Origin of the sequence: Abiotrophia defectiva ATCC 49176, assembly GCF_000160075.2 — a bacterium.
GTDB classification, from domain to species: Bacteria; Bacillota; Bacilli; order Lactobacillales; family Aerococcaceae; genus Abiotrophia; species Abiotrophia defectiva.
On the sequence record NZ_KI535340.1, the window covers coordinates 708382 to 823724 of the forward strand.

118 protein-coding genes, 1 pseudogene and 1 riboswitch (2 of these 120 only partly in view) are annotated in these 115343 nt (G+C 46.7%); of the genes and pseudogenes, 13 read left to right on the top strand and 106 right to left on the bottom strand.

Features of this window, described 5'->3' with window-relative positions; translation table 11 throughout:
* The 3 genes from GCWU000182_RS03135 to GCWU000182_RS03145 all read right to left on the bottom strand — a co-directional run.
* A protein-coding gene (locus tag GCWU000182_RS03135) for an autotransporter outer membrane beta-barrel domain-containing protein (protein ID WP_051372919.1) crosses the window boundary here: on the bottom strand, nt 1-1223 show its 5' portion. The gene continues 133 nt to the left of window position 1, outside the view; the window shows 1223 of its 1356 coding nt (coding positions 1-1223); it begins with the start codon at nt 1221-1223; the stop codon falls past the left edge of the window.
* A gap of 160 nt (nt 1224-1383) precedes the next feature.
* Complete coding sequence (locus GCWU000182_RS03140; protein WP_023391300.1) at nt 1384-2511, bottom strand: phosphotransferase enzyme family protein; 1128 nt, start codon at nt 2509-2511, stop codon at nt 1384-1386.
* Nucleotides 2512-2536: 25 nt separating this feature from the next.
* Nucleotides 2537-3460 (bottom strand): nucleotidyltransferase family protein, encoded by a 924-nt coding sequence (locus GCWU000182_RS03145; protein ID WP_023391301.1) that lies wholly within the window; start codon nt 3458-3460, stop codon nt 2537-2539.
* Nucleotides 3461-3717: 257 nt separating this feature from the next.
* Between GCWU000182_RS03145 and GCWU000182_RS03150 the strand changes: the two genes are divergently transcribed.
* Complete coding sequence (locus tag GCWU000182_RS03150) at nt 3718-4665, top strand: glycosyltransferase family 2 protein (protein WP_035363971.1); 948 nt, start codon at nt 3718-3720, stop codon at nt 4663-4665.
* A gap of 31 nt (nt 4666-4696) precedes the next feature.
* Here GCWU000182_RS03150 and pcp read toward each other — a convergent pair whose 3' ends face one another.
* From pcp to GCWU000182_RS03170, 4 genes are all read right to left on the bottom strand, one after another.
* The gene (pcp, locus tag GCWU000182_RS03155; RefSeq protein ID WP_023391303.1) at nt 4697-5344 is read right to left on the bottom strand and encodes a pyroglutamyl-peptidase I; all 648 of its coding nucleotides are present in this window, start codon (nt 5342-5344) and stop codon (nt 4697-4699) included.
* A gap of 16 nt (nt 5345-5360) precedes the next feature.
* Entirely contained in the window at nt 5361-6284 is a 924-nt protein-coding gene (locus tag GCWU000182_RS03160; protein WP_156905300.1) for a DUF979 domain-containing protein, read from the bottom strand.
* Between the two features lie 5 nt (nt 6285-6289).
* Entirely contained in the window at nt 6290-6964 is a 675-nt protein-coding gene (locus GCWU000182_RS03165; RefSeq protein WP_023391305.1) for a 5-oxoproline transporter, DUF969 family subunit, read from the bottom strand.
* 174 nt (nt 6965-7138) lie between these two features.
* Nucleotides 7139-8248 (bottom strand): Z-ring associated ZapG family protein, encoded by a 1110-nt coding sequence (locus GCWU000182_RS03170; RefSeq protein WP_023391306.1) that lies wholly within the window; start codon nt 8246-8248, stop codon nt 7139-7141.
* Between the two features lie 481 nt (nt 8249-8729).
* Between GCWU000182_RS03170 and GCWU000182_RS03175 the strand changes: the two genes are divergently transcribed.
* Nucleotides 8730-9815 (top strand): aminotransferase class I/II-fold pyridoxal phosphate-dependent enzyme, encoded by a 1086-nt coding sequence (locus tag GCWU000182_RS03175; protein WP_023391307.1) that lies wholly within the window; start codon nt 8730-8732, stop codon nt 9813-9815.
* 64 nt (nt 9816-9879) lie between these two features.
* Here the strand turns inward: GCWU000182_RS03175 and GCWU000182_RS03180 are convergent, their stop codons facing one another.
* From GCWU000182_RS03180 to GCWU000182_RS03255, 16 genes are all read right to left on the bottom strand, one after another.
* Complete coding sequence (locus tag GCWU000182_RS03180) at nt 9880-10968, bottom strand: D-alanine--D-alanine ligase (RefSeq protein ID WP_035363973.1); 1089 nt, start codon at nt 10966-10968, stop codon at nt 9880-9882.
* A 20-nt stretch (nt 10969-10988) separates the two neighbouring features.
* On the bottom strand, nt 10989-11738 hold the full coding sequence (locus tag GCWU000182_RS03185; protein ID WP_035363975.1) for a hypothetical protein: 750 nt from the start codon (nt 11736-11738) through the stop codon (nt 10989-10991).
* A gap of 60 nt (nt 11739-11798) precedes the next feature.
* Nucleotides 11799-12371, bottom strand: coding sequence for a LemA family protein (locus GCWU000182_RS03190; RefSeq protein WP_035363976.1), 573 nt, complete (start codon nt 12369-12371; stop codon nt 11799-11801).
* Between the two features lie 141 nt (nt 12372-12512).
* Nucleotides 12513-12761, bottom strand: coding sequence for a type B 50S ribosomal protein L31 (locus GCWU000182_RS03195; RefSeq protein WP_023391311.1), 249 nt, complete (start codon nt 12759-12761; stop codon nt 12513-12515).
* Between the two features lie 154 nt (nt 12762-12915).
* Nucleotides 12916-13434: an acyl-CoA thioesterase gene (locus GCWU000182_RS03200; protein ID WP_035363979.1), complete on the bottom strand. Its 519-nt coding sequence runs from the start codon at nt 13432-13434 to the stop codon at nt 12916-12918.
* Nucleotides 13435-13451: 17 nt separating this feature from the next.
* Nucleotides 13452-14891 carry a proline--tRNA ligase gene (gene proS / locus GCWU000182_RS03205; RefSeq protein ID WP_023391313.1) on the bottom strand — a complete coding sequence of 480 codons (1440 nt, stop codon included), beginning with the start codon at nt 14889-14891 and terminating at the stop codon, nt 13452-13454.
* A 336-nt stretch (nt 14892-15227) separates the two neighbouring features.
* On the bottom strand, nt 15228-15830 hold the full coding sequence (lepB, locus tag GCWU000182_RS03210; protein ID WP_023391315.1) for a signal peptidase I: 603 nt from the start codon (nt 15828-15830) through the stop codon (nt 15228-15230).
* Nucleotides 15831-15966: 136 nt separating this feature from the next.
* Entirely contained in the window at nt 15967-16875 is a 909-nt protein-coding gene (locus GCWU000182_RS03215; protein WP_035363982.1) for a hypothetical protein, read from the bottom strand.
* Between the two features lie 203 nt (nt 16876-17078).
* Nucleotides 17079-17951 carry a hypothetical protein gene (locus GCWU000182_RS03220; RefSeq protein ID WP_035363985.1) on the bottom strand — a complete coding sequence of 291 codons (873 nt, stop codon included), beginning with the start codon at nt 17949-17951 and terminating at the stop codon, nt 17079-17081.
* Nucleotides 17952-18170: 219 nt separating this feature from the next.
* Entirely contained in the window at nt 18171-19148 is a 978-nt protein-coding gene (locus tag GCWU000182_RS03225; protein ID WP_023391318.1) for a hypothetical protein, read from the bottom strand.
* A gap of 30 nt (nt 19149-19178) precedes the next feature.
* Nucleotides 19179-20174 carry a ribose-phosphate diphosphokinase gene (locus GCWU000182_RS03230; RefSeq protein ID WP_023391319.1) on the bottom strand — a complete coding sequence of 332 codons (996 nt, stop codon included), beginning with the start codon at nt 20172-20174 and terminating at the stop codon, nt 19179-19181.
* 18 nt (nt 20175-20192) lie between these two features.
* Nucleotides 20193-21563 carry a bifunctional UDP-N-acetylglucosamine diphosphorylase/glucosamine-1-phosphate N-acetyltransferase GlmU gene (gene glmU / locus GCWU000182_RS03235; protein WP_023391320.1) on the bottom strand — a complete coding sequence of 457 codons (1371 nt, stop codon included), beginning with the start codon at nt 21561-21563 and terminating at the stop codon, nt 20193-20195.
* 126 nt (nt 21564-21689) lie between these two features.
* Nucleotides 21690-22565 carry a pur operon repressor gene (gene purR / locus GCWU000182_RS03240; RefSeq protein WP_023391321.1) on the bottom strand — a complete coding sequence of 292 codons (876 nt, stop codon included), beginning with the start codon at nt 22563-22565 and terminating at the stop codon, nt 21690-21692.
* Nucleotides 22566-22861: 296 nt separating this feature from the next.
* Entirely contained in the window at nt 22862-23683 is an 822-nt protein-coding gene (locus GCWU000182_RS03245) for a metal ABC transporter permease (protein ID WP_023391322.1), read from the bottom strand.
* Nucleotides 23641-24336 carry a metal ABC transporter ATP-binding protein gene (locus GCWU000182_RS03250; protein ID WP_023391323.1) on the bottom strand — a complete coding sequence of 232 codons (696 nt, stop codon included), beginning with the start codon at nt 24334-24336 and terminating at the stop codon, nt 23641-23643. The genes GCWU000182_RS03245 and GCWU000182_RS03250 overlap by 43 nt, the downstream gene beginning before the upstream one ends.
* Nucleotides 24337-24529: 193 nt before the next feature.
* Nucleotides 24530-25501, bottom strand: a complete 972-nt coding sequence (locus tag GCWU000182_RS03255; protein ID WP_023391324.1) for a metal ABC transporter solute-binding protein, Zn/Mn family — start codon at nt 25499-25501, stop codon at nt 24530-24532.
* Between the two features lie 194 nt (nt 25502-25695).
* Here GCWU000182_RS03255 and GCWU000182_RS03260 point away from each other — a divergent pair, with 194 nt between their 5' ends.
* Nucleotides 25696-26628 carry an ABC transporter ATP-binding protein gene (locus tag GCWU000182_RS03260; RefSeq protein ID WP_023391325.1) on the top strand — a complete coding sequence of 311 codons (933 nt, stop codon included), beginning with the start codon at nt 25696-25698 and terminating at the stop codon, nt 26626-26628.
* 1 nt (nt 26629) lies between these two features.
* Nucleotides 26630-27445 carry an ABC transporter permease gene (locus tag GCWU000182_RS03265; RefSeq protein ID WP_023391326.1) on the top strand — a complete coding sequence of 272 codons (816 nt, stop codon included), beginning with the start codon at nt 26630-26632 and terminating at the stop codon, nt 27443-27445.
* Nucleotides 27446-27711: 266 nt separating this feature from the next.
* Here GCWU000182_RS03265 and GCWU000182_RS03270 read toward each other — a convergent pair whose 3' ends face one another.
* The 8 genes from GCWU000182_RS03270 to GCWU000182_RS10150 form a co-directional block, all read right to left on the bottom strand.
* Nucleotides 27712-29016: an RNA polymerase factor sigma-54 gene (locus tag GCWU000182_RS03270; protein ID WP_023391327.1), complete on the bottom strand. Its 1305-nt coding sequence runs from the start codon at nt 29014-29016 to the stop codon at nt 27712-27714.
* 134 nt (nt 29017-29150) lie between these two features.
* The gene (gene ybaK, locus GCWU000182_RS03275) at nt 29151-29624 is read right to left on the bottom strand and encodes a Cys-tRNA(Pro) deacylase (protein ID WP_023391328.1); all 474 of its coding nucleotides are present in this window, start codon (nt 29622-29624) and stop codon (nt 29151-29153) included.
* Nucleotides 29625-29657: 33 nt separating this feature from the next.
* Nucleotides 29658-30935, bottom strand: a complete 1278-nt coding sequence (locus tag GCWU000182_RS03280) for a UDP-N-acetylglucosamine 1-carboxyvinyltransferase (RefSeq protein ID WP_035363988.1) — start codon at nt 30933-30935, stop codon at nt 29658-29660.
* Nucleotides 30936-31111: 176 nt separating this feature from the next.
* On the bottom strand, nt 31112-32131 hold the full coding sequence (locus GCWU000182_RS03285; protein ID WP_023391330.1) for a MetQ/NlpA family ABC transporter substrate-binding protein: 1020 nt from the start codon (nt 32129-32131) through the stop codon (nt 31112-31114).
* A gap of 112 nt (nt 32132-32243) precedes the next feature.
* A complete protein-coding gene (locus tag GCWU000182_RS03290; protein WP_023391331.1) occupies nt 32244-32594 on the bottom strand; it encodes a hypothetical protein in 351 nt (116 codons plus the stop codon).
* A 146-nt stretch (nt 32595-32740) separates the two neighbouring features.
* Complete coding sequence (locus tag GCWU000182_RS03295; protein ID WP_023391332.1) at nt 32741-33586, bottom strand: AraC family transcriptional regulator; 846 nt, start codon at nt 33584-33586, stop codon at nt 32741-32743.
* Nucleotides 33587-33659: 73 nt separating this feature from the next.
* Nucleotides 33660-35369 carry an MFS transporter gene (locus GCWU000182_RS03300; protein WP_023391333.1) on the bottom strand — a complete coding sequence of 570 codons (1710 nt, stop codon included), beginning with the start codon at nt 35367-35369 and terminating at the stop codon, nt 33660-33662.
* 71 nt (nt 35370-35440) lie between these two features.
* On the bottom strand, nt 35441-35596 hold the full coding sequence (locus GCWU000182_RS10150; protein ID WP_023391334.1) for a hypothetical protein: 156 nt from the start codon (nt 35594-35596) through the stop codon (nt 35441-35443).
* 250 nt (nt 35597-35846) lie between these two features.
* Between GCWU000182_RS10150 and GCWU000182_RS03305 the strand changes: the two genes are divergently transcribed.
* From GCWU000182_RS03305 to GCWU000182_RS09770, 6 genes and pseudogenes are all read left to right on the top strand, one after another.
* A complete protein-coding gene (locus GCWU000182_RS03305) occupies nt 35847-36455 on the top strand; it encodes a TetR/AcrR family transcriptional regulator (protein ID WP_035363990.1) in 609 nt (202 codons plus the stop codon).
* A gap of 4 nt (nt 36456-36459) precedes the next feature.
* Nucleotides 36460-37347 (top strand): ABC transporter ATP-binding protein, encoded by an 888-nt coding sequence (locus tag GCWU000182_RS03310; protein ID WP_023391336.1) that lies wholly within the window; start codon nt 36460-36462, stop codon nt 37345-37347.
* Complete coding sequence (locus GCWU000182_RS03315; RefSeq protein ID WP_023391337.1) at nt 37344-38138, top strand: ABC transporter permease subunit; 795 nt, start codon at nt 37344-37346, stop codon at nt 38136-38138. Before GCWU000182_RS03310 ends, GCWU000182_RS03315 begins: the two co-directional genes overlap by 4 nt.
* 282 nt (nt 38139-38420) lie before the next feature.
* Nucleotides 38421-38936 (top strand): hypothetical protein, encoded by a 516-nt coding sequence (locus GCWU000182_RS03320; RefSeq protein WP_023391338.1) that lies wholly within the window; start codon nt 38421-38423, stop codon nt 38934-38936.
* Between the two features lie 463 nt (nt 38937-39399).
* Nucleotides 39400-40215 carry an endonuclease/exonuclease/phosphatase family protein gene (locus GCWU000182_RS03330; protein WP_023391340.1) on the top strand — a complete coding sequence of 272 codons (816 nt, stop codon included), beginning with the start codon at nt 39400-39402 and terminating at the stop codon, nt 40213-40215.
* A gap of 333 nt (nt 40216-40548) precedes the next feature.
* A pseudogene (locus tag GCWU000182_RS09770) lies at nt 40549-40827 on the top strand (tyrosine-type recombinase/integrase); the annotation flags it as partial.
* A 106-nt stretch (nt 40828-40933) separates the two neighbouring features.
* Here the strand turns inward: GCWU000182_RS09770 and rpsI are convergent.
* Both rpsI and rplM read right to left on the bottom strand, forming a co-directional pair.
* On the bottom strand, nt 40934-41326 hold the full coding sequence (gene rpsI, locus GCWU000182_RS03340) for a 30S ribosomal protein S9 (protein ID WP_035363993.1): 393 nt from the start codon (nt 41324-41326) through the stop codon (nt 40934-40936).
* 13 nt (nt 41327-41339) lie between these two features.
* Entirely contained in the window at nt 41340-41783 is a 444-nt protein-coding gene (gene rplM / locus GCWU000182_RS03345) for a 50S ribosomal protein L13 (RefSeq protein WP_083316312.1), read from the bottom strand.
* A 239-nt stretch (nt 41784-42022) separates the two neighbouring features.
* On the opposite strand from rplM, the gene GCWU000182_RS03350 reads away from it, so the two are divergent.
* Nucleotides 42023-43372 carry a BaiN/RdsA family NAD(P)/FAD-dependent oxidoreductase gene (locus GCWU000182_RS03350; RefSeq protein ID WP_023391344.1) on the top strand — a complete coding sequence of 450 codons (1350 nt, stop codon included), beginning with the start codon at nt 42023-42025 and terminating at the stop codon, nt 43370-43372.
* A 282-nt stretch (nt 43373-43654) separates the two neighbouring features.
* Here GCWU000182_RS03350 and GCWU000182_RS03355 read toward each other — a convergent pair whose 3' ends face one another.
* From GCWU000182_RS03355 to GCWU000182_RS03410, 13 genes are all read right to left on the bottom strand, one after another.
* Nucleotides 43655-44569 (bottom strand): substrate-binding domain-containing protein, encoded by a 915-nt coding sequence (locus GCWU000182_RS03355; RefSeq protein WP_023391346.1) that lies wholly within the window; start codon nt 44567-44569, stop codon nt 43655-43657.
* Between the two features lie 14 nt (nt 44570-44583).
* Nucleotides 44584-45240: a phosphate signaling complex protein PhoU gene (gene phoU, locus GCWU000182_RS03360; protein WP_023391347.1), complete on the bottom strand. Its 657-nt coding sequence runs from the start codon at nt 45238-45240 to the stop codon at nt 44584-44586.
* Nucleotides 45241-45259: 19 nt separating this feature from the next.
* Nucleotides 45260-46021 carry a phosphate ABC transporter ATP-binding protein PstB gene (gene pstB / locus GCWU000182_RS03365; RefSeq protein ID WP_023391348.1) on the bottom strand — a complete coding sequence of 254 codons (762 nt, stop codon included), beginning with the start codon at nt 46019-46021 and terminating at the stop codon, nt 45260-45262.
* Nucleotide 46022: 1 nt separating this feature from the next.
* Complete coding sequence (pstA, locus tag GCWU000182_RS03370; protein WP_023391349.1) at nt 46023-46841, bottom strand: phosphate ABC transporter permease PstA; 819 nt, start codon at nt 46839-46841, stop codon at nt 46023-46025.
* Complete coding sequence (gene pstC / locus GCWU000182_RS03375) at nt 46841-47701, bottom strand: phosphate ABC transporter permease subunit PstC (protein WP_023391350.1); 861 nt, start codon at nt 47699-47701, stop codon at nt 46841-46843. The genes pstA and pstC overlap by 1 nt, the downstream gene beginning before the upstream one ends.
* 161 nt (nt 47702-47862) lie before the next feature.
* The gene (locus tag GCWU000182_RS09575; RefSeq protein ID WP_023391352.1) at nt 47863-49311 is read right to left on the bottom strand and encodes a polysaccharide deacetylase family protein; all 1449 of its coding nucleotides are present in this window, start codon (nt 49309-49311) and stop codon (nt 47863-47865) included.
* A 39-nt stretch (nt 49312-49350) separates the two neighbouring features.
* A complete protein-coding gene (cls, locus tag GCWU000182_RS03385) occupies nt 49351-50898 on the bottom strand; it encodes a cardiolipin synthase (protein WP_023391353.1) in 1548 nt (515 codons plus the stop codon).
* Entirely contained in the window at nt 50891-51523 is a 633-nt protein-coding gene (locus GCWU000182_RS03390) for a sugar O-acetyltransferase (RefSeq protein WP_023391354.1), read from the bottom strand. Before GCWU000182_RS03390 ends, cls begins: the two co-directional genes overlap by 8 nt.
* Nucleotides 51524-51690: 167 nt before the next feature.
* A complete protein-coding gene (gene tkt / locus GCWU000182_RS03395; RefSeq protein ID WP_035363995.1) occupies nt 51691-53697 on the bottom strand; it encodes a transketolase in 2007 nt (668 codons plus the stop codon).
* A gap of 89 nt (nt 53698-53786) precedes the next feature.
* Entirely contained in the window at nt 53787-54398 is a 612-nt protein-coding gene (locus GCWU000182_RS03400; RefSeq protein WP_023391356.1) for an NUDIX hydrolase, read from the bottom strand.
* Nucleotides 54399-54458: 60 nt separating this feature from the next.
* On the bottom strand, nt 54459-54635 hold the full coding sequence (locus GCWU000182_RS10155) for a hypothetical protein (protein ID WP_023391357.1): 177 nt from the start codon (nt 54633-54635) through the stop codon (nt 54459-54461).
* A gap of 132 nt (nt 54636-54767) precedes the next feature.
* Entirely contained in the window at nt 54768-55409 is a 642-nt protein-coding gene (gene trmB / locus GCWU000182_RS03405) for a tRNA (guanosine(46)-N7)-methyltransferase TrmB (RefSeq protein ID WP_023391358.1), read from the bottom strand.
* A gap of 3 nt (nt 55410-55412) precedes the next feature.
* On the bottom strand, nt 55413-56243 hold the full coding sequence (locus GCWU000182_RS03410; RefSeq protein WP_023391359.1) for a phosphotransferase family protein: 831 nt from the start codon (nt 56241-56243) through the stop codon (nt 55413-55415).
* Between the two features lie 205 nt (nt 56244-56448).
* Here GCWU000182_RS03410 and GCWU000182_RS03415 point away from each other — a divergent pair, with 205 nt between their 5' ends.
* The gene (locus GCWU000182_RS03415) at nt 56449-57705 is read left to right on the top strand and encodes an MFS transporter (RefSeq protein ID WP_035363999.1); all 1257 of its coding nucleotides are present in this window, start codon (nt 56449-56451) and stop codon (nt 57703-57705) included.
* A gap of 87 nt (nt 57706-57792) precedes the next feature.
* Here GCWU000182_RS03415 and ftsX read toward each other — a convergent pair whose 3' ends face one another.
* From ftsX to GCWU000182_RS03435, 4 genes are all read right to left on the bottom strand, one after another.
* The gene (ftsX, locus tag GCWU000182_RS03420) at nt 57793-58683 is read right to left on the bottom strand and encodes a permease-like cell division protein FtsX (RefSeq protein WP_023391361.1); all 891 of its coding nucleotides are present in this window, start codon (nt 58681-58683) and stop codon (nt 57793-57795) included.
* Nucleotides 58670-59356: a cell division ATP-binding protein FtsE gene (gene ftsE / locus GCWU000182_RS03425; RefSeq protein ID WP_023391362.1), complete on the bottom strand. Its 687-nt coding sequence runs from the start codon at nt 59354-59356 to the stop codon at nt 58670-58672. The genes ftsX and ftsE overlap by 14 nt, the downstream gene beginning before the upstream one ends.
* 98 nt (nt 59357-59454) lie before the next feature.
* Nucleotides 59455-60568, bottom strand: a protein-coding gene (gene prfB / locus GCWU000182_RS03430) for a peptide chain release factor 2 (protein WP_156905283.1) whose coding sequence is annotated in 2 segments (ribosomal slippage) — nt 59455-60495 and nt 60497-60568 — 1113 coding nt in all. Because the reading frame shifts where the segments join, the coding sequence is not laid out codon by codon here.
* A gap of 109 nt (nt 60569-60677) precedes the next feature.
* Nucleotides 60678-61040 carry a MerR family transcriptional regulator gene (locus tag GCWU000182_RS03435; protein WP_023391364.1) on the bottom strand — a complete coding sequence of 121 codons (363 nt, stop codon included), beginning with the start codon at nt 61038-61040 and terminating at the stop codon, nt 60678-60680.
* 77 nt (nt 61041-61117) lie between these two features.
* Between GCWU000182_RS03435 and GCWU000182_RS03440 the strand changes: the two genes are divergently transcribed.
* Nucleotides 61118-61441 (top strand): hypothetical protein, encoded by a 324-nt coding sequence (locus tag GCWU000182_RS03440; protein ID WP_023391365.1) that lies wholly within the window; start codon nt 61118-61120, stop codon nt 61439-61441.
* A gap of 41 nt (nt 61442-61482) precedes the next feature.
* On the opposite strand, the gene GCWU000182_RS03445 is transcribed toward GCWU000182_RS03440, so the two are convergent.
* From GCWU000182_RS03445 to GCWU000182_RS03720, 56 genes are all read right to left on the bottom strand, one after another.
* Entirely contained in the window at nt 61483-62016 is a 534-nt protein-coding gene (locus GCWU000182_RS03445; RefSeq protein WP_023391366.1) for a DUF1697 domain-containing protein, read from the bottom strand.
* A 110-nt stretch (nt 62017-62126) separates the two neighbouring features.
* A complete protein-coding gene (locus GCWU000182_RS03450; RefSeq protein WP_023391367.1) occupies nt 62127-64457 on the bottom strand; it encodes a type II CAAX endopeptidase family protein in 2331 nt (776 codons plus the stop codon).
* The gene (locus GCWU000182_RS03455) at nt 64447-65190 is read right to left on the bottom strand and encodes an ABC transporter ATP-binding protein (protein WP_023391368.1); all 744 of its coding nucleotides are present in this window, start codon (nt 65188-65190) and stop codon (nt 64447-64449) included. The genes GCWU000182_RS03450 and GCWU000182_RS03455 overlap by 11 nt, the downstream gene beginning before the upstream one ends.
* A 24-nt stretch (nt 65191-65214) precedes the next feature.
* Nucleotides 65215-65412, bottom strand: a complete 198-nt coding sequence (locus tag GCWU000182_RS03460; protein ID WP_023391369.1) for a hypothetical protein — start codon at nt 65410-65412, stop codon at nt 65215-65217.
* The gene (locus tag GCWU000182_RS09580) at nt 65402-65989 is read right to left on the bottom strand and encodes a DUF3278 domain-containing protein (protein ID WP_023391370.1); all 588 of its coding nucleotides are present in this window, start codon (nt 65987-65989) and stop codon (nt 65402-65404) included. Before GCWU000182_RS09580 ends, GCWU000182_RS03460 begins: the two co-directional genes overlap by 11 nt.
* The gene (locus tag GCWU000182_RS03470; protein ID WP_023391371.1) at nt 65967-66182 is read right to left on the bottom strand and encodes a helix-turn-helix transcriptional regulator; all 216 of its coding nucleotides are present in this window, start codon (nt 66180-66182) and stop codon (nt 65967-65969) included. The genes GCWU000182_RS09580 and GCWU000182_RS03470 overlap by 23 nt, the downstream gene beginning before the upstream one ends.
* 151 nt (nt 66183-66333) lie before the next feature.
* Nucleotides 66334-68721 (bottom strand): preprotein translocase subunit SecA, encoded by a 2388-nt coding sequence (secA, locus tag GCWU000182_RS03475; RefSeq protein ID WP_035364000.1) that lies wholly within the window; start codon nt 68719-68721, stop codon nt 66334-66336.
* 230 nt (nt 68722-68951) lie between these two features.
* Nucleotides 68952-69512 (bottom strand): ribosome hibernation-promoting factor, HPF/YfiA family, encoded by a 561-nt coding sequence (hpf, locus tag GCWU000182_RS03480; protein ID WP_035364003.1) that lies wholly within the window; start codon nt 69510-69512, stop codon nt 68952-68954.
* A gap of 133 nt (nt 69513-69645) precedes the next feature.
* Nucleotides 69646-70410 (bottom strand): ComF family protein, encoded by a 765-nt coding sequence (locus tag GCWU000182_RS03485; RefSeq protein ID WP_156905284.1) that lies wholly within the window; start codon nt 70408-70410, stop codon nt 69646-69648.
* Nucleotides 70411-70422: 12 nt separating this feature from the next.
* Nucleotides 70423-71808, bottom strand: a complete 1386-nt coding sequence (locus tag GCWU000182_RS03490) for a DEAD/DEAH box helicase (RefSeq protein ID WP_035364005.1) — start codon at nt 71806-71808, stop codon at nt 70423-70425.
* 114 nt (nt 71809-71922) lie between these two features.
* Nucleotides 71923-73563 (bottom strand): Na/Pi cotransporter family protein, encoded by a 1641-nt coding sequence (locus GCWU000182_RS03495; protein ID WP_023391376.1) that lies wholly within the window; start codon nt 73561-73563, stop codon nt 71923-71925.
* Nucleotides 73564-73723: 160 nt separating this feature from the next.
* On the bottom strand, nt 73724-77797 hold the full coding sequence (locus tag GCWU000182_RS03505) for a Cna B-type domain-containing protein (protein ID WP_023391378.1): 4074 nt from the start codon (nt 77795-77797) through the stop codon (nt 73724-73726).
* A 229-nt stretch (nt 77798-78026) separates the two neighbouring features.
* Complete coding sequence (locus tag GCWU000182_RS03510) at nt 78027-78959, bottom strand: 2-dehydropantoate 2-reductase (RefSeq protein WP_023391379.1); 933 nt, start codon at nt 78957-78959, stop codon at nt 78027-78029.
* A 22-nt stretch (nt 78960-78981) separates the two neighbouring features.
* The gene (locus GCWU000182_RS03515) at nt 78982-80016 is read right to left on the bottom strand and encodes a PTS transporter subunit IIC (RefSeq protein WP_246269779.1); all 1035 of its coding nucleotides are present in this window, start codon (nt 80014-80016) and stop codon (nt 78982-78984) included.
* A 140-nt stretch (nt 80017-80156) separates the two neighbouring features.
* A complete protein-coding gene (gene yidD / locus GCWU000182_RS03520) occupies nt 80157-80450 on the bottom strand; it encodes a membrane protein insertion efficiency factor YidD (RefSeq protein ID WP_023391381.1) in 294 nt (97 codons plus the stop codon).
* A 4-nt stretch (nt 80451-80454) separates the two neighbouring features.
* Nucleotides 80455-81069, bottom strand: a complete 615-nt coding sequence (locus GCWU000182_RS03525) for a TVP38/TMEM64 family protein (protein WP_023391382.1) — start codon at nt 81067-81069, stop codon at nt 80455-80457.
* Nucleotides 81070-81252: 183 nt separating this feature from the next.
* Nucleotides 81253-82347 carry a M24 family metallopeptidase gene (locus tag GCWU000182_RS03530; RefSeq protein WP_023391383.1) on the bottom strand — a complete coding sequence of 365 codons (1095 nt, stop codon included), beginning with the start codon at nt 82345-82347 and terminating at the stop codon, nt 81253-81255.
* A 109-nt stretch (nt 82348-82456) separates the two neighbouring features.
* Nucleotides 82457-83950, bottom strand: coding sequence for an amidase (locus GCWU000182_RS03535; protein ID WP_023391384.1), 1494 nt, complete (start codon nt 83948-83950; stop codon nt 82457-82459).
* On the bottom strand, nt 83937-84650 hold the full coding sequence (locus GCWU000182_RS03540; protein WP_051372949.1) for an ABC transporter ATP-binding protein: 714 nt from the start codon (nt 84648-84650) through the stop codon (nt 83937-83939). Before GCWU000182_RS03540 ends, GCWU000182_RS03535 begins: the two co-directional genes overlap by 14 nt.
* Before the next feature lie 43 nt (nt 84651-84693).
* Nucleotides 84694-85695 carry an ABC transporter substrate-binding protein gene (locus tag GCWU000182_RS03545; protein WP_023391386.1) on the bottom strand — a complete coding sequence of 334 codons (1002 nt, stop codon included), beginning with the start codon at nt 85693-85695 and terminating at the stop codon, nt 84694-84696.
* Nucleotides 85696-85716: 21 nt separating this feature from the next.
* On the bottom strand, nt 85717-86532 hold the full coding sequence (locus GCWU000182_RS03550; RefSeq protein WP_246269780.1) for an ABC transporter permease: 816 nt from the start codon (nt 86530-86532) through the stop codon (nt 85717-85719).
* Between the two features lie 68 nt (nt 86533-86600).
* Nucleotides 86601-86706: riboswitch (TPP riboswitch) on the bottom strand.
* Nucleotides 86707-86840: 134 nt separating this feature from the next.
* On the bottom strand, nt 86841-87176 hold the full coding sequence (locus GCWU000182_RS03555; RefSeq protein ID WP_023391388.1) for a hypothetical protein: 336 nt from the start codon (nt 87174-87176) through the stop codon (nt 86841-86843).
* Between the two features lie 73 nt (nt 87177-87249).
* Nucleotides 87250-87522, bottom strand: a complete 273-nt coding sequence (locus GCWU000182_RS03560; protein ID WP_023391389.1) for a hypothetical protein — start codon at nt 87520-87522, stop codon at nt 87250-87252.
* Between the two features lie 12 nt (nt 87523-87534).
* Complete coding sequence (locus GCWU000182_RS03565) at nt 87535-89013, bottom strand: lipase family protein (protein WP_023391390.1); 1479 nt, start codon at nt 89011-89013, stop codon at nt 87535-87537.
* 14 nt (nt 89014-89027) lie between these two features.
* Complete coding sequence (locus tag GCWU000182_RS03570; protein ID WP_035364012.1) at nt 89028-89723, bottom strand: tandem-type lipoprotein; 696 nt, start codon at nt 89721-89723, stop codon at nt 89028-89030.
* A gap of 14 nt (nt 89724-89737) precedes the next feature.
* Nucleotides 89738-94135 carry a type VII secretion protein EssC gene (gene essC, locus GCWU000182_RS03575; RefSeq protein ID WP_023391392.1) on the bottom strand — a complete coding sequence of 1466 codons (4398 nt, stop codon included), beginning with the start codon at nt 94133-94135 and terminating at the stop codon, nt 89738-89740.
* Nucleotides 94136-94146: 11 nt separating this feature from the next.
* The gene (gene essB / locus GCWU000182_RS03580; RefSeq protein WP_023391393.1) at nt 94147-95391 is read right to left on the bottom strand and encodes a type VII secretion protein EssB; all 1245 of its coding nucleotides are present in this window, start codon (nt 95389-95391) and stop codon (nt 94147-94149) included.
* A 9-nt stretch (nt 95392-95400) separates the two neighbouring features.
* Complete coding sequence (locus GCWU000182_RS10160) at nt 95401-95658, bottom strand: hypothetical protein (RefSeq protein ID WP_156905285.1); 258 nt, start codon at nt 95656-95658, stop codon at nt 95401-95403.
* A 1-nt stretch (nt 95659) separates the two neighbouring features.
* Nucleotides 95660-96130: a type VII secretion protein EssA gene (gene essA, locus GCWU000182_RS03585; protein ID WP_023391394.1), complete on the bottom strand. Its 471-nt coding sequence runs from the start codon at nt 96128-96130 to the stop codon at nt 95660-95662.
* A 12-nt stretch (nt 96131-96142) separates the two neighbouring features.
* Entirely contained in the window at nt 96143-99355 is a 3213-nt protein-coding gene (gene esaA, locus GCWU000182_RS03590; RefSeq protein WP_023391395.1) for a type VII secretion protein EsaA, read from the bottom strand.
* A gap of 27 nt (nt 99356-99382) precedes the next feature.
* On the bottom strand, nt 99383-99655 hold the full coding sequence (locus GCWU000182_RS03595; protein ID WP_156905286.1) for a hypothetical protein: 273 nt from the start codon (nt 99653-99655) through the stop codon (nt 99383-99385).
* Between the two features lies 1 nt (nt 99656).
* Nucleotides 99657-99965 carry a hypothetical protein gene (locus tag GCWU000182_RS03600; RefSeq protein ID WP_023391397.1) on the bottom strand — a complete coding sequence of 103 codons (309 nt, stop codon included), beginning with the start codon at nt 99963-99965 and terminating at the stop codon, nt 99657-99659.
* Nucleotides 99959-101347, bottom strand: coding sequence for an alpha/beta fold hydrolase domain-containing protein (locus GCWU000182_RS03605; RefSeq protein WP_035364015.1), 1389 nt, complete (start codon nt 101345-101347; stop codon nt 99959-99961). Before GCWU000182_RS03605 ends, GCWU000182_RS03600 begins: the two co-directional genes overlap by 7 nt.
* Nucleotides 101348-101352: 5 nt before the next feature.
* Nucleotides 101353-101748, bottom strand: a complete 396-nt coding sequence (locus GCWU000182_RS03610) for a DUF1310 family protein (RefSeq protein ID WP_023391399.1) — start codon at nt 101746-101748, stop codon at nt 101353-101355.
* Between the two features lie 97 nt (nt 101749-101845).
* A complete protein-coding gene (locus GCWU000182_RS03615) occupies nt 101846-102145 on the bottom strand; it encodes a WXG100 family type VII secretion target (RefSeq protein ID WP_023391400.1) in 300 nt (99 codons plus the stop codon).
* Between the two features lie 428 nt (nt 102146-102573).
* Entirely contained in the window at nt 102574-102912 is a 339-nt protein-coding gene (locus tag GCWU000182_RS03620) for a DUF805 domain-containing protein (protein ID WP_023391401.1), read from the bottom strand.
* Between the two features lies 1 nt (nt 102913).
* A complete protein-coding gene (locus GCWU000182_RS03625; RefSeq protein WP_023391402.1) occupies nt 102914-103507 on the bottom strand; it encodes a hypothetical protein in 594 nt (197 codons plus the stop codon).
* Nucleotides 103508-103525: 18 nt separating this feature from the next.
* Nucleotides 103526-104143: a hypothetical protein gene (locus tag GCWU000182_RS03630; RefSeq protein ID WP_023391403.1), complete on the bottom strand. Its 618-nt coding sequence runs from the start codon at nt 104141-104143 to the stop codon at nt 103526-103528.
* 97 nt (nt 104144-104240) lie between these two features.
* The gene (locus tag GCWU000182_RS03635) at nt 104241-104753 is read right to left on the bottom strand and encodes a DUF805 domain-containing protein (protein WP_023391404.1); all 513 of its coding nucleotides are present in this window, start codon (nt 104751-104753) and stop codon (nt 104241-104243) included.
* A 12-nt stretch (nt 104754-104765) separates the two neighbouring features.
* Nucleotides 104766-105338 carry a hypothetical protein gene (locus tag GCWU000182_RS03640; RefSeq protein WP_023391405.1) on the bottom strand — a complete coding sequence of 191 codons (573 nt, stop codon included), beginning with the start codon at nt 105336-105338 and terminating at the stop codon, nt 104766-104768.
* A gap of 96 nt (nt 105339-105434) precedes the next feature.
* Entirely contained in the window at nt 105435-106001 is a 567-nt protein-coding gene (locus GCWU000182_RS03645) for a hypothetical protein (protein WP_023391406.1), read from the bottom strand.
* 53 nt (nt 106002-106054) lie between these two features.
* Nucleotides 106055-106597 carry a hypothetical protein gene (locus GCWU000182_RS03650; RefSeq protein WP_023391407.1) on the bottom strand — a complete coding sequence of 181 codons (543 nt, stop codon included), beginning with the start codon at nt 106595-106597 and terminating at the stop codon, nt 106055-106057.
* Between the two features lie 59 nt (nt 106598-106656).
* Complete coding sequence (locus tag GCWU000182_RS03655) at nt 106657-107214, bottom strand: hypothetical protein (RefSeq protein WP_023391408.1); 558 nt, start codon at nt 107212-107214, stop codon at nt 106657-106659.
* Nucleotides 107215-107250: 36 nt separating this feature from the next.
* Entirely contained in the window at nt 107251-107811 is a 561-nt protein-coding gene (locus tag GCWU000182_RS03660) for a hypothetical protein (protein ID WP_023391409.1), read from the bottom strand.
* Nucleotides 107812-107950: 139 nt separating this feature from the next.
* Nucleotides 107951-108487 (bottom strand): hypothetical protein, encoded by a 537-nt coding sequence (locus tag GCWU000182_RS03665; RefSeq protein ID WP_035364020.1) that lies wholly within the window; start codon nt 108485-108487, stop codon nt 107951-107953.
* A gap of 10 nt (nt 108488-108497) precedes the next feature.
* Complete coding sequence (locus GCWU000182_RS03670; RefSeq protein WP_023391411.1) at nt 108498-109169, bottom strand: hypothetical protein; 672 nt, start codon at nt 109167-109169, stop codon at nt 108498-108500.
* Between the two features lie 77 nt (nt 109170-109246).
* On the bottom strand, nt 109247-109918 hold the full coding sequence (locus GCWU000182_RS03675; RefSeq protein ID WP_023391412.1) for a hypothetical protein: 672 nt from the start codon (nt 109916-109918) through the stop codon (nt 109247-109249).
* Nucleotides 109919-110018: 100 nt separating this feature from the next.
* On the bottom strand, nt 110019-110411 hold the full coding sequence (locus GCWU000182_RS03680; RefSeq protein ID WP_023391413.1) for a DUF1310 family protein: 393 nt from the start codon (nt 110409-110411) through the stop codon (nt 110019-110021).
* A 75-nt stretch (nt 110412-110486) separates the two neighbouring features.
* Nucleotides 110487-111038: a hypothetical protein gene (locus GCWU000182_RS03685; RefSeq protein ID WP_035364022.1), complete on the bottom strand. Its 552-nt coding sequence runs from the start codon at nt 111036-111038 to the stop codon at nt 110487-110489.
* Nucleotides 111039-111076: 38 nt separating this feature from the next.
* Entirely contained in the window at nt 111077-111703 is a 627-nt protein-coding gene (locus tag GCWU000182_RS03690) for a hypothetical protein (RefSeq protein WP_023391415.1), read from the bottom strand.
* A gap of 107 nt (nt 111704-111810) precedes the next feature.
* Nucleotides 111811-112206 carry a DUF1310 family protein gene (locus GCWU000182_RS03695; RefSeq protein ID WP_023391416.1) on the bottom strand — a complete coding sequence of 132 codons (396 nt, stop codon included), beginning with the start codon at nt 112204-112206 and terminating at the stop codon, nt 111811-111813.
* A gap of 93 nt (nt 112207-112299) precedes the next feature.
* On the bottom strand, nt 112300-112707 hold the full coding sequence (locus GCWU000182_RS03700; protein ID WP_035364024.1) for a DUF1310 family protein: 408 nt from the start codon (nt 112705-112707) through the stop codon (nt 112300-112302).
* A gap of 401 nt (nt 112708-113108) precedes the next feature.
* Nucleotides 113109-113450 carry a hypothetical protein gene (locus GCWU000182_RS03705; protein WP_023391418.1) on the bottom strand — a complete coding sequence of 114 codons (342 nt, stop codon included), beginning with the start codon at nt 113448-113450 and terminating at the stop codon, nt 113109-113111.
* A 192-nt stretch (nt 113451-113642) separates the two neighbouring features.
* Nucleotides 113643-114287, bottom strand: a complete 645-nt coding sequence (locus GCWU000182_RS03710; protein WP_023391419.1) for a CBS domain-containing protein — start codon at nt 114285-114287, stop codon at nt 113643-113645.
* Between the two features lie 4 nt (nt 114288-114291).
* Entirely contained in the window at nt 114292-114996 is a 705-nt protein-coding gene (locus GCWU000182_RS03715) for an ABC transporter ATP-binding protein (protein ID WP_023391420.1), read from the bottom strand.
* Nucleotides 114996-115343 carry the 3' end of an ABC transporter ATP-binding protein gene (locus GCWU000182_RS03720; protein ID WP_023391421.1) on the bottom strand. 429 nt of this gene lie beyond the right edge of the window, so 348 of the gene's 777 nt are visible here — the last part of the coding sequence; the start codon falls outside the window, past its right edge; it ends in the stop codon at nt 114996-114998. Before GCWU000182_RS03720 ends, GCWU000182_RS03715 begins: the two co-directional genes overlap by 1 nt.

A 115343-nucleotide genomic window follows, 5' to 3' on the forward strand; every position in this document is an offset into this window, starting at 1 on the left:
GCGTTATCCGCAACTGACCTACCCCCATCTGCGTTATCGACGATTTTGATGGTGCCGGTAAAGTCAGTGCCTTTGCCCAAAGCCAGATTCAAGGTAGAGATGGTATCGACCTCAATGGCGCCTTCCAAAGTTTGATTTTGGGTTGTCATGGTAACTTTAGCGCCATTGGCCCCAGCAGTCCCCCAACCGTGGCTGGCATCATTCCCTAAGACAGCTAAGAGTCTACCTTCTGTATCCAGGTTTTTAATCGTCACGTTGGTTAAGTTAATGTCAGCATGCGTGTTGGTGACATAGATTAAATCGCCATTGTTGCTAATCAAGTTGCCATCCGTCATGGTGAAGGCGGCCTTACCGACTTCAGCATCCCCAGACATAGACTGGTAAATCATGACATTGTGGACATTGGTATCAGAGCTGCTACCTTTGGTATCACTCATATTGCCTTCAACGGTCGCATTCTCTAAGGTAATAGAGTTTTGACCTTCGATTACGAGGGCTTCAGAGTTCTGAGCGGTGAAGGTCCCATTTTTTGCTGTAATATTGGCCGTTGAGTAAATGGCTGGAGAGTTGTAACCTTTAGAAGTATAGGTCCCGCCATCAACCACTACAGTACCGCCACCCCGGTCTGACCGGACAGCTGCTGCTGAGTTCCCGGCTGTCTCAACGGTCAGGTTAGTCGCATTCATAGTCGCGCCCCCTGTCGTCTGAATCCCACCAGAGTTGTCAGCCGTAGTTGTAATTTTCGTATCCGCCACATTCACCGTCGTGCCTTGGCCATAGGAGAAAATCCCATTCCCGTTTTGAGCGCTGGTATTAACGGTCGCATCTTTGATGGTCACGGTGGCACCGTCTGTTGCTAGTAAGCCAGCATTCATCCCGTAGAAGTCACCGTCTTCTGTGTTAGAGGTCGCTCCTGCTGTCTTATCCACTTTGATGCCGGTTAAGGTCACTTTGGCATTGGTTACTCTGAGGGCATTCTCATCATCACCAGTAGAGCTATACTGTGTATCGGTTACAGTGCCATCCTCGGTAATCTCAGTAGCAGTCGTCCCTTGATTAACGGTACCAGATCCACCAAATCCTCCGCCTCCACCTGGAGGTGCTTGAGGTGGTGCTGCCTGAACTTGAACAAGTGAGCTATTAAGCGTAAGCGTCATGAGACTAGCTTGTGCTAAGATAAAAGCAGAAGTAGTAAGTGCGGCAATTTTATGTAGTTTTTTCATCTTAATCATCCTTTCGTCAACTCTTTTGTTTTAGTTGATAGCTTAAGTATAGGATGCTTACTTAAAATCTACTTAAAGCCATAAAAACTTTTTTTGCCTTATTCAAATCCAAGAAAAAATGCCGACTAAGTCGGCATTTTCGAGTCAAATTTATTTGCTGCTAACAAGCTTGAGCCGCGCGCGCTACAATGGCTTTGAGTTCTGGCCATTGAGCTTCCATTTGAGCCACTAAGGTCAACTGAGTGGCGGTCCGATCCAAATTCTGGCCTGGACGGCTAGTGCCATAATAGACGTCGCCATTGAGGTAGTCGGTCAGGAAACGAATCCCCTGCTCCAAAGTAATAACCCGTGCACCCCATGGCAGCAATTCGATTTCTAAGGTGGTTAGGCGGTCCCCCATCCCCTTCAAAAAGCCTCGCGTATAGACTTCAAATAAATGGGCATCAAATTGGACCTTGCTTAAATCTGCCTCGTCTTCCGCATTATGGTTGGCGCCAAAACGAATGGCATCCCCATAATCGAAGAGCACCAGACCTGGCATAATGGTATCTAAGTCTACGATACAGAGCGCCTGGCCAGTGTTAGCATCCATGAGAATATTATTGAGCTTGGTATCATTGTGGGTCACGCGCAGAGGCAATTGGCCGGCATCTAACAAGTCATAGAGCAGGTAGCAATCAGATTTGCGGGAACGTACAAAATCAATCCATTCCTGAACCTCTGCCACACGTCCCACACGGTCTTGAGCAACAGCTTCTTCAAACTGAGCATAGCGATGACGGGTGTCATGGAATTTGGGAATGACTTCAGTCAGTTGGCTAGCATCAAAATCATCTAAATCAGCGGCGAAGGCCCCAAAAGCTTGGCCAGCCCGATAGAACTCGTCCTCATTGGTGACTTGTTCAATGCTGAAACTGTCCTTAATAAACTCATAGATGCGCCAATAGGTCCCATCTTCCAAGCGCGTATAAGGCAAGCCCTCGCGATTCAGCACAACCGTCAAGGTTTCCCGCTCGGGGTCGCCACCACGGCGACTGATAATGCCCTTCATGTAATCTGTCACGGCCAAGATATTCTGCATAAGGCCGGGAACATCTGGGAAGATAGACTGGTTAATTTCTTGGAGGACATACTCCCCTTGCCAGCCTTGATCATCCCCTTGCTGGATGCGGTAGGTTTTGTTAATCAGGCCGTTACCTAAGGGTTCTAGGGCAAGTAAGTTCCCTGGTAAATCATAAGCTTGATAGGCCAAGTAGGCCGGCGAATCGGTCGCTAGAACGGTTGACATATACTTCACTCCTTTTGATGCTATCCTAAACTTCTGGCCACAAGGGGCTTGGGTAAACACCTGACTGAGTCAAGCTTTCAATGGCTTCTACCACTAAAGGCTTGTCTTCTTGGTAGGTGACGCCAAACCACTGGGATTGGGTTTCTAAAATCTTAACTCTGGCTTGGTCAGACTTAATTTGTTTGCGGACGACACTTGGCAAATAGTACTCGCATTTATCTGGTTTAGTTCGTAGACCCTTCTCCAAAAACTCTGGCAGATAACCTTCAATCACTTGAATGAAACCTTGGGGAAAGCCCCAGAGGTTCATAGATACAATGGTTTCTGGGTCTACATCCACCCAGTTTAAGCCGTCTTGCGTGTAGTGAATTCCTTCTGGATAGGCTTCAATCTGGGTCTGCTCTTCGATTTCAACTAAGTAGCCTGACTCATTGATTTGGCAAAGGCCACGCGAAACCGCCCCGTTAGCCGAGATCGTTCTCTTGAGAGGATAGCCCACCATACTATAACGCGGATTACGATAGGTCTGCATCTTGACCAAATAATCATAGACCGACTGGAAGGCATGACGGCCATAGAAATCATCGGCATTAATAACCGCAAAAGGCGCGTCAATCAGGTCTCGCGCACACCAAACCGCATGGGCAGTTCCCCATGGCTTGGTTCGACTAGACGGCACACTAAAACCGGCCGGTAAATCTTCTAGTTTCTGAAAGGCATATTCTACCGTTAGATATTGCGCTACACGGTCGCCAACTTGGGCCTTAAAACGCTCGGCCATATCGGGTTTAATGATAAAAATAACCTTCTTAAAGCCTGCTTCTTTCGCATCATAAAGCGAATAATCCAGCATAACCTCCCCTCTTGGTCCGACTGAATCAAGCTGTTTAAGGCCACCATAACGACTGCCCATTCCGGCTGCCATGATGACCAGGATTGGTTCCTTCATCTACAAGACTCCCCTAGTGCCTCTTAAGGAGGCAAACATAATAATCGATTAGCTATCCCAATTTGGATAGGCGTCAGCTTTATTTTAGCATATTTTGAGATTTTTGTAAGCTATTTCATTTTGCTTAAGCTTTTTTTCTCAGCCCAAATTCCCCACTGAGCTTGCTGCCCTATAAAGCATCGCTAGCGCAGCTCAAACCTCGCAAAGCTAGGCACCGTATGCTATAATAGTCACGAGATATGACAGGAGGAATCAGCATGTTATCCATTATTGTGCCCTGCTACAACGAAGCAGACGCCATTCCACATTTTTTTGCTGCTACTGAGGCAGTCGTGCAGGACCTAGACTTTCCTGCCGAATATATTTTTGTTAACGACGGGTCCAAGGACTCGACCTTAGAAGTTTTACGCAACTTACATCAAGCCCACCCCGATCGGGTTCGCTATTTATCCTTTTCCCGTAACTTCGGTAAAGAGGCGGCCATTTACGCTGGACTCAAATCTAGCCGAGGCGACTACATCACCTTAATGGATGCCGATCTACAAGATCCACCAGAGTTACTGCCACAGATGTTCGATCTCATTCAAAGCAAGGGCGTTGACTGTGTCGGAACCCGGCGAACTAACCGCAAAGGGGAGCCGCCTATTCGTAGCTTTTTCGCTCGCCTTTTCTACAAATTGATTAATCGTATCAGCCAAACCGAAATCGTAGACGGGGCTCGTGACTATCGCCTAATGACCCGCCAAATGGTGGATGCTATTCTGGAATTATCCGAGTACAACCGCTTCTCTAAGGGCTTGTTCAGCTGGGTGGGCTTTGATACGGTCTACCTAGAATTCGAGAACCGTGACCGGGTAGCGGGCCAAACCAGCTGGAACTTCTTCCAGCTACTTCGCTACTCCATTGACGGCATTATCAACTTCTCTGAAGTTCCTCTGACCTTAGCCTCTATTATGGGGACCATTACCTGCCTAATTTCAGCCTTCTTCTTGGTTGTCATTATTGTCCGGGCCATGCTCTATGGCGACCGAGTGGCTGGTTGGCCTTCAATTGTGTCCATCATCCTCTTCTTCTCAGGTATCCAGCTCCTGTCTTTAGGGATTATTGGTAACTACATTGGTAAAATCTTTATGGAAACCAAGCGACGCCCTATCTATATAATTAAGGAAACTGAAGCAAGTTCAGACAAAAAAAATGAAGCCTAACCCTTGGGTTGGCTTCATTTTTTATTTGCGATTAATGAGTTTCGCCGCCCACGACTTGAGCATCTGTCTTGCCTTGGTAGGCTACAATGGTCTCTAAGCAGACCGTCAGGCCCTTGACAATATCAGCTAAAGCCATAGAGGCTTGGCCCGGCTTGTCGACCACTTGTTCCGTCACATAAGGGACATGAATAAAGCCCCCTTGAGTCTTTGGATAGTGTTTAGCCAGATAATAGAGGTTCTGGTACATGATATGGTTGCAGACGAAGGTCCCAGCAGTGTTAGATAGACTAGCAGGCAAGCCAGCTTTCTTGACCGCCTCTACCATGGCCTTAACTGGCAAGGTCGTAAAGTAGGCCGGCGCCCCATCAGCTTGAATGACTGTATCCAAAGGTTGTTGACCCTTGTTATCCGCAATCCGCGCATCATCCACGTTAATGGCCACCCGTTCAGGCGTAATACCGAAGCGGCCCCCCGCTTGACCGACGCAGACTACCGCATCAGGCTGATGCTCATTTACCGCTTCAAAGAGGCGCTTAGCTGAATCGCCAAAAACGGTCGGAATCTGAACGGTCACAATCTCAGCCCCCTCAATTTCCTTAGGCAAGCGACTAACAGCTTCCCAAGCAGGATTAATGGCTTCACCGCCAAAAGGATCAAAACCTGTTACTAATATTTTCATAAATTCATCTCCTATTCTAATAAGCCATGAAGTAAATCAAGGCAATATGTAGGACAATCATGGCCAGTGCGACAGGCACTTGTTGTTTAATGACGCCATTTGGATCTTTCATTTCTAAGAGAGAAGCCGGCATGGAGTTAAAGTTGGCTGCCATTGGGGTCATCAAAGTCCCGCAATAGCCTGCTGTCATAGCTAAGGTTCCCGCTACCACCGGATTAGCTCCCAAGGCGAAAACAAAAGGAATCCCAATCCCTGCTGTAATTACCGTGAAGGCTGCGAAGGCGTTCCCCATAATCATAGTGAAAATAACCATACCTAAAACGTAGGCTACCACACCCAGCAAACGGTTCTCTGCTGGCACCACTGAGGCCACTGCGGTCGAAATTAGGTTCCCTACTTGGGCCTTAGTGAATATAATGCCAAGAGCTGCAAGTAGCTGAGGCAAGATAATGGTTACCCCCATTTGCAGGATCATTTGTGTAGTTCCATCGTAGACTTCTTTTGGTTTAGGACGCAACATAATCAAGGCAACTACTAAAGCAGTTAAGCCCCCAATTACTAAAGGCGCCTGGCCACCTAAACCCTTAACATTGTAGACTAATAAGACAACCACTAAGGCCAGGGTTAGAGAAGGCAGGAAAATCCACAAGCCAAAACGTTTAGCACGTTCCTCCTTCACTGCTTCTGATACTGCGTGAAGACTAGGCGTAGTCACTTGCTTGGTTACAGTCAGAACTGCCATAACCACTAGAAGAATCCCCACTAGAAGCGGAGGTAGGTAAGAACCAAAAGTAAAAATAACCCCCAAGAGACTCCAGAAGAGAGTTGTCCCTATCCGAGTCTTACTATCAGAGCGATAAACATAGTAGGCCGACAGGAAGAAAATCGCGCCCGCAATGTAATAGGCGAATTCTAAAATTAAATCACGTACTGCAGTAATTTCCATTATTTCCGCCCCTTTCTGTTAAGCCCTTGTTGCCAGTATGCCATATAGAGTGCCACCACGATTAAGCTTGCAATCCCTACGGTTAAGGCAGTGTTGGCCACATCTGTTGCCGCTACATCATATCCTGCTTCAGTTAAGGTCGAAATAATCAGTAAGACCCCTGAAGAACCAACAAAGATATTTTGGGAGTAGAAGTTAGCGATATTTTCTACGGCCGCACATTTACCCTTAATCGCGTCCACTTCTTCGTCACTCAAGTCCTCACCGCATTTTTCGCGCACAGCTGCTTCAGTCATGGGATAGATCAAAGGACGAATGAATTGCACGTGCCCACCTAGAGGAATTTGGAAGGCCAGGGAGACCTCACGAATCACAACATAGGTATAGAGCAAAATAGGTGCCGTCAAGCCCTTGAGCTTACTAATCAGATGCTGGGCTTGTTGGCGCAAACCAAATCGTTCCACCATGGCAATCATGGGAATTGGAATCAAGAAGATGGTGACCAAACGGTTCTTGACAAAGTTTTCCCCCAAGAGAATTAATGCCTCTTGCCAGTGAATGCCAGCCACTAAAGCCGTTGACAAGGCCGCCACGATTAAGACCGCCATGGTATCCAACTTGAGCGAAAAACCAAGGACAATAATAACAATACCAATTAAAATGAACCAGTTCATACTGTCACTCCTTTCAAATTGTTTACTCTAAATATAGCGATTATCCCGCTCAAAGTAAAGCTTTTCCGAACAAAAAGCATCAACTGAATCTAAACGTCCGGTTTTAATGCTCCTGAAATACTGCGTCGCAAATAAAAACTCAAGAATCGGCACTAAACCGATACTTGAGCTTTTTTAATTATTATTTGCTTGTTCTGCCTGGATTTTCTCTTCTAGGTAATCTATAATCCGAGCTTCCTGCTCCTGAGCCCTGAGGTTATGGGCGCGAGGCAGGCGTTTCTTAGCTTGCGCCAAATGCTCCAGAGCCGTCGCCACATCTCCCTTGACCCGCCAATGATAGGCAGCCTGGGCGGTTGAGTTTTCCGGTCGCTTGGTCTTCAGCATAGCCACTAAGAGGGGATCCTCCAGTAAGGTCGTAATCAGGGGATCTTCGGGATGTTGCAGGCTAGCCGCAAAAAGTAAGAGGCGCAGAATTTCCTGACGATAGGGCGTCACCATATCCTCCCGTTCCTGATAGATTTTCTTAGCCAAGATGTAGACTTCTTCGAACTGACCCTGATCCACTAGTTGCTCTAAGTCATAAAAAATCGTAGCATCCGTCAAAAAGTTAGTCTCATTAATAGTAACACGCCGTAGATAGCGATATTTCTCATCATAAGACTTACCACGATTGGCCCAGTAATTATCCTCTAACATTATGAAGAGAACTAGGCGGTTTAATTCACTTTTGCTCAATAAAAGTAAGTTTTTGCCATCATTAAAACTCATGGGAATGGCATTGGTCAGGCCCATCAAAATCCCAAGGCTAGCAAAGACAAAGACATAGATATTAGGCCAGAGCCAATAGGCCAAGACACTGGTCAAAATATTAGCCAGAAAACCACCCGCTAAGTAGAGCCTAAAAGGAAATTTTTGGCTTTGATAGCGTGGCGGGCGCATTAAACACTGGCCACCAGTCCCGGCCACATGTTGCCAACGAAACTTAAAGCCACCTGACTCAGATTTTTCCAATTTTAAATCCATAACCCGGAAACTAACAAATTTATAACCCGTCAGCAGGCCACCAAGCAAATGGCCCCCTTCATGAATAATAATGTGTAAGATTGTGCTCACTATAAAGGTCGCTAGCAAATAGGTAATAGACACATGACGCATCTGATTGGCAAGTGAAGGGCCAAAGAAGCGCCCGATTAGAAGGCCGATAACAGCGCCCACTATGAGGCAGAGCACGATGTAGACTAGCTGACGCCAGATTGAAGTTTTTCTTGTATTATTTTGCGCCATTATAGTTCCTCCCTTTCAGTCCAATTGGTCACCAATATAGTCTCTATTATACTGGATAGCCTCTAGTGGTTCAAGGTCAAGAATTGCCTTCGAGAGGTAATAATATGATTAAAGCCCATGACAGTCATATTAGTCGGCTCCGGACAAAATGGCTCTGTTGACAGGCTTCTGCTTTCGTGTTACACTGAGGCAAATACTACTTCGATGACGAGATGAGTAAGTCAAGCCACGGTCTATAGAGAGCCCTAGTTGCTGCAAAGGGGTGGCCACCTTGACCCAAGATGACCTCTGAGAATTTCACTGTTTTTCAGCCAGTGAGACGTTCGCAACGTTACTGCCAAGTCTTAGACTTACCAAGGTGCTTGCTGTGAGGCAAGCACAAAATCGGGTGGTACCACGAAGATTCGTCCCGGCGCGCAGGCCTTTCCCTGTGCGTCGGGCTTTTTCTTTGACCTATTAATCCATAAAGGAGTTGACCCTGATGACCCATCGTGACACTCAACTAGCCCAACTGGGCAACCGCCAAGACCAACAAACCGGCGCGGTCTCCCTGCCTATTCACCTGTCTACCGCTTACGCCCATCCAGGTTTGGGCCAAAGCACGGGCTTTGACTATACCCGAACCAAAAACCCTACCCGCACCGTCTTAGAAGAAGGTCTGGCTTCCCTTGAATGCGGCGCCCAAGCAGTGGTAACCTCTTCCGGTATGAGCGCCATTCAGCTAGTCTTAGGCCTCTTCCCAGCTGGTAGTCAATTCCTGGTAACACGCGATGTATATGGGGGCAGCTTCCGCTACTTCGATAAGCTCCAAGCGCAAGGTTTCTATCAATTTACTTATTTCCAAGATTTAGAAGAGCTGACCTCCTTAATTAGCGACCAAGTAGCCGCTGTCTTCGTCGAGACCCCTACCAACCCGCTCATGCAGGAAATTGATTTGGCGGCTGTTGCCCAAGTCTGTCAAGGCCACCAAACTCGCCTTATCGTGGACAATACCTTCTTGACTCCCCTACGTCAACGACCTTTAGAATTAGGGGCTGACCTAGTCATTCATTCAGGCACCAAATACCTAACTGGCCATAACGACATCTTGGCCGGTGTAGTAGTGTCCAAAGACGCTAGCTTGGGCGAGCAATTAGTCTGGTTGTCCAACACCACAGGCCCAACCTTATCACCTTTTGACTGTTGGCTCTTTATCCGCTCACTTAAAACCCTGTCCCTGCGGCTAGACCGGCAAGAAGCCAATGCTCAGGCCCTAGCCCAAGAACTAAGCCAACACCCTCAAATCAAAGAAGTCCTCTATCCTGGTCGCGGCGCCATGATGTCCATTAAGATTCAAGATGCCAGCAAGGTAGACAGCTTCTTACGGGCTCTCAAGGTCTTCACCTTTGCGGAGAGCTTAGGGGGTGTCGAAAGCTTCATCACCTATCCAACCACCCAAACCCATGCTGACATCCCGCAAGACATCCGAGAATCTTATGGCTTAACAGCCGACTTACTACGAGTATCCGTAGGGATTGAAGATCCGCAAGATTTAATTGCGGACATTATCCAAGCCCTGAATGCCTAAGAAAAAAGCGAAGTGCAATAGCACTTCGCTTTTCTAATACTATCTAGGCCATGTGGTTTTGTTATTAACGACTTACTTGTTTATAAGCTTGCTTGTCTTCGAAACTCTTAAGCGCTAATTGCAAGAGCTCTTCGATTAGGTCGCGGGTATTAAGCCCGGTCGCTTCCCAAAGACAAGGATACATGCTGTAAGGCGTAAAGCCTGGCATGGTGTTAATTTCATTGATATAGATATCGTGGCTAGCCGTTACGAAGAAGTCAACCCGTGACAAGCCCTTGCCATCCAATGCGCGGTAGGCGCGTAGGGCATATTCTTGAATCTTGTCACTAATGGCGTCTGGCAATTGAGCCGGAATCTCCATTTCCACTGTGTTGTTGACATACTTTTCATCGTAGTCGTAGAAATCAGCAGTCTTGACCAGACGGCCGACCACACTAGCGTGCGCATCATCGTTCCCTAAAACTGCCACTTCGCATTCTTGGGCGGAAATGCCTTGCTCCACCACGATACGACGGTCAAATTGCAGGGCTTTCTCTACAGCTGCGCGTAACTCTTCGGTCGTGGTAGCCTTAGAAATCCCCACGCTAGAGCCCATGTTAGCAGGCTTTACAAAGAGTGGATAGAGCAAGTTACCCTCACAGCGATTCATCCATTCCTCAGGGGACTGAGCCCATTCACGAGAATCGAAGGCCACGTATGGCACTTGTGGTAAGCCAGCTTGGTGGAAAAGTTGTTTGGAAATGACCTTGTCCATACCGCAAGCACTAGCAGTCACGCCAGCCCCAACATATGGCATGCCTAAGACTTCCAAGAAGCCTTGGATGGTCCCATCTTCGCCGTTAGGGCCATGTAAGACAGGAAAGACAATGGTGTCTGCTTCCTTAATATCGCCAGGTTGAATTAAGGTCCCGACTGATTGACCCTCTGGCCCCTCAGCCCAACGCGCTTGCGGACCAGCCGTTAAGGCCAGTTGGTTAGAGTGGCTAAGCGGACCTGATAAAGGCGCTCCCTTGAGCCAGTCTCCTTGCTTGGTAATATAAACAGGTTGTACCTCATAGTAGTTATACATGATGGACTGCATAATATTATGTGCTGAAATCAAGGAAATATCATGTTCAGCACTCTGCCCACCATAGAGTAAGACGATTTTCATGTAAAGTTCCTCCATCAAATTTAGATATTCAATACTAGACGCCAATGGTTGGCACTTGTATCATAGACAATCTCCCCAATCTGCTCTGCCATATTCTGATTTTGGGAGAGCAGGGTCAACTCATCTTCAATCACGAAGAGTGGCACTGACCATTTTCCGTTATGAGAGTGAGCTTGCACGAAGTCCACCTTAATGCCGTTGGCGAATAAAGGGGCCAGTTCCTCTGCTACGTGTGCAGGCAAGAGGGAGACTGTCTGGCGTTTAGAGAAGAAGAGGTTCTTATTCTCATTAACCAGATCCATCATGCGTTCGGTCATATTCCGAGCAAAGCGCGGGTAGAAGTCTTGAATATGCCGATAGAAGAGCTTGTTCAGCCCATTAGGTAAAGTGAGATAGACAAAGTTATTCTGCAACTTATAGAAGAAAGCTGAGCGTAGGACATTGGAAGAGTGGAAGAGGTAAAGCAATTCCGCAATTTCCTGAGGAGTCAATTGATGCATGAGTTCAATGGATTCGAAGTCAATCCAGTTAGACATCCGCAGCTTCTGGGCTTGGACTGTCTCCATATACCGTAAGACTTCAGACCGTCCCCGCAAAATCTTGAAGTTGGTCTGCACATCAAAGCGACCAAAGTTAGCCGGTGCTTCTGCCAAAATCAAGTTATTAGGTAAATTCTGTGCACTAAAGTCGTCACTAGTCAGACTTAGGGCCCGGGTCATCATATAGTTGGTAACCGAGTCATAATGCACATAGAGGTTAACCCGTTTCATCTCATGCCTCCTTTCCATGCTAGCTAGTAGGTCAATAGTATAATGGTAGTAAATTTAGACTTAGAAGCTTACTTTTGGTGCTTCTTTGGCTTCAGCTGGTGCTTGTAGGTAAGCTTTTGGTGTAAAACCACTTAAGCCAGCTACCAAGCTGTTAGGGAAGGTTTGGATCCCAGTGTTGTATTGGCCAATGCTTGAGTTGTAGATTTGACGCGCTTTGGCAATCAAGTCTTCGGTTTCTTCCAAGCTACGTTGTAAGTCTAAGTAGTTTTGGTTAGCTTTGAGCTCAGGATAAGCTTCTGCTACAGCCAATAAACGAGATAAAGCCCCTGTCAATTGGTTTGATAATTCATTCTTTTGCTCAGGCGTTGCATCCATTGGCAAGTTAACGATTTGTTGACGCGCCTTCACTACAGCGTCTAAGGTTTCACTCTCGTGTTTAGAGTAACCTTTGACTGTTTCCACTAAGTTTGGAATTAAGTCGTTACGACGTTGGAGTTGCACGTCTACTTGGCTGAAGCTCTCTTCAGACCAGTTACGTAAACGAACTAAACGGTTGTAGACAGATGCCCAGAAGACTACTAATAGGACCACAATCCCAGCAATAATCCCTAAAACAGTCCATAATGTACTCATAAAAAACATCCTTTCGAATTTTAGTCTCGTCCTCTATTATAAGCCAAAAACCTTGTCTTGTCACGCTTTGCGCAAGATTGTTACCTAAAATAAAAAAAGAGCCCCAAGGGGCTCTTGATCTTCTGTGGATAGAAGGATGGCTTATTTGTTGAAGCCGTACTTCTTGTTGAAGCGGTCCACACGACCATCTGCTTGGGTGAATTTTTGACGCCCAGTGTAGAATGGATGTGAATCAGACGAAATTTCCACACGGATTAATGGGTAAGTGTTGCCATCTTCCCACTCAACCGTTTCGTTAGAAGTTTTCGTTGAACCTGACAAGAATTTGTAACCAGTAGTAGTGTCCATGAAGACAACTGGTTGGTAGTTTGGATGAATATCTGGTCTCATTTATGAACTTCCTTTCTGCCCTAGGCTATTTGCTAGTCTAGAGTTATTTGTCTGCACTCGGTGCAACACTAATATCATACCTAATTCTCTGCCAAATGTAAAGAATAAATTTGGCACCTAGTCAGAAAAGCTGACTTGTGGCGTTAAACACCTCTTAGTGGATGTCCCAGGGGAAATCCAAGTTGAGGCCTGACTGGAATTGAGCCGATGCTTTGCGTTCGGCCATACGCTTGGCCTGGCGTTCTGGGTAACCGGCGCAGACGAAGATTTCCTCTGGGCCCTCTGGCTGAATAGGGGCGACCTCAACTGAAGCACCCGTCTCATCGATGGCCACAAAGGTCAGGAAGGCCGTCGCAGCCAAATAGCGTTCGCCCGTCTCCAGACGTTCCCCCACTACCTTGGCAAAGACTTCGACCGAGGTACGGCCGGTACCTGTGACAATGGTTTCCACACAGACGGAGTCAGACAAGTGCAAAGGCCGGATAAAGTTGAGCTGGTCCATCGAGGCCGTCACACAGAGACTGCGCGTATGGCGGGACACTGTAATACTGGCACAGTTATCAATGAATTCCATGAGCTGACCGCCATAGAGGGTTTGGTGCATATTACAATGGAAAGGTAGGATACGGTGGGTTTGCACCGCCCGAGATTCGCGGCAAAACTTAGCCTCCATCTTAGCTTCCTTCTTTCTTAGTAGGCCCGCGCCAACCATACGGTGTGCTTAGCCGGTTGGCCAGTCACGATACAGGTTGCTTTCTCTGGCACTTGGCCTGCAAATGGAATGTTACGTGTAGTGAAGCCCGTTTCTTCCTTAATCTTGTCTTCGCTCTCTTCAGTGCCATCCCAACCTGCTAACACCCAACCAGGTACTTGGCCAGCTGCCCGCTTGCTTTCGATGTGGGCTTTGAGCTCATCTAAGCTATTGATGTCCGTATAGTAGTTGGCTTGGTTCATTTGGCGAGCCTTTTCTAAGAGTCGTCCTTGCATGCTAGCTAATTCCGCTTGGACGCTAGCCAAGAAGTTATCAAATGGTACGGCTACTTTGTCATCTAAGTCGCGAGCCTTCATCATGACTTGCGCATTTTCTAAGTCGCGTGGGCCACACTCAATCCGAACTGGCACACCGCGCAGTTCCCATTCATTGAATTTGAAACCTGGTGAGTTGTTGCTGTCATCTACGCGGCAACGGATGCCTGCCGCTTTGAGTTGTGCCTGTAATTCATGGATTTTGTCCAGAATGGCTGGGTTCTTTTGCCATGGGCCTACTGGAACGAAGACTACTTGAGTTGGCGCAACTGCTGGTGGCAAGACCAAGCCCTTGTCGTCGCCGTGAGTCATAATCATAGCCCCAATCAAGCGAGTGGATACCCCGAAGGAGCTAGTGTGCGCGTAAACATGCTCGTTATCGGTATTGAGGTAACGGATGTCGAAAGCCTCCGCAAACTTAGTCCCCATGTAGTGGGAAGTCCCGGCTTGAACAGCTTTACCGTCTTGCATCATAGCTTCAATGGAGAAGGTGCTAACTGCCCCAGCAAAGCGCTCAGAAGGAGTTTTTTCACCGTCTACCACTGGCACCGCCAAGACACCTTCCACGACTTCCTTATAGATTTGGAGCATACGCATAGTACGGTCCAAGGCTTCTTGGCCGTCAGCGTGAGCCGTATGGCCTTCTTGCCAGAGGAACTCAGAGGTCCGCAAGAATGGCAAGGTCTTCTTCTCCCAACGGAACACGTTGGCCCATTGGTTGATTTCGAGTGGTAGGTCACGGTAGGACTGAATCCAGTTGGAGAAGGCATCCCCAATAATGGTCTCAGATGTTGGACGTAAAGCCAAACGCTCTTCTAACTTCTCCCCTGCTGCTTCCGTTACCCATGGTAATTCTGGGCTAAAGCCTTCGATGTGATCCTTCTCCTTGTTGAAGAATGATTCAGGAATTAACATTGGGAAGTAGGCATTACGGATGCCTTCTTCCTTGAAACGAGCATCCATCGCTTTTTGGATATGTTCCCAGATTTCATAGCCGTCTGGCTTAAAAATCATACAGCCTCGCACTGGCGAGTAGTCCATTAAATCCGCTTGTTGAATGGTTTGTAAATACCATTTTGAGAAATCTTCTTGTCTTGTTACCATCTGGTAAACCTCCTTACAAAAAATCGTGACTGTGCTCCATCCTTAATCAAGGACGAAGCACAGTCACTCCGCGGTACCACCTTGTTTGCCGACATAGGTGCCGGCCAACTTATAGCCGATAAGGAGGCTAGCCCACTTGTTCTCTTCAATAGTAGGTTCCAATCCACCAGAGGGTATGCGACTTCCAGCCAAGGACGCACTCTCTAAAACCATAGGGATTGTACTAGTCTATTTACAGCTATAAATATACGCATTTTTAAGCCCTTTGTCAAGCTGTCCTCTGCTGGCTCCTAGCAACAAAAAAGGTCCAGGACTGTGTCCCTGGACCTGACTCACTTAACGGTTCACAATTTGTCCCGCATCATTTAATTTATACTTTTGCAAGAGGCCTAGACGGTTTAAAGGCCAATAGCTGACATCGGCTTCCCCTTCGACCGTGTTGGCATCAATAAAGCCAAAGGAACGACCGTCCAGCGAGTTCTGACGGTTATCCCCCAAGACGAAGTACTTACCTTCTGGCACTGTACTAGCTCCTGCAACTTGTGCTAGGGTGAAGTTTTGCGTGAAGTTGCCATTCGGATTGGCCGCCTGGTATTCCTTCACCTTCTCGGCTAAGTAAGGCTCGTCAGTAGCCACGCCATTGAGATAGAGTTTGTCGTCGCGCACTTCAATGGTGTCACCTGGCACCCCAATGACACGCTTGATATAGCGTTTGCTAGGGTCACTCGGCGCCTTAATAACCACCACGTCGAAACGTTCAATTTTGGCTAGCTTCCACATAAAGAGTCGTTCATCGTGTTGTAGGGTATAGTCCATCGAGTGTCCATCCACACGGAAGGACTCCACCACAAAATGACGTAAGGCGAAAACCGCCGCTACCATAATAATTAAGTAAACCAGGAATTCTAAGACTTCCTTGGCAATTGCTTTGATATTCATATTATCCCTCCAGGATTCATCTACCCCTTCATTATACCTTAAGGCTTAGAGGACAAGCAATCCTGAGCACTTTTGACGCTAAAATAAATGCTAGACAAGAAAAAAGCTAGGACCAAGTCCTAGCCTTATCGCTTGCTTATTCTTCAGAAGATGAAGCGGAGTTAGCATTGCCAGCCCCTGCTTCAGGTTCCTTGATATCAACTGGTTGGTTGTGGTTGCTTACAGTCACAGAGAAAGTAACATCCACTGTTTGTGGTGCGTCGTCGCCCTCAGCCAATTTAGGATTTACTTGAGCCACGTCTACATGAAGGACAAGGTTGAAAGCTTTGACGAAGTGAGTTTCTTTATCATAGCTTACTACCAAGCTAGGATTCAATTCGAAGAACTTCTTGAAGTTCTCAGCAGTGAAGACCTTGCTGAAGCTATCTTCGCTAACATTTTGACCTGCTTGTTTAGCTTGGTCTAAAGCCGCTTGTTGTAATTTCTTGAAGAGGGCTTCGTGATCTTGATAGAACTTAGCACCGTCAATGTTTTGTTTGAGGGAAACTTGATACTCGTCATCTTTTGCTTCCACATTGAATAATTCAGAAAGAGCTGTATTAAATTCTTTGTCTAACTCAGAATTTGTCTTAGCTACTTCTAAAAACTTGGCATAAGCTTTTTGGAATTCTTGTTTGTTGACGGAAACATCCGATACATGCCAATCTTTGTCTCCTTCACGGAAGAAGGCTTTGGCACCTTTTACCACTGCCTCAAATTGGCCATTGGTGGTTGGTGGCAATTGTAAATCAAGTGAACCTTGGAGCTCAGCATTCTTAACATCCACGTCACCTGTTAGGTTAGCCGTTAAACTACGTGGTGTAGTCTTAGTAGTACCAATAACGGACAGGCTAGATTCCAAGTGGAAAGTCTCCAACTTGAGTGCTGCTTCGTTGGCTTGGGTCATCAAATCAACGAAAGATGGGGCAGCATCTTGAGCTGCAGCGAAAGGTAATTGGCTAAAGAAAGCCAAGAGAACAACTAATACTTTGACTAATTTTTTCATTTTCATTCCTCCTCTTAGTCGCAGTTACATTCCAGGTTTTGACTAGGCAAGCACCTGATAATATTATGCTAACACTTTAAGAGCCAGACTTCAAGTCTTTACACACAAAAAGTTAGACAAAAGTAGAATTTCTTTCGTTTTTTCTTTTTCTGCAGTCAAAAAGCCATTAAAAAAAGCACCCCTAAGGGTGCTTTTTTTACGGATTAGTGGTTTTCTAATTCGATTGGTTGGTTGTAGTCTTTAGCTTCTAAGTTAGCTTGTACAGATACTTTACCTGGTGCGCCTTGAGCTGATTGAGCTGGTAAGAAGTCAGCAGGGTTCAAGTTTACATCAAGCGTTACCTTAGATACTAAGAAAGTAGATTTGTTGTAACGAACTTCTACTTTAGGGTTTGATGCAAAGAATTTTTCCATGGTTTCTGCACTGAAGAGCTTGTCGTAGGTTGCTTTTTGTTGATCAGATACAGATTGACCGTTCGCTTCTGCTTGTTTCAAGACTTGGTCTTTAACGCGAGCGAAGGTTTCTTTGTTATCTTCGAAGAATTTCTTCCCGTCGATCCCTTGTTTGAGGGCGTAAACATAGTCTTCGCCGTCTTCCTTCACTTCGAAGTATTGACCTAAAGTAGCTTCTTGTTCAGGAGTTAAGTCCTTGTAAGCTGCTTGCAAGCCGTTTTGGATAGCAGTCTTGAATTGGTTACGTTGAGCAGAGAAGTCTGCCTTAGTCCATTCTTTATCACCAGTTTGAGTTGATAAGGTATCATCTTTCACTTGGAAAGCTTGTTTTTGAGCGTTTGGAGACAATTGGCTCGCAACTTCAATTTTACCTTCACCTTGAACGTTTTCTACGTCTAATTCAGTTTCAAAGTTCACGTTAGCAACGTTTACTTTAGTCCCGTTTTGGTCAAAAGCAACAGCTAAGTCACCTTTCAATTCTACAGACTTCACAGTCTTCAAAGCTGCATCTGCTTTGCTGAAGAGTTCATTCAAACCTACAGCGTGAGCAGTAGTAGCAGGGGTAGTAGCGAATACAGTAGCAGCAACAGCTGTTACAGCAAAAAATTTCTTGATGGATTTCATCATCATTCTCCTTTTCGTAAAAGATTTTACTTGTCCCTATTATAACGCGCTCAGCTTAAATTACAACCAAAAGCCCTCGATTTCACATAAATTTCATACTTTAGGCCGAGAAAAAGCCCATTATTCCGAACAAATCCTAGGCTCTAAAGCAGGAAAAGTTCGCCCTTGGCTAGCGCCCCACCAAAAAAGCAGCCCCTTGGGGCTGCAAAAAAATTGTCCTTATTCAGAAGCAGAACTTGATTCACTGTCTTGGCTTAATTCAGGCAAGCGACTTGAATCAGACTCCAAGCTAGGTAGTTTTTCTTCCGGCACTGTAATCTCACGGCTCTCGTTGAAGCCATCAAAGCTCATTTCTACATTGTAGTAGAAGGTGTAGAGTCCTAATTTTTCAACTTCTTTGCTGTCTAAGAAGTCAGTGAAACGTAGCGTTACTTCCATCTTGTAAGATGTTACTAAGTAGCTATCCTTAGCAAAATGAACTTCGTAAACTGGTTTACTTTCTAAGAACTTGCTTAAGGTTTCCGCACTGTAGAAACGTTCAATTTGTGCCTTGTAGCTTGGTGAAACCTTTTCGCCACGTGCCTCCATCTCTTCATAGATTTCTTGCTTAAATTGATCCAAGGCAGCCTTGTTATCGTCGAAGAGCTTCTTAGCATCAATATCATCACGCAGACTAAGCACATATTCACTATCTGTTTCAGTCAGTTTGAAAATTTGCTTGATTAAGTCATCGTGTTGAGCTAAAGCCTTAACGACTTCGTCTTTGGCCGGGAAGTTGAAGCCTTCACGCTCGATTGACTTCTTAAGGTCAGCTTTTTGCTTGCTAGCATCTTCCACTTGTGCATACTCATCATCCAATTGATAGAAGGCTTGGTTGTCCTTAATACCCCAACGCACTTGGCGGAATTGTGGTAAGAAGATTGAGTCAATCACTAGCTTAAGATCGCCGTTAAGGTTTGGAATATCAACATAACCATCAATCTCAACTTGACCTAGGTCCATATGTTGGGTCTGACGGTCAATGGCTGCCTTTAAGGTCCCTTGAGCATGGAGATTATTCAGGCCACGGTAAGCTTCGTAGCTACGACCTAAGAGTTCAGAGATGGCTAGATCTTCCGCTTGTACTTTAGGTAAAGAGACGAAGATCAGGGTCAAGGCCATCACAAGAGCGGCCATTTTCTTGAAGAATTGTTTCATGGGGTTCTTCCTTTCTAGACTGGAATAGGATTAGTCTTCTTTGCTTAAATCTTCCAACTTGAATTTTTCTTGGAAGAGTGGACTTACTGAACGGTTTTCGTGGATACGCTTGATAGCTTCCCCGACTAAGGTGCCGACAGAAATCGTTTGGAGTTTGTCTAAGTGGCGACCTTCTGGTTGTTGAATAGAGTCGGTCACGATAACTTCTCTGATATCAGATTCATCTAGGCGATCAACCGCTGGACCAGATAGGACAGCGTGGGTACAGCAAGCATAGACGGAATCTGCGCCCTTATCGAGGAGAGCGGCTGCCGCTAAGGTAATAGTCCCAGCAGTATCAATCATGTCATCGATAATGATACATTTCTTGCCTGCGACATCCCCGATAATGTTCATGACTTCAGAGACGTTAGGACGTGGACGGCGTTTGTCGATGATGGCAATTGGTGACTTGAGGAAGTCGGCCAATTTGCGGGCCCGTACTACCCCACCGTGGTCAGGAGAAACGACCACGACATCCTCGCCGAAGAGGCCTTTTTCTAAGAAGTAGTCAGCCAAGAGCGGCACCCCAATTAAGTGGTCCACTGGAATATCAAAGAAGCCTTGAATTTGCGGTGCATGCAAGTCTAAGGTTAAGACACGGTCTGCCCCAGCAATAGTAATCATGTTAGCAACTAATTTAGCGGTAATTGGTTCACGCGACTGAGCCTTACGTTCTTGACGCGCATAGCCGTAATAAGGCATGACCACGTTAATGGTCTTGGCACTTGCCCGACGCAAAGCATCAATCATGATCAAGAGTTCCATCAAGTTGTCGTTGACTGGGTCAGAAGTCGATTGCACGATGTAGACGTGCGCCCCCCGAATACTTTCTTCCACGTTGACCTTGACTTCACCGTCTGAAAAACGTGAAATGCTAATTTTCCCTAATTCTAGACCAACTGCCTCCGCAATCTTCTCTGCCAAAGGACGGTTTGAACTCAAAGAGAAAATCTTCAACTTCGGATCTTTATAATGTTTACCCACAATGGTTCCTCCTAAAAATTACTTTTTGCTAAATTTTTGCCAATAGTTGGGAATGTTATCTTGCTTGACGCGGGAAATGGCCAAGGCTTGATCTGGCACATCGTGTGTCACAGTTGTACCCGCTGCAATAAAGGTTTGGTCGCCAATCTTGACTGGTGACACGATGTTGGCATTACAGCCGATAAAGGCTTGGTCACCTACAGTTGAACGGTGCTTCTTCTTGCCGTCATAGTTGACGAAGATGGTGCCGCAACCGATATTGATATCACGACCTAGGTCAGCATCGCCAATATAGGTTAGGTGGCCTGACTTGACGCCTGCCCCTAAGGTAGAGTTCTTGACTTCGACGAAGTTGCCGATATGAACATCTTGACCTAGGTGGCTATTTGGCCGCAGGTGAGCGAATGGCCCGACGGTTGCGCCAGTAGCGACAGTTGAAGATTCGATAACGGATTGGGTCACAGAGACACCGTCTGCCAACTGACTGTCATGGATTTCCGTATTGGCCCCAATTTGACACTGAGCCCCAATGCGGGTTTGACCCTTAAGGCTAACATTGGCTTCCAGAACAGTATCTGGACCAATAACCACATCGGCTTCAATGTAGGTTGAAGCTGGATCAATCATGGTCACGCCTTGGCGCATATGATATTCATTAATACGACGGCGCATAGATTGGGTCGCTTCTGCTAGTGCTACTCGGTCGTTAACCCCAATGGCTTCGGTCTCATCTGCCATGACATAGGCAGCCACCGTCCGTTCTGCTTGACGGGCCAGGGCAATGACATCCGGCAAGTAATATTCGCCTTGGGCGTTATCGTTGCCCACACGTTTGAGACAATCAAACAATAATTGATTGTCGAAGACATAGGTCCCGGTGTTGAATTCACGAATCAGCGCCTCTTGCTCTGTAGCATCCTTCTGTTCCACAATCTTCAGAACTTGACCCTCAGCGTCACGAACAATCCGTCCGTATCCTGTCGCATCTTCGGTAACAGCGGTCAAAATGGTTGCCCCTGCCCCTTGAGCTTGGTGATAGTCAAAAAGGGCCGATAAAGTCTCAGCAGTCAAGAGTGGCGTGTCACCACAAATCACCAGGGTGCTGCCCGCTAAATGTCCCAAAGCACTTTCTGCCTGTAGGACTGCGTGACCTGTCCCTAGTTGTTCTGCCTGTAAGGCATAGCTAGACTTATCGCCCAAGTAGGCTTGTACAGCTTCCGCTCCATGCCCCACGATGGTGACGATTTGGTTGACGCCACTGGCTTCAACTGCTCGCACCACATGGGCCACCATAGGCAAACCACACACTGGGTGTAGGACCTTGTAGAGGGAGGATTTCATTCGTGTTCCCTTCCCTGCAGCTAGAATGACTGCCATCCGATTCTCCATTCATCATACTCCTTTACTTACTACGTACGACATGGCACGTTAATTTCGTAATCTACCGATACTATTATACCGATTTCAGGCGCAGATATCCAATCGAATTATCATTTTTTATCAATTTGTCATTTTCTAGTGGAGGGAAGTAGTGAAAGGCTCAAAGGCCTGGTCTTGGAAGAAGCTACCAGGTTCCGTATAGAGCTCAAAATGCTCGATTTCTGGGTTATAGACCATTTGAATTTTCATCAAGGACTCGTGAGGTGGTAATTTTTGCTTCTCTTGGTCCGTATTTTCAGCAAAGACACAGACACCGGCTAGCTGGCACTCAAATTCTTCCAACATGGACAGGAGGCCAAAGATTGTCCCACCATTACGGAGGAAGTCATCCACCACTAAGACCTTGCTCTTAGGCGCTAGGGCTAGTTTGGATAATTCCATCTTGTTGACCGTTTGTAGGGAGCCGGATAGGTAGCTAATGGAAATGGTTGATCCTTCAGCGTCACGTGAGTCACGGCGCACTACTACGTGAGGGACATTGAGATAGCGGGCAACAGCGACGGCCAAGCCAATTCCCTTGGTCTCGATAGTCATCACAGCATCCACGCCACTCTGTTGATAGCGCGAAGCAATGAGCTTACCTAGACGGTTTAGGATGTCTGAGTCTTGCAAGACATCGCCCATATAAATATAGTTACCTGGCAAGACCCGTTTGCCTGACTGCATTTTCTTAGCCACGCGTTGGAAGAGGTCCTTCAAATCACGGTCTTGAATCGTCGGGTAGAAGATAATACCACCAGATACCCCAGCCACAGTGCGAATGTCCCCCAGGTCATTCTCTTGAAAGACATCGCGAACAAAATTGATGTCTTCACTGATTGAGGACTTGGCAGAATCAAAGTAATCTGCAAAGAAGGACAAGGTGACTAGCTGATTGGGATGTTCCATTAAATACTGGCAGATGAATACAATTCGATGATTGCGTTTAAATTTCTTGGCTTCTACACCCATGATTCACAACTCCTTTTTGGTTTAACTTTATTATATCAGAAACTAGAACGTTTTCCATAGTTGTTTTTCACAATATTCGTCTTTCTGATTTTTTTACCACCGAAAGGTCTAGACATGGTCATGGCCTAACTATTAGTATCTTTATGTGAAAGACGGTAAGAGACAGGCAATTCCACTTGCTTTTTGCCCGCAATATGTAAGGCGCTTGTATATCATTAATTATTACATAATTGTTTTATCTTTTGTACAAATAAAAAGCAGCCGAGTCAAGGACTCAGCCGCTTTTCCTGCCTAGATTAAGCTCTACTCCGCCACCAGCTAAGCAGGCCTTGGACCAGAGAAATCACGACAAATAAGATAACAAAGCCTAGGGTAATGGAAGCCCCTGGCGGTGTATTCAGATGGTAAGAGGCCATCAAACCAGCGATAATTCCTACCACATTAATGACAAAACCAATCAAAATGGTCTGTCTGAAGCTTGAAGATAGCTTAATGGCAGTGGCGGCCGGAATTACAATGAGGGCAGATACCAGTAAGGCCCCCACAATCGGCATCATAACACTAATGGCGACCCCTGTCACCACGGACAGCAGAATGGACATGAACTTGACAGGTAGGCCCGCCGTATGTGCCGTCGCTTCATCAAAACTCATCACATAGAGGGGGCGACGGAAGAGCAGATAGAGGGCTAGGACAATGCCCGCTAGGACCGCCAAGAGAATTACTTCTTGAGGCGAAATCAAAATAATGGAACCGAAAAGGAACTGTTCAATCTTAAAGTTAGAGGCATTACGGTTTAGATTCATAAGCACCAAGGCCACCGACATACCACCCGCCATCATAATGGCGACCGACACTTCGGAGAAGTCCCGGTAGATAAGCCGCAAGTATTCTAACAAGACGGAGGCCACAATGACGACTAGCAGGGTGGTTACGGTCGGGCTGACTCGTAGAATCATCCCCAAGGCTACCCCCGCTAAGGAAATATGGGACAAGGTATCGGCCATCATGGATTGGCGCTTCAGAATCAGCAGGAGGCCGATAATGGGCGTGATGCAGGAAATAGCCAAACCGGCTAGGAGTGCGCGTTGGATGAAGTCAAGCTGAAACATCTCCATGGGGTTCCCTCCTCTCTCACTAGTCGAATTTCTCGGGTATAGAAACCTTCAATTTCTTGGTCGGCATGAGTCACCATGAGGATGGACTTGCCGTGATGTTTACAGGCATGACGCAAGAGTCGGTAGAAGGCCCGCCGGGACTCAATATCCATACCGGTGGTTGGCTCATCTAAGACGAAGAAGTCCGGATCAGTGGCGAAGACCCGCGCTAGGCAGATACGTTGCTTCTGACCGCCTGACAATTCTCCGATTTTCTTATGGCGCAAATGGCTCATGCCGACAGCCGATAGGGCCCGATCCACATGTTCCTTGTCATGGGCATCTAGGCGCTTGAACCAACGCCCTTTTGGATAACGACCGGACTCGACAAACTCCTGAACCCGGCTAGGGAAGCCAGCATTAAAAGAGTTGACGTTCTGTGGCACATAGCCAATAGACAAGGGCTTGCCTAGGGCATTAGTCTTGGCAATCGTGACCGTTCCTGATGCTGGCTTAAGTAGGCCTAAGATATTCTTCAAGAGGGTGGACTTGGCCGCCCCATTTTCCCCGGTCAGAATGACGAACTCGCCGGGGTTGACTTCAAAGTTTACTTCATTAAGAACCTTCTCCCGATCATAGTAGAAGGAGAGGTTTTTGACACTGACTAGGGTCATGACTTGCCTCCTTGGCAGATAATTTGCTGGCTATAAATGTCCCTCCTGCTAAGTGGGACGCAAAAGATCGCGTTGCAATTAATTGGATAGTAATTGCTACACTTGGCTTCTCCTATTATAGACCACTCAGGACAAAAAATGCAAGCAGTGGCCAGTGCCACCGCTTGCTTGAGGTGTCTTAATCTTAACTAGCTTACTTGGTTAAGTTAGCTAGGTTTTCACGCATGAGGCTAAAGTAGTCAGCACCAGCCGCAATTTCTTCTGCGCTGACAGTCTCCAAGGTACGCAATGGACGGAGCTCAGCACCTGTTGCAGATGCTACGGTCTTGGCAATGGCATCATCCAAGGATGGGTCAACGAAGATGACCTTGGTCTTGTGTTCCTTAACAAATTCTTGCATCTTAGCTAGGGCAGCCGCACTTGGTTCTGCCGTAGAAGAGATACCCGTAATAGCATGTTGTTCTAAGCCATAAGCGTGGGCTAGGTAGCCAAAGGCAGCATGTTGCACCACAAAGTTCTTGTCGCTTAACTTAGCGGTTGCATCCTTAAATTCTTGGTCTAATTTCTTAAGGTCTTCTGTTAAGCTAGCAGCGTTGGCTTCATAGGTGGACGCATTTTCAGGGTCCAAGGCCACCAAAGCCTTCTTGACATTTTCAGCTTGCTTAGCGTAAGTCATTGGGTCCATCCATGTGTGTGGGTCAAATTCATGGTGATGGCCTTCTTCGCCCTCTTCATGATGCTCTTCCCCAGATTCCGCTTCGTGATCGTGGTCGTGGTCTTCATGATCTTCGTGGTCGGCATCGCCCTTGAGGAGTTCAATGCCTTCGGTAGTCTTTTGAACTTTAGTCTTGTCAGTATCCAAGAGTTTGGTTAAGTCTTCAACAAAATGCTCCATCTCATCATCTTGGTAGATGAAGAGGTCGCTTGTTTGAACCTTGGCTGCGTCGCGGGCACTCATTTCGTAGTCATGGGCATCTTGGTTGCCTTCTAAGAGCATGGAAACCTCTGCCTTATCCCCGGCAATGCGTTGAGCTAAATAGTAAACTGGATAGAAGGTGGTCATAACCTTCTTCTTGCCAGCCGCTGAGACAGGGCTTGCCAATGGTGCCAATAAGCCAAGTACTAATACTAGGCTTGCTAAAAGTGCAGATAATTTACGTTTCATTAAATCTTCCTCCTATGAAAATATGTAATGGTTACTTTTTCCACAGTTTATTATACGCCTTTCTGCCTGGATGTCAACCGTAATCTTTATCTTTTTGGCTCGGCAACACCCGTCCGCTACCCGTCTGGCTTGGAATCAAGAGGCATCCTTGCTATACTATAGATAGCGATTCCCTTTAAGAAAGGAAGATTTACATGACCGAATCCGTCTTAGAGTCTGTCTTGGAAGTAAGCCAGCTAACTAAGATTTATAAGAAGCAACGGGCTCTAGATTCCTTCGACCTCTCCGTCTCGCGCGGCGAAATCGTCGGTATTATTGGACCTAACGGGGCTGGTAAATCCACCCTGCTACGTAGCATCGTGGGCCTAACCCCTGCATCTGAGAAGAACATTCAGCTCTTTGGCTCGGTAGACTACGAGGCCCTCTTGACCAACCGCCACTTCGTCGGCGCCTTGATTGAGGCCCCTGCCTTCGTCGATAACATGAGCGCTAAGGAGAATATGATTCATTATGCCCTGCAACGCAAGGTCAAAGACCGCAACACCCGTATCAACGAAGTGTTGGCCTTGGTTGGCTTAGACAAGACCGGCAATAAGAAAGTCAAGAACTTCTCCCTGGGGATGAAGCAACGTTTGGCCATTGCCTTAACCCTCTTACATGATCCCGACCTCTTGATTCTAGACGAGCCTATTAACGGTTTGGACCCTGCCGGGATTATCCATGTGCGGGAGCTACTCTTGAAACTCAACCGGGAAAAGAACATGACCATCTTGATTTCTTCCCATATCCTGTCGGAATTGGAGCACTTGGCAAGTCGCTTTGTCTTCGTTAACAAGGGCCGCAAGGTGGCCGACATTAGCTCTCAAGAACTCGCCCATCAAGCTAGCACCTATTATCAGGTCCAAACTACCGACAATGACAAGGCCCTTGACTTCCTAAGCCAATGGCTGGGCCAAGATAAGGTGGCGGCAGATGGTAAAGAGCTAATTGCCATCTATGACTTAGAAGTGCCCCTACCTGAAATTGCCAAACGCCTAGTAAATGAAGGCTTCGAACTTCTCTTCCTGGGTAGCCACAAGAATGACCTCGAATCCGTCTTCTTGAATCTTACAGAAGGAGGCAACTAAGATGTTCCAGCTATTACGCGCAGAATTCTATCAAATCCGTCATCGGGTGGCGCCTTTTACTATGCTACTGCTCAGCTTTTTGGCGACACTCGGTATTGCCTATCTGGCTACTACCATGCTTTTCGCCGGACTAATGACTAATAAAATCACTGAACTCCAAAAGGGGCTTGTGGGTAGCCAAGTTTTGAGCTTCTATATCCTTGGCCTTAAGGAAATACCCCTACTTCTTTGTTTCGTGGCTCAAATCCTGACCTTTAATAACGAGACCAAGAACCGGACCTTGATTAACACCATCAGTTATGGCCACCGCCGTCGCACTGTTGTCCTCAGCAAGATTCTGGTAGGACTCTTCTACCTCCTACTGGCTTTATGCTTGGGCCTAGTTGCTCTCGTAATCGGGAGCAGCATGTCGGGAGCTACTTTCAAAAGCAATGAAATCCTCGAATTTTTCACCAACTATTTGATTCCTAGCATCCCTCTCTTCCTAGGATACATCGCCCTCTTAAGCATCCCTGCCTTCCTCTTCGCTGGCCAGGGCCCACTGATTTTTACTTATCTCCTGCTCACTTTCATTAACCCAATCTTAAGCGGAGCCTATACCTTCTTAACCACTAATCGCGATAGCATGGGGCATGTGGTTCAGAAATTCATGAGTGCGAATGAGGCTTTTGCCTTCTTCTTCACCTTCCTAAAAGTAGGCCAGCCTCTGACCTGGGGCAACCTAAACTTCGATTTGACGCCAATCGTGGCCTCGGCCTACTTCCTACTCTTCTTCTGGATTGCAGTCAAACTCTTCAACCGTGCAGAAGTTAAATAGTAGCTTAGTAAAAATCCCCCGGACTCCTTGATGGAAGCCGGGGGATAATTTTGTCTAAAAATGCGATGTTTTCAAAATCGCGTTTTCAAGCATAAATTTAAGCGTACATCCTATTTAGACGTTGGTTGTGGCACAAGCTATCACTTTCTTGTTGCATCAGGATTTTTAGGCGAGTTGTGGTTAACCACAACTCGCCCAAAAATCTTGCTTTTCAATTTAACATAAAACACCCGCTCTAGCGTCAAGGCTAGAGCGGGTGTTTTCTTCTAATGGCCCAGTGCTTGGCGGTAGTTACGCACCATGAAAGGACTAATCATAATCTTACGTTCTTCTAGGCGTTCCACTAGCTCCTCATCGCTTAAGTCAGCTGGCGCATCATGTAGAATCTCATGGATGACTTGCTTAATCTTCTCAGCAGAGAAACCATCGCGGCCTTCCCGCGTTGCCACCGTGATAAAGTCCGTCATAGGTAGGACATATTGGCCGAAGCCTATGTTCTTATTAGACACCAAGAGGTTGACAACTGGTTCAGGCAAGCCCGTAATCTCTGCTACTTGCTTGAGCAAGAGGGGCACCTTGGCATCCGAAATTTGGCTGAAGTAATCATGTTGAACCGCCGCAATGGCTTGCGCGACTTTCAGAATTAATTGCTCCCGCACTCGCAAGTTGCGAGCTAGACGATCATACATGAGTTTCTGCGGCTTGGAAAAGGCCACCACTTCAGGCTCTTGAGTCGCTAACATCTCTTGATAGTAAGGCTCATTGAAGATTAATTTTGGATAGTAGTGGGCGTTATAACGCACCTTCATGCCTTCCTGGTCTTGGAGAACCGTCACATCATCTAATAGATGGTCCTCTTCTTCCACTTGGAAGAGGTCGGCTGGACTGGTCCGCAAGGTTTGATAGTAGCTGACACAGGCCAGGACATCTGCTAGTGCTAAGCCAGTCGCGGCTACGATGGCTTGATAATCTTCTGCCTTGAGTTGGTCGAAATATTCTTCTAAGAGGTAGTAGGCCACATTAGGTGCATGCGCATCTTGCTCGGTCTGCAGCATTAAGCATTCGCGCATGTCATAGGCCCCAATCCCGGCAGGTTCCAATTGTTGGAAGAGGGTAATGGCATCTAAGGCAATGATGGGTTCGATGCCTAATTGTTTGGCCACTTCCTGGTAGCTATATGGCAGATAGCCTTGAGGATTTAATAAATCAATCAGGCGAACCATGGCGTCCCGAATAATGGTATGACGGTACATCATAATCTGCTCGAAGAGAAACATAGGCAGATTACGCGGCGCTTCCGGCATCTGCGGATCCACCCCAATAATGGCACTGTGTTCTTGTAGGGTAACCGATGCTTGCTGGGGCTTGGTCTTAGGATAGTCTAGTTCAATAAAGGGATTTTCTAGAATTTCATCTTCTAGGAAATAAGTAAGTTGGGCCGCACTCAAACCGAGCATTTGCCACAATTGACTATCCCCTTCAATGGTTTCAATAGGAATACTTTCAAATTCGCTTTGCCCATTAGCTTGAATGACGGTCACCACGTGTTGTTGCTTGTTTAAGTCTGACATGTTGACCCCTCCTGCTATGTATACGTTTTCTTAATTCTATTATAACGCAAGACGCCCCTTGCGTCTATGCTAAAGCAAGGTTTTTTTGAAAATCAAAAGCAGCCAGCCCCTGAGGACTGGCTGTTTGCTATCACTTATTCAATTAAATCATCCGCGCTCAGAGCTAGGACTGAAGCCAGATCCCGAACGTCTAGCTCTAACTGCAGGCCAATCTTGCCGGCCGAAACCATAATCGAGGGATGGTCCCAGGCGCTAGCATGAACATGAGTCGGGAAGGTCTTCTTCATGCCTAGCGGAGAACAACCGCCATGAACATAACCCGTTAGGGGCAAGAGGTCGCGTTCTTTAATCATGGCGATATGCTTCTCACCTACGGCACGCGCGGCCTTCTTCAAATCCAGGCTGGCTACCACCGGAATGACAAAGACATAATGGCCACCTGATTTCCCCACCGTCACCAGGGTTTTGAAAACCTGGTCAGGCTTCTGGCCCAAGGCCTCTGCTACTTCCAAGCCCGATAAGGCGCCGGTCGAACTGTAATCCCGTACTTGATAGGTCACCTTGTGTTGGTCGAGTAGCCGCATGGCATTGGTTTTATGTATTTTCATGGCGAATAGCCTCCTCTAAACAGCAAAAGGCCCTTAGGCCTCTTGCATCTCGCTTACTTCAATCATTTCAATATCGGCACCCAAATCGCGCAGCTTGCCTACGATATTAGAGTAGCCACGTAAGATATGGTCGACGCCAGTAATCTCGGTGACGCCGTCCGCCAACAAGCCGGCAATGACTAGGCAGGCACCTGCCCGCAGGTCGCTGGCCTTGACTTGTGCCCCGCTCAGCTGAGCTGGCCCATTGACCCGAATCATGGCCCCTTCGACCTTGATATCGGCCCCCATACGGTTGAGTTCTGGAATATGTTTGACACGGGCTGGGTAGATGGTGTCGATGATGGTCCCGTTACCTGCCGCAATAGCCAAGAGTGGCGTCAGCGGTTGTTGCAAGTCAGTGGCAAAGCCTGGATAAGGCTGGGTCTTGACACTGACCATGCGGAGATTAGGACTTGGATGTACGTAGATGGAATCTTCGCCAATCTCCAATTGAGCGCCCATTTCTTCAATCTTAGCAATGAAACCTTCGATGTGTTCGAAAATGACGTTATTGACGCGGACCCCTTGGCCAGCTGCCACAGCAGCCGTAATATAGGTCCCGGCTTCAATCCGGTCCGGAATAATGGTGTGGGTGCAGCCATGCAGGTGCTCCACGCCTTCTACCCGGATGACGCTAGTCCCGGCACCGCGAATCTTAGCCCCCATCTTGTTAAGGAGGTTAACGACATCAATAATTTCCGGTTCACGAGCGGCATTCTCAATAATGGTCTTGCCCTTGGCCTTCACGGCTGCCAAGATACAGTTGATGGTTGCCCCAACACTAACCACGTCCATGTAGATACGCGCCCCAACAAGGCCTTCTTGGTCGGTCGTCAGAGTCACAACGCCAAAGTCGTCCTCTACCTTAGCCCCTAAGGAACGGAAGGCCTTGAGGTGTTGGTCGATTGGACGAGGGCCTAAGAAGCAGCCCCCTGGCAAGCCAATGACCCCTTCACCAAAGCGCGACAAGGTCGCCCCCATAAAGTAATAAGAGGCACGTAGGCTCTGAATTTTCCCGCTTGGCATGGGGATAGATTTAATATCAGTTGGATCGATGGTTAAGACATTATCCTTGAAAGTAGCCTTAACATTGAAATCTTCTAAAATCTCGATTAAGGAATAGACGTCTGCAATATCAGGTACACCTTCTAAGACGACTTCCGAATCCGCTAGAATGGCGGCTGGAATTAAGGCAACTGTGGAATTTTTGGCCCCATTAATGGTAATTTCACCTGTGAGGGGCTTACCTCCGCGGATGACTAATTTCTTCATTATATAAAACTCCCTAATTTCAGTCTCTATTGATTCATTGTGTATCACTTATAGTTTACCATAAGTCGCCCCAAATATACATAGCAAATGATTGGCTGAGGACTTTTGTTGGCATAGGTGCTAAGTCAATGAAAAAAGCCACTACCTAGTCTGGTAGTGACTTCAATGAGTCATGCTTATTGTGGCATGGTCTGTTCAGTTTGTGGCATTGGATTAGCAGCAGGCGCCCCTTCAGATGCGGCATCAGCTGGTGCTGCTTCTGGTGCGCTACTTTCCTCGCTTGAAGAAGCAGAGCTGGAAGCGGCTTGCATACCTGGCAATTCTGCATCTGGATGCTTCTCTAGGTATTCCTTGACTAAGTCCCAAGCAGGAATTAAGCCCCCCTCAGAGATTTCCGTAATTTTCTTAGCCACGTCTTCTTCTTGGAAGAGTTGTACGATGCGTTGGTAGAGCTTGTTATCCTTGTCTTCCTTACGCACCGCGAAAATGTTGGTCCGCTTGAGGTTCAAGGTGTCGGCCTTATCGCCGTATATGTAGATGGCATCGGTTGGCTTAAATTCTGTTGCCTTGAGGAAGGAATCTTGGATAATGCCTGCATCCACATCTGGCATAGAAGTTGGAATTTGCGCTGCATCTAATTCCACTAATTCAATGCCCTTAGGATTGTCAGCAATGTCATCCTTGGTAGGACTTTCCATGTCTGGATCCTTCAGGGTGAAGAGTTTAGCGTCAGTCGCTAAGACTTTGATAGCATAAGCTGAACCCACTGGGTCAGATGAGATGGCAATCTTGGCTTTTTCTGGCAGTTCGTCCAAGGACTTGTACTTGCTAGAGTAGAGACGTAATGGCACCGCGAAAGTGTAGCCAATGTTTTGGAGTTCGGCATTGTGAGCCTTGTTCCAGTCATCCAAGAATACTTGGTGTTGGAAGGCGTTCATATCAATATCGCCATCCAATAAAGCCGTGTTAGGCGTATTGTAGTCGTTCAATTCAGTGACCTCTAAGGTAATCCCTTCCTTGGCAGCTTTCTCCGCTACATAGGTCATGATATCCTTCATGGTTGAACCGACAACCCCTATTTTGACGGTCTTGCCTTCGAATTCATTTTGGGCATGCACAGGTGTCGCAGATAAGCTTGTGAAAGCTAAACCTAAGGCCGCGAGCCCGGCGCCGATTTTGCGTAATAAGTTAGACATTATAATGCTCCCTTCTATCTTGAAATGTCAACATGAATAGTATACCACGATTGTTAAAAAAAGAAAGAGGGAGCGCACTTGCTTCCCTCTTCCAATTCAATTTTTTTGCAGTTTAGGATTGACGTCCGTAAACAAAATAAAGATAGATAAAACCAATCAAGCCAATTGGTACGGCCAAGAGCCAGATAATGAAAAAGCGGACAACCTTCCAGGCCAGCATTAAGAGGCCACTGATGAAGAAGACATTGTCGCCTACAATGAAGTCAACTAGACTCTCATAGACAAACATGGCAAAGGGATAAAGCAAGGCACAAGGCAGTAAAATCAGCAGTTTAGCATCGAATCTCCCAACTTGGCTGACGGATGTAAAGACGAAGAAGGCGTAAAAAGCAAAACCAAATAAATAATGGCGGATTAACCAATCACGATTGAGGGATTGAAACATATTCTTCAGTCTATCCATAGGGAATCACCTCTCTATTTTAATGATGCTTCCTATTATAGTCCACTTGCCGGCTCCTGTCCAAAATGCACAGGCGCTCACAAAATAAGTCGTAAAAAAACGGGCGCCTGCTAACAGTCCACCCGTCTGTTACAATCTGTCCTGGCTTAATCGACTTTGACAATCGGCACCCAGAGTTCCATACGATAGTCTTGCGCCCCCATATTGCCTTCACCATAAACCTCGAAGTCAGGTGCGCCCGAATGTTGGAAACCTTGCTCAGGGAAGAAGACTTCCATGAGGTAGCGCCAACCCGCATGGATACAGTCTGGCACTGGCCCATTCAACTCAACCACCGCATATTCAGCGGCTGCCACCTCCAAGATATCGAGCCCCATAGCCTCAGCCTTAGCCCGGTCAGTCACCTCATAACCGGCCATATAGTTGAGACGCTCTGGCGTGTCAATGTCGTGGCAGACACCTAAGCTTTGGCCCCTACCTAGGCTGGCTAAGTCCTCATGGGAGAATTTGCTGTAGAGGTCTTGCCAGACCTGAGGGCACTGGCTGTTGGGGATATGGTTGGCATTGAGCCCCGCCACAGTCAAGGCAGGCTTCTGTTGGATATTGATTTTCATACTATCTCCTCCTTGCAGGGTCAGCCGTAGCTGTAGTCGCCCGACTAGGCGCAAGGGCGCACCCTGTCTAATTTGTGTCGGAGTTGCCCCATGGAATTTCTTGAAAGCTGCCCCGAAGGCATCGGCTGATTCATAGCCATATTGGATGGCAATGTCGATGATTCGGGCCTCAGATTGGCGCAGGGCCAGCGCTGCCTCTGTTAAGCGACGTTCCCGCAAATACTCTGACAGTGACGTCCCTGTCAGCATGGAGAAGAGCCGGCTGAACATGGCATAAGGATAACCTGACAATCGCGCCACCCGCAACTCATCCAGCTCCCCGTCCAGGGTAGACTCCAAATAATCTAGCGTCCGGTTAAAAGCTTCCATCATATTCATCTTGGTAACCTCCTGACAAGTTGAGTATAGCTTAAAAGAAAGGGAGATGTCCTAGAATTGGGGGGCGAGAAATCTAGGGTGCTATTTCAGGCTCAAATTCTACAATGCCACTGTGAACTGTTAAATCCGGCATGATAACTATGACCTTGCATTTATTAGGCTGATTCACTTTTTCAACTGAGACTTTTATATCCTTCGGAAGCGCCTCGCTATTTTCTAATAGATGAATTGGGTTGATTTTATCTAGGTAGGCTATACTTAGGCCAACCTTTTCTTTAAATATAGGCTTTTCTACTTCCTTAACACCGCGATAAATACTGCCATATAGCATAAACATCAAACCATCCTTTTTAACTGCATGCGTTCCTCCATAATAAAAGTACTTCACTACTCTGCGCGAAAAATACCAAAAAAATCCCGCAACAATCAGACTCACCACGATAATCGTGTAATTCTTATCAATTATCCGCAAAATCGGAGAACACTGGTTCCTACGAATGTACTCAAACAACCATAAAAATCCTTGAATTAATTCTATACATACATATGCCATAAATACCAAAATAGAAGTACTTACCTTGATTTTAAATAAATTTACTTCTATTCGAATCTTGCCTTTTTCCGTGAGATTAACTAAATAATTCGGCACCTCTCCTCCATTGTACAGTATCCAAAATTGCTTCGTTAACAAAATTTCCCAGACACCAACAAAAGCCGTGATGCCTGCCCATATATTTAGCGCAAAAACAAATGCTAACACAATTATACACAGAATTACCATCCAGATTGGGCTTTTAATAATTCTAATAAAAACACTTAATATTCCTACAAGACAATAGATATTTAATACATAAGGCATCCAATTTAAGCCATGAACTACAAGGGCCCCACATATATATATTGCTATGTTCCCAATCACACATAAAATCATAAAGTAGAAAATATCTACAGCAAATTGCTGACTCCAATCATTTGAACTTTGTAAAAGAATATCCCATCTTTCGCTCAAGCTCGCATCTTTTCTAGCTTTAAATCTTCTTTTATCTCTATTTACCCATCGGTACCAACCTAACCACACCATAAAAACCAGATATAGAATAAACACCATTATAGACACTATAATCATGACAATATCTTGCCATCCGTAATTGTTAGAGTTTGTATAAATATTTATAATTAGTCCCCGCAAACTACAACAACTTATAATAAAAATACTTAATAAGACGAACATATCAAAAAGCCATATACATTTTATGCGTTTTCCCTCATTGCTATCAGCTTGTAGATTTAGAATTTTTTTTAAATTCAACGTGTCACTGTCGGGATTAAATTCGTAAACAATTTCAACTTTATTATCTTTGGTTTCACTAATCGTGTGCCATGGATTATCTAATACATCTTTTCTAAGACGTCTTAGCTGAGATTTTTCGCATACTGTCTTCTGTTTTTGATTACTTTTACAAGATATATAATTCACTACTTTCTTTAAAATATCTCGCTCATGTTTTTGTGTGTCTTTCAACTCGCATTTGTCTATTTGTTCAATATATTCTTCTGATTTAGTATAATGCACTATATCCTCAAGTATTACTATATCCTGAACACTATCGTAGATATAGCATATTGCCCAACCCTCTGTTTTATCTTTTTCTATTAGAAGCAGTAAGCACTCTTCGCTATTTTCATCCTTTCGAACTGCATCTTTAATATTTTGTTCATATTCCTCCAATTTAAAGCTTTCAATTTTATCTTTAAGGTTCTCTGATGGAATAATTTTCGTCATTTTAATCCCCCTCTACATTATTAAGGCTCCGTTAATAAGTTTGACGTCCCACTCACAGCCTATTCCCATAACTATCCTTTGCCTCGGCCCCATTTTTCAATCACAGCGGGTGTCAACCCCTCCCGCTCAATGATTTCTAAGGCCGCCACTGCCTTGACTGCTTGCTGGTAGGGCAGGCCTTCTACCAAGCCAAGAATGTCTTCTGGAATCTTGTAATGTGCGTCCATGACACGCACCTCCTTTTTCCCATTATATCATATATGATATAATGGGAAAATCGCTTTCACTAGCTAAATCCCTTATTTATCAAGATTCCCTTCATTTTGTTATCATCTCACCACGTAATTTCACCCACCTTGCACCCTATCTACTAGTAGAACTAGTAGATAGGGTACACAAGTTTCTGACCCCCTTCTCAAAAACGGTCAACGGGTCTATAATGAAGTTAACTTCTTAATGAAAGGAGCCAAGAAAGCAATGAATCCTAAATTTTATGACCTGCCCCAAGCCAAGCAGGAGGCCATTATCCAAGCCGGCTTCCGGGTCTTCGGCCAGCACACCTATAAGAAGGCGCCCATGAGCGCCATTGCTGACGCGGCGGGAATTTCCAAACCCTTGCTTTTTCATTATTTCCATAATAAAAAGGAACTTTACTTCTTCCTCTTCGACCTCTTAGTTCAGCAGACCGATGATTTCCTAAAAGAAGGAGGCTGCTATGAGACCCTGGATTTCTTCGAGCTCTTCAAGAGCGTGACCCAGACCAAGGCGCACCTAGCCCGGCTCAATCCCGATTGGCTGGCCTTTAGCCTTAAGACCTACTACGAGCAGGATCCCGAGATTATGCCAGAATTGGCCCAACGCATGAAACAAGTCAAGGCGAAACAGGTCCAGCTCATGGACAAGCTAGATATGAGCTGCTTTCGGCCCGATATCGACTTTCAGCTCATGTATAAGGATATGACCTGGGCCGCCCAGGGTTATCTCTGGGAGCATGTCCAGCGAGGGTCCGTTGATCCCGAAACCATCGAGGCGGAATTCAACCAACTGATTGACTTCTGGAAGTCTCTCTATCTTAGAAAGGAGTGATCCCATGTACGCTATTCAAACGCAACAACTGACCAAATCCTACGGCAAGCACCGAGGCATCGACAAGCTTAACTTGACCGTCCAGCAAGGCGAACTCTTTGGCTTTATCGGGCCTAACGGAGCCGGCAAATCCACCACTATCCGCACCCTGCTGGGGCTGATTAAGCCTACCAGCGGCAGTGCCCAGGTCCTGGGCTTAGAAGTCGGCCGCCAACAAGGCCAAATCCTACGCCGAGTAGGCTACCTGCCGTCTGAAACCCAATTCTATGCCGGCATGACCGCCCGCGACCTACTCAAACTATCTGCTGATCTGAGAGGTCTGGACTGCCAGGCCGAATGCCGCCGCCTCAGCGACCGGCTGCAACTTGACCTAGGGATTGCGGCAGACCAGCTATCTCTGGGTAACCGCAAGAAGGTGGGCATTGTAGCTGCCCTCCAGCACCAACCTGACCTCTTGATTCTGGACGAGCCTACTAGTGGTTTGGACCCCCTCATCCAAGAAGAATTCTTCGCCCTCCTAGAGGAACGCCGCCAAGCCGGCGGGACCGTCTTCCTATCCAGCCATGTCCTGTCCGAAGTCCAAAACCACTGCGACCGAGCGGCCATTATCCGCCAAGGGCAAATCGTGGCCACTGAAGATGTCGCCAGCCTTATGCAACACCAAGCCAAACGCGTCAGCCTGTCCGGCCAAGTACCTGGCCTGGCAGACCTAGCAGGCGTCTCCAACTGGCAAGCCAAGGGCAAAGACCAAGCCAGCTTCCTCTATCAAGGAGACCTCAATGCCTTACTAGCCTGTTTGGCAGGCGGCCAAGTCCGCGACTTCAGTCTGGCCGAGCCAAGCCTGGAAGAAATCTTCCGCCACTACTACCAAGAAGGAGGCGATTTGTCATGATTCTATTCCGCCACGAATTACGCCAAGGTTGGCGTAGCTTGATTCTGTGGACAGCGGCCATCGCGGGCTTTATGGCCCTGATTTCCCTGCTCTTCCCTCAAGTTAAGGACCAGATGGCTAGTATCAACGGCCTGATTAGCACCATGGGCGCCTTCTCCGATGCCTTCGGCCTGGGCAAGCTCAACATGGGCAGCTTCATCGGCTTCTATACCGTTGAATGTCAAAGCGTCCTAGGCCTGGGTGGCGCCCTCTATGCCGCCATTCTGGCCAGCAATTCCCTAGCCAAAGAAGAGCAAGCCGGAACCGCCGAATTCCTGCTGACCCATCCCCTCAGTCGGGCTTCGGTTGTCACCAGCAAGGCCTTGGCCCTGGTTAGCCAGCTTCTGATTCTCAACGCGGTGACCCTGGCAGTTGTTCTCTTAAGTCTGACCCTTATGGGTGAGTCTGCGCCTGTGGGGCAACTCCTGCTCTTGCACTTTGCTTATCTGATCTTGCACCTCGAGTTCATCGCCCTCTGTCTGGGTCTGTCGGCCTTGTCCGGCAAACGTCGCGGCACTGGCCTAGGCGCAGGCATCGGTCTGGTACTTGGCTTCTACCTAGCCAACCTAGTCGCCAATATTGCCCCTGGCCTGGGCTTTCTCAAATGGCTCACGCCCTTCGCCTACGTGGACGGCGCCGAAATCATTCCTAATGGTAGCCTAAACCTAGGCTATGTTGGAGTCGGGCTGGCCTTGTCAGCCTGCTCGCTGGGCGTGGCTTATTGGTGGTTTGGGCGGAAGGATGTTGGGTAGTTAAATAGATATAAAGAACCCCAGCAAGCTTATAAGCTTGCTGGGGTTCTTTTTTCATGCATCTTAGTCATTGGTCGCTCCTTTCTAATAGGATTTTACTGGTCATGCACATAGGCACCACCTACCTTTCGAAGTCGCAACCACCGTCTTTACTTCTTTACCGTTATAGTATAACATTTTACGCCCTCTTTTCAATAAAATTATTACCCATAGTTAATTTACGGATTATTATTTTTATGGTATTATGTTTTTAAGGTACAAAACAAAAAAAGGAGGATATTTATGGAATTTCAAGTAAGAGTTTCTAGTGAATGTCTTTATTATCTGTCTCTTCTTGAAGAACTATATTCGAAAGATACTGACGGCAGTCTAACAAAAGGCATTGTTCTAACACGTGCCTTCGAAGAATCTAAGGCAGTTAAGAACTGGTTAGATATATACGAAGATAAACATTCTATTCCGCTAAATACACTTGAATATAATCACGGATATGGTACAAAAATAAAAGCCGAGATTAGTGAATCTACAAATATGGGGATACGAAGCCTAAAACTGGAACTCCCAAAATATCTTCCAACTCGTTCCGTTACAATCGGTGTTACCGTTCGTTTAATCTGTAAAGCAGCTTTACTATTAAACATGTATGATAAGGTAAGTATCCACAAGTCTCGCTCCTTAGAAGATGAATTTCGCCAACTAGAGAATGAATTGAAAAATATTATAGCCCCAGTCAATTATAAAACTTTAGAGACAATATTATTACAAACAAAACAAAACATTAAATCGAGTACAAAATAGTTCTCGATTTTTATTTTTATGTTTTTTAAAAATTTGTACCCAAAACTTATTGACAGCCTTTTCCATGTTTGATATACTTTCATTGTAAATAAGTTTTTGGATTGTGTACCCTAGAAAAGAGGAAATATGCTATCTGTAAAACAAGAAGCACTTGCACGTCTTCCCACACTATGAGGAGGCTGTTAGGAAATTTGAACACGACAAAGGAAAATTTGTCTATCATGTTATTGAAACTGGCGATACATTGGCTTTCCTGTATGTTACTATCCCAACAGATAGTATGTTCGGAGAAAATCTACTTTACGAATGGGAAGAAGAACGTTTAGCTTCTGACAACTCACTAATAGCTTATGTCTATAATCTTCAAAACCCTAGCTATTCAGAGTTTGGTTATATAGGTATTGATACTTTCATGGATAGCGGTGCACTTACTAGAATTTATTAAATCAAAGGAGTTTTTATTATGAAATCAAATATGTCTTTATTGAGTTGGAATATCAGATGTCAAGGGGGTAAATTTCCTATCCATAAAGTTGTCCTAGAAACCACTTTAAAACAAAATAAGGATATAAATATCTTTACAGAGTTTACCAACAATAATTCTCAAGACTTTATTCAAGGTTTATGGAGTAATGGTTATATTCCTTGTGGAAGCGACAAAAGTTACTCTCCTGGTCATAATGATGTTTTGATTGCTATTAAAAAGGAAATTATCTCAGAAAACACCTCTTTAAATATTGATTGGTTTGATGAGTCATTGGATTATCCTAACTTTTTAAAAGTTACTTTAAAAGACGATGATTTAACACTTCACATTATTGGTGTCCGTGTTAGAATTGGCGACGGAGGTATAAAAGATTGTAAATATAGAAAAAAACAAATTGATAACTTACTTAGTTATTTAAAAACGTTAGAAGGTAAAATTATTTTATCAGGTGATTTCAACAATCTTAAACACAATGACTCAGATACCATTGAGACCTACAAGAACAAGAATCTTGTTAGAGAATTTTATAGCTATCCAATTATAAAACAAGAATTTAATAACAACGATTTTACATTGATTACTCCTAAGCATGGAATATCCTGGTATGGAGGACACTTCGTTCAATGCAAGTTAGACCATATTATAGGAAAAAATGTCTACATTTCTAATGAAGAATATGATTGGAGATTTCTAGAATCCGTTGGAAAATACAAAGCAAATGAGAAGAAAACGGACGGCTCTTTTGGACCCGACCATGCAATATTATTAGCAGATATTCTTACAAAGGAGTAATACAATGCTTTTAAACCACAATAAAGAACCCACCATCTCCTTGACTAATCAAAACATTAACTGGATACTTTACTCAAGTATGGTAAAGTATCTAGCTTATATTTTATTAACTGTCAGCATATTCAACCTTTACTCTTACTTTAACATTTGGAATATCATCACATTATTTTTCGCCATTGGATTAGCCTACATCTTTCGAAAATTAGCTAGTTGGATTTATAGAAAGTATCGTTTAAGAGACAATCTTCTTTACTTACTAAGAGCCAATGGTCTTTATTCTGAAAGAAAAGTGAATGATAAAACTGTTATTACCTCATCTGCTATTCTTGGATGGGAACAAAAGGTAATGTCAATAGCCCTCTACATGTTGATTATCTAAACAATAAAATGAACTCTGTAAGGAGGCGTCACCCACGCTTAAAACACGCTACACCGCATAAACTTCGTCATACAGGTGCTACACTTGCCAGACAGGCAGGAATAAGCCTAGAAGCCATTTCTGAGGCTCTGACACATAGTGATACTATCACAACCAAGACCTATGTCAATACTTCAAATGTTGTTCCCCTATCTGCTGGCACTCTCGCCTATCAACACATTCAAAACAAATAGGGTAAATTTATGGCAATTTTTAGGGCAAACTTTTCAAAAATTACACGAAAAAAGCACCCGTAGGGCAAACCTGTGAGTGCTTGAAACGTTGATATAATCGTATTGATTAACGTTTTGAGAATTGGCTAGCTTTACGAGCTTTCTTAAGACCTGGTTTCTTACGTTCAACCATACGTGGGTCACGGGTCAAGAGACCTGCAGCCTTCAGAGCTGGACGGAAGTCAGGATCAACAGTTAAGAGCGCACGTGCGATACCGTGACGGATTGCACCGGATTGGCCGTTGAAGCCACCACCGTTAGCGTTCACCAATACATCGTATTGACCGAGAGTTTCAGTCACTGCGAATGGTTGTTTGATTACTTCGTGTAAGTGAGGGAATGGAATGTATTCTTCCAATGTACGACCATTGACAGTGAATACACCAGTTCCGGGCACTAAACGTACACGAGCAACAGAGTTTTTACGACGACCTGTACCTAAGTATTGTGCTTTAGACAATGTGGTTCCCTCCTTAAATTAATGATTGGATGTCCAATGCTTGAGGTTGTTGAGCAGCATGGTTGTGCTCAGCACCAGCGTAGACATGTAATTTAGTGAATTGACGACGACCTAAGCGGTTGCTTGGTAACATCCCTTTGATAGATTGTTCTACCAAACGAACTGGGTTCTTTTCACGTAATTCACCAGCAGTGATTTGTTTCAAACCACCTGGGTGGCCAGTGTGACGGTAGTAGATCTTGTCGGTTGCTTTCTTACCGGTCAAGGCTACCTTATCAGCATTGACGATTACGACAAAGTCACCCGTGTCAACGTGAGGGGTGTAAGTCGGTTTGTTTTTACCACGTAAAATTGATGCCACTACAGCAGACAAACGACCCAATGGGACATCTGTTGCGTCTACAAGCACCCAGTTACGTTCAACTTCGTTTTTCTTAGCCATGTATGTTGTACGCACGATAGTTTCCTCCAATATAAATCTAGTTGTTTGACATTACTATTGAGTTTCCGGGGCTCATAGTGGGGCAAACAATACCGTTATCCATATTAACGTGATTTGCCCCAAAAGTCAATAGTATTTGCCAAATTCCTCCCCCAAAAAAGATTACAAACGCATAACAGCGAAAAAGTGGACTTAGGCCCGTCCTTACGGTAAAGTAAAGGGGACTTGAAACACGTTTTATAAGGAGAATTCACATGACACATCCTAGCTTCGACGTCCTCGTGGTCGGCGCCGGTTCCAGTGGCCTCATGGCCGCCATTAATGCCGCCAGCCAAGGGGCCCGCGTCCTCCTCCTGGAGAAGAATAAGCGACCTGGCCGCAAACTCCTGCTATCAGGTGGTGGCCGTTGTAACGTCACCAACCGGACCAGCCGCCAGGACCTGATTGCCCACATTCCCGGCAACGGCAAATTCCTCTACTCGGCTCTCAATCAATTCGACCAAGATGACATTATCGACTTCTTCCAGTCCCGGGGCGTCGCCCTCAAGGAAGAGGACCACGGTCGCATGTTCCCAGTGACCAATTCGGCCCGGACCATTCTGGACACCCTGCTGGCTGAGCTAGAAGCCCTAGATGTCACCATCTGGTACGAAGCGCCCGTTGAGCGCCTGCTCCTGGACCGGGAAGCCGGCCGGGTGCGTGGTGTCCTTCTGGCTAGCGGTAGAGAAGTCTTGGCGCCTGCCGTAGTGCTAGCCGTGGGTGGCCGCGCCTATCCTAAGACCGGGGCCACCGGCGATGGCTACGCCTGGGCGCGGGCGGCCGGCCACACCATTGAGCGTCTTTACGCCACCGAAGCCCCTCTCTTGAGCCAGGATAGCTTCATTGTGGACAAATCCCTACAAGGCGTCTCCCTACGCGACGTGGCGGTGACAGTTTGGGATGCGGTGGGAGCTCCTTCTGCATCTTCCCAAGCCCAAACAGCCGAAAACACGCCTGACAAGCAATCTAGCGCCCCCGCCAAGGCCATCGTCACCCACCAAATGGACATGATTTTCACCCACTTTGGCTTTTCAGGCCCGGCCATCCTACGTTGCTCCGGCCACGTCAACCAGTGGCTCTTTGCCCATCCAGAGGCGGAATCCTGCCTGCTAACGGTCAACTTCCAGCCTAACCTGACGCAGGCTGAACTGAGCGCCCAGGCAGAAGTCGGTCGCGACAAACAGCTACTGACCTTGCTTAAGCAATGGGTGCCTGAGCGCCTGGCCTTGGTCCTCTGCCAGCAATTAGGGGTGGCGCCAGAGATTGCCTTCAAGCAGCTGACCCATGCCCAGGTTGCCCAGCTCTGGCAGCTCATGACGGCCTTTCCACTAAGCGCGACCGGATCTCAACCTCTGGAAAAGGGGTTCGTGACCGGGGGCGGTGTCTCCACCAAGGAAGTCAATCCTAAGACCATGGAGTCTAAGCTGACCCAAGGCCTCTTCTTCTGTGGCGAGTTTCTGGACATTAACGGCTATACCGGCGGCTACAACATCACCGCCGCCTTCGTAACCGGCACCATCGCCGGCCAATACGCCGCCTGGAAAAGCTTCGAGCTACAAGGCTGATCATTTATTAACTTCCTGCCCGAGCTAGTGGTCCACTCTTCAAAGTGGTCCACTCTCCAAAGTGGGCCACTAGCTCACAGCTTTTCTCCCCTTTTGCGCCTTTTTCGACAGCTTCCGCCCCAGCCAGTGGTCCACTCTTCAAAGTGGGCCACTAGCTCATGACTTTTCTCCCTATTTACGCCTTTTTCGACAGTTTCTGCCTCAGCTAGTGGTCCACTCTTCAAAGTGGACCACTGGCTCACCAAAAAGCGGCTAGGATACAATCCTAGCCGCTTTTTTATCTTACCAATGAGTTTTCTGGCCGCTGAAAATGGCTTGTAATTCGGTCAGTGTCAGATTTTTCAGCTGACTCTGAGCCGGGTTGACCACCACCACGATACCGTCCAAGGCAAAGGTGGCGTGTCCGACTTGGCTAGCCTCGCTAGTCGTCAGCTCCCGTGACAGCATGCCGATATCGGCGGTGCCATCTAGGGCCGCAGTGAAGCCGGCCGTCGACCCGTTGGAGGTCACATTGATTTTCACACCAGGATTGAGCTTCTCGTAACGCTCGGCTAGCTTCTCAATGACCGGCGTCAAGGAAGTTGAGCCAACTAAGCTCAGCTGGCCCTTGTAGCCATCCGAACTGTAGTCATAGGCGCCCGCCGCCTGCTCCTGCCAGGTCGCCTTGCTGCCAGGACTAATATAGCCGGCGCTCTCCACTATAGCCTGCCCCTCACGCGAGAAGACGAAGGACATGAAGTCTTGGCCTAGCTCGCTTAGCCCCTCTTCTTTCCAAGCCAGGTTAAAGGGCCGGGCCAGGGGATAAGAGCCGTCACGCACTGCCTCAGCGCTGACCGCCACCCCATCCAAGCTCAGGGCCTGGATGCTGTCATTGAGGGAGCCAAAGGAAATATAGCCAATAGCCGCCGGGTTGCCGGCCACCACCTGAAGGACGCCACCCGTCGTATTAAGGACGTCAGCTTCCACGGTGATATTGTCGTCGCCTTTGGCATCTTGGACTTTAGCCAATTCCACAAAGGCCTGGCGCGTTCCAGACCCCGCTTCCCGGCTGACCACAATAATGGGCTGGCCGCTGACCGAGCTAGCAGCAGCTGCCTCCAAGCCAAATGGCCCATGAACGCCCGCTAGAAGCCCAGTCACTAGAGTCGCCAGCGCCCACTTCAGGCACCGGCTCCCCCATTTCTTTTGCTTAAACATGATCTACTAGCCTCCTAGTTGAGCTCGACGATTTCGCCCGTGTTGAGGAAGACTACCCGCTCGCAAATGTTAGTTACATAGTCGCCAATCCGCTCTAAGCTGCCGGCCACGCCCAAGTAGTCAATCCCGGCCGGAATCAGCTCCCGTTTGCGCTCCATGCGCTCAGCTGTATCACGGTAGACCGCCTCCAGCAATTCATCAATTTCCTCGTCCATGAGAGCCACCTTACGGGCCTTTTTAGCGTCACGAGTGATGTAACTGTCCAAGGCGTCCGCAATCATCTTCTCGGCCACTTGCGCCATGCGGGCTAGGTAACCCTTAACCGTCTGACTTTCTTCGTCGTGGTCTTGATTGCGCAGGGCGATAGTCCCGATGGAAACCGCGTGGTCAGCAATGCGCTCTAGGTCAATGCTGACATGAAGAACAGCAAAGAGCATACGTAAGTCCTGGGCCACAGGTTGTTGCAAGGCAATAATCTTGTGGGTATCTTTTTCGATTTCGGCCGTTGTCGCGTTGATTCTCAGGTCATCACTGAAGACTTCGTGGGCCAACTCGGTGTCGCTTTCAATATAGGCTTGGGTGGCCTTGTTGACTGAAGTTTCAGCCGCCTTGCCTAGGTCTAAGAGCTTGTTGTGTAAGGCTTCTAATTCTTGAACATAGTTATTACGCATAGGTCATACCTCCTCTAGATTAGCCGAAGCGGCCTGAGATGTAGTCATTGGTCCGTTGATCGTGTGGATCGGTAAAGATTTGGGCCGTGTCGCCAAATTCCACTACTTCCCCCGATAGGAAGAAGGCCGTCTTGTCCGAAATACGGGCTGCCTGTTGCATGTTGTGAGTCACAATCACGATAGCGTAGCGGTCCTTGAGTTCCTGGATCAAGTCTTCAATCTTGTTGGTTGAAATAGGGTCCAGGGCTGAAGTTGGCTCGTCCATAAGCAAGACTTCAGGATCGTTGGCGATAGCTCTGGCAATACAAATCCGTTGTTGTTGTCCCCCTGACAATTCAGTGGCATTGGAATGCAGCTTGTCCTTGACCATATCCCAAATCGCCGCCCCCTTAAGGCTATTCTCCACGATTTCATCCAGGACTTGGCTGTCCTTAATGCCATGAGTACGTGGCCCATAAGCGATATTGTCATAGATGGACTTAGGGAAAGGGTTAGGTTGCTGGAAGACCATGCCCACTTGCTTACGTAATTGGGTGACATCATAGTTCTTACTATAGATATTCTTGCCGTCCAGCTCAATTAGCCCTTCTACGCGGGCGCTAGGCACCAAGTCCTGCATGCGGTTGAGGGTCTTAAGGAAGGTGGACTTACCGCAACCAGAAGGGCCGATAAAGCTGGTCACGACCTTGTCTTCCAGTTGCATATTGACGTTTTTGAGGGCATGAAAATCTCGATAATAGAGATTGAGATTGGTAACATTAAACTTGTATGGCTGAGTCATCTTAATTTCCTCCTCGGCTTAAACGACGCCCAATGTAGCTCGATAAGCCGTTAATTGCTAGTACTAAGAGAATAATGACGGTCCCGGTCGCGTAGGCTTCCTTAAGGTGAAGCCCTTCTGACGAGAGCACGTACATGTGTAGGGACAGAGTCCGAGAACTGGACATAAGGCTGGATGGCAGGCCGGTCGCCGACCCCAGGGTAAAGAGCAAGGCAGCCGTTTCCCCGACAATCCGCCCGACGGCCAGAATAACCCCTTGTAGGATGGCTGGCATAGCCACAGGCAGAACTACCGTGAAAATGGTCCGCAATTTGCCGGCGCCCAGGGCCAAACTCCCCATACGCAGGGAATTATCGACCTGTAGCAGACCTTCTTCAGTCGCCGAAATAATAATGGGCAAGACCATAATGACAATGGTCAGAATCCCGGCCAAGAGTGAAAATTGGAAACGTAGGTAGATAACGAAGAAGAGCATCCCGAACAAGCCATAAACAATGGACGGCACAGCTGCCAAGGTGTCCGTAGCCAGACGAATGACTTTGACTACTTTGGATTTGCGGTCAGCGTACTCTACTAGGTAAAAGCCGGTAAAGACACCAATGGGGGTGGCAATCGCCAGGGACAGACCGACCGTAATCAAGGTCGAAATCAAAGCGGGCGTCAAGGACAGATTCTCCGTCGTGTAGTCCCAGGCGAAGAGGCTGGGCGTTAAGGCACCAAGTCCGTTCCAGACAATAAAACCTACAATGAAGGCTAACATGCCCAGGGTGAAGGTAGCCGAAGCGTAGATCAGCCACTTAACCCAAGTAAGCTTAGACATTAGCGTTTACCCCCTTTGTTTTTAACCCGGGTGAAGAAGAGGTTAATAATCAGAATGAAGACGAAGAGGACCACGGCTGTGGCAATTAAGGCTTCCCGGTGCTGGCCGGTCGCATAGGCCATTTCCATGACGATATTGGTTGTCAGGGTCCGAACCCCTTGGTTGAGTTCTGTAGGAATACGTGGTTGGTTGCCCGCCACTAGGATAACGGCCATGGTTTCCCCGATGGCCCGGCCAATCCCGAGGATAATGGCTGACAAAATGCCGTTTTTAGCAGCTGGCACTACGACCGTCAGGATGGCCCGCTCGTGGGTGGTTCCTAGGCCGATGGCCCCTTGATAGTAGGACTTAGGGACATTGCGAATGGCGGATTCCGACAAGCCAATAATAGTCGGTAGGATCATAATGCCTAGCAGGAGCGAGGCTGTCACCATATTCATGCCCGACCGGCCCATAATCCGGAAGAAAGGCACGAAGATTTGGAGGGCGAAGAAACCATAGACAATTGAAGGAATGGCCGCCATCAGGTTAATGGCCGACTTGGCATAGCGATAATAGCGTTTTGGACAGTAGAAGACCATGTAGACGGCCGTCAGGACCCCAATGGGCACCCCAATCAGGATGGCGCCTCCTGTGACAATCAGGGAACCCACAATCATGGGCAGAATGCCAAATTCAGGCTGACTGGCCGTTGGCCGCCAGTTAGTCCCAGTCAGGAATTCCCAAACTCCCTGCCGCAGAATAAAGGGCAGACCGCCGGAGAAGATAAAGTAAAAGATCAGGATAATAGATAAGACCGAGATTAAAGCCGAAATCAAGAAGACATATTTCATGACGGTCTCACGTACATCACGTTGCATAGTGGTAACTCCTATAGTATTAATTCAAATATGCGAGGTCTAGACATGCTAACTCTCCTCCATTATACACAAACTTGCGCTGGCTTGCCTAGCAGGACGAAGCAAATTGTGCTTAAGTCAGCACAAGAAAAGGACCGGAAATCACCTTCCGGTCCTTTGGCTTAGTAATAGTAATAGCCTAAGTCGTTCTGCTGTGGCATGACGAAGTGATAGCCCTTCTCCTTGAAGATAGGGATGAGGACATCAATGGCTTCCACTGTGGATATGTGGGTATCGTGCATGAGAATCACCGACTTAGGTTGCAAGTGGCTCAAGACCTGCTCAATAATCATGTCCTTGTCGTGGCTCTTCCAGTCTTCGGAATCCACGTTCCAGACAATCGAGGTCATAGGCTGTAGGAGGTCTACTACCCGTTTACCCCCACTCCCAAATGGCAGGCGGTAGAGGGTTGGCGTAACACCCGTCGCTTCTTGAATAGCTTCTTGGGCGTATTGAATTTGCTTCTTAACCCCTTCATCCGACTCCTTGGCCATGTCGGGGTGGGTATAGGTGTGATTGCCGATTTGGTGGCCGGCATCCCGCACCTTACGGGCGATCTCAGGATACTTCTCGACGAAGCCCCCCATCATGAAGAAGGTGGCCTTCACCTGGTGCTTATCTAAGACTGCCAGTAACTTCTCTGTCACTTCTGGATTAGGACCATCGTCAAAAGTTAGACTGATCAGTTTACGGTGGTCAATGGCAGAGCCTGACAAGCCATCTGCTAGGCTAGCACAAGACCAGAGGGCCTCGATGCTTTCCTTGGATAAGTTATCGTCGGTGGCATTTTTAGCTACTGCCTTGGCGAAGTCTTTGGCCTTATCCTTGAGTTGGTCGCTTAAGTCCTGGGCATCGGTATGAGCCTCAATCTTTTGGATATCTTGCTCGATGACCTGGAGAGTGGCCACGTTCGTGTCCACCGTCGCTTGGTCGACGGTCGTCCCCAAAGATAAGTCGCTAATCGCCGCCGTCACCTTATCTTTCAAAGCAAAGACTTGATCAGCCTCCGCAATCAGTTCTTGGATGGCTTGGCCTAGGGCATCTTGCTTTCCTACCTTGCTTACCGCTTCATTGCTAGCTACAGACTTAACCGTCTCAGCCGTCACACCCTCAGCTAATTTGGCCTGGTGGTTGACCTGGCTACCTTGAATGAGGGCCTGGTCGCTAGCATAGAGCTGGCTCAGGGCTTGAATGGCTTGGTAACGGGCTTCTGCTGCTTGATAGTCCTGCATAAGCCGGTAACCAGACCAACCTCCCAAGGCTTGGACCTTAGACTTGGCCGCCTCTAACTTGCTGGTCGAGATATCTTGAGCTAAGAAGTCTCGTTGCGGACTGAGGTAGAGGTCCTGAATGGCGCTCTCGGCTGCTTGGATGCTCTGGCTTGAACCCCCGCGAATAAGAGGGAAAGCCACCCAGGCTAGCACTAGCACTGCGATAGCTCCCGCTAAGAGGGTCAAGCCTGTCCGGGTTGCCCGTTTTCTCAAGGTCGCTGGGTCACTGGCAGGGCTAGGACTGATCTCTTCTGAAGGTTTAATTGGATCTTGCTTGCTTACTTGTTCTTGGTCTGACATGTCAAATCCGTCCTCTTCAACAATAATTTTTGACTTAATTTATACAAATGGTGCAACAATCCGTAAGACAGCATCCCATAGCATACCAGTCAAGGTATTACGGGTGTCTGCCAGGGTGATTTGGCGAGCTTGGGCTTGAGTGGCCAAGAAGTCCGCCTTGATGGTTGGAATAACTGGATGATCGTATAACATAGCGCTCAACTCAAAGTGCAGATAGAGGGAGCGGTAGTCCAGGTTAATGGTCCCCACACTGGCCAGACGATCGTCCGCCACAAAGGTCTTGGCATGGAGGAAGCCCGGGCTGAATTCATAAATCTTAACCCCTGCTTCAATCAAGGGACGATAGTAAGAACGGGTCATACGGAAGACCATCTTCTTATCCGGAATACCTGGTGTCATGAGGCGGACATCCACCCCACGTCTCGCCGCCAGAGTCATAGCTGTCTGCAATTCATAGGAAATAACCAGATATGGCGTATAGATATAGACATAATCCTGGGCAATATTGAGCATATCACGATAGACATTTTCACCTAAAGGCTCATTATCCAAAGGCGTGTCACCATATACTTGGACAAAGCCCTGAGAAGGGTCGGCTAGCGTTAACGCCTGCTCCGCCAGGGTATCATCTTTGAAGGTCTCATAGTTAATGTCTTTCTTAGGATAGAAGGCATTCCACATATCTAGGAAGAGGGTGGCCAGACTCCAGACACCCGGCCCTTCCAGGCGAATCAGATTATCCTTCCAATAGCCAAAACGTTCGATTTCATTGATATATTCATCGGCTAGGTTCATACCACCTGTGAAGCCCACCTTGCCGTCGACGACCACAATCTTACGGTGGTCACGGTTGTTAACGGCCAGCGAAATCACCGGCGTAAAAGGATTGAACTGCAGGCACTTAATACCGATGGCCTCCATTTGCGAGACAAAGTCACTAGGCAGGGTGGTCAAGCAACCAAAATCATCATAGATCACCCGAACCTCCACTCCTTGGTCAGCCTTTTGCGCTAAGACTTCGAAGACCTGATCCATGAAGAGGCCTGGATTCATAATGAAAAATTCAAGCAATATATAGCGTTCCGCCGACCGCAAAGCCTCCAAAAGAGGCTCCAAGGCCAACTCACCTGCGGCATAATAATCTACTCGGGTATCACCATAGACCGGTAAATTAGAGGTTTGTTCAATATAATAGCTGAGGCTAGCCAACCGAGAATCCTGCTCTAACAGGTGAGGATAAGCCCCTGACACAGCTTGGCCATAATCCTTGGCCACTTGGTTGGCTACCTGGGCTGCCATGTGTCGGCTAGGCCGCTTGTTACCGAAGAGGGCATAGAAGAGGCCACCGAAGATAGGCAAAAGTCCCATTAAGATAATCCAGCTCATACGATAAGCCGGGTTCTCGTTCTTACGAATCAGATATAGGGTCATGATGACCGTGAAGACCCGCAAGAGTGCGTCCAGTACCAAGGAGTAATCGATGATGTTGAGAAAGACCGTGGCAAACCAGACTAGCTGAATCAGAATCAAGAGGGTCGTCACTAGGGCCCGCCCAGTAGTAAAACGACCGCGGAGTTTTTTAATCACGATCTCCCTCCTCTGCTGCCTTGCTAGCAAAGTAGTCAGCTTCAACCGCCTCCCAATGCAGGCGCTCCTCCTGACCTAAGGTCCGAATGATACGGGCTGGATTGCCTGCCGCTAGCACATCAGCCGGTAGGTCCTTGGTGACAATCGAACCTGAAGCCACGACCGTGCGAGGGCCAATCGTCACGCCAGGATTGACCACCACATTGCCACCTAGCCAGCACTCATCGCCAATGGTGATGGGCTTAGCCAATTCAATGACACGGTTGCGGACCCCAGCATCCAGGGGATGGGTCGCCGTATAGAGGCTGACCCGAGGCCCAAACATGACATTGCGACCAATGGTAATCGGTGCCACGTCCAGCATAATACAATCAAAGTTGGCGTAGAAATACTCGCCCACTGAGATATTGCAACCATAGTCCACATAGAAGGGAGACTCAATATGACAACGCTGGCCAATTGCCGCGAAGGTGTCCTTGAGAATCTGATACCGAGCTTCCTTTTCCGTCCGCGACAAGGCGTTGTAGCGTTCCATCGCCAAGCGCCCCTTTTGGCCCAATTGGCGCAACTCCATGTCTGATGGATCATAAGCTTGCCCAGAAATCATTCGTTCATATTCGCGCATAGTAGTATCCCCCTTCTTAAGCTACTCCCTTCTATTATACCCGATGACGCCCCTTTGAAACAACTCTAAATACCAAAAATGTGCGCTTAAATGCACACTTTTGGCCTCCTCTCGCCATAGAAAAAAAGGGCTGGAAGTTAGCTTCCAACCCTTTTAAATTCTTTAGCTTATTTAGCGAAAGCTTCTAAGTAACGTGCCACCACGTTATCTACTGTGAAGCCAAATTGAGCCATGACTTGGTCAGCTGGACCTGATGCCCCGAAGCCATCAATCCCCACAGTGACACCGTCTAAGCCGACATATTTTTGCCAACCGAAGGTTGAAGCCATTTCAACAGACAGACGGTTGCGAACGGCATTTGGCAAGACGGATTCCTTGTAAGCCGCATCTTGTTCGTCGAAGCGGTTGAAGGCTGGGAAGGATACAACCGATACATCCACGCCGTGTTCTTCACGTAATTTAGCTTGAGCTGCTACAGCCAAGGCTACTTCAGAACCAGAAGCTAGGAGTAAACCAGCAGGTACTTGACCTTGAGCTGGGGATACCACATAAGCCCCTTTACGTACGCCTTCTTCAGCCAAGGATTGGCTGTTAGCCAAGACTGGCAAGTTTTGACGCGTTAAGACTAACATACTTGGACGCGTTTGTTCTTCCAATGCCACTTTCCAAGCAACGTAAGTCTCGTTCACGTCTGCTGGACGGAAGACATTGAGGTTAGGTAAGGCACGGAAGGCAGCCAATTGTTCGATTGGCTCGTGGGTTGGGCCGTCTTCCCCAACTGCGATTGAGTCATGTGTCATGACATAGATCACTGGCAATTGAGATAAGGCAGCCAAACGTACAGCAGCCTTGAGGTAGTCAGTGAAGACGAAGAAGGTCCCACCGTAAATCTTAGACCCCCCATGGAGGGCTACCCCGTTCATGGCAGCTGCCATGCCGAATTCACGTACCCCAAACCAGATGTTGCGACCTGCGTAGTTGTCAGGCATGAAGTCTTGTTCTTGGCTGTTCATAGTCTTGTTAGAACCAGATAAGTCGGCAGAGCCACCCCATAGGAAAGGCACGCCTTGGCCTAAGGCTTGAATGGCCTTGAAGCTTGAGTTACGGCTGGCGTCAGCCGCTGTTTCTGGACCAACTAGTTTCAAGCCTGCATCATAGCCTTCTGGCAATTTACCTTGGAAGGCGGCGACTAAGGCAGCAGCCTTTTCAGGGTGTGCAGCCTTGTAAGCTTCGAATAATTGGTTCCAAGCCTCATTGGCTTTGGCACCACGCGCTTGAACTTTCTCAGCGAAAAGTTGAGCTGCTTCTTCTGGCACAGTGAAGGCAGGGTAGTTCCAGCCGTATTTAGCCTTGGTTGCTGCCCAATCTTCTGAGCCTAAAGGTGCCCCGTGAACCTTGGCAGTCCCTTCGTTCTTAGAACCAAAGCCGATCACGGTCTTGATTTCGATGATAGTTGGTTGGCTAGTGTGAGCCTTAGCTGCTTCAATGGCTGCAGAAATAGCATTCAAGTCGTTACCATCTTCCACGCGGAGATAGTGCCAACCTTGTGCTTCAAAACGGTCTTTGACATTTTCTACGAAGGCTTGAGATAAGTCCCCGTCCAAGGAAATATCGTTAGAATCGTAGAGCACTACTAATTTACCTAATTGGAGCTTACCGGCTAAGGAGCAGGCTTCATAGGCTACCCCTTCCATTAAGTCCCCGTCACCACAGAGGGCATAGGTGTAGTGGTCAATTACTGGGAAGTCAGGCGTGTTGTAGGTCGCACCTAAGTGGGCTTCAGCCATGGCCATGCCGACAGCTGTCGCAATCCCTTGACCTAAAGGACCAGAAGTCGCTTCTACCCCGTGCGTGTGACCCACTTCTGGGTGACCAGGGGTTTTGCTGCCTAATTGGCGGAAGTTCTTCAAGTCATCAATGCTTACATCAAAGCCAGCGGTATGCAACAGGCTGTATAGCAAGGCTGAACCATGGCCCGCACTGAGGATAAAACGGTCGCGGTTGAGCCAGTCAGAATCCTTAGCGTTAACATTCAAGTGGCCTGCCCACAAGGCATAAGCCATCGGTGCCGCCCCCATTGGTAAACCAGGGTGACCTGAGTTAGCAGCCTCAATTTGGTCCACACTCAGGGTCCGTAGGGTATTGACGGCGAGTAAGTCTTTTTCATTAAACATGCGCATATCTCCTTTGCTTTGTTGCTTGCCTTTATTGTAACATGAATCGGGTAAAAATCGAACAAATTAAATGTTCGAATGCTCAAAAATCAATCGATTAACACCTGCCAACGCTCACCCTCCTGATAAGCCTCATGGCAGAGCGCGATTTGTTGGTAGGAGCTTTTGGCTTCAAAGAGTTCCGGCAAGTCATCCGGAGCGAAAAATTTCGCTGCCTGAGTCTCGACATTGGCCTGGAAGTTTTGAGTCTGGTAGTCACACTCGATGAAGCACTTGAGAATAGTTAAGGGATTATGACCTGGATTATGCAGATTGCGGTCTTGAATCATAATCAGACGCTTAGCCTGTCCGACGACACCGGCCTCCTCCCAAAGCTCCTTGAGGGCATTGGAAGTCAAGGTCTCCGTCACATCCATCCAGCCACCTGGCAGGGCCCAGCGACCATCGGCTTCCTGAACTAGCAGAATCTTACCGTCTCGCCAGACCACCGCTCGGGTATCGACCTTAGGCGTCTGATAGCCATATTCGCCATCAAAGCCCAGGTCCAGCTGCTCCCGGGTCAAATTAGACCTTTGGGCAATCAGTTGCTTGGCGATGACTTGAATCCGCTCATAGCGCTCGGTGTCGAAGACATCCTTGGAATAGAAGACACCTGCCAGGCCAATGGCAATGAGTTCCTTTAACAAGACCAGTTCATCCATACACCTTCTCCTCCCTCTCTACGAAAAAAGAGGCCCCAAGGGCCTCAGGGTCTTGCAAGATTAGAATGAACCTTCGTCTTGCAAACCCCGAAGAAGTTCTTGGAAGGCTTCTTCAGAATCAACTACGTGGAAGGAGGTGCTGCAGCACCCTACACCACAATGACCATCCGCATGGTCTTGTGCGGCCAATTCTTCGTCTTCGATGTTTTCGATTTCTAATGGATTATCTTTTACCATAATACCGCCTCCGGTTGCTTTTGATAACGCTATTATACCAGATTTATCAGGCCTTGTATAGAGACACGCTTAATCCGAACTAGTCAGGCCCAATCAAAAAGGGACAGGAAGTCATCTTCCTGCCCCAAGGGCTTATTTTCTAAACTTTGCTTCCATGCGATAAATACGGTGACCACGCGAAGAGAATTTCTCCTCATATTCAGTCATGACATTATCAGGGAAGTCCGACTGGTGCAAGTCTAACCAGACTTGTTTGAAGTAGAGGCCATACTGGGACATGCTAGCCAAGGAATACTCGAAAAGGCCTTGGTTGTCGGTCTTGAAGTGAATCTCCCCTTCTGGCACCAAAATCTCTTGGTATTGAGCCAGAAAATCAGGCGAGGTCAGACGACGCTTGGCATGTTTTTTCTTAGGCCAAGGATCGCTGAAGTTGAGGTAGACCAGGGACACTTCACCCGGCGCGAAGTACTGGTTGAGATTGCGGCCATCAGCGTGAAGAATCTGCAAGTTAGGTAAGTCTTCCCGGATTTGATGTTCCAAAACGGTTACGATGACACTGGTTTGAATCTCAATACTGATGTAGTTAATTTCAGGGTGACGCTTAGCCATTTCTACGATAAAGCGGCCCTTACCGGAACCCACTTCAATATGAATAGGCTGTTCCTTGGCGAAACGGGTCTGCCACTGGCCACGGAGTGTCTCCGCCTGCTGAGGCACATACTGAGGATGGGCATCCAGTTTATCCTGGGCCCAAGGTTTATGACGTAATCTCATAACTTAGAAAAACTCCTTTGGTTGATGGGCGAGACGCCGCTTATCAGCTTGCGCCCCTTGGTAGATAGACTTCAAGAGTAGGACCAACTCGTTCATACGGTCGAAGCGATTCTCTTGGTAATAGTGTTTGATAATGAGTAGACAGTTAATCTGGCTATACCACTGCACTCGTTTGTAGGTAGTAGCATCGAAGCGCAGTCCATAAGTCTTCAGCCATTGAGTCCACTCGCTAGGCCGGTAATACTCGCAGAGTAGGCGGCTAAGGTCGCTAAGCGGATCAGCAATGCGTACATTCTCCCAGTCCACTAGATAGAGCTGGCCATCTTCCGCCTCCAAGAAATTAAGGTGATGCAAATCCCCATGGCAGACACAGTAGTTAACATTATAGAAGTCGTCATCTAAAGCATCTTCCAGAGAATGAATGACTTCATTGAAGAAGTGATGCTGGCAGAGGGCTGCTGGCAGGTCTTTGCAGTAGAGGGCAATAAAGTCCAAGGGATAGAAGAGTTGGTCTTCACTGCGCTTGAGCATCATGAGCAGGTAGTCAGATTGATGAATGGAACGAATTAATTGAATAACCTTTTCTTGGCCCATGTCTTCTCGGCTCAGCAGACGACCATCCTTCCATTCTTGAGCCACCAGGAGGTCCCCTGAATAGGTCCGCTGGGTCCACATGAGCTTAGGCGTAATCCCTTGCGCTGACAAGGCCGCCAAGAAAGGCGAGGAGTTGCGCTTGAAGAAGACGCGTTCGTTATTCTTAACGCCCATATAGGCATCACCACTAGCTCCCCCGATAGGGGTCATTTGCCAGTCTTGTTCCTGTCCATCTCGCATCCGGGCGCCTCCTCTCTCATAAGCATACAGTCCATTTTACCATGGAATGGACCCAGGTAAAATACTTTTCCACTAAATAGTTGATGTAAGCGATTCCGAGTTGTGGTTGGATTAATAGCCTTCCGCTCAAATTTCGGTCCTAAGGCCGATGGCAGCCACCAGCTCCTATGTTAGACTAGAATCGATTAAGAAAGGAGTGATTCCCATGGAAGCTAGACTCACCCAGGCATCCAATAAACAACTCAGTAAACTGATTGTATCCAACCTAGCCGGTACGCTCGGTTCTGCCATCCTGACCTTTGTCATCGGCTTGATTATTCTTAAGCACAGTGACTCAGCCATTTACTTCGGCCTGTCCCAGGCAGTAGGACCGGTGGTTTCCCTGCTACTGCTGCCCTTTACCGGTAGCCTAGTCGATAAATACAACAAACAACACATCATTATTTGGGCTCAAGGTCTCAGTATCCTAGCCCTGGGGCTGTTCGCCGGCTTTATCGCCACCACCCATCTGACTAGCAATCTGCTCATGGTCTTCCTGCTCTTGATTGCCCTCAAGATTTCCGACCAATTCCTGTCTACCGCTTCGGTGTCGGCCGCTACCAACCTAGTTGTTGAGGAGCACGTCCATAAACTCAGATCCATCGAACAAACCATTGGTGCCCTGTCTCAATTTATCGCGCCTATTGCTGGGGTTGCCCTCTATGCCACTCTGCCATTAGAATACCTGGTAGGGCTAGAGATTGGCTTAGAAGCTCTCGTCATTATCATCACCCTGACCCTTAACTTCCACCTCGTTGCGCATCATCAAGCTGATGCTGAATCCTCTCTCTTCAGCCTCTTCAAGGAAGGGCTGGACTTTATCAAGGCCCACAAGAAATTCCAACATACCTTGGCTCTCTTCATGTTCATTAACCTTCTGATTACAGGGGTCATTGTGGGCATGCCTTATGTCCAAGTCAAAGTCCTCCACTTCTCAGATTACTACTACGGCCTAACGGAAGCTGCGCTCAGCCTAGGCTTCATCTTAGTGGGGATTTACCTCTCCGCTCGTAAGGCTATCCGCTATCCACTACTCCTAGCCTGGAAATCCATCCTCACCATTGGCGGTCTGGTGGCGCTTATGGGGGCTGTCCTCTGGTTACCTCTGTCAACAGATGCCTTCTTCGCCTTCTTCCTCCTTATTAGTTTAATCTTTGGTGGTATCTCAACGGCCGTTAACATTCCCATGATGACTTGGGTCACCCAGATTGTACCCACTCACTATCAAGGCCGGATTTTCAATATCGTCTCAACGGCTAGCCAACTCCTCTCGCCCCTAGGTATGGTCATCTTCTCCTTAGGTTTCGACTACTTGCCAGCCAGCCTACTCTTCCTCTTATGCGGCGCTATTATGATAGGCGTGACCGCCTACTGGCCTCGCTTCTACAAGGTCAACATCTTGAGCAACCAATTAGAAGACTAACCTCAACTAAGACCCAGCCACTAGCCAAGCTAGTGGCTTTTTCTCATATTAAAAAGGACTGGCAATATCTTCCAGTCCTTTAGGATCTTATATGTCTAAGAAACGGCGGATTGAGCGGCCTGCCCCTAGGCGACCTAAGACAATCCCAATCACTAGGAGTCCTGCTCCTACATAGGCCATAATTGGCATGGTGGCTACCAGCTGGAGATTAGCTAGTCCTAAGAATCCAGGCAAGTAGCTATGGGCTCCTTCATAGATGCCATACAAGGCACCAAAGGCCAGAAGACCCGAAATCAAGCCAATATAGGCCCCTTCATATTTGAAAGGCGCGCGAATGTAGCGCTTGGTTGCCCCTACTAGGCGCATAATCTCGATTTCTGTGCGGCGGGCCAAAATAGTCAGACGAATAGTGTTAGACACCAGGAGTACCGCAAAGACAACGAAGATAGAGGCCAGTACGGCTAGGACAATCCGCACGGCATTGATGTTGCCTAGAATGGTCTCAACGTCTGTGGAACCATAATTGGCAGCTTCTACCTTGGCTAGCTTACGAATATCCTGGGCCACCTTATCTAGGTTCTCACCCTTATCCACTGAGACTACATAAACGTTATTGAGGGGGTTCTTATCCCCTTCGATGACATCGAAGTCAGAGGTGATCGTCTTCTTGTAGTGCTCTAATTCCTCATCCTTGCTGCGATAGACCACATCCGTGACGTGCTCAAGTCCTTGAATCTGCGTCTTGAGTGTGGCTTCTTCTTCTGCCGTCGCAATGCGGTCAATCAGCACCCGTACTTGGAAGGTCTGTTCGATATTTCGCGTCGCTTCATTAATGTTGGTCCAAATTAGGACGAAGCTCCCAATCATAATCAAGGTTAAGGTCATGGTGAAGATTGACACCAAGGTCATGAGTCCGTTACGGAAGAGGTTACGGAAACCGTCACGAATATGACGGAAGAAACTTCTAATGACTCTCATGGTAATCCCCCTTCCGGTCATCGCGGACAATCCGGCCACCTTCTAGCACCACTACCCGGTGTTGGAAGTGGTCCACTAGGGTATCGTTATGGGTCCCCATCAAAATGGTGGTTCCCTGGCGATGAATGGATTCTAGGACACGATGAATGCCCATGGCTGTCTCAGGGTCCAAGTTACCGGTTGGCTCGTCCGCAATCAAGATAGCTGGACGGTTGGCAATAGCCCGAGCAATGGCCACCCGTTGTTGTTCCCCACCTGATAACTCATTTGGATAGGATTTGGCCTTATGGGCTAGGCCCACTAATTCTAAAACTTCCTTAACCCTGGCTTTAATAGTCCGGCCACTCTCGCCCGTTACCTCTAGGGCATAGGCGATATTTTCGTAGACGTTCAATTTAGGCAGGAGCTTGAAGTCCTGGAAGACTACCCCTACCGTCCGGCGCAAGTGTGGCACTTGCCGCTCCTTAAGCTTATTGAGGTTAAAGTCCCCTACCCGGATAGTCCCGCGGGTCTGCATTTCTTCACGATAAAGTAACTTCATTAGGGTTGACTTACCGGAGCCACTAGGCCCAATCAAGTAGACAAACTCCCCTTTGTCAATGAAGAGGTTGATGTCGCGTAAGGCAATGGTCCCCTTGTCATATTGTTTGCTGACACGTTGTAATTGAATCATCTGGTCACCTTCTTTCTCTTTCTTTTTCTAAAATTCGGTCATTCTAAGTCTACCACATTCCCTCGTCCACTGGGTCACAAGGAGATGTCAATTGTGTATCAGGAGACAGAATCGCCCATTTGCCATTTGAGATAGGCATCGATAAAGCCGTTGAGGTCGCCGTCCATAACGGCCCCGGTATTCCCGACTTCGTAACTAGTCCGGTGATCCTTGACCATGGCGTAAGGGTGGAAGACATAGGAGCGAATCTGTGACCCCCAGGCAATGTCTTTCTGCTCCCCTTTGAGGGCGGCTAATTCCTTAGCCTTGTTCTCTTCCTCTAATTGGTAGAGCTTGGCCTTAAGCATGGCCATGGCTAAATCCCGGTTCTGGAACTGGGAACGCTGGGACTGGCTCTGGGTTACAATGCCGGTCGGAATATGGGTAATCCGAATAGCTGAGGAAGTCTTGTTGATGTGCTGCCCCCCAGCCCCTGAAGCCCGATAGGTATCAATCCGCAAATCATCGGGGTTGATGTCAATCTCAATGGTATCATCCAACATAGGCGTCACTTCTACCGAAGCGAAGGAAGTATGGCGGCGGCTGTTGGAGTCAAAAGGTGAAATTCGCACCAAACGGTGTACCCCTTTCTCTGACTTGAGGTAGCCATAGGCATTGTGGCCTTCGATTTCCAAGGTCACACTCTTAATACCTGCTTCTTCCCCGTCTTGATAATCCAAGACCGTTACCTTGAAGCCTTGCTTATCCGCCCAACGCTGGTACATACGCAAAAGCATGCTGCCCCAGTCTTGGGATTCGGTTCCGCCGGCCCCTGGATGAATTTCCAGAATGGCATTATTGGCATCATGAGGTCCAGACAGGAGCAACTTCATCTCGTAGGCATCCAGGTCCGCTTGGACTTGGGCCACTTGACCTTCCGCTTCGGCCAAGATGTCAGCGTCTTCTGACTCATCATAGAGCTCAAGGGCCACTTCAATGTCGGCCACGCCTTCTTCCAAGGCATGAATAGTCGAGTAAGTCTCCTTAGCTAAGTTAAGTTGGCTGATAATTTTCTGAGCCTTTTCGTTATCATCCCAGAAATCAGGCGCCGACATCTGATGTTCGTAGTCGGCAATATCTGCTTCTAAAGCCTCTAAGTCAAAGAGACCCCCTGAAGCTAGCTAATTGGTTATTGGCTTTGTCAATGAATTGACGAATTTCATATAATTCCATAATCAACGCTCCTTCGTTTAGTCAATCACCTTATTGTACCACGCAAAACCTAGCGGGACAATGGTAAAAGGCCCCACCAAGGGGCCTATAGCTTGAATTGTGTCTAGTTTTAAACTTCTAAGCACTGACGCAACTGATCGGCCAGAGCACCCAAAGACGCCCGGCGACGGTCCAAGTCAGCTTGTTGACGGTCTAAATCTGCCAGTTCTTCCTCCACAACCGCCAAATTCTCCCGCCATTGGATTTCGGTTCCGCAAGCCGTCTCATGCAATTCCTTAATGCGTTTAATGGCTTTGACTGATAAGCCCAGGGCTCGCAGTTCCAAAATATTGGTCAAAGCCGCCTCATGTTCAGGCAACCACTGATACTTACCGGCCACCTTGTCGGGCACCACGAGCCCCTCTTCAATATAGAATCTCAGGGTGTCGCGACTGACCTGGTATTTGGCTTCAATCTGACCTGTCTGCAACATTTTTGGGTTCCTCCTCTTGACAGGGGCTTAGCCCCTCAGGTTTTACTAGAGATAGTAACCTACAAGGAGGTCCTATCATGAAAATTATCTTACTAACGCTTTTAGTCCTCTATGCCCTAGCCATGCTAGGCGCCAGTCTTTATAGCCGGCGCCCCGGTCTGGCTTGGCTGACCGGACTTAATGTCTTCTGCGCCTTGAGTCTTATAGCAGCCAGCCTAGCAGCTTGCTTGGGTTGGCTGTCGCACGGGCCTGCCTGTTTTGGGCTAGGTTTGGCGCTAGTCAGCCTGATGATCTGCGCCCTGCTCAACGGCCATTATCTACTAGGCCGAATACAGGCACGCCATCTCTTAATTCGTGGCGCCCTATCCCTGATTCTCTGGCTAGCCTGCTGGCTGACCTAAGCAAAGAGCCGGACTTCCGAATCCGGCTCTTCTTTTTGGTCTTAACCTAGCAAGTCCCGCAATTTATCGAAGGTCTTGCCATTGCGGATAGTAATCTGCGGGTAGAAGTCCTCCTTGAGCAAGTACTTGTGGTAGGAGGTCTTGAGGTATTCACTTTCCGTGTATTTGCCCCAGAAGACCGCTCGGTCCCCGAAATGAACCACTTCATCGTGTAGGGGCATAGCCTGAATGCGAGCCTTCATATGCTCATAATCCACCTGATCGGTGTAGAAGAGCACATCACGACGTGCCAAGGGTTCCTGCCACCAATCCGGTACTTGTGCGGCATCCGCCAAGTAAGCATCGCGACTTAAGACCACATGATAAATGGTAAAAGGATAAGTCGCCAACATGTCGCCAATCTTAGCCTTGATGCGCTCCAAAGGCTCCTCCGTCTCGAAAAAGGCATTCCCACTATTGATGTAGGTAGTGACTGCTTCATAACCCAAAGCCTCAATCTGAGCTCTAAGTTCACTCATAACCACCTTGTTCTTGCCACCCACATTGATTCCACGAAGTAATAAAAGATATTTCATAAATTTCAAGTCACTCCCTATCTGGCTCCTATTATAACATAGTTTAGTGCTTGTAAGTCTATTATGCGCATAAAAACCTCGCTCTTAAGTCTCAGGAGCGAGGTTTTCTCTTATTGCAGTTGCAAGATACCGTAATAAACAAGCAGCTGTATGACACTTACAAATAGGTTATTCCCAATATGGAGGGCGATAGAATCGATAAGCTGATTCCGACGACGGAAGCTGAGGTAGAAAATAAAGCCCATGCCACCATAGATAGCCCATTCGAAGAAGGTGCTAGAGCCATGTAAATAACCGAATATCACAGACGACACCAGGCCAGCCAACCAACCAAAATTCCCCTTACTACAGAAGAGTTTCTTGAAGTAGCCACGGAAGGCGAGTTCTTCGCTAATCGGTCCAATTACCGAAATAACGAAATAAGCAATCCATAGGCTAGGTTCAGTAGCTAATCCCAAGGCGTTGCCTAAGGACACATCATTAGCCGTCCGTTGTTGGTAAGCTTGCATCATGCTGTAGACCAGGATAAACACTATCCGCATGGCAATGGTAGATACAAGCGCAATTCCCAAGTCTTTCCAGCCGAACTTGAGACGTTCACCGGAAAGCTTGTAATAGAACTTGAGACTAATAGCGGTGAAGATAATCCCACCTGCTAAGGCAGCCAACATCAAGTAGGTCTGTTGATCACCCACGACTTGAGCCAGTAAATTAAAGACGACAACCTGTGGCAACAAGCTGAACATAATGGCCAGGAAGCCTAGGACAATGGCTGGTGGCCAGTAATACCATTTATGTCTTAGTTGGCCAACCGCCTCAGCCCCACGGACTTGGACGGCTAGGCGATGCCAGGCCACTATCCCAATCATGGCCGCGACTGCTAGCAAGATTGCGGTCAGGAAGAGGGCGTGAACATAGCCTGTTCTCTCAGGCAACTTCATCAAGAGCACATACTCGCCTACAACCAAAGCAATGGTCACAATATAGCCTAGCAGCATCAGCATGCTCCGCACCCAGGTGCTGCCACGACTATAAAGTTCGGAGACATTAGACCATTGGGTGACAGGCTCCAGATAATCCTTAGTGTAGGACCAGCTAGACCAAGCCAGGCTGACCACTAGCCAGGTTAAGACTAGGCAGCCGATGACCCACCATTCCATGCCTAAGAAGAGGCAGAGGCCGATCAATATGGCCAGCGCTAGCGGGCTCTGTAGGCCAACTAATAGCCAGAATTTTTTCTTGAGATAGCCCATTAAATCCATTGGCAGGGTCTTGATATAGGCCAGATTGTCCCTTTCCAAGGAATGGCCCATCATAGCCAGACCGCCGTAGCCAGCGTTAAAGCCAGCAATAAAGATTACTAGGAGCATGAGGGGCGCCAGGTAGCGAGCTTGCACCAATTCCGCCAACAGTTCTGGTTTTTCTGACAAGCCCCCTAGGATGGCTATCAGGAAGATATAAGGGAAAATGCTACTCATCAGGATGGCCTGCATGAGCACCGAGCCCTCGCTTACCAGACGCCAAACGTAGGTTTTGACCCAGGCTAGACGCCCCTGACTACCAAATCGATAGATGCGGCTCTTGCGCTGACCTATGCCGGATTGGCTGGAAGTTGTCAGGGCTGCTTCGTAAAATTGCGGCACTACTCGAATCCGCAAGAGGATTTGGAGAGCCACTAAGACGGCTAGCCAAGGCAAGAGCCCCAGCCAGGCAGTGATTTGTCCTGGATTCATCACTAGGTCATAGAAGGGCATAAAAATCTGTGCCAAGCCAGATAGATGACTTAAATCATCCCGACTGCCATTAATTTGGAAGATAGCCCAGAAGGTGATAATCATCACCAAAGCCATGAGCAGATTGGAAGCCAATTGTTTATGTTGACGGAAAACAGTAGTTTTGGTCAAATAATGGGCTAGCACAATCAACAAAGAAATGATAGTAGCCAAAATCAGACTAAAGCCTAGCAGGGCTAGCGGCAAGGTCAAGACCAACAAGCCGGGACTCTGAATGGCTAAGAGAATAAAGTAGCAGAGGACGGGCAAGATGGTAAAGAGAATGACCATCAGAGCCGACAAGAGCTTGGCCAGCATAATTTCGCCCTCGGAATAGGCATAAGGCCGGTAAGCTTGTAGGTCGCCACTTTCATAGAAGACATTGTAGAAGGTCATAAAGCCCTGTCCCAGCATCATGAGCACGAAGACGGAAACAATCACTGTAAACCGAATAGGTGCCCCTGCCAATTGGAAAAAGCCATTCATAAAGCAGAAAAGAAAGACATACAAGGCTCCCACTAGCAGGTACTGGCGGAAGAGAATCATGGGTACATCCAGTTTCTTATTAGGATTGGCGGCCTGCTTTTGACGGTAGCGGGTGAGGGCACTGGCCTGACCGGCATAGAGGATATTGACCCGCATCAGTTGCCATATCATTTTAAGACGCATGAGACTCGCCTTCTTCCTTACGCCCTGCCAAATTCAAATAGATGGCTTCCAGGCTTTGGTCGGGATGTTCCGCCTTGAGCTCTGCCACGGTCCCATAGAAGATTAATTCTCCCTTCTTAAGGATAGCCAGGCGATCACAGATTTGCTCGGCTACTTCTAAGACATGGGTAGAAAAGAGTACGGTCTTGCCCTTGTCTGCATGGGCCCGCATGAGTTGCTTGAGGTCAAAAGCAGCCTGAGGATCCAAACCGGTCATAGGCTCGTCAAGCACCCAGATATCTGGGTCAGACAGCAGGGCCCCAATGACGAAAACCTTCTGCCGCATACCGTGTGAGAAGGTCTCAATGACTTCATAGCGGTGGCTGGCAAAATCAAAGAGATGAAGCAAATCTACTAGTCGTTTTTCATAATCCTGGCTGTTTAGGCCATAAGAGGCAGCCACCAAGTCCCAGAATTCCTGGGCCGTCAGGCGTAGGAAGAGGTCTGGTGAGTCAGCCACATAGCCAATCTTTTGCTTGATTCTTAGCCGGTGACTAGCTAAGTCCAAGCCATCGACTAGGATTTTGCCTGCAGTCGGGTTAATGACGGAGACTAGGGATTTGATGGTAGTGGATTTACCGGCCCCATTATGGCCGATTAGGCCGACAATTTGGCCTTCTTGGATGCTAAGGTTGAGATTTTTGAGGGCTTGAGTGGCCCCGTAAGTTTTAGAGACGTCTTGGAATTCAATCATGGGAATTACCTCCTAATCTGCTGATTACTTCTTATTTTTTCTCTGTTGCCAATAAACAAATACGAAGAAACTAAGGCCTAAAATCAGGCCAATGCTAATTCGCAGGGTCGAATCCATCTGAATGAGGGATTCCTGCCAGTAGCCCATGCCACGAGACAGGGCGATGGCAATCAGACCCATACCTGCCAGAATGGCTAGCCATCTTAGATAGTTAGTTTTCATGGTCATCCTCCTCTTGACTAGCGTCTAGGTCTTCTTCTAGGCCAGCTTGGCCATCTCGCAAACGCCGACGTCCTACTATGTAGGTCACAATCCCGAAGAAGACCCCTCCTAAGGCATTAATGATAATGAAGCGCCACTGGGTCAGATGAGCCATGCCATCTTCCCCCAAGAGGGCCCCGATGGCTGCTAGGGAAAAGTGCATCCAAACAGCGAAGAAGATTCCCGCCTTAAGGGCTGACCAGACTAAGTCTTTGAGGGCTTGCTGGACCTTATTAGGTTCGACTTCTAAGGCATCTAGCTTAAGGCGATGAACCTTGGTCGCCACATAGGTGTTGAGCCCTAATAGAACCAAGAGATTACATCCAAGCATGCCCCAAAAGGCCCACTCGGGTTGGAAGTACCAGAGAAAATAGGCTGCGACGTTGGCCAAGCCAAGATAGGGCAGCAAGATCAGATAGGCCTTGTTGCCAATCTTATTGATTTCGGCCATGCGATATTCGTCTAAGTTCTGTACCCCGTAAAAGCGGCGGATCCAGTTCTCCCAGCTAAATTTCTTATGCTTGTGTGGTTGATTCATGCAATTCGACCTCCCAGAATAAGGTATTCAAATCTGTCTCGAGCGCATAGGCTAGTTTGAGGCAGAGATCCAAGGATGGATTGTACTTGTCATTTTCGATTAGGTTGATGGTTTGTCGGGCGACCCCAACCTCTTTGGCTAGGGCTAACTGTGAGAGTTTCCGGCTCTGACGTAATTCTCGCACGCGGTTCATAGCACGCCTTCTTTCTTGTGTGTCACATATATGTTACACATAGTATAGTCCTTTTGGGAGAGGATGTCAACTATATATGACACTTTTTTGAAGTTAGGCCAAACAAGCAAAAAAACCCATTATATCATATATGATATAATGGGATTTTTGATTATGCGTTAACTTGTTCGCGCTCCAAGTTTTGACGGATGTGTGACTTCATAATAAATCGTGTCACGTCAAACTCGATCTCAGCAATCATTTCTTGGAAACGTTCGTAACCTTCAGTTTGGTATTCAGTTAATGGGTTGGTTTGAGCGTAAGCCCGCAAGCCGACCCCTTGGCGTAGGTGATCCATCATGTCGATGTGATCGGTCCACTTGCTGTCTACCACACGTAGGATAATCACTTTCTCGAATTCCAAGACTTGTTCTGGACCATAAAGCATGTCGAGTTTTTCTTGGAAGACCTTCATGGCAGTCCCATAGAGGGTTTCAACTAATTCTTTAGCTGATTTGCCCTCTAGGTCTTGGAGACTTAATTGTTCTGGGTTGACGAGGTTAGCGTGCGCGTAATCCAAGAGACCACGGTAGTTCCAGTCTTTCTTGTCGCCTTCAGTCACCGCTTCAACTTCGCGGATGATGGTACGTTTGATCATCCCCTTAACTGCGTCAGTTAAGTTGTCTGTTTCGTTGATGACTTGTTGACGTTGGCTATAGATAACTTCACGTTGTTCACGCATGACTTCGTCATATTCCAAGACGTTCTTACGTGTATCGTAGTTGTTCCCTTCAACGCGTTTTTGCGCAGATTCTACTTGGCGGGAGAGGAAACGGCTGGTAATCGCCATATCTTCCATCTCTTCATCCGTCACATTGAGACGTTCCCACATGGCTTTGATTCGGTCAGAACCGAAACGACGCATGAGGTCATCTTCTAATGATAGGTAGAATTGGGAAGCACCTGGGTCCCCTTGACGACCGGAACGACCACGGAGCTGGTTATCAATACGACGAGATTCGTGACGCTCAGTCCCGATCACGCAGAGACCACCTAATTCCTTAACACCGTGACCTAACTTAATGTCAGTACCACGACCGGCCATGTTGGTCGCGATGGTAACGGCACCACGTTGGCCCGCTTGCATAACGATTTCCGCTTCCTTGAAGTGGTTCTTAGCGTTGAGGACTTCGTGAGGAATGCCTTCCTTGGTCAAGAGATTAGACAGGTATTCAGAGGTTTCAACGGCAACCGTACCAACCAAGATTGGTTGACCCTTGCTGTGGCGTTCCTTAATGTCAGCCACCACTGCCTTGAATTTAGATTTAAGACTTGGATAAAGTTGGTCTGGCGCATCCACCCGTTGTACTGGACGGTTGGTTGGAATCACGACTACGTTCATGCCATAGATTTCGCGGAATTCTTCTTCCTCGGTCTTGGCTGTCCCGGTCATCCCTGACAACTTCTCATACATACGGAAGTAGTTTTGGAAGGTGATAGTCGCCATAGTCTTAGACTCGTCTTCGATTTCAACGTTTTCCTTGGCTTCGATGGCTTGGTGGAGACCGTCAGAGTAACGACGACCGTCCATGATACGACCCGTAAATGGATCGACAATCTTAACCTTGCCTTCGTCAACCACGTAGTCGATGTCGTGCAACATAATGTAGTTAGCACGCAAAGCTTGGTCAATGTGGTGAACTAAGACAGAGTTGTTAACATCGTAGAGGTTTTCTAGACGGAAGACACGTTCAGCCTTGTCAACCCCTTGGTCAGTTAGGGAGATGGTCTTAGAAGTCAAGTCAATAGTATAGTCTTCTTCAGCCTTCAAGCCCTTTGCGAAGTAGTCTGCCCGAGTATAGAGAGCCGTTGATTTCTCAGCTTGACCAGAGATAATCAGTGGGGTACGAGCTTCATCGACTAAGATGGAGTCCACTTCATCGACTACCGCAAAGTGCAATGGACGTTGTACCATTTGCTCCTTGTAAACCACCATGTTATCACGGAGGTAGTCAAAGCCTAATTCGTTGTTAGTAGAATAAGTGATGTCACAGTTGTAAGCTTCACGCTTCTCAGCAGCTGACATGCTGTTGAGGTTAAGCCCGACAGTCAAACCTAGGAATTCGTAGACAGCCCCCATTTCCTTGGAGTCACGGGTTGCTAAGTATTCGTTAACGGTCACGACGTGAACCCCTTTGCCAGTTAGGGCATTGAGGTATACCGGCATGGTTTCGGTCAAGGTTTTCCCTTCCCCGGTACGCATTTCGGCAATGTTACCGCCATGGATGACAATCCCACCTTGGATTTGGACGCGGTATGGGAAGAGACCCAAGACACGACGGTCCGCTTCACGCACAACAGCGAAAGCTTCTACCAAGAGGTCGTCTAATTTAGTACCTGCTTCCAGGCGTTTCTTAAATTCAGCCGTTTGGGCGCGTAATTCTTCATCGCTCATGGCCTTGTATTTGTCTTCTAACGCCATGACTTGGTCGGCAATACGACCTGTCCGGCGCAATTCTGCTTTATCGTTTTCAACGAGGTTTCTTAGAAAATTAGCCATTAATAATCTCCTTTGTTTATCTACATCATAAGTTATGCCTAATGCATCTATTCTATTATAGCAGAATCCGTGCAGAATTTGAATGTTTTTATCCCAAAAAATGAAAAAAAGCCCGACTGGACTTCTTTCCTGCAAGGATTGGATCTAGCGCCCTAAATAATAGCCCGTTAGTATCCAGCCAAACAAGAAAGGCGAGACCAGGGTCTCGCCTTTTCATAATCAACTTTAGCTTAGAGTTCTGCCGTCTCAATCAAGCCATAACGGCCATCTTTACGACGATAGACAATGCTGAATTCTTCTGTTTCTGCGTCTGTGTAGACGAAGAAGTCATGGCCCAGCATGTTCATTTGTAATACCGCTTCTTCGCTACTCATTGGTTTGAGGCTAATGCGTTTTGACCGCACGATATCTAGCTCAGGTTCTTCGCTAGCAGGTTCACTTGCCTGGTTGAGGAGGGCATCATAAGCCCCTGCATCACCATGAACTTCGCGATATTTACGGTGAATTTTTGTTTTATGTTTACGCACTTGGCGTTCGAGTTTATCCACCACCAGGTCAATACTTGCATATAAATCTGGGTTGGTTTCTTCCGCACGCAACACTAGGAAGGAGAGCGGAATGGTCACTTCGGCTTTAGCTGTCTTGTCGGGATATACCTTGAGGTTAACGTAAGCCGTCGCATCTGGGGCATTGTCGAAGAAACGCTCTAACTTGCTAACTTTCTTCTCTGCATAGTCACGGATGGCTTTGGTCACTTCAATATTTTCTCCGCGTACATTATAGTTAAACATAACCGAATCCCTCATTTCTGTTGGTGATTAATAGGGTTAATCCCGGGATCTTAATCCTATTGTCAAGCAGCTTATCTTCTGCTTATGTTTATTATAGCATACCCATCCTAAGATTGAAAGCGGAAACACTCAATTATTTTTCTGCACGCCCTTCACGGAATAAAGAAAAGGAATAGAGGGGGATTTGCCGAATTTTTGCTACAGGATACAACAAGGATTTGGCCCGCAAGAGGGTGCTCCCTGTTGTGTAAACATCATCAAATAGCCACCATTCGCCCCTAGGCAAGTGAGCTAACATTTCTTCCTTGAGGGCAAAAACTTGACCTAGCGCTAGGCGTTGTTGCCGGCTCTTACTAGCTTGCTTGACCCCGTCCCCCACATAGTCAAAAGGACAAACCACCTTCAAGCCCGCCACTTCTAAAAGCTGGCGCGTGGCATGAAATTGGCGTTGGGCCAAACTGGCTGGCGACGAGGGCAAGACCAACCAATGGGCCTTTGGATGTTGACTGGCAAAGGCCCTCAAGCGCTGAGCAGGGGCCTGGGCCTGGCGAATATCTCCTAAGTATTTGTAGCTGTGGAGCCATTGGCGCAGGGCCCCTTGATAGGGACAGAGGGCCTGGTGATGGATTAAGTCGATGGGATAGCGGCTGAGCCAGGCCTGACATTCTTGGCAATAGGCATGTTGATCCTGCCAGATAGCCACAGCATGATAGGGATCCCGGGCCTCCTGGGACAAGGCCCGACCGCAACCCCAGCAAATGACCTGGCCTTCAATCTTAGTCTGCCAGAGGTCTTGGCAGGTGCGACAGAGAACTGACTCAGGCAAGGGAGCCCAAGCTAGGTAGTCCCAGATGGTCGGGCCCTGATGGCAGGCTTCTTGGCACATGATACACTTCAAACTGTCCACCTCCTAGTTGACCCGCAAAAGCCCGCGCGCTCGAGCTGTCTGATTGAGGGCCCTAAGTTGCTGAATGGCCTGGCGCATGGCAAGACTTTGCCCCTGATGCAACCACCAAAGGGCACCTGACGGCTGATCAGCGCTTCGCCCTACCCGTCCGCTCATTTGCATGAGGCTGGCCCGCGTATAGAGCTCATCATCTGCTCCCAGAATACAGACCTGGCAATGGGGCAGGGTCACACCACGCTCTAGAATGGTCGTCGTCACCAACAAATCTAGTTCCCCTTGCCTTAGCGCCATGACCTTGTCCTGGCGCTTGGGGTCACTGGCATGAACTGAGCTTAGGGCCAGATTCGGCAGTAAAGGCTTCAAAAGGCGACCACAGGCCTGGGCCTGGGGAATATGGGGCACAAAGAGTAATTTTGGTCCCTCTAGATGGCCGAAGCGCTGCAAAATCTGCTTAAGCGGCTTAATCAAGCGACCAGCTGCTAAGCCCTTAGGCCAGTCATCCACCCACTGCAACTGCGGCAGAGGTAAGGGATGACCATGATAGCGAGCCGGCAATTGTTGGCAGACCAAGCGCCCCGCCTCCCAGTCCGACAAGAGCCGGTCATCCGGTGTGGCGGTCAGATAAACTAATAAACCTCCCGGCTTAAGGGCTCGCCTTACTGCCTCATGCAAGGCACGAGAATCCACATAGGGAAAGGCATCCACCTCATCTACAATCAAGCAATCAAAAGCCTGATAAGCACGTAGCAGTTGGTGAGTTGTCGCCAGTGTCAGCGGCTTGAGCTCATAGCTATCCTGGCTCCCCCCATAGAGAACCTGACAGTCTAAGCCAGCAAAGGCTGCCTTAACCCGAGGCGCCAGCTCTAAGCAGACATCAATTCGGGGCGAGGCCAGACAGACCCGGCCTCCATCCATGAGCACCTGCTCCAAGAGAGGAAAAACCAACTCGGTCTTGCCGGCGCCGGTGACCGCCCAAACTAATTGAGGTCGCCGTTCCTGGCCCCGCCAAGCTGCGACTAGCTTCTGGGCAATTTCAGCCTGACTAGGCGTCAATTCCCCCTGCCAAGTCAGCGGAGACTGGCTCAGGGGCCGCCCCGCTGGAGCCGGCTGACAATAAAGTCGTTGACCCGACATGACGCGGCCCAAAGATAGGCAGTCCAAGCAATAAGTCCTAGGCTGACCGTCCAGTCCCTGGAAGGTCCAAAACTGACGCGGATCCTGGTTACCACAACGGCCGCAGACCCAGGGCGGACCCGTCAAGGCTGGCTTTGAAGGCAGACTAGCTAGCCAAGTTTCTTGGTTCTGCCCCCTAGCTTCCGTCGCCTTCCACACTTCTTGAACTTCTGCCTGGGTTAAACAGCGACCTGCTAGATAATCCTGAACTCCCATTTCTATCCCTCCCTCTATAAATACCCAAAAGAGGGAATTTTGGCACTTTTTTCCTTCTAACATTTTAATGACAAAACAAAAAGACTAGAACCTTAGGTCCTAGTCTTAATCATTTTAGTCTTGTTGTTCAACGAATTTCCAACTTGGGTGGATGGTGTTCATTTCTTGGGCGATGTTGAGACAGTGGTCGCCAATCCGCTCGAAGTCGGTCAGAATCTTAGCGAAGTGGACGCTGTTGCTAGTCCCACAGACCTTGCTCTTCAGCCGTTGAATTTGCATGCGTTCGAAGGTCTCGTAGGCTTGGTCGATTAATTGTTCTTGGTTGTTGACTTCTTCCAGGTTGTCGCCCACGGTCTCCTTGAGCTGGTCTAAGATTTCTAGAGCCAAGCGTGACATAGTCGTCAACTCTTCCCGCGCTTCTTCAGACAGGTCGTGCTTGCTGTCATGAATTAGGAGCAAGCGCTCCATAATGTTAGTGGCGTGGTCGCCTAGCCTCTCCAGGTCAGAGGCAATCTTGACATATTCACCACTCTGCAAGTTGGCATCATGAGTCAGAGACATAGCCGCATATTGGACAATCTGTTGGTTGAGCTCGTCAATATCTTGCTCGCGACTCTTTAATTCCGCTACCTTGTCTTCGATATCTGACGCATTATAGAGGCTGAAAGCCAAGGCCACATTTTGGCGTACCAAGCCTAACATATTCATGACTTCCTTGTAGAGTTGCGCCCCCATCATGGTGGTCAAACCAACATGGTATTCTTGATTGAAGATGTTGAAGTCCAGGTGACGAACCACACTTGGAGTTGGCTCTTGTGGTAAGTCTGGCAGGAAAACATAGGTCAGACGCACCAATTGATCGCCAAAAGGCAAGAGTAAGAAGGTAGTCACCACGTTGAAGATAGTATGAACGTTGGCGATTTGGACTGGCACATTGCCTGGTGTCAGGCCCTCCATCCAGTGGACAAATGGCGTTGTCATGCTAATAGCCACGAAAATAATGGTCCCAATGACGTTAAATAAGAGATGGATTAAGGTTGCCCGTTTGGCATTGCGCTCGGAACCAATCGAAGCCAGAATGGCGGTAATACAGGTCCCGATGTTTTGCCCGAAGAGGACATAAATGGCACTTGGCAAGGTGACCACGCCACTGAGGGCCAAGGTCTGCAAGATCCCAACCGAGGCTGAACTGGACTGAATCACCGCAGTAAAGATAGCACCGACCGCAATCCCCAGCAATGGATTCTCGAATTTAGCCAAGAGGCCAGTAAATTCTGGCATATAGCGGAGTGGCTCCATGGATTGGGACATGTGCTCCAGCCCCATGAAGAGCATACCAAGCCCAATTAGGACTTGACCCACTGCTGCGGAGCGGCCTTTGGCTGCGAACATAGCCAGGAGAACCCCAGCGAAGAGAATAAGTGGCGCATAGGCCGAGAAGTTCAAGGCAATCAACTGCCCGGTAATGGTGGTCCCGATATTGGCCCCCATGATAATCCAGACCGCACTTCTGAGGTCCATCAAACCCGAGTTAACGAACCCAATGGCCATAACCGTGGTTGCGGAAGAAGATTGAGTCAAGGCAGCGACTAAGGCACCGACCCCTACCCCGATGAAGCGGTTAGCGGTCAATTTCTCCAGAATCTGCTTGAGGCGACTGCCGGCAGCCGTTTCTAGCCCTTGAGACATGAGGGTCATCCCGTAGAGGAAGAGACCCAAACCACCCAAGAGGCCGAAAATATTCGTTAATGCCATGTGATAATTCCCTTTCTTTCAATAGACACGATGATTTCAACTAACTATAGTATAGCAAGACTTGTTGGGAAAAAAAAGAAGAAATTAAAAGCAAAAGAAAAAGTGGCTAGGACGCTTATCCTAGCCACTTTTATTGCTTTAAAATCGTCCTTAGTTAAGACTAAGCTTGACGATGCTTAGCCCCCCATAAGATGCCCAAGCCTGTCATAGCCATGAGGCCGGCTAAGGCTAAGGAGAAGGTCTCAGCTGAACCTGTCTTAGGCAGGTCCTTCTTACCTGGATCTTCAGGACGTTTTGGTTGATGGGTATTGGTCAAGGTCACTTGATTTACCCCAGTTTGACTGCTTGTGACACTATAACCGCTTGGTACCGCTACTTCTTCCACCGTGTAGACTACTTCTTTACCTTCTTGGTACTTAGCCAAATCAGAGAAGACATGACGCCAGTCATTGTCGGCCTTCAGGGTTACAGGCTCGCCAAAGGCTTTGCCGTCAGCATAGAGTTGGACCTGAATTTGACTTGGACGTAACTTATCTTGGTCGTTTTGGTCATTCCAGACCTTGCGAACCTCAAAGGTCGTTACTTCTGGCTTGTAGTGGTTGGCGATATTGTAAGCTTCATAGCTTGGTCGGTAACCCGCCTTGTCTAAGCCGGCATCCACTAATTCCTGAACGGAGTAGCTGATAGTTTTACCTTTAGCAAATTGAGGGAGGTTACTGAAGCTATAGGTCCAATTGTTGGCCGCGGTCACGACTTGGCTGGCCACCACTTGACCGTCAGCATAGAGTTGAACGGTCACAGATTCAGGGCGTTTGCCATCTTGGTTGTTGGCATCGTCCCATGTCTTCTGCCCCTTGACTTCAGTAGTCGCAGGCGTGTGTTGGTTGACAATGAGGACATTACCCGGACTTACTTGGCTGGTCGTGCTAGTATAGCCACTTGGTTGGTCGACCTCTTTGACGCTATATTCAATGGTCTTACCATTGGCCTTCTCAGCCAAACCTGACCAGGTATAAACCCAATTATTGGCGGCTGTCAAGGTAACTGGGCTACCTGAAGCAACACCGTCAGCATAGAGCTGAACTTGGATTTGACTTGGACGCAAGCCATCTTGGTCGCCTTGGTCTTGCCATTGCTTGGTAACTGTCAGGCTAGTCTGACCTGGCGTATGGCTGTTGGTTAGGTTGTAGCCTTCTACTTGCGTGCTATATTCTGCCACCGCATCCTCGGTAATCGTGTAGACTACAGCTTGGCCAGCGGCAAATTTTGGTAAATTATCGAAGCTGTAGGACCAGTTATCGGCAGCGGAAACTTCCTTGCTTGCCTTAAGGACACCATCAGCTAAGAGGTTGACCTTAATACGCTCTGGGCGGACGCCGTCTTGGTTATTGTTATCTTTCCAAGTCTTAGTCCCAGAAACGCTCGTAACTTCTGGCGTATGGTGGTTAGTCAAGGTCGTCACACCTGCTTGTGTGCTTGGTTGATCTGCTTGATAACCTTCTGGCACGCTTACTTCACGTGCTTGGTAGGAAATGGCTTTACCTTGGGCCTTTTCTGGCAATTGACTCCAAGTATAGGTCCAATTGTTAGCTGCTGTTAGGCTGATTTCATCACCATATTTTTGATCATCAGCATAGAGCTGAACCTTGAGTTCAACTGGTCGGAGACCATCTTGGTTCTGACCATCATCCCATACCTTTTGAACAGTATGGCTAGTTTGGCCAGGGGTATGGCTATTGGTTACATTATAAGCCTGATAGCTAGCCGTATACTCAGCTACCGCTTCTTCTTGAACGCTGTAAGTGATGGCCTTGCCAGCCTTATTCTTAGGCAGATTGCTAAATTCATAGGTCCAATTGTTGGCTGCATTAGCGACTGCTGTTTGACCGGTCTCGACGCCATCTGCTAAGAGCTTGATGGTTACCTGTTCTGGACGGACACCATCTTGGTTGTCATTGTCTTGCCAGGTCTTAGTCCCTTGGACAGAAACCGTTTCTGGGGTGTGGCTGTTAGCGATGTTGTAACCATTGACGCTTGCCGTATAGCCTGCAACGGCTTCTTCAGCCACGCTATAAGTAATGGCCTTACCGGCTTTGTTCTTAGGTAAGTTGCTAAATTCGTATGTCCAATTGTTGGCTGCGCTAGCAACTGCTTTTTGGCCGGTCTCGACACCATCTGCTAAGAGCTTGATGGTCACTTGGCCTGGACGGAGACCATCTTGATCATCATTATCTTGCCAAGTCTTAGTCCCGGATACGCTAGTCAAGTCAGTAGCGTGGTTGTTGGTGAGGTCGTAGCCGTTGACGGTTGTGTTATAGCCGGCTACTGCTTCTTCGGCCACACTATAGCTAATAGCTTTACCCGCCTTATTCTTAGGCAAGTTGCTAAATTCGTATGTCCAGTTGTTGGCTGCTGTCGCGGTCGTGGTTTGACCTGTTTCAACGCCATCCGCTAAGAGCTTAACGGTGATTTGTTCTGGACGCAAACCATCTTGGTTGTCGCCATCTTCCCAAGTCTTAGTCCCTTGGATAGAGACAGTCTCTGGGGTGTGGCTGTTAGTAATATCGTAGCCGTTCACGGTTGAGGTGTAGCCTGTGACTGCTTCTTCGGCCACGCTATAGGTAATGGCTTGACCTTGGGCATCCTTGGCATCAAGACCGGTGAATTCATAGGTCCAACCATTGGCTGCTGTCGCAGTAGTCGTTTGGCCCGTTTCAGTGCCGTTAGCTAAGAGCTTGATGGTTACTTGTTCTGGACGCAAACCATCTTGGTTTTCAGCATCGGACCAAGTCTTAGTCCCGCGCACATCTACCGTGGTCACCGCTGGTACGTTGACAACCTGCTTCAGCACGCTCTTATCTGCGCCAAAGTCGCCACCTTGGATCTTAATTTCTTCATTAGATAATTGGTAGCCGTCTGGCGCCTTAATCTCACGCAGGGTATAGGCATCCCGCAGCAAGCCTGCGACTTGCCCGTTCCCTTGGGCGTCGGTCACAATCTTGCCGACAACCTTTTTGTTGGCATCCCGCACAACTTCGAATTCAGCACCGGCTAAATCTTTGCCTTGGCCATCATGCTTATGGACCTTGACCACGAAGGTATAGCCCTCGGCATTCCCGCCGGCAATTGAGTAGCTGTAATCATAGTTAGTATAGGCGACGGTCCCGTTGGCATCATTCATGGCAGCATAGTTGCCGAATTTCTCGCCATCGGCCGCATCATAAGGGATATTGACAGTATAGAGAATCTCAAAACCAGTCTGAGTATCTAAGTCCCCAAAATCAATGGTGAAACCTGCATTGCCTTGGTCCCAAGTGATATTGTAGGAACCTGCTGCATTGGCTGCATTTTGGAGCACCCAGCCACCGTTTTGGTAAACCCAGTGTCCCTTAGTAATGGAGACGGAACTTTGATCAATGGCTAGGCCTTCGTCTTTGAGGTAGTCGCGAATGACGACATGCTTACGTTGCTCCCCACGACGGTTAACCGCCACGATATAGCGAATCTTATTAGGCTGACCTGGTAATTGCCAACCAGACTTATCCATTGGGTTCCCCTTAGGAATTGGTGCCCCCTCGAAAGGTACAGAGCCCCCTGGAATTTGTTTGTTTTCTACGACAAAATTCAAATCCACGTTACCCTTCTCAGTAACCTCGGCATGGTTAATCCGAGCGTAGAAGAAGAGGTTCCCGGTGATATCCGAGTTGTTTTGTGCATAACTGGTATAGGTCAGGGTCACGGTGCGAGCACCTGGCTGGATGGTAGCAGTGGCCACCACATGCTGACCACTGGAGTCACGCACTTCGAAGTTGGATACTTCGGTAAAGGCCAAGGTACTTGGCACCTCAATTACGGTAGTATCCCCAGCCTTGATGACATTGTTAGGCAGGGTAAAGTCGACGTTAATCCGGAAGGCTTCCCACTTCAAGAGATTCTTGGTAATGGGCTTGCCGTCACGCGTGGTGGCATAAATACGTGTCACCACATTGGGTACTGCCTTAACGTTTGGCGCTTGTCGAATGAGTTCATCTAAGTCGACATCACTAGGCAGATTTGAATCCAAGCCTTCCTCAGACTCTTCCGTCGCTTCTGCTTCTGGTTGAGCTTGGCTGTCACCAACTAGGGCTGAGGTTTCTTGGGGTGCTGCAACTTCTTGCGCCCAGGCACTCACGGGTGAGAGCACACTGGAAAGCAATAAGACCAGCAGGGTTAAATAATACTGCCATTTTTTCATGCTTTTCCTCCTTACTTTCAATGGAACATTGACAGTTGTTTTTATCTAAGCTAGTGCCTTAAGGGACAGGTGGGGGCCTGGTCCCCGAAAAATGGCCCTAGTATTACTCGTATCTTACCGTAAAAACCTTAATAAATCAAGGCCATTTCGGTATTTTGAGCCCCTTAGAGTGAAAAATGTTCAGACATAAACACACCGCCTACTCCAAGAGCAGACGGTGATGGCTAGCTTATTGGGCACCCAAGAGTAATTCCTTCATATGAACGAGTTGGGTGATGGTGCGGTTAACAGGTGTTGGGATGCCAGCAGCTTCGCCAATTCGGGTTACGGCCCCGTTGATGTAATCAACTTCAGTCAAACGACGGTTGATAATCAAATCTTGGTACATGGAAGCATGGTGCTCACGAATCTTAAGGGAAGCAGAGATAATGAATTGAGTCAGTTCTGCTGGGTCAAATTCCACCCCTTGGGTTGCGGCTACCGCTGTAAACTCTTGGGCGATAGCAGACACTAATTCTTCTGTGTAAGGATTGTCGAAGAAGCCACCCAGGTCGCATTCCAACAAGGCAGTTGGCGCGTTACCGCAGGCATTGACGCAGGCCTTGCGCCAAATGGCTGCCTTGACATTTTCGCTGTAGCTAGCATGCAAGCCCGCCGCATCCAAGGCTGCCACAATGGCTTGGGTCTTGGCACGAGCGTTTGGTGTGTCAACAAAGTTTTGCAGGGATAGGCTGCCCACGCCATGCAGCACTGCTCGGCCTGGGCCGTCTAAAGCGGCAGACCAGATGGTAGACCCCATGACTAGGTTCTCTTCGGCCACATATTGCTTCATGACTAACTCGTGGCCTAAACCATTGAGTAGGCAGACCACGGCGGTGTCAGGTCCGAAGACTGGTTGAATGGCGGATAACATGTCCGCCAACTGCATAGCCTTAGTGAAGACGATGACCACGTCCACTTGTTCGGTCACTTCTTCTGGGTAGTAGATAGGGAATTGCTCCACCACTTCCTGGCCATTCCAGTCGACATGCAGACCATTTTGGCGGATGGCTTCAATATGAGCCGGCCAGCGGTCGATTAAGATAACCTCTTGGCCACTTTGTTTAAGTTGATAGGCGAAACGGCAGCCCATAGCGCCGGCGCCAGCAATTGCAAATTTCATAGTTTTGTCTCCTTTTCTTGAATTAGATGGTAATACGATAGTTTTCTGGGTCAATCCAGCCCAGACGGGTGACGAAGAGGTAGTCGCTAACAAAGCCCAAAACAATTGGGGCCACGACGAAGAGTAAGACTGTTACGAGGCCATTGCCGGCTGTCCAACCCACGATGTTGAGGTGGTTGACTGGCCCTACTAAACCACTGAGGCCAAAACCAGCTGATAGCGGCGTCCCCTGAATGTAGAAGACGGAGGCCAAGAGACCCATAATGCCGGCATTAAGGCAGATTGGCAACAAGAGTTTAGGATGGCTGATAATGTTAGGCATGGATAACTTAGGCGAGCCGATGAAGTGGGCGATACAGGTCCCTAGGGAGTTAACCCGACGGCCCGCAATGGCCAAGGCAAAGCCACAAGCCACAATCCCTAGGTTGGCTGCCCCTGAACCGACACCCGCCAAGGAAATGGCAATCCCAATGCCGACAGAGGAAATAGGCGATACAATAATCAAGGCGAAAATAATGGCTAGACAGATGCAGAGCGTGGTTTGCTCTAAGGTCAAGAGATGGGCGATAAATTCACCAATCTTACCAGTAATGAGGATAAAGTATGGATAGAGCACACGACCCAGGCCACCCGCCACAATGACGGTCAAGGTTGGAATGACCAGAATAGCGTAAGCCCCCACCAGTGGGCGCAAGAATTGGATGACCGCTACTGCCAGACCGGCCGTCACACACATGGTGATAATGTCCCCCGTCCCCTTAAGCTGCAAGCCAGACTCTAGGAATTGAAGGGAACCACCTGCCAACATGGTGGTCATACCGACCGTGATGGTCTCTAGGGGGTTAAGGGCGAAACGAATGGCAACCGCCACCCCAATCGCAAAGCCAACAAAGGTATTGGTGGCACTGACAATCTGGGTCATGAAGGCCAAGGCAGGGAAAGTTGGCGTTAAAGCCTTGAAGAGTTCTCCTAGGAGTGCCCCGGGAATCAAGGCAGCGATGACCCCTAGGGCGGAGCCATTTAAGACATTCATTAGGAATGATTTGAAGGATTTCATCATAAGATTTCCTCGCTTTCATCAAGTTTACAAGTACTAGTATACCCTAAGCAAGACCACAAAAAAAGAGGCAGGTCTCATAAACCCAATCAGACACAAAAATAAGCTAGGCCCCGGAGGTCATAGCTTAATATTTCAACTTAGTGATGGTGGTGACAACAACCCTTGGGATGGGGCTTGGGACTGCCATCTGGCAGGGTTGAGCGTCTTAAGGTAAAGTAGTCCGGCACCGGATCCTTGCCCCCTGCTACAAAGGGATGGCAGCGACTAATCCGCGCCAAGCCCATGATGAGGCCCTTGAAGGCACCGTGTTTTTCAATGGCTTGGATGGTGTAGGTGGAACAGCTCGGACTGTAGCGACAACTAGGCGGAAACAGTGGCGATAGGGCCAACTGGTAGAAACGCACTAGCTTAATGAAGAGCCAGCGGAACATCCTATCACCCCTTCTGGAGGAAGGTCCGGAAGAGCCACTGAATGATCTCACTGGACAGGAAGGTGAAGAAGAAGAGGGAAGCTGGCCGGTAGAGCAGCACTATCTTGACGAATTCTTTGAAGGTAATGTTAGACATACCGGTAATCATACAGAAGATATCGTCTGGGAAGATGGGCGCCACGAAGCCGATTTTAAGTAGGCGACGGAAGCCCGGGCCATCATTCATTTTGGCGATATAGTGGTCGTATTGCTTGTCTGACAAGAAGGCCTTGATGAAACTAGATCCGAAGCGTTTGCCTAGGAAGAAGTTGATACAGGACCCGATGACCATGCCCGTACAGTTGAGTAGGAAGCCACCGAAGTGACCATAGATTACGTCGCCAATGACATTGTGTAAGCCCCCGGGAATAATGGGATAAATTGTCTGGGAAATTTGTAATAAGAGGAAGAGTAAGGGACCGAATATCCCCATACTTTTAAGCAGTTCTCCAAAGCCCCCGCCTTCCTTAAAATAAGGCGAACTGGCAATAAAGACTGAGCCCGTAACGGTCAGAATCAAACCCACAACGGTGAGAATTTGAATCAGTTTCCGTTTTTTCTCGAGCGATAACTTGCTCATAGCGTCTACTCCTTTAAGTCATGTCTCACGGTTGTCCCTTGGACAGACCGTCAACAAGTCTACTATACACTAAAAATCGCATGATGTCAGTAATGTTAACTTTTTTTTAGGATTTGATGTCAAAGTACTTGCCTAGCTAAGCAAAAAGTGGCCAGAGCGCACTAGGCCCTAGCCACTTATCGATTAGAATTTCAAGTGTGGTTCTACCACAATCAGGTCCTTGCTGACCTGATTGAGGACTTGGCAACCGGTCTCTGTCACCAAGACTAAGTCTTCAATCCGCACCCCGACCTTGCCTGGCAGGTAAATACCCGGCTCGATGGAGAAGATTTGGCCGACTTGGGCCTGAGCTTGGTTGAACTCGGAAACATCGCCTGCTTCGTGGACTTCTCGTCCGATGAAGTGGCCGGTCCGGTGGGTGAAGTATTCCCCGTAGCCAGCCTCCTCAATGACCTGGCGCGCCGCCCGGTCAATGCTAGCAAAGGTCACACCTGGGCGGACTGCCTTAATGGCCGCTTCTTGGGCCTGACGCACAGTCTCATAGACCCGCCGCGACTCCTCGTCCGGCTCCCCGTAGAAGACAGTCCGGGTCATATCCGAACAGTAGCCCTTGTAAGAAGAGCCGATGTCAATCACCACTGAATCACCTGGTTGAGGTCGGTCGTCATTGGTTTCGTGGTGGGGATCGGCCCCATTTGCCCCGTAAGCGATAATCGGTTCAAAGGAGAAGCCTTGGCAGCCCAAACGCTGATAGATGCCAGCCAATTCACTGACCATTTCAGATTCTGGCAAGCCATCTGCCACCAGTTTAATGAGGGCTAGGGTGGCCTGATCATTAAGGGCAGATGCCTCCCGCATAAGTTCTTGCTCCTCAGGTGACTTGATAGCCCGCAGGTCATCCACCAAATAAGCAGCATTGACCGGCTGCAAATCTTGGCGGGCCGCCATCAGATCCAAGAGAAAATGACTAGGCCAAACCTTATCAATCCCAGTTTTGCCAGGCGCCAGACTTTGGGCCAAGCAGCTGATAACTGGCTCCCCATCACGGTAGGTCACAATTTCTATGTCATCCGCTAAGCCGCTAGCCTGTGGGAAGAGTTGGTTGAGATAGAGTTGATGGCGACCGTCAGCTGCCACCTTGAGCAGTAAGAGCCGCTCTCCCGGCTGGGTCTCATAGCCAATCAAATAAGCAATACTTGATGGATCCGCCACTAATTGTTGGGCAATTCCTGCCGCCTTGAGGCCCTTAACTAGGGCTTCTAATCGTTCAGCTTGCATGTATACGCGCTCCCTTCTTCTTTCCCTTCTATTATAACACAGGGATTTGCTGGGACCCAAGACAAAGCCATAAGAAAAGGCTGGGAACTCGTCCCAGCCTCGGTGCTGTCTATTCGATAATTTCTGTCTCTAGGACACCTGCTGCTTCAAAGGCCGCCGCCAACTGGCAGAGGACCCGTTCCTGGCCCTTGCAGGCCCAAAGCTGGACACCCAGCGGAAGGCCTTCTGACGATTTGCCCAGAGGCAACATGATGGCCGGTTGACCAGCCAGGTTCTGGAGGAAGGTCCAAGGCGTGTAAGCCCAACTATCCTGCCAACGCTCCATAATGAGGTCGGTGCGAGCTTCTTTGGCTAAGCCCTCCTGATCCAAGAGGCGCTGAGCCATCTCCGCCGAAGCCGCAAAACTCCCATGCAGGGGCGCCGGCCCGTTGGTCCCAGGCGTCAAAAGTAAATCATAGTCCTGGAAGAAATTCTCCAAGTCAGCCGCTAGCTGATCCCAACGGCCCAGCAACTGGCTGTAATCGGCAGCATCCCAAGGCAAACCGGCCTGGTAGATGCCCCAGGTCATTGGCTCCATATCATCTGGCGTCAAGGCGCGACCCAGACTAGCCTCAAATCCTCGCATCATAGCAACCGTCTCAACTGCATTCATGGTGGTATAATCACGCGCCGCCGCTATGACATCCACTGGGAAGTCAACTGGGACTAGCTCATGACCCATGCCTGCCAATCGTTCTACCGTCTGGCGCAACAAGTTAGCCACATCTAAGCGAACTTGAGGTGTTAGGGGCGAATCCAGCAGATAGGCGATTCGGAGCGGACGCTGAGGCAAGGTCAGGGGCCCAGGACTTAAGCGCGGCACCATGTAAGGTGCGGCCCACTGTTCCACCTGCAGCCCCTCCAATAAGGTCCAAGTATCCCGGACCGACTTGGTCAAAGCAAAATGTACCGATGCCCCCTGCCAGCCCCGGTAGCCATCTGGGCCAACTGGCACCCGGCCACGGGAAGGCTTGAGGCCAATCAGACCACAGAAGCTGGCGGGAATGCGGATAGAGCCCCCGCCGTCACTAGCCGTAACGATTGGCACCATACCAGCCTTGAGCGCAGCCGCCGCCCCACCACTGGATCCGCCCGCATTGCGGGTTAGATCTCCGGGAAAGCTAACTGCCCCGGTAAACTGGGCATCGCTAATATTCTTGAAGCCAAATTCCGGCACATTGGTCCGGCCGACCACGATAAAGCCCAAAGCCTGGATGCGTTCTACGAAATAAGAAGTCTGGTTGGCTACATAGTCCGCCATGAGCTGGGCGCCCGCGTAGGAAGGTTCGCCAGCTTGGAGCTGGCCCAAATCCTTGAGCAGGATAGGCACCCCAAAGAAGGCAGGCAATTCCTGACGTTCTGACTCTGACAGTTGACGCCAGAGCTGGTCATGAGCCTGAGCTTGGGCCCGCGCACTCTCGGCTTGAACGTGGGCGACAGCTTTTAGAGTCGGATTAAGGTCCTGGATATTTTCGAGGGCCCAGTCCACCAATTGGCTGGCCGTCAAACGACCGGCCTTGACTTCTTGCGCGTAGTAAGTCGCATCTTGCTTAAATAAGGGCATCTTCTGGCAGCACTCCTTTGGCTAAATCATCGAGTAGTTGGCGTTTGTAACGAAGAAATTCTGGACTAAAGCCAATGGCTTCAAAGTCTGACTTATCCAGTTGAATGTCATGGACCGCTTGCAGGGTCCCTGGCTTGCCGCCCATGACATAGACCTTGTCAGCCAAGATCAGGGCTTCATCCACATCGTGGGTGATGAGCAGGGTCGACCAGCCCATCTGCTGCTTGTAGTGGAGGAACCACTGATGCAGCTGGCGCCGGGTCACCGCGTCCAAGGCACCAAAGGCCTCATCCAAGAGGACCCATTGGCGCTTGAAGCAGGCCGTCCGCAGGAAGGCGGCCCGTTGGCGCATACCGCCTGACAGAGACTTAGGATAGTGCTGGGCCCAGGGCGCCAACTTGAACTCTTGAAGGAGCTGATTGGCCTCAGCGCGGGCTTGAGACTTCTTAACCCCAGACACCACTAGGGGCAGGGCCACATTGTCCACCAGGGTCAGATGCTCGAAAAGCATGTCCTTTTGCAGCATATAGCTGACCTGACCGGGTGCCAGAGGCTGCCCCCCCAAGCTAATAGAGCCCGATTGGACCGGCAAGATGCCGGCAATTAAATTAAAGAGTGTGGTCTTCCCGACCCCGCTTCGACCCAGGATAGCCACGGTTTGGCCCGCTGCCACCTGAAGATTCACATCTTGGATGACCATTTGCTGGTCGTAGCCGTAGGCTAAATCCCGAATTTCTAGCACCTTACTCCGCTCCTAAATAGTCATTGCTAAAGTATTGGCCCTTAGTCAGGTCGCTTTCGACCAGTTTGTTGTCATAGAGCCATTGATAGAAGGCATTCCAACGCGCTGGATCGAATTGGCCCCATTTGGCTGGATCGCTAGCGTAACGCTCGCTCAACCATTTTTGGGAAGCCAGGACGAAATCACGTTGATCCTTCAATTCTGGGGCTGCTTCAATCAGAATGTCAGCCGCTTCTTCTGGATGTTCCATAGCGTATTGGTAGCCCTTCTTGATGGCTGCCAAGACCTTCTTGGCTTGATCTGGGTGGGCTTTGAGGTAATCATTGTTGGCAATAATAACTGGTGAGTAGAAGTCCAATTCTGGCGCGATGTCCCGAATTTGGAAGAAGGTGGTGGATACCTTCTGGAAGCCTGCTAAAATCCCGTCCCAAGCATAGTAAACCCAGGCTGCATCGAATTGGTTATTGGCTAAGCCGATAATGGAGTTGTCGCCGTCGTTGGGCACTAGGCTAGCCTTGGAGAAATCCCCGCCGGCCTTCTTGGTCATGTATTCCATCATCTTCAATTCAATTGGGTCATTCCAAGTACCGTACTTGTGCCCTTCCAGACCCTTAGGATCCTTAATGCCTGCTTCTTCCTTGGCAATAATACCGGATGTGTTATGTTCAATAATAGCCGCTACCGCCGTTACTGGCAAGCCACCCGCAAATCGCTTGGCTAAAGAATCTTGGAAGGCAATCCCGAAGGCCGCCTTGCCTAACCCCACTAATTCAGTGGTTGAACCTTCAGGTGGACGTTTGATATCGACTTCCACGCCCACTTCCTTGAAGTAGCCCTTGGCTTGGGCTACGTAAAGCCCGGTATGGTTGGTGTTAGGCACCCAGTCTAAAATCAGGTCTACCTTGTTGTCATCACTTGATTGAGCGGCTACGCTTGGTAGTGTGGTCCCAGCCAAAGATAGGCCGGCAAGCAGGGCCGCGAATTTTTTCATCCATTTTTGCATGTGTGTGTCACTCCTCTAATCTTAGGAAATATGGGGGGCCTTGCTTGAGCGCCAAGGCAAGGCGAGTCGTTCAATGAGGGCAACTAGCCCCATGAATATCAAACTCAGTGCTGAAATGAGGAAAATGACCGCGAACATTTTGTCGTAGGCGAAGGCCTTCTTGGTCTGAATCATATAGACACCCAAACCCTCGAATCCCCCTAGCCATTCCGCCACAACCGAACTCACAAAGGCGTATGAGACACTGACCTTCAACCCGGAAAAGAAGAAATGTAGGCTGGTCGGGATCTTAACATAGCGCAAGGTCTGCCAATGACTGGCTCCCATCATGTTCAGCAACTGCAAGGCATCCTGGTCACAATGGGCAAAGCCACTTAAGATACTCATGATAATAGGGAAAATCGTGGTTAAGACGACTAAGACAATCTTAGGCGTCATCTCATAGCCCAGGGCCAAGACCAAAATCGGGGCAATGGCCACCGTTGGCACAGTCTGAGATACGATTAAGAGTGGGTAGAGGGCCCGATGGACCCATTTGAAGCGGTCCATGATGACCGCCAGCATAAAGGCCAAGACAATCCCAATGCCCAGCCCGATAAAGGCCTGGATTAGGGTCACCCGACTATTGCGCCAGAGGTTAGGGGCATCTTGCCAGATAGCCGCCAGAACCGCCGACGGAGCCGGAATGATAAAACGCGGCAACATACCCAGCCGAGCCGTCACTTCCCACAAGGCCAGGAGTCCTAAGCCTGTCAGCCAAGCCACACTTGATTCAAACCAGCGATGCACTCTCTGTTTAATGGTTACCGTCTCCTTTCTATTTAGAATACGTAACACCCACTTGCGTTTGGACTCGATAAAAAAAGACCCATCCCGGCATGACGCGCAGGATGAGTCCATCAGTCAGATTCAACTTGCCACATCCCTACGTAAGTATTAACTTCATCAGGTTATGAGGGTCCGAGGCAAAGCCCCATCTCAGCCGCAGGCGCGGCACCCCTTGTGTTACCTCTATATTATATGCAAGTTGATGTAAGAATGCAATTGCGGTGCTTGGGGGATAGGGAGAAAAAGCGCCAAGGGTTCCTACAGGAGCGTGCCTTGGCTCTAACTTTTTAAAGTCTATACTTTAGGAAATGGTTTCGCTATTGAGATAGAGCTTCCTGTTCTTTTGATACTTTAATTTCCTTTTCATACTTCCAAACTTTCTCTCGCATATCCCCACATTCTCTCTCCGTATTCTGGATGCCTTCCTTAAGTTGCTCATCTAATTCTTCAAAGCTCTGCTCCGTATTGCGAAGCGCTTCATATATAACATCTACATCATCAACCAAAGGACGGAAAGAGGCGACTATCTCTTCGCGAAAAATCGCCCAGTCTTTAGCCGCTATTTCTCGTATTCTAGACATTTCTTCTAAGCTCCGTTCTAGACTGTTAAGCCTCACCTTGCTTTGATAAAGTTGCGATTCTAGATCTGACATTTATTCCCTCCTAAACTACTGTTTTCTTCTTAGAACTTAAATAATAACTAATCTCTCCTATTTTTGCGTAATCCTATTCTATTTTTTCCAACTCAATTAGAGCTAGTTTACTACTTTGAGTTGCCACCTCTTCCCCTGCTGCTTTACCAGCTTGCCCTCTAAAGGAGCCCGAAAAGACCTCTTGAAGTAGTTTTGTTTTAGTCCGTGCGAGTCCCACCTTTAATTCAATCGCACTATTTAAATTCGCCTTTACAGTATCTGACCTTATTTTAACCACATTGGTGACTACCTCTATAACTGCTTCGCGTTTTTTCCTCTTTGACCAATCAATATACCAATCAAACATCTCTACATCTCCTTAAGGGAATATTGAATTTTGTTGCACACGAGTCAAGTTCAGCACCTGATTCATCTGACTTATCTGAACGTCATCCATTCCGATAGTTTGAACATCATCTATTCCCATTATTTGCTTAGCTAAAGATATATCTTTATTAACAATCTCTTGTATGGTTTTCTCTATCCTAGTCATTAACTCCGAATAAGCCTTATTGATGGAATTTCCCTTCTCTATTTTGTCATTTATTTTCGTAATTACAGGCTGAATTAGATTTTCATAAGTCAAACCATTTGATGTTAATGTTTGGGAGAAATCATTGTCATCTAAACCAGAGCCCTGCTGTCTAGCAATGTCCATTGTATCGGACCAAATCTTATCAAGTTCTGTTATTGCTCCAGTGCAATCTTGAATCAATTCAGTTATACAACTCGCAGCTAACTCCTTGGCACTTGTTACAGCTATTAAAACTTCATTTGCATCAAGGTATATAGCTTCAGAAGTTGAGATTAGGCCATCTGATTTTTGTAACCTTTCTTTAAGCCCTTCTAATTCCACTAATTTTGAAAATGTATTTTCAAAATTATGTTGCATATCATATGTTATTCGTTCATATGAGTCCAGCTTTTCATAGTCCTCCTGACTTAACTCTTCCCATGCAGGACCTCGGAATAGCTTCTCAAGGAGTTTGCTGTTGTATTTAGAATAATATACTCCATTCTCTATATAATATCTATTACCAGTTATCAGCAGATCTTTAAGTTGACGTAACGTATCCTCTTTCATTAGTTCGAGCAAGCTATGCCCTGCATCAGAGTCCAATGTATACATGTTGCCGTAATACTTACCTACAACCCCCATAGATGTTAGCCAATCGTTCTTCGAACGAATATTTATTATTTCTCCAGTAAAATTTTTCTCAATCTCAGCCATGTTGTACATGGCAAAATATTTACCTGTAACATCTAGAAAAGTTAATTTCCCTGCAACACTTCTTGATAAAACATATATTGGAGCCGGATCATACGTAATCGTTTTTGGAACATTTCGGACAACCGCTACGAACTGAGCAATCGCGCCTCCCTGTGAGTGCCCCGTAATTAGCATTTCTTTGTCAGGATACTCTTGCCTAACCTTATCATGCATATCAAGCACAGCACTATAGAGCGCTCCGTATCCAAGCCCTATATCAACGATATTTGTTGCAACGTCTTTTGCAAATCTACCCTGAGGATTTGTACCTGTATATGCTAATATTAATTTTCCAGTATTTGTATCCTCAAATAAAGTAGCACTTGTGTCAGTTTCTAAATTATGATAAGAAGATACATATTTTAAATTTTCAGGATATTTCTCTTCTTCCATGTATTCAGTTACCGCTGTCGATATATCTTTACGATAAGGTTCCTCAATTAAAAAAAATTCATTCTGATACGACTGAGTTTCCATTTTATAAGTTACATCAGCAGCATATAACGTTAAAATCTCTGGCTCTATCATATTTTACAACCTCCTTAGTCAAACCCTTCCAAATGCTCGCCCATATTAATAATTACTCCATCAATATGCGTTTTCGAACCCCCGCTTATAGTAATCGAGACGTCCGTCTCTCCTTTTTCAGGCTTTAATGGCTTGAGAAACTCAATCGTATAGTCACCGCTAATATCATTTTGCCCGTATTTCTCCAGAAGTTGAGTCGCATTACCCAGAAGATAATATTCTCCATACCTACCCCAAGATGGATTGTCGATAATATGGTAAGCCGTTTGTCGATTAAATTTTGTCTTATCAAATTCTAGGGTTGTCACCAAAAATTTGAATTGCTTCAGGTATTTGGTTGTTTGCTTATTCTCAGGGACTACTATTTGTCCCTTTCTAATCTCAACAGAATATTCTTCGATTGTCTCCTTGTCATTATTTTTATAGCTTAGAACTTTCACTTTCCCATCAATTTGCTTAGTATGACCATTCCCTTCTGCATCTACTATCACCATTATTTTTCGTTCTGGCTCATAAATTGAGAAAGTATCGCGGATATTAAAACCACCTTTGAAGACATCAAATAATTGCTCCAAATTCTCAACTGGATAAATAGACCCTAAATAATCGAAGTTCCGCTCCACCATATGTTCCTGCCATTTCATCCCTAGGAAGAATAGGCCACCTAGGCAAACTGATAGGATGGCAAGCCATTTCAGTACTGTCCGCATTATAGTCCTCCTTTTCATAATTCCGCCATCTGCACTAACTGCCACTCTCCATTTTCTAGAACATAACTCTCCTGCGCCTTAAGCTGTGGCTCGCGTCTTGCGCCCATACGTACACTGACAATATCTTGTTCGAACAATTTACCACCATATAGAATTTGTGTTACTAACTGTCTCACTAATTTCACTTGGTTGGTGGTTGAACTAATAGTCTGTGTTCTCATACCTGCAAATATTGGCACAATCCCAACCGCTGGCCCTTGCTCAATTAAGAGACGCGTATCCCGTTCAGATAAATTACCTGAATTAACTAATAGACTGAGGTCAGTAATAATCAGCATCCACTTTTTGTACTCTTTATCTGGCTGTTCTAGGCGTTCTTTCAAATCCTGGAGTATACCACTAAATGCCCCAGTTACAGATAGGGTTGTCGATAAGCGTTGCCCACCTACAAACAGCTCACTATGCACCGCATCTTGAGCATCCAGTAAGAGTACTGAATATTCATCATTATATTGATGATAATGGTAATCTAGCAAGCGATAATAGTTTTCCAAGATTAGAGGATTGTCAGTAGTCATAATCATAGCCGCGTTCAATCCGAACAACACAGCCTTAGCAGTCTCATTATAAAGCCCTATTAGTAGCGTCTTAGCACTAGCAGGCACTTGTTCATAGATGAGAGCTGGCGTTACAACTTCTGGTAGCATTGGAATTTTAGCTGGCAATTCACCTTGCCAGTGATCTCGCATTAACTTAGCCTCTTGCAACATCATGGATGGATATTGCAGAAAGTCACCAGTAGCATATGGTGTCATTAATTGAAAGTCTACTAGATCCTCCATACGTATTACACCACGACCGGGAATAGATTCAATCTTATAGCCCAATCGACCAACTGCAGCTGTTACATCATAATCTTCAAAGAGATAGAGGGCTATGCGAGTCTTAAATGCTGATTGCATCTGAATGCGTAAAGCATTCCAACGCGATGCCGTTACCACCACTTGAATCCCTAAAGAATTTCCTTCTCGTACTAACTTGACCAAAGTTGCATAAGTGTCATCAAACATTGAGGAATCATTCAAGCCATCCAAACTATCTATTAAAATGAGAATCATAGGGAGTTTCTTGCTCACTGTCTGATTATATTGTTGGAAGTTTGCAACATGTTGAGTCGCAAGCTGTGCCTTCCGTTCCTTCAATAAAGATTCCATGATATTAAGCCATTTTCGTAGCTTAGCTTCGTCGTCTAAGGTTACATAGTCAGCTACATGAGGAAAGTTTGAGAGGCTAATCAATCCACTTGTTCCAAAGTCCAAGAGATAGATATGAACATCTTGAGGCGTCTGATGGCGCATTACTTCAAGCGCCAATCGTTGCACAAAGTTGGTCTTGCCGTATCCCGGACTGGCAATCAGCACAATATTGTTTGTTTCATCTAAGTTTAAGATGAACGGCAACTGTTCTTGACGTTTTGGAATGTCCACAACCCCTAAATTCACAGCAAAATGAGGTCGAGGTGATAGCCAAGTGGTCTTAAATTGTTCCATATCAAAATCAGAATCTACAATCATCTCCTCAAGTGGTGGCAACCAAGGTTGCGCCACCTTGGCCTCACCACTTGCTTGGAAGGTGGTCGCTAAGTCTTCTACCACGGCATCTAATTCTGTTAGGTTTGATTCAATCGTTTCTTGATAATCTAAGCCACTTAGGTCTTGGTTTATCGGCCGTAATTGTCCCGTCTCCTCAATCTCGTAGAGAGTCAGTGCATCTGACCGAGGTTGGCTATCGCCTGCTCCTTGATAAGGGGCGCCACTCCAAGCGCTCTGGAAGAGTTCATAGATTTCATTATTGCCGACTTGGAGATAGGCACGACCGACTTGTGTTAAGGTCGCAGCATCAGGCGTATGGAGAATCTCGCGCGAATCCGAGATGTCCTGTACCTTGAGTGCAATCTTGAAGCGAGAGTTAGACCAAATCTGATCGTTAACAACCCCACTTGGCTTTTGAGTAGCCAGAATAAGATGGACACCGAGAGACCGCCCCACCCGAGCAATCGAAATCAATTCGTTCATGAAGTCTGGTTGCTCAGCCTTCAACTCCGCAAACTCATCCGAAATCAGGAAGAGATGTGGCATTGGTTCTAAGTCTGAATTTTGCTGGCGAAGCTTATGGTATTGATTAATATGGTTAAGACCGTGTTCAGCGAACAGGCGTTGGCGCTTGAGTAACTCGGCACGGATTGACACTAAGGCCCGATTGGCTTGAGCCGCTTCCAAGTTCGTGATAATCCCAACCACATGTGGTAGGTATTGGAAGAGGTTAGCCATCCCCCCACCTTTATAGTCAATCAAAAGGAAGGCCACTTCATAAGGGTGATAGTTGACAGCTAAGGATAAGATATAAGTCTGAATCAGCTCAGACTTACCTGAACCGGTCGTCCCCGCAATTAGGCCATGCGGTCCGTGTGCTTGCTCATGGAGATCCAGTTGTAATAATTCATCACGGCCTCGATAGCCGATAGGTACCGCTAAGGTCTGATAAGCGTGGTGATTCTGCCAACGGTCAGAGACCTGAAGGTCCCCGACTTGTTGCGCGCCATACATCGTGAGGAAGGAAACACTATCTGGCAAGGCATTTTTCATGGTAAGAACATGATGAATACTCGACAAATAGCGAGCAAATTGTCCTTTCTCTTGCTCCGACATTGCAGCAAATGGCTGTAATGCCTGCTGAATGTATTCTCCGTTCTGCAAGACAAGTTCTCCCTTACGCCAATCCGCGCAGTGGAGAACCGTTCTCACATGATCAGGTAAGTTCTCCATGACATTTTCAACAATCATGAGAGAGACGCCTAATTCAGTCAGATCCTCTTGTATGAACTCACTGATGAGATGATCCTGAAGGAGACTCATATCTGTCACAATGAGGATGTACTGAGGTAAAAAGAGCAGCCCCTTCTTAGAGTCATTCTGTGTCTCAACCTTTAGTTTACGGTCTTTGATGATTTGATAGAGAGAGGTCATCAGGCGATCTCGACTAGCCTGACTAAAAACAAAACCCTTAGTATTAAGAGCGCTAAGGTAGGAATGGGGCAACCATCGCATCCATTTCCATGACGCTTGTTCTTCTTCGGGTCCTACGACAATGAATTGAACATCATGGTAGCTATGAAAGGTCGCTAGCTGAATCAAGGCCTGTTGAACTTGTTCAATCGCTACTTGCCGATTCCCGATATAGCCGACCGGTCCAAAGCTCAGCGAGTTAGGTATAGGTAGCTGGGAAATTGTGCGGTAAGCATCGACTAAGGCTCTAGCCTCATCCGCCACTGCCCGGTTATAATGACTGAGTTCTGCGGCTTGGTATTTCAAGTCGAAACTTGGCTTGACGTCGCCAAGGCCTAAACTATAGGCTAAGAAGTCAAAGGCAGATGCCCCTTTCTCATAAATACGACGGTCCACATGGCGTGCCATAGTAACTAAACTAGACCCAGCAGGATAATGATAGCTACGAGCTCGGCGTTGCTCCTCTGCTAGTTTAGCGATTTCTTGATACTTAGTATCTAAGTATTCCCGATAGGTCACAATTTTGCGTTCTTGTTTATCTCGAAACTTCTTCTTCTCGGAGAAGTATTGATGGACACTCATGATAATACTTACCACCGACATCCCCATCATAAGGAACATCATCCCACGACCTGCAGATAACAAGTACATAAGGCCTGTCATCCCGATCATGGTAAGTGGCATCAGAACTGTACGCCAAATAGGTTGTCCTGAATGTTCATCTTCTGTAGGAGGGGCCAATAGGGTGACCTTTTTCTCGGGCTCCTTGCGGATAATACGAGGAGAACGATGATAGTCTGCTGCCCGTTGAGCTCGTTCGTGGTTTTCCGCTTCAACTGGTAGAAGGCGACTATGAATTGGCTTAATACTTCCAATTTCCACATGATGCTCTCGAAGATGAAGGACATGCCCGTCCTCTACGAAGAGATAGTCTCCAATTTGAGCTTGGAAGTTTCCCTGCATACTCCGGCCATTCAAGGTGACAGGCCGTTCGCTCCAAACACGATAGAGATTGCCTTCCTCATGCAGCGTCATCTCCCCCGTCGTCTCTAGTTGAATACTCGCTTGGGGATGCTTGGATAGGTATACTAGTTCATCAGGCAACCAATAGCTTGATTGATGGCCCAAAGCTAAAATCTTGAGAGTAATCCCTTCAAGTTCTACTGGATAGATACCTGCCAAATCATAGCGTTGCTCTTCCAACACAAGTTCTTTGTCTGAGGCAATGAGCGTGTAGACTTGCTTGAGTGGCATGGTAAAATCTGACGCAAGCTGAGCGCCTAGCTCATAGCGTCGGCCCGGTTCGATAGCATGGTAATGCCCTTGATAAGACAAATAGAATTTCATGGGCAACCCTCCTATTCTCCTGCTTGGCTGGAGACAGACTCTTGACTAGATTCGACACTCACTTCATTGCTAGCTTGGAACTCGTTACTAGTCGTATCACTCTCAGATGAGTCGATTAAGGCTCTAGACGATTCGCTTGATTCTTCTGAGGAGAAATACTGACTAACCAAGCCATCTATCTTGTTCTGGACTGACTCAATTTGAGTGGTTCGTTCATCTGCAGCTAGATTAGGATTTCGTTGTAACTCATCAATTTTTTTAGTAGACGCATAAAGCGTTAACTGAGGATCATTGAGGTAGGATGCTATATTCAGCGCCTCATTAATGTCCTCCTGACCAATTGCTATCCAAAATCTGAGATAGGCTTCATTTGACTGCATGGACATAGAGAGTAGCTGTGTCTTCTGGTCAAGTGTCAAAGGCTCTGTCATCACAACAGAGTAAGCCATCAGATATTTATCTTCCTGGCCAATGTAGCGACTATCTAACCCCCGACTCAAACTAACCACTTCGCTGTAGTCCTGCTTAATGAAGGCCATGCGAATATCACTAACACGCGATTGAAGCGGTATTGCCCACAAAAACCAATAGCTAGCGAAGGCAAGACACATTAAACTCACAATGAGTGAAATCCCCATCACCCAACGAACTAGAACATATTGTTGGCGGTTGACTTGAATCTCATCTGATTCAATCCGACTTTTCTCGGCTTGGATACCTTCCTTCAGCAAGTCTTGAATGGCATTAATGTCCGTAGCTTGAACTATTTTTTCTGCTAATAGGTTACCTTTATAGAAGGCTAATTTCCCTTCTGCTAAAGTCTCAAAGCTAGTCTTAGGGTCAAGAACTGCTACACAGTAGGCTTGATAGCTTGAAAGAAATTCGGATTCGGTCATGCCCTCGTAAGGCGGCAACTTCTCGCGAATGCCTCTGAAATGGAAGATAGGCATACCATTACGAGTAAAGGAAAAGCTATCAGGTTTCATCTCGAAGGTAAACAAGCCTTCTGCTAATTCCTCTTGTACAGTAGCCAAGTTTAGAAGGAAGCGGCACCGTGTCGCCAACTCTAACTGACGAACGGCTTCATAGTGATAGCCATCTTCCGGCAAAAGGCAGTCTACAATCAAGTCATCAGCTTGATCTTCTTCACTGCGAATCGTTAGAGAGGCGAAATATGTCGCATTGCTAGTTAAGAGTTGTTCAATTAAATCGCGATTGCCACGTATTAAATCGGCTGTATATTGTTTACTTATCATCGTCTTCTCCTATAGCTGTTCTAGTTGCAAGGTTACTCCGTCGCGGACGGATCTATTCCCAATTCGATCCGTTGCGAAAAGTACCGTTTCATATTCTAAGTTCCGACAAATGGGGGAAACCAATTCATATCCCAGTTGATAGGATTGATTCACTTCATGTAAGAGTCTCTTCACCGTTAACTGGCGAGGAACCGCTAAATCTAGCAGTGGTCCACCTAATCGACTCAAATCTAACGTGATTTGAACATAGTTCGATTGGTTTGTCATCTTAATCACCTACCCTTTTTGGTCGGAAATAATAATAGTAGATTAGCCCGCAAAAAACAGCTAATGCGAGACAAAATATAAGCCACAGATAAGGCTTCTTGGGTTGGTCTGTTATTGCTAAACGATGGTTATAGCGTTCCACACGTTGTGTTGGATGGTCAGATGTAAAGGCAACTTGTTTAGCCTTGGCGGTTCGATCTAGGGCTTGGATTGGCGCTTGGAAGAGCTGAGGTGCAAGTGCTTGACGAGGCGCCTCTTGGCGTTGGAGATGACGATTAATTAACTCCGTTAAATCCGTCGTAAATAGCTTGGCAAAGAGTCGCTCTTGTTCAGAATAAGTAATCTCATTGGATTTTGTTGCATCATATCGGTTTGTATCAATCTTAAGTGAACCATCACGTGCCTGGATAGGCATTGATAGTCCAAATAAGATTCCAACTATGATCACTAGCCACAGTCTTCCTTTGCGCATCTGCCATGCCTCCTATCTTAGTTTTCGGTAATAATGGCTGTTAATCGCCAAGCCCAAGAAAAGGGCTGCTAAAGGCACCAGAACTAAGTGGAGCCAATGAGTTTGGAAGTTGAGAATCGCCGTCAAGAGTTGATCCATATAGGTCAGCGGATTCCATCCTCGAATGAAGGTGTTGAGATTATCAAACTCCCCATCAAACAGTTGACTGGCTGAGATAACATAAGCCATCAACAGCCCTACTAAAACTAATAGGCCAAATGACTTAAGCCGGAGCAAGATGCCATGACTCACTAGAACAAAGCCCATTCCCATCAAGGCTAAAATAATGCCTAAGGCAATTCCCTGATTACCTGCAAGGTTTAATCGACTAGAACCAATTATCGCAATTAGAGTCCCAAGAAGTCCACCTGATAATGCAATAGCCGTCACAGGTACTAAGCTATTACGAAGATGTTGGCGCTCTGTTGCCTTGAAGAAATTCAATTTTGTCCAGTCTAAATCTCTCAGGAACTGAGCAAGCACTAGGCTCATAATGAAGGTAATCATTAAGAAGATGAGACTAGAACGCGTATCGACTTTTTGCGTTTGTGGCGCACGAGATTCTTGCAAAGTGGTATCAACATTATCCGCATTCACGGGATTAGAGAGATAGTCATAAACTAGTTGGTTCTTGCGGTTACCGGTCTTAGTATTCGCCATAACCTGACTGAACTGGTCTAAGAAGGTCTTATTATTATTATACTCAGTATCTAGGCTTTCCCCCAAAGTCGTTACCTTATCCGTTAACTGTTTCCCTTCGGTTTCAAGCGTCGTGACGGATGTATTGAGTTGCCCCAAACCGGATTTAACTGAATCTAGTGCCGCTTGGTTAGCAGTTGTATTGGCCATCAGGGTTTGGCTAGCGCCCATTAACTTAAGTAAGTCTGAGTTTATTCCCATTGTTACAGTTGTCATATTGGCATTATCTGGCATTTCAGTAACTTCTAAGGCTGGAACATTGGCAATTTGATCATGAACACCTTGAGCTAAGGAGATCAAGTTGCCGACTTCGCCATTCAATTGTCCTGTTGTCGTCCGAATAGCTTGTAGGGACTCCTCTAGTTTCTTGGCTTCTTCTTTTAATTTTTTAGCATTTTCTGACCAAGCATTAGGAATCACTAGTTGTTCTTTCAGGTCTTGAGAAATAGTATCAGCTACTGTCTGAACTAATATATCCGACAACTGCTCCATGGAAAGCGCAGCATAAAGCGACTGCGGACTTGGGTTGAGACTACTCCCTACTGGGTCAGTCGACAAGGATAGGCCATAGTAAGCTGAAGCTATCCCCGCCAACGCTGCATACTGCTGCATATCTGCTACCGCAGCCTGAGCGGTATCCATCGATGAGATGAATTGAACAGCTGAAACCCCTGACGCATTCGAATAGGTCCGATAGATTTGTTTTTCCGTTGTTGAAACGTGCTCTTCAACAGTCGGAGCATTCGGCTGACCAGCAGGAGCAGGTGCTGCTGGTGCCGCATTGTTTGCGCCATTTTCAGAGCCAGCATCTGGAGTTGGCGAAGCTGGAGCGGGCGCTGGCGCTGGTGCTACTACATTCTGGCGTTCGGTCACTTCTAAAGCTTCTTGGGTAATCACATAAGCTCGAACTGTACCCGGAGCAAAAAGATTCACCAAATTCTCGTCGGATACTTGCTTCACTCGTACTGTCGCTCGGGCGACTGCAGTTGATGCCGCAACATTCAACTGTTGTCCTGTCGCTACGTTTCCATTGACAGCTAGCCCCATTCCATTAATGGTAGCTGATACCAATTCAAAATTATCTCCGGTTAAATCAATCTGAACGTCGCGAATGGTTCCTTCAATCCGTCCTAAATCCACATCCAAGGTCACTTCTTGTCCTTGGACGGCATTTTTAATTTCCGATAGTCGACTAGCCTGCCAAGTGGTGTTAGAAACACGCCCCACTCCAGGCGCCACGAGGTTAATAAATTGGTTAACATTCTTCATAAAGAACTTATCTTGATCGGAAATTGTCATCCTATTAATAGCATCGTCCGAGTAGATAGTCATTTGAGAAACGAAACCAGCCACTGCGGCATTCATCTTTTCGCGAAGCGAGGTGACAAGCATTCCTAGAGTAAGCTGGTCATTTGGTGTTTCCGATACCGTCTTAGCCATTGAATCTTTTACCGCTTCTTTGATCCGTTCCCGATAGGTCTCATCTAAGTACTTAGTAACTTCTTCGTTATTTGAGCTGATTTCACTCTCAAAACCTTCAAGGCGTTCATTCAAAGCAGTTAAGCCATTTACAGCATCATCAATGGGTTGAGCCGCTACTAGGCTTGGGAAAGTCTGCGTGTTCATGACATTCAAGCCATTCAAGGCCGAAGAGACATCAACAGCCCGAAGATTAGTGTAGAAATTGCCCAAAGCTAGCTCCCGCTGAGCCATTGCTTGACTCCAAGCAGATTGCGAATTAATTACTGACTCAACGTCTCCTGAGTAATCCTTCTTGGTATCAATGATAGATGTGAAAGCTTCATTCGTACCAGTGAGAACACCGCCTAAATTATCCATTGTTGTCACGGTACCCGCACTTACATTACTAATATCAGTGAAACTCTTGCTGTAAGCATTAAGTGGATCCACAAGTGAATTTCGATACTTAGCCAAGGTTGTCGCTTGGTTTTGGACCACATCTGTCACTTGAGCTTGCGCAACTTGGAGATTTCCTACAATGCTAGAAAAATAAATGTTGATAATGTCTTTGTTAAAAGCATTTTTAATGTTGGAAACTGCCTCTTCAGCTTGCTTAAGCAAAACTTGTTGGTCAGACTTAATCCGATATTGGAAGACAGCCTGGGTAGGTGTCGCGCTCTCTAGGTTTAGTGAGTCTTTAGAGAAGTTACTTGGCATCACTAAAACTACTTGATACTTACCACTATCTAAACCTGCATTAGCTGTTGAGCGTGGCACCGTTTCAAGCCGATATTGATTGGTTTGAGCCAGATTCGCCAAAAGCATGTCTGCTAAGCGAACGTTCTGACCGTTATAACGATAGCCTTGGTCCTCATTAACGACAGCTATTGTAACGTCGCTCTGCGATACCAAGGTTTCTGTTTTGGGTTGCGCGACCTGCTTGGGGCGAATAATCCCAAAGTAGGTCATGCCAGCCGTTAAGCCGACTAATATGGCGATGGCCAAAGGCCAAAATTTACGTTTCATTAGGGTTCCTTCCTTGTTGAATTGACATTATAAATCAATAATAATTTTATTTAATTCACTTTGGTAATGCTGAAATAGTTCTTTGCATGTAGTTGCAGTTTCTCCCGTAAAATAATTTGATAACTCCACATCAGCATTCGATAAAGCTAGTTTAGCGGCATCTATGTGATGTTTAACCCTATTCTTACCTGTTTTAAAGTTTATTCCGGCTATAGTCTGCCAATGTAAGCCCATATCATGCAGTGTATTTATCTTTCCTAATCGATATTCAGCTAATACATTTGGATCGCCTTCAACCATGTTAACGTCCCCTTTCTTCATCAATTTGATTTTTGAAACTCTGTATCTCTTTCTCCTTCGCTTCTACTATTATTTGTTGATTATTGCGGTATATACGTTCTGTCTCATCGCACAGTTGTTCAATATACTTAAGTGCTTCCGAATTACTTATCGGTATGCCCTCTTTACCATACAGTTTTAAAATTTCATACTTCCAATCATCTAAATCATTCAATCTATTTCGATACTTTTCTTTAAGTTGATCCTCCTCGGTTTCTAAAGTTGCTAACCTAGCCCGATGAGCATCGTATAATTCATCAAAGACTACCATGAAATTACCTGTTCTAATTGCATTGAGCTAATGCCATCTTGCTCTAATATTCCATTCATACCCTGCTCCGCATTAGCTATTAGTGTATTAATTTTCGAATCGATTGATGACACTTGACTTAGAAGCGAATTATAAAAATCCGTATACTGAGTTAGCATTGTCTGATCATTTGCTCCTACTTCTGCCAAAGCATTGAGACATTCCGAAGCGGATAAAGGGTCCCCTATAGCATAAGCTTTTGCCTTACAAGATTTCCAATACTCATCACATAAATCCGCTGACGCTTTCGTTTCATCTTTTAAATCTAAAACATTCGTCATAACTGTAACTTTTAGAGTTCTTAAAGTAAAAAGTGCACTGTCATATTTTAAAAATATCACAGGGTTCTTCCCCCCCATGTTTACATATCTTCTTTGTCTCTCATTCAGATAATAACCTTGATTTTGAAGGTAATACTTAGCCATTCTAAGTCGATAATTCGCAGCTTCCTCAGAATCCATAATTCTAAAATTCCCTTGGGCATCTTTCAAATACCCCTTCATCATATGTTGTTCTCCACCGAAAAGCGTACCTGTTGGCCGTGTATGTAACATGACTACTTGCCCAATTGCTTCTTTATTCTTACCAAAACCAATAGGAACCATATCTCGAGGGTCAACATATTGAACCACCTTATCTCGCATTGTTCTAGCCTGTTTTTGTAGATCGCCGTTTAATAATGAAAATATGTTTGGCCCTTCAGCTACAAATGCTGAGTGAATCCGTTCTGGATACTTGGTGGAAGCCGTAATGTACTGAATAATCATTGATCCTAACGAATGCCCGAACATTAGAAATTGCGCATTCGGATACTCGTTAATAATTTGATTATCAAAAGCACTAAGGCTAGTTCTCAATTGATATCCAAACAATAATCCCCTATTTTCTTCATCCTCAAGATATTCTTGGATAGTTTTATTCACTGGCGTTGTGTCTAAATAACTTGAGTTCAGCGGATTAAAAATTGCTAGCCCAATAGGAATATCGGTTACAAGCCAATCTTTAATCACTTCTTTTCTTTTACTAATATCATCACCGAACATAGAGCCTAGCCCCTCAGAACCTTGTACAAGGACAGTAACCCTATCTTGAGCTCCTCTCAACTTCATTTTTTCCGCTTCTGATAGGGTAGGATCAATTCGTTCTTTTGTTACGGTATACATCAATTGACCTGATCTATCGTCTTTTACCAATTGATCGACATAACCAAAAATTGAGGTGCTTCCATCTTCATTTATAATTTCGATGGTTTCTCCGGGCTCCCACTCCTTCTGTTCACCACTAAGCACCTTACCATATTCTGATAAAATTATTTGATTAATAGTCTCGTCAGATAATCCCATATCGTTCACTCCCTTGACTTAAGCAACAGTTGTAGTTTATTGGAAGAAGTCACTATACTCATTTGCCATTTGTTGTTCATAAATATATATTTAACACCTAAATATATACTAGGATCCCCATTGATAAGAACACGAATACTCCTACCAGTTCCATCAGCTATGCTACTATAGTCTAAATCATACTCTCTAATTACACCTGCCTCTGTGAATGCTTGCGGGTCTTTAGATTTAAGGACTTTCTCTATATCGCCTCTTACTTCTTTTGAATCAAAAAAGCTGACAAGTTCTGCATATTTAGCCTTCTTGTTATTCTGTACCATCCAATTCACTCCTTGATAAGCCAAAAATAGCGCTCCTGCTATACAAAAAACAATAATGAACGAGGTTCTTATAACTCGCATATGTTTCTCCCTTTCATTTACATTTCAATTATTAAGCTCTATATCAGATTATATATACAAAGAGAGGCCAGGTCCCCCCAGCCTCCACAGTCGCTACTTAGGCATTCAAACCAAAGTTTTGAGAAAGTGCAACGTCGCTTTGTGACATTGCATTTGCAGTGTGATCTAATTGTCCATTGATATCACGTAATAAGTTCGCGAATTGCTCAACTTTTGGACGCAAAGCTTCATACTGCTCGGTATACTTAGCGAATGCTTGACCTTCCCACTCGCTTTCCAATTCACTTTGAAGAACGCGTAATTGCTCAAGCACTTGGTCAACGGTTGTAGCAGCATTACCATAAGTTTTAGCACGGTCTGCTAAGACCTCTGGGTTAATACGAATTTGTCCTGCCATAAGAATACCTCCTAAGCGATTTTTATGCGCAACAAGCTTTGTTGTTACATCTACATTATACTACTTCTTCTATTGTAAATACAATAGAAGAACGGGTTTTTATTTCACTAAAGTTAACAACTTTCGTTAATTTACCGGCAATTGTAAGCGCGACCTGTTTTGCGGCTTGTCATTATTTCATAATATAAAATTACCAATCCGATCACTTTATCATCACATGTATAAGTCAATATTTCATATTGTTGGATGTGGCGGCCGGAATTATTCGCTTATAAACAGATAATACCCTTACAATTCCCAATTATTTTTTGTACAGATTCTATTTTCGCATCACGGGTTCTTAACATATTTAAATTAAACAATCTAGCTAGGGGGAAGCTATTTATTGTACCTTGCCACTAAGACGCCATCGTGATTAGCCTTTAACTTTATATATCGTCACTTAAACATAGGGGCGCTACTGCCACTAGGCCAATCCAAAAAAGAATGAACAGAAAGGACCAAGCGGCACTTCTCCCGACGGTTCTTAGGCGCCTAATCGTCAAACTAGCATAAGGAACTAATAGAATCCCATAAGCGACAAAGGCAATGCCTTTTGTTAGTAGCCCATCTGGGATCCCCAGCAAATCTACCACTATATGGGCAATAACCACTGGGCTAATATACCATGTAAAGACCGTTAAAAATTCAAAGCGGCTAGCAGGACGATCTGTGCAGAAGGCATACTTCCAGAAGTCTTTCAGCGCATCTCTAACTTGTGGGTTCATTCTATCTCTCCTCACTAGGCTTCAATTCAACGAGATTGTCCGATTCTTTAAGAGGTAAATTGGAATAGAACCATAGGTACCACTCCTTACCATTAGAATCTGTGTAAGTCTTGACTTGTTCAACCTTCTGACCATTAATTGTCATCTGCTTAACTGCTTCATATTGAGAAAGACCAAAGGCTGGCATAAGATTCTTAGAGCCCGGATTATTCTTCTGGAAGTGTGCCAGCTTAGGAAGGTATTCCTGATACAAGGATTGAATTCTTTCTGCTGACGTTTGGTTGATACGATTATCTGGTATCCGGTTGAAAACTTTAGTGAATACTGTCGATTTAGTCTCACGGACATTGCCATCAGAATGATGGACCGTTTGTTCAAAGTGCGCGACTAGGTTATCGCCTTTTTGATAAAGGAGGATGGCATCACCTGTCTCCAAGTCAAATCGCCCTATCTCCACGAGCGGTATATCCTCCTCTACTTGCTCTGGCCTAGGCATTAAGGACAAAGGGAAAACAATCCACACACCTAGGCTGAGTAATATAAATGGTATCAGTATCTTATTAACCTTGAACCAGGCCAATAGCTTATTCTTCATCTTCTACCTCCTCAAGATTTAATCAAGCGTCACTTTATTTCCCGTTGGTTTTAGCTTTAAATCTCGATAATACCAAATATACCAAGTATGTCCGGCTTCATCCACATACTCATGGACTTTCTCGACAGGTTGGCCATTGATACGGACTCGCTTAATGTTAGCGTAAGGCGTTACGCCCGCTACTGGGTAGCGAGCTTGCGGATCGAGCACTAGACGGGTCTGGGCTTGAGCAATGGGTAGTAAGGTTGCCGCAATGAACGGATCCACAATCTTACCATCCACACCATCCGACATGCCCTCTGTCTTAATATATTGAAAGAGTGCGGGGACATCCCAACTGTAGCCTTTACCCTCTGACTTGTCTCCATAGTAAACGCGCATAATGAAGGTCCTATTCTTGCGGACGATGACATCGGAGCCAATTCCTTCATAGTGGAAACTCAAGAGTTCCTCACCACCCGTCGTTAAAGCTAAGGATTTGCCAACAGTTGGTTGGCTCTGACTAGCTTCCGCAATCGCTTGGGAGCTAGTCGAATCCGACTGTAAGTTGTTAGATTGTGGATTGCCAAGAAAAAAACAATAAGCAATCATCAGCATGGCAAGGCTAAATATAAATATCGCGACTTTCTTCTTCAAGGTTAGTTCCCCTCCATTTTTTACTCTAGAGATTCCGTATTTTTGCTTGCCACTATTTCCCTATGCAGTATGTTCATCCTCTTTGCTATAGCAGGTCTCATAACTCCTGACCATTCATTACTGCAGTGTTTTCACCTGACTCTACTACTCCCATCGAGCTAGCTTCTTGCTTTTGTGGCAACTCTGGGGCTAGCATGGCACCACGCGGGGTGCCCGGTATTAACAAGTCCTGGCGCCCTCTCTTCTTGAAGAAACAAGGTAAAAAGGTCAAAACCGGACCAAAAACCGGAAATGTAAGTAATAAAGCCCACGCTGTACGTCGACCAAGGGTCTTGAGCCTACTAATCGTTAAACTCGCTACCGGAACAAACCAGAATACATAGGCCATTAAGACATAAGGATTGCGATTAATAAAGCTTACTTTCTGCGTCTGTTGTGTCAGTGATATGGTCACGGATGTTGACCACTTACTCGTAACAAGGTAAAGGATTAAAAATGGTATAACATAGACAATAAATGCCCACACATACTCCGACCGACTCGTTTCTCGGTGCGATTCTAGGGCATAACGCCAGAAATGTTTAAGGGCTTTATTACGTGATTCTTTCATTGGGGGTGCCTCCTACTTAGCAAATTCTATCGTGTTTCCTTCTTTTTTGAGTTCTAACCACTCGAAGTACCATACATACCAATTTTGTCCTTGTTCATCCGTGAGTTCGATGACTTTATTTACTGAGGAACCATTAATTTTCATCTTCTTAACCTCAGGGTACTTGGAGACACCAAAAGTCGGGACATATTTAATGTCTTCAGCGACAGGTTCTTGATAGCGAAACAAATCCGATAAATAGGTGCTGTAGGATGCTTTAAGAAATTCCTCCACAGACTGGTTCCCACTATCCTGTTTTTCTGCATTAAACAAACCAACAAAGCCCGTTCTCTTCTCTACAGGAACTTTCTTGTCATTTTGAAACTTATTCCATTTCAACTCTACGACTAGATTCTCACCTTGTTTACCTAAGGTAGCTTTATAAGGTAACTGGCCCTTTATTTCGCCTAGCTGGGTGATAGGAGTCAATTCGTCATAACCACTGGCCCACAAGTTAAAACCAGATAGCGAAATCATTGAAGCAACAAGTGCCAGAAAAATCAGCATCTTATTGCGCATCAACCAGTTAAAAAATCTTTCTATCATATTCTATATCTCCTTACCTATTCTATTAATCTGACTTTATTGTGTGACTAAACCATCTGGCAACTAATATAAGCCAATTAATGTATAGCCATTCTTTTATTCAAAGGTAACTATATTTGAATTTTTCAGTTCCAGATTCTTATAGTACCAGAGATACCAAGTTCGACCATCGTAGTCAACATACTCTCTCACTTCATCAACTGGTTTACCATTAATCTTTAGTTGCTTAATTTCCGGATATACAGATGTCCCTGCGATTGGAAAACGAGACAAGCTATACTTGTCCTTGAAGCGGGCTTGATTGGCCTGCCAAAGGGGTAGATAATTTTTCGTTAACATAAAGGTTAGTTTATCAGTGGGCTTATCACCCGACCCTATTAGGTCTTTTTGCGCATTATAACTGAAATAGTTTTCGAGCTGCGCCGAAAAAATCACTTGATCGGTTTTAGTTTCGATTGACACAAATTGAAAAGTATCGCCATCTTGACGGATCCTATCTTCAACATCTTCAGATACTTGATACACTTCAATGACCTTCCCGATGCCATCCGGAGATTTAGGTGCCGATGTGTGATAGTAAAATCTAGTGAATATATATCCACCAATACCTACCACTACAAATAATCCTAGAAATATGCTAATTGCTCGTTTAATAAATCCCATGTTTTTCCCTTTCCAGCTAAATCACATCTCACTGCTTCGAAATCTCCCCTTACCTAGTCGAAGCTCACCACATTCTCGTCCTCATTCAGTTTGAGGTTCTTGAAGTACCAGAGATACCAGGTATGACCGTCAGCATCTACATATTCCTTGACCTCATCAACCGCTTGGCCGTTGATTTTTAGGTTCTTGATACTAGACTTTGTCGATTCCCCAGCTAAGGGATAGTGCCCAGCTCCGGCGCTATAGAGCGATTGCTGAGTTTGGTAGGCAGCCGCTAGTCTTAACCGGAAGCTCTTCTCAAGACTAATAGAGGCTTGTCCGTCTTCCAATTTCTTAGTTGCATTATAATCAAAAGCAGACTTGTCTTTCCATTCGATGCTTTCAATCTTCGCAGACTTGGAACTTACTTTTAGCGTTAGGGCTTTACCATTTCTAACCATGGTATCCACTCCACCAATTCCATTGTCGAAGGTTGCGATTATCTCCTCCTTGCCTTGAGTCGAATCTGCGACTAGGCGGGTCACTAGGAAAGCTCCACCTAATATTAGGAGGAAGAGTAGTAGCTTCCATTTACCTCTATTCCGAGTTATATCCATTTCAAGTCCACCTCCATATGCTTATTGCCTGACGACTGACAAACAAAAATCAAAAAACGCTATCTATCAAAGGTTATTTTGTTTCCCGAAGTCTTCAGTTCTAAATTTTTATAGTACCAGAAGTACCAAGTCTTGCCATTATAGTCTACATATTCTCGCACTTCGTCTACTGGAACACCATTAATTCTGAGTTTCTTTATTTTCTCATAGACAGAGGTTCCTGCAATAGGGAACCGTGTCATGCCTAACTTTTCCTTCGACACTTTATGGTCTTTCGCCCAAGCCGGAAGATATAAATCTTCAAGTTCATGTGTAATCCTCTCAGTAGGAGTAAAACCAGAGAAAGTGAGTTGCTGGGCGTTATAATTCAAGTATTTGTCATATATAGCTGAATAAAGCAATTCTCCTGTCTTGAGATCAACAGTCTCAAATTCAAAAGAATCTCCATTATGCAGTATCCGATCTTCTTCTTTATCAGAGATCTTGTAGGTTTCAAGAAGTGTGCTACTACCATCAGCCGTTTTAGGGATAGTAGAACGATAGTACCACTTACTAAAAGCAAGCAGTACTGCCATAACTATGAAAAGCCCTATAAAAAATCGTTTAATCAATTTCATTCTTTCTTCTCCTTATGATAGACATGACAGCTTGGCTTACTCGAAGCTCACCACATTCCCATCTTCTTTCAGTTTGAGGTCCTTGAAGTACCAGAGGTACCAGGTATGGCCGTCAGCATCTACGTATTCCTTAACTTTATCAACTGCTTGGCCGTTGATACGCAGTTTCTTAATGCCCTCGTAACTAATTACTCCCGCAACAGGATAACGTGCGTTCGGATCTTTTTCTAGCATTTTTTGATACCTAGAAATTGATTGCACCCAGTGGTCTAGTAAACGATAACTCTCTCCTTTCTCAACTTTTTGAGCTATTTCCTTAGGATCAACATAATTGAAGGCTGAGTGAGAGGTCATTCCATAACCTTTAGCATTCTCCTTAGGCCCATAATAGACCCGCAGAACAAAATCCTTACCCTTTTTGACTAAGGCATCAGAACCAAGCTCCCCATAACTGAAGGTCTGTAATTCCTCACCATCCGTTGAAATGCCGGTTTTGGTTTTGGTTTCAGAATGCGTAGTGGTAGCAGTAACAGTATCGTTTGTTTGAGTTGTTGTTGTGTAGGGTTCAGGTTTCAACCAACCCAATTTATAGAACACGCCCAGATATACTACCAAAAAAAATTATAAACTTGTATTTGCGTTTCAATCTATTCACCTCTAACATTCCATGTCCTAAAAATCTATTCTGCCATTAAATATAGTCATCCAAATACTTGCGGAAACTAGTTGTTTTGGCTTACTCAAAGCTTACCACATTCTCGTCTTCTCTCAGTTTGAGGTTCTTGAAGTACCAAAGATACCAGGTATGGCCGTCAGCATCTACATATTCCTTGACCTCATCAACTGCTTGGCCGTTAATTTTTAGGTTCTTGATATTGGCTTGTGTTGATACATTAGCCAAAGGATAGTGCGCCGCTCCGGCACTATAGATGGACTGCTGCATATGATAGGCTACTACTAATTTCATCTGGAAGCCTTCCTCGGCACTAACAATGCCCTTGCCTTCTTCCAATTCTTTTTTTGTATCATAATTAAAAGCAGACTTATCCTTCCACTCAAGGCCCTCAACTTCTCCTGACTTGGAGCCTACTTCTAGCGTTAGGGCTTTACCATTTCTAATCATGGTATCCATTCCACCAATCCCATTGTCAAAGGTTGCGATTAGCTCATCCTTACCTTGAGTCGAATCCGCGCCTTGGCGGGTCACTAGGAAAGCTCCACCTAATATTAGGAGGAAGATCAGTAGCTTCCATTTGCCTCTAATTCTATTCATCATTCTCCCCCTACTCTTCCAAAATCATTTCGAATACTGATTTACCTAAATCAACATTCCAAACTCTAATATATTTCTTGAATTTACCTTTGGCATCTGCATCAAAGTCACCTTTAACACTTATTCCAAGAACTGTTCCTCTAGGCACCTTGATATAATCCGCTAACAAGTCATCACTTACATCATGAACTAGACTATAGTCGCTTGTCCCTGCTGTACGCCAGTTGCGTAATGCCACGGGTTCTGATTCTATGCTAAGAAAATTGTCAATATCGTACACTTGAAACAAAAACTTGAAGTCCTTTAGCAAGTCCGGAACTTCTCCGTTATCGACGTACCGAAATTCCCCATCCTGATAGTAGATTTCTTTATTCAATAATTCAGGATCGGGTTCTCCAGATCGCATCTCTTCTTGTATAATTCGTCCGGACAGTTCCTTAGTCTGAGGATTACCAATCAACTCAATACTAACTATTATTTCTCCTTCTCTTCGGCGATTCACAATTTTAAATCCCTTTGGAAAGCGACTAAATAAGCCTTCAATTTTGTCCGTAGGATAGATTTGCTTTAGAACCCTAAATTTGTCCTTCAACACTTGCTGATCATCTTTTTTATTTAGATTACATCCTACACCTAGTCCAATTAAGACCAGCAAACAGATAAGGATTGGGAATTTCTTCATGGTGATACCTCCCTCACATTAAAGTAAGAATCGTCCACGTCAGCAGACATTCAGACAAAGCTATCATTCTCCGTCATCTATTCCGCATGGATTTTTTCGAAAAACGATTTTCTGCTGTCCACGGCTTCCACATCGACGATTCTTGTAAACCGATGTTCTTCATCAGCTTGGAGATCCCCTTCAAACTGCACTTTCAATTGACTATCCTCAGGCACTTTTAGATATTTGGCTAGCTCTGCGTTCTTGGCATAATATGAAATAAAATAATTGCTGGTCCCCGGCGTGTAAGATGTCTTTTTTACATTAAAAGTTGCTGTATCAAAGAAGCTTTCTTCAAAATGGAAGGATTGAAATAAGAAGCGGAAGTTCTTAAATTCCTCTGGGACCTCACTACCATCTTCCATCTTCATTTGGCCCTTCTCAAAATAGATAGCTTTCTTATATTTTTCAGGCATGTTCTCTTCAACCTGAATTGGTCGCTGGACGATTGTTCCTGTCACTTGATGGGTATCAGGATTTCCCTTCACCTCAACACGCAACTCTGTATTGTCGGATAGCCAGAGATTAACCACGCTGAAACCATCGGGGAACTTCTCAAATAAATCCTCTACGTTCTCAGTGGGATAGAGCCGCTCTAAAACTTTGAAGCGACTTTGCATTTCCTCAATAGAGCCGCCAATGGTTACTTTGCAGCCAGTTAGGAAGACTATCAGGCAGAGAAAAATTAGGAGTCTTAGTTTTTTCTTCATGGTGAAACCTCCTATTCTGGCGGAATGAGCTCCAATAGAAGCTATTTTATCACTGCACTTCAGACGGGTTTTGACATGGTCTAGAACACGATGGCCCTTACTAGTTCTCCTCCAATAGTTTTTTGAACTCTTGAGATTCTACAATTGCACCTAGCGATATTTCCCTACTCGGCATAAATCTAGTCACAATAAACCTCACTTGCACTGATTCATCACCATTAACCGATACACTAATTCTTACACCGCCCATGGGAGTGCGTTCCACTGTTTTCGGGTTAATTGCATAAGATTGTATAGTCCCTTCTGGCGTAAAGGCATGCTGATCTCTTTTGGTGAAATAAGTATCCAGTTTGTCTTTTAATTCCTGACCGTAGACTAGATTATGTATTTCCACTTGAACCGCCACCACGTGATAGACAATTGGGCCGACAATCATCCCGATAACAATCAAGAAGGGATACCATTTCTTTATGAATTGCTTGCACTTTTTCATCTTATAACCTCCTAGAAGTTAATAGGATTTCTTCCGTATTCAATTGAGTAATTATACTACTCAAACTCCCACTCATCATTCAAAGCTAACTTCATTATTGCCGAGTTGTAGTTTCAAGTCTCGGTAATACCAAAGATACCAGGTCTTGCCATCCGAGTCTGTGTACTCTCGCACCTCATCTGCGGCTTGATCATTAATCTTGAGTTTGGTGAAAACAGGGTTGGTCGCTGCCCCCGCGAAAGGATAACGCGATCTATCGGACCCAAAACCACCCGATGAGAAGCGGACAGCAAGATAGGCCTGGAAATTCCTCAAGAAGTGATTACTGGTTACATCTTTATCAAAACCATGCACTGCCCCATAATCAAACTGATTGCGAATACTCATCATAACCTTATTGTCGGTACCGCCACCAGGATAATTCACTTCTAATTGAAAGACGCGCCCATTACGACGGATGTAATCGAAAGTCCCGTCTCCATTGTCAAAAGTTGCGACAATCTCGCCGGGTTCCTTCACGCGAGCATTGGTATCCGCATCATTACCGGTGACATAGCGCCCTAGTTCAGCCAAGGCATAAAGGATACCGAGGATGACTAGTATTTTAATTAGTTTCTTCTTGTTCATTTTTTGCTCTCCTTCGCAACACTCGTTAGTATTGCATCTCATTCAAATGTTACTGAATTACCTGACGACTTAAGCTCTATGTGCTTATAGTACCAAAGATACCACGTATTCCCGTCCGTATCTTTGTATTCCCTAACCTCATCAACGGCCTGGCCATTTATTTTTAATTGCTTAAAAATTTCATTCGTTGCAGTTCCCGCCAATGGCGTGTTGACTTTAGAGTCTCCGGACTTTAACTGTTGTTGCAGCCCATACCATAGGCCCAGGTAAGCATCCATATCGGCCTTGAATAAATCATTAAAAACATTCAAATCTAACCATCGTGTTGAACCATAATCAAAGTGATTTTTCATTCCGAATAAGAAGTGATTATTTTTGATATTCTTAGGATAATTAACTTCCAACTGCATAACTTTCTCACTTTTTCGAATATAATTTTCTGTGCCGTCACCATTATCGAAGGTTGCTACAATCTCACCAGGCGTCGTCACTGGATTAGGAGGCTCCACATTGGATTGCTGCTTTAGATTTCCTAGATAACTCATATAACTTAGCAAGAAGAGTACGCCAACTACAATCAGCCACTTAAGCTTGGTTTCCCTCTCCATAAAGTTCACACTCCGTTTTGCTTTTTCTATAATTTGGAGGACAACTAAGGATTGCATCAACTAGATGCCTTTCCTTCTCTTACTGACGCTTACGTCCTATTCTGCCCGAACTAATTCCAATAAACTATTTCGAAAGAAACGTTGATCTAAAACGAAATAGTCCTTTACTCTTTTGACTTAAGCAGTACATGTAGTTTATTGGAAACAGTCACTATGCTCATTTGCCATTTGTTGTTTACAAATATATATTTAACACCTATATATACACTAGAATCATCATTTATAAGAACGCGAATACTTCTACCAGTTCGCACACCCATACTGTCATAATCTAAATCATACTTCTTTATTACCCCTGCCTCTGTGAAGGCATGAGGGTCTTCGGATTTGATGACCTGCTCTATTTCGGCCCTTACTTCCTGCGAATCAAAGAAGCTGACAAGCTCTGCATATTGCTCCTTCCTATTATTCTGAACCATCCAGTATACACCTTGATAAGCCAAAAATAGCGCACCGACTATACAAAAAACGATAATGAATGAGGTTCTTATAACTCGCATATATTTCTCCCTTTCATCTAAAGTTCATAGAATAAAAGTCTGCCGTGAATGCCCAGTAGGCCCATTCATGTTCACTATAGCTTGGCAAGCCTATTAATTGCCTTTTAGTAACTTAGATAATTTCTGACTAATCGTCATCGGCCCTATTTCGTACTCATCTTTGAGCGTGTCATACTTAATCTGCGCGTTGATAGACAAGTCGGGATTTTGATTAATCTCAAGATTAACCTCTAACCAGTTAGCAGGTGTAAAGCCAGACTGATCAAATTGAATTTCATAACTTTGTATTATCCCATCTTGGCGAAAAGCCTTAGAGTCTAGCTTGATCAAGGCCTTCTCAAGACTTTGTGCTACCCCTGGTCTTTTAGCAATCTCAACTGCACGAGAATGGACTATATAGTGATGAACTGCTATGCCACCATAAAGCAATGACATACCGATGGCTAGTGCAGCAAAAGTTATTTTATAGCCCTTTAGTAGGCTTTTTCGCTTCTTATCCATATTATCCATCCTATCCGTTCCAATCTCATTGTACACTCTATATGCAAAAAGAGGCCGGGTCCCACCAGCCTCCACAGTCCTTACTTAGCAGTCGATAGGGTGTGCTGCACCCTATCTTGTTACTCCTATATTATACTACTTATCCTCTAAGAAATACAATAGAAATTGGAATTTTGTTACATTGAGTAAACACCGAATTATTATTTTATCAAGTTTTGTAAGCGCATCATATATTTTAGTTGTGTTTATTTCACAATTTATACAGCAGGAAATGACAACTAATTATTATAGAAATAGTTATTTAGCCGGCTATAAACTGCCAGCTAGGATACTACCCGGCACACTCCCCCAAAATAAAAAGTCTTGCTAGTCACGCTAGCAACACTTCTATAATGCTTTGATTAGTCCTGCAGCATCTTCATGACGCCGCTATGGTCTAGTATTAGGAAGGACATAAAGAGGCAATAGACCAGCATGCCCAGCAACAAATAGGTCTCAAAAGGCACTAGTCCCGGGAAGGAGGCTTTAATCCCCTTCCTACGTCGATAGCATCTGGCCAACCAGCTCAAGCCTAGGCCACAAGAGAAGACAGCGAAGGGCTCTAAGAAGAGCCGGTAATGCGAGCCAAGCGCATCCAAGTTAAATAAGCCGACTGGCTGAGGCGCAATCACGAGGTAACAGACAAGTGTAAACAGCAACTGAGCCGCCACTAGGGCCCATAGGACTTTTCTAAAGGTTCTCATACCCGCTCACCCCTCCCCTTCTCTGATTAGGCATCTACTAATAAGTCCGACTTCTACCTTCAACTTCATTATAGCCCTTTGAAAAGGCTTTTACAATAGTAGGCAACCCCCATTTTGTGCGCTTTACTTAACTATTTTTCTTCTATACAAAGCAAAAGAGGCTAAGAAATTCTTAGCCTCCATCTATTAAGCTTATTCCGGCTTCACAAAGACACCAGACACTTTGTAGCCTTTTTCTTGGAAGACGCGCGCGACTTCTTCTGAATCTTGAGTATCCACGTGAACCACCACATTGGTCTTGTCATCCAAGTGGTAAACGTTCATTTGGGTGATGCTCCAGTTATGCTTAGCAGTTGTCTCACCAAGGTCTTCCAGAATACCGATCTTGTCATCTTCGACTTCCACCACGAAACGAGTCCCTGGGGTGTAGTAGCCATTGATGTCAATGAAGGCTTCGAAAATATCCTTATCAGTGATAATCCCTACTAGTTGGGCGTGGTCCATGACAACTAGGACACCGACGTCCATATTGCGCATCTCGGAAGCGGCTTGCTCCAAGAGGGCATCTGGGCTGGTGGTAATGACGCGACGAATCATAATGTCTGCCGCTGTCGTCTTGTTGAGCAAGTAGTTGAGTTCATGCACGCTCAGGCTGGTCGCGGTAGAAGGCGAGTTCTTGGCAATCACAGACTCTGTTAAGAGCCCTACCAATTGGCCTTTGACTACGACTGGCAAACGGTGAATGTCGTGTTGGCGCATCAAGTCCAGCGCCTTAATGACAGTGGTATCTGGCGTGATGGTCACCAAGTCGGTTGACATATAGTTTTTAACGTACATTTGCTTAACCTCCTAAGTATGCTTTTTGGACGGCGTCGCTCTCGAGGAGCTCTTGGCCGGTCCCGCTCAGAACGATCTTACCGGTTTCCAAGACGTAACCCCGACTGGCAATGGATAGGGCCATCTTGGCATTTTGTTCAATCAAGAGGACGGTGGTCCCTTGAGCTTGAATCTGTTGAATAATGTTGAAGATTTCCTGGATGAAGATTGGCGCCAAGCCCATGGATGGCTCATCCAGTAAAAGTAGCTTAGGCTTGGACATGAGGGCCCGTCCCATAGCTAACATCTGTTGTTCCCCACCTGATAAGGTGGAAGCATCTTGCTTCTGACGCTCGCCCAAGACTGGGAAGCGGTCATAGACAGCTTGGATATCTGCTTCGATATTAGAGCGGTCCTTGCGTAAGAAGGCACCCATTTCCAAGTTTTCGCGGACGGACAGGCCTTTGAAGACGTGACGGCCTTCCGGCACGTGGGAAATTCCTAGCTGGACAATCTTCTGGGCGTTGGTTTTGGTAATGTTCTGGCCTTCATAGGTCAGAGTCCCTGAAGCGGGCTTAATCAAACCAGAGATAGTCCGTAGGATAGTCGACTTACCAGCGCCGTTGGCCCCAATCAGGGAGACAATCTCCCCTTGGTTAACCTCGAAGTTAACGCCACGGACTGCATTAATCATGCCGTAGTTGACGGCTAAGTTCTCAACACGTAACATTAGGCGTCACCTCCTAGGTAGGCCCGGATAACATCTGGGTTCTGACGAATTTCTTCTGGCGTGCCTTGGGCCAAGAGTCGGCCGTATTCCAAGACATAGATGCGTTGGCAGATTTCCATAACCAAGGCCATATCGTGTTCGATCAAGACGATGGTCAAGCCAAATTGTTGGCGAATCTGTTCGATTAAGGCGGTTAACTCAGCGGTTTCCGCAGGGTTCATCCCGGCTGCTGGCTCGTCTAAGAAGAGAATCTTAGGTTCAGTGGCCAGGGCCCGGACGATTTCTAGGCGGCGTTGTTGACCGTAGGCCAAGTTCTTAGCCTTGTCTTGAGCGTATTGGGCTAGGTC

Excerpts from the sequence above, each read along its gene's own strand:
- GCWU000182_RS03260 (WP_023391325.1), top strand. The coding sequence starts at position 25,696 with ATGACCGAATCCGTCTTAGAGTCTGTCTTGGAAGTAAGCCAGCTAACT.
- GCWU000182_RS03285 (WP_023391330.1), bottom strand. The coding sequence starts at position 32,131 with ATGTCTAACTTATTACGCAAAATCGGCGCCGGGCTCGCGGCCTTAGGT.
- GCWU000182_RS03625 (WP_023391402.1), bottom strand. The coding sequence starts at position 103,507 with ATGAAGAATAAGCTATTGGCCTGGTTCAAGGTTAATAAGATACTGATA.
- GCWU000182_RS03245 (WP_023391322.1), bottom strand. The coding sequence starts at position 23,683 with ATGGAGATGTTTCAGCTTGACTTCATCCAACGCGCACTCCTAGCCGGT.
- GCWU000182_RS03645 (WP_023391406.1), bottom strand. The coding sequence starts at position 106,001 with ATGGGATTTATTAAACGAGCAATTAGCATATTTCTAGGATTATTTGTA.
- GCWU000182_RS03255 (WP_023391324.1), bottom strand. The coding sequence starts at position 25,501 with ATGAAACGTAAATTATCTGCACTTTTAGCAAGCCTAGTATTAGTACTT.
- GCWU000182_RS03305 (WP_035363990.1), top strand. The coding sequence starts at position 35,847 with ATGAATCCTAAATTTTATGACCTGCCCCAAGCCAAGCAGGAGGCCATT.
- GCWU000182_RS03680 (WP_023391413.1), bottom strand. The coding sequence starts at position 110,411 with ATGAAAAAGTGCAAGCAATTCATAAAGAAATGGTATCCCTTCTTGATT.
- GCWU000182_RS03280 (WP_035363988.1), bottom strand. The coding sequence starts at position 30,935 with ATGAAGAAATTAGTCATCCGCGGAGGTAAGCCCCTCACAGGTGAAATT.
- GCWU000182_RS03450 (WP_023391367.1), bottom strand. The coding sequence starts at position 64,457 with ATGCGTCTTAAAATGATATGGCAACTGATGCGGGTCAATATCCTCTAT.
- GCWU000182_RS03415 (WP_035363999.1), top strand. The coding sequence starts at position 56,449 with ATGGAAGCTAGACTCACCCAGGCATCCAATAAACAACTCAGTAAACTG.
- hpf (WP_035364003.1), bottom strand. The coding sequence starts at position 69,512 with ATGTTTAACTATAATGTACGCGGAGAAAATATTGAAGTGACCAAAGCC.
- GCWU000182_RS03570 (WP_035364012.1), bottom strand. The coding sequence starts at position 89,723 with ATGCGGACAGTACTGAAATGGCTTGCCATCCTATCAGTTTGCCTAGGT.
- GCWU000182_RS09580 (WP_023391370.1), bottom strand. The coding sequence starts at position 65,989 with ATGAATCAACCACACAAGCATAAGAAATTTAGCTGGGAGAACTGGATC.
- GCWU000182_RS03515 (WP_246269779.1), bottom strand. The coding sequence starts at position 80,016 with ATGAAATCCTTCAAATCATTCCTAATGAATGTCTTAAATGGCTCCGCC.
- GCWU000182_RS03640 (WP_023391405.1), bottom strand. The coding sequence starts at position 105,338 with ATGATAGAAAGATTTTTTAACTGGTTGATGCGCAATAAGATGCTGATT.
- essC (WP_023391392.1), bottom strand. The coding sequence starts at position 94,135 with ATGAAATTCTATTTGTCTTATCAAGGGCATTACCATGCTATCGAACCG.
- GCWU000182_RS03440 (WP_023391365.1), top strand. The coding sequence starts at position 61,118 with ATGAAAATTATCTTACTAACGCTTTTAGTCCTCTATGCCCTAGCCATG.
- GCWU000182_RS03390 (WP_023391354.1), bottom strand. The coding sequence starts at position 51,523 with ATGCGCGAATATGAACGAATGATTTCTGGGCAAGCTTATGATCCATCA.
- GCWU000182_RS03600 (WP_023391397.1), bottom strand. The coding sequence starts at position 99,965 with ATGGTAGTCTTTGATGAATTATACGATGCTCATCGGGCTAGGTTAGCA.
- trmB (WP_023391358.1), bottom strand. The coding sequence starts at position 55,409 with ATGAGATTACGTCATAAACCTTGGGCCCAGGATAAACTGGATGCCCAT.
- ybaK (WP_023391328.1), bottom strand. The coding sequence starts at position 29,624 with ATGAAAATACATAAAACCAATGCCATGCGGCTACTCGACCAACACAAG.
- GCWU000182_RS03470 (WP_023391371.1), bottom strand. The coding sequence starts at position 66,182 with ATGAACCGCGTGCGAGAATTACGTCAGAGCCGGAAACTCTCACAGTTA.
- GCWU000182_RS03200 (WP_035363979.1), bottom strand. The coding sequence starts at position 13,434 with ATGGAGGCTAAGTTTTGCCGCGAATCTCGGGCGGTGCAAACCCACCGT.
- GCWU000182_RS03195 (WP_023391311.1), bottom strand. The coding sequence starts at position 12,761 with ATGAGACCAGATATTCATCCAAACTACCAACCAGTTGTCTTCATGGAC.
- ftsE (WP_023391362.1), bottom strand. The coding sequence starts at position 59,356 with ATGATTCAATTACAACGTGTCAGCAAACAATATGACAAGGGGACCATT.
- GCWU000182_RS03410 (WP_023391359.1), bottom strand. The coding sequence starts at position 56,243 with ATGCGAGATGGACAGGAACAAGACTGGCAAATGACCCCTATCGGGGGA.
- GCWU000182_RS03715 (WP_023391420.1), bottom strand. The coding sequence starts at position 114,996 with ATGTTACGTGTTGAGAACTTAGCCGTCAACTACGGCATGATTAATGCA.
- GCWU000182_RS03225 (WP_023391318.1), bottom strand. The coding sequence starts at position 19,148 with ATGAAACAATTCTTCAAGAAAATGGCCGCTCTTGTGATGGCCTTGACC.
- GCWU000182_RS03300 (WP_023391333.1), bottom strand. The coding sequence starts at position 35,369 with ATGACGAAAATTATTCCATCAGAGAACCTTAAAGATAAAATTGAAAGC.
- GCWU000182_RS03175 (WP_023391307.1), top strand. The coding sequence starts at position 8,730 with ATGACCCATCGTGACACTCAACTAGCCCAACTGGGCAACCGCCAAGAC.
- yidD (WP_023391381.1), bottom strand. The coding sequence starts at position 80,450 with ATGTTCCGCTGGCTCTTCATTAAGCTAGTGCGTTTCTACCAGTTGGCC.
- GCWU000182_RS03140 (WP_023391300.1), bottom strand. The coding sequence starts at position 2,511 with ATGTCAACCGTTCTAGCGACCGATTCGCCGGCCTACTTGGCCTATCAA.
- GCWU000182_RS03490 (WP_035364005.1), bottom strand. The coding sequence starts at position 71,808 with ATGGGAGTTCAGGATTATCTAGCAGGTCGCTGTTTAACCCAGGCAGAA.
- GCWU000182_RS03355 (WP_023391346.1), bottom strand. The coding sequence starts at position 44,569 with ATGTTTAAGCAAAAGAAATGGGGGAGCCGGTGCCTGAAGTGGGCGCTG.
- GCWU000182_RS10150 (WP_023391334.1), bottom strand. The coding sequence starts at position 35,596 with ATGGACGCACATTACAAGATTCCAGAAGACATTCTTGGCTTGGTAGAA.
- GCWU000182_RS03685 (WP_035364022.1), bottom strand. The coding sequence starts at position 111,038 with ATGAACAAGAAGAAACTAATTAAAATACTAGTCATCCTCGGTATCCTT.
- GCWU000182_RS10160 (WP_156905285.1), bottom strand. The coding sequence starts at position 95,658 with ATGACAAACCAATCGAACTATGTTCAAATCACGTTAGATTTGAGTCGA.
- GCWU000182_RS03705 (WP_023391418.1), bottom strand. The coding sequence starts at position 113,450 with ATGAGAACCTTTAGAAAAGTCCTATGGGCCCTAGTGGCGGCTCAGTTG.
- GCWU000182_RS03220 (WP_035363985.1), bottom strand. The coding sequence starts at position 17,951 with ATGAAATCCATCAAGAAATTTTTTGCTGTAACAGCTGTTGCTGCTACT.
- GCWU000182_RS03615 (WP_023391400.1), bottom strand. The coding sequence starts at position 102,145 with ATGGCAGGACAAATTCGTATTAACCCAGAGGTCTTAGCAGACCGTGCT.
- GCWU000182_RS03215 (WP_035363982.1), bottom strand. The coding sequence starts at position 16,875 with ATGAAAAAATTAGTCAAAGTATTAGTTGTTCTCTTGGCTTTCTTTAGC.
- GCWU000182_RS03540 (WP_051372949.1), bottom strand. The coding sequence starts at position 84,650 with ATGGTCATCCAAGATGTGAATCTTCAGGTGGCAGCGGGCCAAACCGTG.
- GCWU000182_RS03510 (WP_023391379.1), bottom strand. The coding sequence starts at position 78,959 with ATGAAATTTGCAATTGCTGGCGCCGGCGCTATGGGCTGCCGTTTCGCC.
- GCWU000182_RS03250 (WP_023391323.1), bottom strand. The coding sequence starts at position 24,336 with ATGACCCTAGTCAGTGTCAAAAACCTCTCCTTCTACTATGATCGGGAG.
- esaA (WP_023391395.1), bottom strand. The coding sequence starts at position 99,355 with ATGAAACGTAAATTTTGGCCTTTGGCCATCGCCATATTAGTCGGCTTA.
- GCWU000182_RS03565 (WP_023391390.1), bottom strand. The coding sequence starts at position 89,013 with ATGATAGAGCCAGAGATTTTAACGTTATATGCTGCTGATGTAACTTAT.
- GCWU000182_RS03700 (WP_035364024.1), bottom strand. The coding sequence starts at position 112,707 with ATGGATAAGAAGCGAAAAAGCCTACTAAAGGGCTATAAAATAACTTTT.
- GCWU000182_RS03525 (WP_023391382.1), bottom strand. The coding sequence starts at position 81,069 with ATGAGCAAGTTATCGCTCGAGAAAAAACGGAAACTGATTCAAATTCTC.
- GCWU000182_RS03690 (WP_023391415.1), bottom strand. The coding sequence starts at position 111,703 with ATGCAATCCTTAGTTGTCCTCCAAATTATAGAAAAAGCAAAACGGAGT.
- GCWU000182_RS03545 (WP_023391386.1), bottom strand. The coding sequence starts at position 85,695 with ATGCAAAAATGGATGAAAAAATTCGCGGCCCTGCTTGCCGGCCTATCT.
- GCWU000182_RS03320 (WP_023391338.1), top strand. The coding sequence starts at position 38,421 with ATGGAATTTCAAGTAAGAGTTTCTAGTGAATGTCTTTATTATCTGTCT.
- GCWU000182_RS03595 (WP_156905286.1), bottom strand. The coding sequence starts at position 99,655 with ATGGTTGAAGGCGATCCAAATGTATTAGCTGAATATCGATTAGGAAAG.
- GCWU000182_RS03180 (WP_035363973.1), bottom strand. The coding sequence starts at position 10,968 with ATGAAAATCGTCTTACTCTATGGTGGGCAGAGTGCTGAACATGATATT.
- GCWU000182_RS10155 (WP_023391357.1), bottom strand. The coding sequence starts at position 54,635 with ATGGTAAAAGATAATCCATTAGAAATCGAAAACATCGAAGACGAAGAA.
- proS (WP_023391313.1), bottom strand. The coding sequence starts at position 14,891 with ATGGTAACAAGACAAGAAGATTTCTCAAAATGGTATTTACAAACCATT.
- GCWU000182_RS03650 (WP_023391407.1), bottom strand. The coding sequence starts at position 106,597 with ATGGATATAACTCGGAATAGAGGTAAATGGAAGCTACTACTCTTCCTC.
- pstA (WP_023391349.1), bottom strand. The coding sequence starts at position 46,841 with ATGTCTAAGCTTACTTGGGTTAAGTGGCTGATCTACGCTTCGGCTACC.
- secA (WP_035364000.1), bottom strand. The coding sequence starts at position 68,721 with ATGGCTAATTTTCTAAGAAACCTCGTTGAAAACGATAAAGCAGAATTG.
- GCWU000182_RS03150 (WP_035363971.1), top strand. The coding sequence starts at position 3,718 with ATGTTATCCATTATTGTGCCCTGCTACAACGAAGCAGACGCCATTCCA.
- GCWU000182_RS03460 (WP_023391369.1), bottom strand. The coding sequence starts at position 65,412 with ATGAAAACTAACTATCTAAGATGGCTAGCCATTCTGGCAGGTATGGGT.
- GCWU000182_RS03435 (WP_023391364.1), bottom strand. The coding sequence starts at position 61,040 with ATGTTGCAGACAGGTCAGATTGAAGCCAAATACCAGGTCAGTCGCGAC.
- GCWU000182_RS03295 (WP_023391332.1), bottom strand. The coding sequence starts at position 33,586 with ATGAATATGATGGAAGCTTTTAACCGGACGCTAGATTATTTGGAGTCT.
- GCWU000182_RS03505 (WP_023391378.1), bottom strand. The coding sequence starts at position 77,797 with ATGAAAAAATGGCAGTATTATTTAACCCTGCTGGTCTTATTGCTTTCC.
- GCWU000182_RS03310 (WP_023391336.1), top strand. The coding sequence starts at position 36,460 with ATGTACGCTATTCAAACGCAACAACTGACCAAATCCTACGGCAAGCAC.
- GCWU000182_RS03170 (WP_023391306.1), bottom strand. The coding sequence starts at position 8,248 with ATGGCGCAAAATAATACAAGAAAAACTTCAATCTGGCGTCAGCTAGTC.
- GCWU000182_RS03620 (WP_023391401.1), bottom strand. The coding sequence starts at position 102,912 with ATGAACCCACAAGTTAGAGATGCGCTGAAAGACTTCTGGAAGTATGCC.
- purR (WP_023391321.1), bottom strand. The coding sequence starts at position 22,565 with ATGGGTGTAGAAGCCAAGAAATTTAAACGCAATCATCGAATTGTATTC.
- GCWU000182_RS03560 (WP_023391389.1), bottom strand. The coding sequence starts at position 87,522 with ATGTTTGATTGGTATATTGATTGGTCAAAGAGGAAAAAACGCGAAGCA.
- GCWU000182_RS09575 (WP_023391352.1), bottom strand. The coding sequence starts at position 49,311 with ATGTCAGACCAAGAACAAGTAAGCAAGCAAGATCCAATTAAACCTTCA.
- GCWU000182_RS03165 (WP_023391305.1), bottom strand. The coding sequence starts at position 6,964 with ATGAACTGGTTCATTTTAATTGGTATTGTTATTATTGTCCTTGGTTTT.
- GCWU000182_RS03185 (WP_035363975.1), bottom strand. The coding sequence starts at position 11,738 with ATGAAACGGGTTAACCTCTATGTGCATTATGACTCGGTTACCAACTAT.
- GCWU000182_RS03535 (WP_023391384.1), bottom strand. The coding sequence starts at position 83,950 with ATGCCCTTATTTAAGCAAGATGCGACTTACTACGCGCAAGAAGTCAAG.
- GCWU000182_RS03330 (WP_023391340.1), top strand. The coding sequence starts at position 39,400 with ATGAAATCAAATATGTCTTTATTGAGTTGGAATATCAGATGTCAAGGG.
- pcp (WP_023391303.1), bottom strand. The coding sequence starts at position 5,344 with ATGAAAATATTAGTAACAGGTTTTGATCCTTTTGGCGGTGAAGCCATT.
- essB (WP_023391393.1), bottom strand. The coding sequence starts at position 95,391 with ATGATAAGTAAACAATATACAGCCGATTTAATACGTGGCAATCGCGAT.
- glmU (WP_023391320.1), bottom strand. The coding sequence starts at position 21,563 with ATGGAGAATCGGATGGCAGTCATTCTAGCTGCAGGGAAGGGAACACGA.
- GCWU000182_RS03455 (WP_023391368.1), bottom strand. The coding sequence starts at position 65,190 with ATGATTGAATTCCAAGACGTCTCTAAAACTTACGGGGCCACTCAAGCC.
- GCWU000182_RS03190 (WP_035363976.1), bottom strand. The coding sequence starts at position 12,371 with ATGAGTACATTATGGACTGTTTTAGGGATTATTGCTGGGATTGTGGTC.
- GCWU000182_RS03530 (WP_023391383.1), bottom strand. The coding sequence starts at position 82,347 with ATGCAAGCTGAACGATTAGAAGCCCTAGTTAAGGGCCTCAAGGCGGCA.
- ftsX (WP_023391361.1), bottom strand. The coding sequence starts at position 58,683 with ATGAGAGTCATTAGAAGTTTCTTCCGTCATATTCGTGACGGTTTCCGT.
- GCWU000182_RS03290 (WP_023391331.1), bottom strand. The coding sequence starts at position 32,594 with ATGGATAGACTGAAGAATATGTTTCAATCCCTCAATCGTGATTGGTTA.
- GCWU000182_RS03695 (WP_023391416.1), bottom strand. The coding sequence starts at position 112,206 with ATGCGAGTTATAAGAACCTCATTCATTATCGTTTTTTGTATAGTCGGT.
- GCWU000182_RS03635 (WP_023391404.1), bottom strand. The coding sequence starts at position 104,753 with ATGAAAGAATCACGTAATAAAGCCCTTAAACATTTCTGGCGTTATGCC.
- GCWU000182_RS03445 (WP_023391366.1), bottom strand. The coding sequence starts at position 62,016 with ATGAAATATCTTTTATTACTTCGTGGAATCAATGTGGGTGGCAAGAAC.
- GCWU000182_RS03350 (WP_023391344.1), top strand. The coding sequence starts at position 42,023 with ATGACACATCCTAGCTTCGACGTCCTCGTGGTCGGCGCCGGTTCCAGT.
- GCWU000182_RS03710 (WP_023391419.1), bottom strand. The coding sequence starts at position 114,287 with ATGTACGTTAAAAACTATATGTCAACCGACTTGGTGACCATCACGCCA.
- GCWU000182_RS03670 (WP_023391411.1), bottom strand. The coding sequence starts at position 109,169 with ATGAAGAAATTCCCAATCCTTATCTGTTTGCTGGTCTTAATTGGACTA.
- GCWU000182_RS03270 (WP_023391327.1), bottom strand. The coding sequence starts at position 29,016 with ATGTCAGACTTAAACAAGCAACAACACGTGGTGACCGTCATTCAAGCT.
- GCWU000182_RS03655 (WP_023391408.1), bottom strand. The coding sequence starts at position 107,214 with ATGAAATTGATTAAACGATTTTTTATAGGGCTTTTCATAGTTATGGCA.
- GCWU000182_RS03400 (WP_023391356.1), bottom strand. The coding sequence starts at position 54,398 with ATGGATGAACTGGTCTTGTTAAAGGAACTCATTGCCATTGGCCTGGCA.
- essA (WP_023391394.1), bottom strand. The coding sequence starts at position 96,130 with ATGCGCAAAGGAAGACTGTGGCTAGTGATCATAGTTGGAATCTTATTT.
- pstC (WP_023391350.1), bottom strand. The coding sequence starts at position 47,701 with ATGCAACGTGATGTACGTGAGACCGTCATGAAATATGTCTTCTTGATT.
- lepB (WP_023391315.1), bottom strand. The coding sequence starts at position 15,830 with ATGAATATCAAAGCAATTGCCAAGGAAGTCTTAGAATTCCTGGTTTAC.
- GCWU000182_RS03145 (WP_023391301.1), bottom strand. The coding sequence starts at position 3,460 with ATGAAGGAACCAATCCTGGTCATCATGGCAGCCGGAATGGGCAGTCGT.
- GCWU000182_RS03315 (WP_023391337.1), top strand. The coding sequence starts at position 37,344 with ATGATTCTATTCCGCCACGAATTACGCCAAGGTTGGCGTAGCTTGATT.
- GCWU000182_RS03495 (WP_023391376.1), bottom strand. The coding sequence starts at position 73,563 with ATGGCATTAACGAATATTTTCGGCCTCTTGGGTGGTTTGGGTCTCTTC.
- GCWU000182_RS03665 (WP_035364020.1), bottom strand. The coding sequence starts at position 108,487 with ATGAATAGAATTAGAGGCAAATGGAAGCTACTGATCTTCCTCCTAATA.
- GCWU000182_RS03610 (WP_023391399.1), bottom strand. The coding sequence starts at position 101,748 with ATGCGAGTTATAAGAACCTCGTTCATTATTGTTTTTTGTATAGCAGGA.
- phoU (WP_023391347.1), bottom strand. The coding sequence starts at position 45,240 with ATGCGTAATAACTATGTTCAAGAATTAGAAGCCTTACACAACAAGCTC.
- GCWU000182_RS03605 (WP_035364015.1), bottom strand. The coding sequence starts at position 101,347 with ATGGGATTATCTGACGAGACTATTAATCAAATAATTTTATCAGAATAT.
- pstB (WP_023391348.1), bottom strand. The coding sequence starts at position 46,021 with ATGACTCAGCCATACAAGTTTAATGTTACCAATCTCAATCTCTATTAT.
- GCWU000182_RS03555 (WP_023391388.1), bottom strand. The coding sequence starts at position 87,176 with ATGTCAGATCTAGAATCGCAACTTTATCAAAGCAAGGTGAGGCTTAAC.
- tkt (WP_035363995.1), bottom strand. The coding sequence starts at position 53,697 with ATGTTTAATGAAAAAGACTTACTCGCCGTCAATACCCTACGGACCCTG.
- GCWU000182_RS03265 (WP_023391326.1), top strand. The coding sequence starts at position 26,630 with ATGTTCCAGCTATTACGCGCAGAATTCTATCAAATCCGTCATCGGGTG.
- GCWU000182_RS03675 (WP_023391412.1), bottom strand. The coding sequence starts at position 109,918 with ATGAAGAAAAAACTAAGACTCCTAATTTTTCTCTGCCTGATAGTCTTC.